Source organism: Burkholderia sp. MR1-5-21 (assembly GCF_053427715.1).
In genome coordinates this window covers 287,959-400,352 of record NZ_JBSAXD010000001.1, presented here as the reverse complement: position 1 = coordinate 400,352, position 112,394 = coordinate 287,959, and the positions used below count along the sequence as shown (strand labels likewise).

Here is a 112,394-nt window from a genome sequence, read left to right as displayed (position 1 = left end):
GAGCGCGCGTTCGATCAGGCGCCGTGAGTTCAGCGCGGCGAACACGACACCGTCGATACCCCCGGCGACAGCGGAGCCGCTCGCGGCCGGCGCCGCCGCGCGCGGCGCGTCGCTGACCGGCAGGAACAGCGTGACGGCGCGCACGGCATCGTCGTCGGCGGGATGCACGCCGAGCGCGGCCTCGCCGGTCTGCACCGCGCGCCGCAACGATGCGGCGTCGGGCGCGCCGAAGCGGGCGACGGGCGAGGACGAGGCGGGCGCGCTGAGCGTTGCGACGGCGAGCGGCCCGTCCGGCGGCGCGGCGGTGCCCGCGAGCGCGTCGCGCACGGAGGCCGACAGCGGCGCGTAACCGAGCTGGCGAACCGGCGAATGGCCATTGTCGAGGTCGAGCGTGTCGACGTACTGCCGCCATTGCGCGGGCGTCGTTTGCGGCACGAGGCCGAGCGCGCCGCGCGCGCCTTCGAGCACGGTGACGCCGGCCTGCAGCTCGTGGCGCAGCATGGCCGTCACGTGCGCGGTGCGGCGTTCGAAGCGCGTATGGACGGCGCCTTGCCACTGCTCGCGCACGAGCAGCGCGACGCCCAGCGACACGATGGCGCCGGCGACGAACGCGACGACGCCGGCCGCGATCGGCTGGCGTAACATGGTTTGAAGACGCGATGGTACAACGGCATCACGCGTCTGGGTTCCGCTGGCGGTCATTTGCTGGCCACTCTGTCTCGAGGCCGCCCACGGCACTGGGGCGGCACGGGAAAATCGGGCGCGGCTGGCGCCCGACGCATGGCGGGATCTGTTTTCAAGACGAAATTGTGCGCGTTTTGCGCCTCCGATGTAAATGGGGTCGGCTGAAAATGCGGTGGCCGACCGCGCGCAACGGGGGCGTCGGCCGCGCTTGATGCGCGTCAACCGGCGCGCGGGTGCGCGGGGCCAGACTGATCGGGGGGCCGGCGAGGCCCGTTCGCATGTCCGTCATCGACGCGAACGGGCGCGGGGGCCGGCTGCGGGATGCAGGTTGCAATGCGAACGACCGTTGGGAGGTGCGAACCATGTACAAGCGGATTTTCGTCGCGCTCGACGACAGCGCCAGTGCGCGTCTGGCGCTGGATGAAGCCATCAGGATCGCGGCCGCGTCGGGCGGCGCGATCACGTGTGCGCATGTCGTCGAGCACAAGCAGCAGCTCGTCGACGTCGATGCGGGCTTCGCCGATACGCGGGACGTCGAACCGTCGTCGGCGGATGCGTTGACACACATGATCGACGATGCGAAGGCCGCGCTCGCCGAACGCAGCATCGCAGGCACGGTACGCGCGATCGATGCGTACGGCGAAGATGTCGCGGCGGTGCTGATGCGCACCGCGGCCGAGGCCGACGCGGACCTGATCGTGATGGGCACGAGCGGGCGGCACGGCTTGCGGCGTCTGCTGGTCGGCAGCGTCGCGGAATCGCTGCTGCGTGCGGCCGACCGGCCGGTATTGATGGTGCGGCACAGCGAAAAGGCGGCGGCGACACCGCCGGCTGCGGCGCCGGACGCATAACGGCAGCGGCAGCGGCAGGGCGCGCGCTGCGCGCGTCGTGCGCCGGTCAGGCGTTGTCGGACCGGTGCGGGCAGGCGCGCGCCGCCGCCCGCGAAACTTGCGCCGCGCCGCGCTCTTCTGGCAGCATCCGCTGGGTAGTCCATTTCCTTCAGCGCCGGACACACGGCCGATCGGACGCGCGTCGGGGCCGGCGTGCATGGAGCGCAGCAGATGACAATATCGACAAAGGGACTGCGGTTGGCCGAGGTCTGGTTTCAGCGCGCGCTGTGGATCATCGCGGTGGTGTTCGCGGGTTTCCTGATCGGGCTCGGCGGGCTGATCGTCGGCGACCTGCCGCGTGTCGAGCAGGCGCCGGACCGCGACACGTTCATCGACCAGCAGGCGGCCGCGCCGTTGCGCCAGACGCTCGCGAAGCTGGCGGCCGAGCAGACCGCGAACCGCGACGCGACCGAGCAGGCGTCGCTGCTGCTGACCGCCGCCGAGCAGGACACCCAGCAGGCGCGCGAAGCGTTCCGCGCGGTGATCGCCAGCCGCCACGCGACCGAGCGCGCCGAACAGGATCCGGCCGTCATCGCGCACGCGCATGCGCTCGAGGCGGCGACCCAGCGCGAACGCGACGCGCAGGCCCGCATCGGCACGCTGAAGCAGGCCGCGCAGGCACTCGACCGCCAGCAGGGGGCGACGCGGCAGGCATTGGCGGCACTCGACGACCAGGCGGACAGCAAGCTCGAAGCGGCGCAGCGCAAGCAGGAGCTGCGCGTGTTCGGCATCAGGCTGCTGTTCACGGTGCCGCTGCTGCTGATCGCCGGGTGGCTGTTCGCGAAGCAGCGCGGCAGCCGCTACTGGCCGTTCGTGTGGGGCTTCATCTTCTTCGCGCTGTTCGCGTTCTTCGTCGAGCTCGTCCCGTATCTGCCGAGCTACGGCGGGTACGTGCGCTACATCGTCGGCATCGTGCTCACGGTCGCGATCGGACAATATGCGATCCGCGCGCTGTCGCGCTATCTGGAGCAGAAACGCCGCGAGGAACAGCAGCCTGACCTGTCGCGGCGCGAGGCGCTCGACTTCGTGACCGCGTACGCGCGGATCGCGAAAAAAGTCTGTCCCGGCTGCGAACGGCCGCTCGATACCGCCGATCCGAACGCGAATTTCTGCCCGCATTGCGGGATCTGCGTGTTCAATGCGTGCGAACGTTGCCATACGCGCAAGAACGCGTTCAGCCGCTTCTGTCCGTCATGCGGGACGTCCGCCGACGGGGTGGCGCCGCCGACGCCCGCCGCGTGACGGAGGACGAGCGCCGACCGGCTCCGCGCGCCGCCCGCCGGCGCGCAGTCGGCATGCCGTGCCGCGCGGCATTCATCAAACCCGTTTAGAATCGCGGTCATCCCGTCCCGCTGCGCAAGTGTCGCGGCGATCGTTGCAGCGCACGCCGGCGGCCGACCCGCCGGCATCGCCTGCCTGTCATCCAGGAGCGCCGCCGTGTGGCACTTTCCCGTCGCGATTCCCTCGTCGCTCGGCCCGTGGGCCGTGTTCGCGAGCGTGCTGATCACGCAGCTCGGCGTGCCGGTGCCGGCCGTGCCGATGCTGATCCTCGGCGGCACGATGGCGGCGATGGGGCAGGCGTCCTATGCGAGCATGTTCGTCGCGGCCGTCGGTGCGACGATGATCGCCGATTCGTTGTGGTTCTTCATGGGCCGCACGCGCGGCCGCCGGCTGATCAACGCGCTCGTGCGCTTCTCGCTGTCGCTCGATACGACGCTGCGCTTCGCGCGTAATGTGTTCGAAAGACACGGCGCGCCGTTGCTCGTGCTCGCGAAATTCCTGCCGGGGCTCGGCCTCGTATCGGCGCCGCTGCTCGGCACGACCGCGATCGGCGTCGGCGTGTTCCTGATGTGGGACCTGGCGGGCGCGTCGCTGTGGGCCGCATTCTGGCTCGTCGGCGGCGCCGCGATCCACGACCAGATCGTCCAGTTCGTGCTGTGGGTGCGCGCGAGCGGCGGGACGATCCTCGACGCGTTCCTCGCGATCTTCATCACGTTCCTGCTGTACCGCTGGGTACGCCGCGTCCAGTTCCGGCGCTGGCTCGCGCAGGTTCGCATCTCGCCGCCGCAGCTCGTCGAGATGATGACGTCCGACGAGCCGCCGCTGATCTTCGACGCGCGGCCGCGCGCGGTGCGCGAGCGCGAGCCGTTCCGGATCGCCGGCGCGGTGCCGCTCGATCTCGATTCGCCCGACCTGCTCGATCCGGAAGTGCTGAAGCGCCCGATCGTCGTCTATTGCGTGTGCCCGAACGAGGCGACCGCGAAACGCATCGTCGCGCAGCTGCAGCGCAAGAAGATGATCCACCACATCAAGGCGCTGAAGGGCGGCCTCGACGCGTGGGAAAAACACGGCTACCCGGTCGAGCCGTTCCCGTCCGACCTCGACACGTCGCGCTATTTCGTGCGGCCCGAGCAGGCCGTCCTCGAAGGCGAATACACGGTGCGCGCGACGCTGTCGAAGTAAATCGCCGCACGGCCATACCCTTTCCTTATTCGCATTCGCGCGCCATACGTAAAAGTAAACAGCCCGTGGCGATATTGGCCGATTTTCTTTTTCGCCACAGCGGGCTGGCGCGAATCGTCTGATCATTCTTATAATCGCGCCTGCATATTGCGTGCGCATGATCGCACACCTTCGAGGCGCGACGTGCCGTGCCGAAGCCGATTGAATTCCCGTCGAATGCTGATTGGCGCACAGCCGCGCCACGTATGCCGTGCGGGCATATTCCGTGCAGGCCCGATCCGTTTTCCGGATTGTTCCGGAAAATCCGGATAATCCGTAGCGATTCCCATCGGACTGACGCAATATCCGTTTTATTTCCAATCCGGAAATGAGCGGCGGGGATTTTTTCGTATTCGGTGGCTGGAATCGGCACAGGCAAGTCGCGCGCTGACATCGACACAATGACGGCGGCCGACCGGGTCGCCAGGAGACGCATGTGAAAAAAGAAGAAGACCAGCTGCACCGCGGGCTGGAAGAACGACACATCAACCTGATGGCGCTGGGCGCTACGATCGGCGTGGGCCTGTTCCTCGGCTCGGCGACCGCGATCCGCACGGCCGGCCCCGCGATCCTCCTGACCTACCTGCTGGGCGGCATCGTGATCTTCCTGATCATGCGCGCGCTCGGCGAGATGGCGATCACCAACCCGGTCGCGGGCGCGTTCAGTCGTTATGCGCGCGACTACCTCGGCCCGTTCGCGGGCTACCTGACCGGCTGGACCTACTGGTTCGTGTGGATCGTCACCTGCATGGCGGAGGTGACGGGTGTCGCGGTGTACATGCACGTGTGGTTCCCCGACGTGCCGAACTGGATCTGGGCGCTGCTCGGGCTGTCGGCGATGGGCGCGGTGAACTTCGTCGCGGTGAAGCTGTACGGCGAATTCGAGTTCTGGTTCGCGCTGATCAAGATCGTCACGATCGTGCTGATGATCGTCGGCGGCGCGCTGATGATCACGCTCGGTCTCGGCAACGGCGGCGTCGCGACCGGCATCTCGAACCTGTGGACCCACGGCGGCTTCATGCCGAACGGCTGGTCCGGCGTGATCGGCGCATTGCCGATCGTGATGTTCGCGTATCTGGGCGTCGAGATGCTCGGGCTGACAGCCGGCGAGGCGCGCAATCCGGAGAAATCGCTGTCGAAGGCGGTGAACTCGGTGTTCTGGCGCGTGCTGATCTTCTACATCGGCGCGCTGTTCGTGATCATGTCGATCTACCCGTGGAACCAGATCGGCACGCAAGGCAGCCCGTTCGTGATGACGTTCTCGCGGATCGGCATCCCGGCCGCCGCCGGCATCATCAACTTCGTCGTTCTGACGGCCGCGCTGTCGTCGTGCAACAGCGGCCTGTTCAGCACCGCGCGGATGCTCTACAACCTCGCGCAGCAGGGCCAGGCGCCGCGCGTGCTCGGACGCGTGAACCGCAACGGCGTGCCGGTGTACGGGGTGGCCGTGTCGGTCGCGCTGCTGCTCGTCGGCGTGCTGCTCAACTATCTCGCGCCGCAGCACGTGTTCGTGTGGCTCACGTCAGTGTCGACGTTCGGTGCGATCTGGACGTGGGGCGTGATCCTGGTCGCGCAGATGCGCTTCCGCCGCACGCTGTCGGCCGACAAGATCGCGCGCCTGCCGATCCGCGTGCCGTTCTATCCGCTCGGCTCGTTCGTCGCGCTCGCGTTCCTCGCGCTCGTCGTCGTGCTGATGGCGTTCACGCCCGATACGCGCGTCGCGCTCGTGATCGGGCCGGTGTGGATCGTGCTGCTCGGGCTCGCGTACCTGCTGTTCTACGCGAACCGGCCGGTGGCGCAGGTTTCGACGAAGTCTTGAGCATGCGTAGCCACGCGCGGCCGTGCATGGCGGCCGCGCGTCGCGGCTGCGCTTGCGGCCGTCCCTGCGGCCGCGCTTGCGACCGCTTTCCGCGGCCGGCGGCGCGCCGCCGAGCCGCTTGATCTCGATCATGCAGGGCCGGGCCCGACGATCTATGCTGTCGGCATCGCTTGTCCGCGCTTCGCGCGGCCGCCGGTGATGCCTGCGACCGTGCGCCGGCGGCCTGATCCGCCGCGCCGCTGCCGTGCGAAGCTCCGGCGTCGTCCCTGTGGGACGACGCGCCACAACGGAGGCCGTCACCATGCCGCCCGCCCACACCTGCCCACCGATCTCCAGGGTCGCGCTTGCCGTCGATTCGGCGCCCGAAGCGCTGCACGCGGCGCACTACGCGCGCACGCTGTTGCGTCCCGGCATGCAGCTGCGAATCATCAGCGTGATCGACAATCCACGCCTGATGCTGCCCGACATTCCGAGGATCGACGCGCTGCTCTCATCGGCGCGCGACGAAATGATGGGCGACGCACAGGCCGTGCTGGACCGCATCGCGCCGTCGTTCGCGGACACGGGCGCCCAGGTCGAGCAGGGCATTCTCGATGCGTCGGTCGCAGGCGGCACGGTGGCCGATACGCTCGCGTGGGATACGGCCGCCTGGCAGGCGGACGTGCTCATCGTCGGCGCGAACCGGCATCACGGGCTGCTGCGGCTTGTCGAGGGCGCGGTATCAGACCAGTTGATGCGGCGCGCGCGTTGCGCGCTGCTGATCGTGCCGGCGAGCTACCAGCGCGAAAGCGACACGGCGCCGCAGCGGATCATGTTCGCGGTCGACGGCAGCGAGCCGTCGATGCACGCGGTTCAGGTCGGCATCGAATTCGCGACGCCGACGACGCTGCTGTACGCCGCGTACGTCGTCGACCGGGCGATCCGGCTCACGGACATCGTGCCCGTGCGCGCGCTCGAGGATGCGTACCGCGCGGAGGGCGAGGACGCGCTGGCCAAGGTCGCGACGCTGTTTCACCGCTGCGCGAACCCGACCAAGCGCGGCATCATCGAAACCCATGCAACGAGCGACGACGTCGCGCACGCGCTGATGCGCGAGGCCGTGCATTGGCGCGCGGAGCTGCTGGTCGTCGGCACGCATGGCCGGCGCGGGCTCGCGGCGCTGCTGATCGGCAGCGTCGCCCGACGGGTCGCGCATCTCGCGGAAGTGCCGGTGCTGCTCGTGCGCGGCGGGGACTAACCGGTAATTGACCGCGATGCGCACGACGAACGGGCTGTCGTTTGACCTGGGTCAAAGAGTGCGCATTGTGTCGCATGAGAGGCTGACGGCTCGCTAGCGCAGCGCGCCGTCGTTCGGGAGCAGGCGATGAAAACCGACAGGCAGGTGAAGCAGGATGTCGAGGACGAACTCGCGTGGGATCCCGCGGTCGATGCGACGCGGATCGGCGTCGAGGTCGAGGACCGGGTCGTCACGCTGTCCGGCCATCCGTCGAGCTTCGCGGAGAAGGTCGCGGCCGAGCACGCCGCGCATCGCGTGTCGGGCGTGAAGGCCGTCGTCGTCGATCTGGACGTGCATCTGCCGCACGACGAGCACCATACCGACGAGGACGTCGCGAAAGCCGTGCGCGTGGTACTGCACTGGACCGACGGCTTGCGCGACGAAACGATCCACTTACAGGTCGAGAAGGGCTGGGTCACGCTGACAGGCCATGTCGACTGGGGCTACCAGCGGCAGCGCGCGTTGCGCGCGGTGTCGCAGATGCGCGGGATCACCGGCGTATCGGACCGGCTCGATGTGGGTGCCGACGTCGTCGCCGACGATATCGGCGCGAAGATCCGCCAGGCGATGCAGCGTCATGCGGAGCGCGAGGCGAACCATCTCGAAGTCGTCGTGCAGGACGGCACGGTGACGCTGAACGGCAAGGTCGACTCGTACGCGGAGCGCGAGGTCGCGCGTGGCGCGGCGTGGTCTGCGCCCGGTGTGCGCATGGTCGTCGACAACCTGGTGGTCGAGTAGTCCGGCCACCGTCAGGAACTCTCTGGCACGAGGGTAGGCAGTCGTCCGGCTGCCTTGGAGGACGGGCGGGGTGTCTGACACCCCGCCCGCTTTCCTGCCTTCGCGATGGCCCCGCGCTGCTGCTTTTCCTCGTATGTATCCGGTTCGAATCGTTTGATGTTTGATGACGGCGCGCGCACACCCGGACCACCGGGCCGTGCATGCCGGTGTGGCTGGCGGCAGGATCGAATGGGCGACGCGCGCGGCGCTTCAGCCGGTCCGCTGGGCGCGACTGTCACGCGACGTCGCAGGCGCAGCGCGAACCACGTGTCGCGCTGGCCACATGCGTCCGCTCAAGCGGTACACGCCCGTCGGGCGAGGCGTCGCTGGCGTACGCCGTGTCGCACGTGGATGAGATGACGCACGGTTTCGAGCGGACAGTTCCGGCATGGCGAAAAGCGGCGCCCCCGGTTTACGCGCGGGCGCCCGCCACGTGCCGTCCGGCGCGGCGCCACAGGCGCGGGGGCGGCGGACAGCGTCTGCTGCCGCAGCGCCGCGGCGAAGCGCTGCAACGCGGCGACGGATCCGGCAATGCTCTGATACTTTTCGCGGCCGATCTGCCCGTCGAGCGTGACGAGCAGCCCGGCCTGGCGGGCGAGTGCGAGCAGCGCGTCCAGATCCTCGCGGGACGCCGCGTCGGCCGCATGCGCGGGTTCGGCTGCCGCGTTCGACTGACGGGGCGCGCTGCGTTTCCCGTCGTCGTTCGGAAATGTGCCATAAGTCATGATTGGTCTCCTGCGCCTGACCCGCGTGCCGGCTCCGTGGCCGGCTGGGCGAGGCCCGGCATGAACGGTGTGTCCATGGCAACAGTATCGCGTGCGAACAGGGCGCTTCCAATCAGTACAAACTGAAGTAGGCGTCAGGAATTCCGGCGTCCTATAGGAATTTCCTGACACGCGCGCGGCCGGAAGGCCGCCGCAGCGCGGTGTGGCGGGGCTCCGCGTCGTTTGCGCGAGCGCGGCTATGTTTACCCGATTCGGGTTTCCGAGCCGCTGCGTGCGGCCTTCCCGTTGCCGCTCTTCGGTCGCGCTTTCGCGATCAAGCGCTCGCACGCGTGCCGATCGCGCGTGGCCAGCCATGTGCCGTTTTCGTGTGCCGGACGCATGCGTCGCAAGGTTCGGCCGGGTGCGTGCCGCTGTCCTTTGCGCGTCATGCAACACGCCGCATGACGCCCGCGCGGGCATTATCGCCGCACGCATTTTTCAGCGAGCGATACATTGCGCAAGCCGCTTGACGACGAGTTTCGTCCAGTCTACTTTGCCTTTTACGCCGACCGCAGATGCACGTCCACGACTTGCTCGCGCGTCGGCGCCGCGCTTTCGGGGAAGCGTGTCCTTTCGTCGAATAACCGGTGCGACGCGAGTGCATCCGCACCGGTCAGGTAGCTGTCGATCCGTCTGAGGATCATGAAGCCCGCTTTCCGTCGGGCGCCGCTCGCCGCGCGAGCGGTTGTTGACGCAGCGCAAGGGCGCTGCGGTGCCACGCACGTCGCTTCGCGCGTTGGTCTTTACGCTAAAGACACATCCACCTTTGTTTCGACACGAGGGAGTCCGTCGATGTCACAGGACAATTTGTTCGAGTCGCTTGCCGAAGCTGCCGCCCAGCGTTCGATCGGCGCCGACCAGTTGCGCAAGATGATCGATGATGAAGTACGCGCGCTTTCCTCCGAGGCACGCGTGCACGATTACATCCATGTGTTCGCGATCCGGCATCTGCGCGACCGGATGCGGCAACTCGACGACGATGCCGCCAAGGAGACGCCAGGCGATCAGCCCGCGGCGCCCGACGTTCATGCGAGCCGCCGTCTATGACGGCCGTTCGCCGCGTCTGACACTGCGCGAACTGCCCGACCCGTCGCCCGGCGCGGGGCAGATCCTGATCGATGTCCATGCGTGCGGCGTCTGCCGCACGGATCTGCATGTCGTCGACGGGGACCTGACGGCGCCGAAGCGTCCGCTGATTCCCGGGCACGAGATCGTCGGCATGGTTGCATCGCTGGGGCCCGGCGCAAGCGGCTTCGAGGTCGGCGAACGGGTCGGCGTGCCGTGGCTCGGCCACACGTGCGGCCATTGCGCGTATTGCGCTGCCGGCCGCGAGAACCTGTGCGACGCACCCGGCTTCACCGGCTATACGATCGACGGCGGCTATGCGGAACGCACGGTCGCCGACGCGCGCTATTGCCTGCGGCTGCCGGCCGGCTATGACGACGTGCATGCCGCGCCGCTGCTGTGCGCGGGGCTGATCGGCCATCGCACGCTCGCGCTGGCCGGCACCGCGCAACGCATCGGCCTGTACGGCTTCGGCGCGGCCGCGCACATCGTCGCGCAGGTCGCGCGGCATCAGGGGCGCCGCGTGTTCGCGTTCACGCGGCCGGGCGATACCGTCGCGCAGCAGTTCGCGTTGCGGCTCGGCGCCTGCTGGGCCGGCGGCAGCGATACGCGCGCGCCCGAGCCGCTCGATGCGGCGCTGATCTTCGCACCGGTGGGCGCGCTCGTGCCCGCCGCGCTTGCCGCGGTGGCGAAGGGCGGCTGCGTCGTCTGCGGCGGCATCCACATGTCGGATATCCCGTCGTTTCCGTATGCGCTGCTGTGGGAGGAGCGCCGGCTGCTGTCGGTCGCGAACCTGACCCGCGCCGACGGCGAAGCCTTCATGACGCTCGCCGCGCAGGTGCCGATCGAGATCGACGCGACACGCTACGCGCTTGCCGACGCGAATCGGGCGCTCGACGACTTGCGTGCGGGGCGCGTGTCGGGCGCTGCGGTGCTGACGATGCATTGACGGCGCGCCGCATGACTTGCCGCATGACCTGCACATGAGCGGCAGTCTTTCACCCATTTGGTGCATCGACCCTCAAGTAAACGCCGACCGTGCCGTTTACCCGGTGAATCCGTCCACCGGGCGTTCGCGCTCCCTTACAGAGTCGTTGCCATGCTTTCGTCCATTCGCGCCCGCATCCTTGCCGCGTCTGTTGCCATCGTCGTCTTTGCGCTCGTTGCCAGCACGCTGATCAACTATTTCATCGCCCGGTCGTACAACAATGACGCGATCGACCGGAACCTCACGTCGGTCGCGAGCGGCCATGTCGTCGGGATCGGCGACTGGGTCGCAACAAAGAGCCGGATGATCGCGTCGCTGCAGGACGCGGCGCTGTCGCCCGATCCGCTTCCGGTGTTCAAGCAGATGGCCACGGCCGGCGGCTTCACCAACGTCTACGCGGGCTACGCGGACAAGACGTTCAAGTTCTCCGACCCGACCGGCATCCCGCCGGACTACGACCCGACCGGCCGCCCTTGGTACCGTCAGGCCGCGCAAGCCGGTAAGCCGGTCGTCACGCCGCCTTACGTCGATGCGGGCACCGGCAACCTCGTCGTCTCGTTCGCGGTACCGATCCTGCGCGACGGTGCGCTCAAGGGCGTCGTCGCCGCGGACGTCGCGATGGACAGCGTGATCGCGAACGTGAAGTCGATCCACCCGACGCCGGCCAGCTTCGGGATGTTGATCGACAGCAACGGCCATGTCGTCGCGCATCCGGACCCGAAGCTCACGTTGAAGCCGGTCGCCGACGTGTCGCCGGATCTCGCCAGCCTCGCGCCTGCGTCGATCGCGAACGCGAGCGCGCCGGTCGAGGTGCACGTCGGCGGCGACGCGAAGCTGGTCCGCGCACAGCCGGTGCCGGGCACCGACTGGTATGCGCTCGTCGCGCTCGACAAGGCCGAGGCGACCGCGGGCACGCGTTCGCTGCTGACCGCATCGCTGGTGACGCTGGTCGTGATCGTCGGCATTGCGTCACTGATCATCGGCGCGATCACCGCGACGGCGTTCCGTCGCCTGTCCCTGGTACGTCAGGCGATGGCGGCGATCGGTTCGGGCTCGGGCGACCTGACGCAGCGGCTGCCCGCGGACGGCAGCGACGAAGTGGCGGACATCGCGCGCTCGTTCAACAGCTTCGTCGACAAGCTGAACCGCGTGATGCTGCAGATCCGCGATGCGAGCGAATCGGTGCGCACCGCGGCCAACGAGATCGCAGCGGGCAACCAGGATCTGTCGTCGCGCACCGAATCGGCGGCGGCGAGCCTCGAAGAGACGGCCGCGTCGATGGAAGAGATCACCGCGACAGTCGGCCAGTCGGCCGCGGCGGCCGGCCAGGCCGACGAGCGCGCGGCGGCCGCGTCGAAGATCGCGTCGCACGGCGGCTCGGTCGTGTCGGACGTGGTGTCGACGATGGCGCGCATCGAGGAAGCGTCGGGCCGGATCGGCGACATCATCGGCGTGATCGACGGCATCGCGTTCCAGACCAACATCCTCGCGCTGAACGCGGCCGTCGAAGCGGCGCGCGCAGGCGAGCAGGGCCGCGGCTTCGCGGTCGTCGCGCAGGAAGTGCGCAGTCTCGCGCAACGCAGCGCGCAGGCCGCGCGCGAAGTGAAGGCGCTCGTCGAATCGACGGTCGCGAGCGTCGAGGCCGGATCGGGGCAGGTGCGTCAGGCGGGCGAGACGATGCGTGAAATCGTCACGAACGTCGCGAACGTGACGACGATCATCTCCGAGATCACGCACGCGGCGAACGAGCAGACCCGCGGCATCCAGGAAGTCAATCGCGCGGTCACGCAGCTCGACGAGATGGTGCAGCAGAACGCGGCGCTCGTCGAACAGTCGACGGCCGCCGCGGCCGCGCTGCAGACGCAGGCGAACGCGCTCGCGACGACGGTCGGGCAGTTCAGGGTCGCTTGACGTGTTCGGGCGATCGGGGCGCTTCGAGCAGCAGCGAGCGGAAGCGGACGCCGCGCGCTAGCGCGGGTTGCCCGGCTTCGACGGTGCGTCCGGCGCATGCCGCCCGTGCTCGCGCGGCGGTTTCGACGGATCGATGCGGGACGCGCCGCCGATCGCCGGCGGATCGCTGGCGGGAAACGTTTCTTCGAGGCCCTCGTCGATGCGTTCTTCGGTCTTGTCGGGAGGCCGCTTGTGTTGTGAGGCGAGCCAGCCGAACGGGTGTGTGGCCCGCGATGCGGCGTGGCGGTTGCCGGTGGCTTGGACGGTCATGATCGAACCTCCTTCGGTCGGTGGGCGAACTTCCGCAGGCATCTTGCCCGGCCTTCCGCGCGCGCACGCGCTTGCCCGCATGCCGAACGGGCGACGGTGCCGGGCCCGGTGCGCACGCGCCGACGGCATCGATCGGCGCGACGCGTGATGAAGGCACCCAGACAAAGTCTACGTTAGGACACGAAGCTCTGCGGGTGCGAATTCGATGCGCACGGCGGTGGCGCGGATGGCGACGCGTGCAAGCACTTTGCGTCCGCACGCGTGTCGCGTAGGATGTCCGTTAATTCAGCGGACACTGCGTTCGCGCAGCGGGCCATCGAATTCGCGGCAGGCGGCGCGCAGCGCGTTCTCCTTTTCCACGCAACGGACGGATACCACCGCTCATGGTCATCGCTCGCCAGTTGCTGTCGTCCGGCGCAAGCCGGCTCTTTTGTCGCGTGTCGGCGTTCGCGCTCGTCGCGGCCGCGAGTCCGCAATCCGCATCGGCACAGACGCCGTCGCCGCTCGGCGAGTGGCAATTCTCGGCCGGCGTCCCGCTCATCAAATTGTTCGAACCGAACGTTCCGACCTGGCAGGTCAGCGTCGGCGCCGGCATGACGTATCAACCGCGCTATCCGGGCTCCGACCGCTATCACGTGCTGGGCGGGCCGAATCTCGATATCCGCTATCGCGACCTGTTCTTCGTCTCGACCGGCGAAGGCGCCGGCGCGAACGTGCTGCGCGGGCCGAACTGGCGCGTCAGCCTGTCCGTCGGCTACGACCTCGGGCGCCGTTCCGCCGACGATATCGGGCACCTGAACGGCTTCGACAACATCAACGCGGCACCCGTGCTCAAGCTGTCGGCCGATTACGTGATCTCGAAGGATTTTCCGCTCGTGCTGCGCGCGGACGTGCGGCGCAGCGTTGGCGGCTCGAACGGCTGGATCGGCGACTTGTCCGCGTACATGCCGATGCCCGGCAGCAACGAGAATTTCTACTGGTTCGCCGGGCCGACGGTGTCGTTCGCCGATGCGCGCTACATGAACAGCTGGTTCGGCGTCAGCGATGCCGCGGCCGCGCGCTCGGGGCTGCCGCGCTATTCGTCCGGCGCGGGGATCAAGTCGGTCGGGGCGGGCGTGACGATGATCTGGTTCGTGAACAAGCACTGGTTCCTGACGGCAGACGGCGCAATCGAGCAGCTCGTCGGGCGCGCGGCCGCGAGCCCGGTCACGCAGCAGACGACCAACGGCGTGCTCGACCTGTCCGTGAATTACCAGTTCTGAACGGTTGCGATCTGCCACGCTCGGGGCGAGACGTCGTCGACCGCGCCGTGGTGGTCGCGGGCGGGGGCGCCGGCCGGTCGACTCCGCCGGCACATTTGTTATGATTCGAACCTGTACAAACGTACAGTGACCGATTCCCGTGACACCCGCTTCGCTGCCGCCCCCGGCGTTCTACTACCTGACCAATTTCGAGCGTGCGCTGAGCTGGCTCGGCGAGCGCTACGACGACGTGCTCGACGACGGCGAGCGCGCGTTCCTGCAGGCCTTCGCGGCGCTGCCGCAGGCGTCGCGGGCGCTGCTCGTGCGGATGCTGATGCGCAACGGGCCGGACTTCCGCGCGAGCAAGCTCCGCTACGACGAGATCGGCTGCGCGCTCGACGCGGCCGGGCCGCTCGTCGCGCTCGGGTGGGTCGATCCGGCGCCGCCGTTGACGCTCGACGAAATCTTCTCGTTGTCCACCAAGGCCGAACTGCTGCAGATGTTCCCGGTGCTGGGCGCGCATGCGGGCGCGCGCAAGGTCGAATGGCTCGACCTGCTGCGGCCTGCGCATGACGTTGCGCAGCCGTTCGACGTGTGGTTTGCGGGGGCCGGCCATCCGGGGGCCGGCCATCCGGGGGCCGACGAAGCGGGGGCCGGCGATCCAGCGGCCGGCGAATCATCGACCGTCGACCGCGTGCTGCGCGTGACGGTCGGCCCGCTATGCGACCGGCTGCGGCTGATGTTCTTCGGCAATCTCCACCAGGACTGGAGCGAATTCGTGCTCGCCGATCTCGGCGTGTTCCAGTACGAAAGCGTGCCGTTCGCGCCGTCGTCGCGCGCATTCCAGCGGCGCAGCGACGTCGATACGTATCTCGTGCTGCACGCGTGCCGCGCCGCGCTCGACGCGTGGCCCGACGATGCGCCGTTCGACCCGCTGCTCGACCTGATCGACACGGTCGATTGCGTGCAGCCGTGGCTCGCGACACGCCGCGCGAAGCTCCTGTTCACGCTCGGCCAGACGTGCGAGCGCCGCCACGCGTGGCCGCTCGCGCTCGATGCGTATGTGCGCAGCGCGTGGCCCGGCAGCCGCCACCGGCGGATTCGCGTGCTCGAACGCTGCGGCCGCGACGACGATGCGCTCGCGCTGGCACTCGATGCGCGCGACGCATTCGAAAGCGACGAGGAGCGGCAGCGCGTCGAACGGATGCTGCCGCGGCTGCAGCGCCGTCTCGGCCGCGCGGTCGAGCGGGCAGCCACCGCGCCTGACGTGCCGCGCGAAACGCTCGTGCTCGTGCGCCCGGACGCGTTCGAGAGTGTCGAATACGCGGTGCGCGACCATCTCGCGCAACCCGGCGCGCCGGTCCATTACGTCGAAAACACGCTGATCAATTCGCTGTTCGGCCTGCTGTGCTGGGAGCCCGTGTTCGCGGCGGTGCCGGGCGCGTTCTTCCATCCGTTCCAGCGCGGGCCGGCCGACCTGCATGCGCCCGATTTCGCCGCGCGCCGTGCCGACGCGTTCGACGCGTGCTTCGCGCAGCTCGATTCCGGCACGTATCGCGACACGATTCGCCGTCATTACGCGACGAAGATGGGCGTGCAATCGCCGTTCGTGTTCTGGGGCGTGCTGAGCCCGGCGCTGCTCGACGAAGCGCTCGCCTGCCTGCCGCCCGAACATCTGCGACTCTGGTTCGCGCGCCTGCTCGCGGACATCCGCAGCAATCGCTCGGGGCTTCCCGACCTCGTGCGGTTCTGGCCCGACGAACGGCGCTACGAGCTGATCGAGGTGAAAGGGCCCGGCGACCGGCTGCAGGACAACCAGACGCGCTGGCTCGGCTACTGCATCGCGCACGGGATTCCGGTCCGCGTCGTCGACGTCGAATGGGCGGGCGGCGCGGTCACGCACGCCGACGCGACGGGGCTGTCCGCATGAGCTATGTCGTCGCGGTGCGGGCGATGTGCGAGTTCACCGCGCGGCGCGGCGACCTCGACCTGCGCTTCACACCCGCGCCGACCGCGCTCGAGGGGATTGCCGGGCACGGCACGGTGACGTCGCGTCGCGGCGCGCGCTACGAGACCGAGGTCCCGCTGACGGGCACATGGGGCACGCTTACCGTGCGGGGCCGCGCGGACGGCTACGATCCCGTGTCGAACCGACTCGAGGAAATCAAGACCTATCGCGGCGACCTCGACGCGATGCCCGCAAACCACCGCGCGCTGCACTGGGCGCAGGCGAAGGTGTATGCGCATCTGCTGTGCGATACGCGCGGGCTCGCGGAAATCACCGTCGCGCTCATCTATTTCGACATCGTGTCCGAGCGCGAGACCGTGCTCACGGAAACGCTGCCGGCAAGCGTGCTCGCCGCGTTCTTCGCCGAGCAATGCACGTGCTTCATCGGCTGGGCCGAACGCGAGACCGCGCATCGCGACGCGCGCGACGCGTCGCTGCGCGCGCTGCAGTTCCCGCACGGGCAATTCCGCAGCGGCCAGCGCGAACTGGCGGTCGCCGTGTATCGGGCCGCGCGCGACGAGCGCTGCCTGCTCGCGCAGGCGCCGACCGGGATCGGCAAGACGCTCGGCACCGTGTTTCCGCTGCTGAAGGCATGCGGCGAAGGCGAGCTCGACCGCATCTTCTTCCTGACCGCGAAGACGCCCGGCCGCGCGCTCGCGCTCGACGCGGCGACGACGCTCGGCGCGGGCACGCCGGCGCTGCCGCTGCGCGTGCTCGAACTCGTCGCGCGCGACAAGGCGTGCGAGCACCCGGACAACGCGTGCCACGGCGAATCGTGCCCGCTTGCGCGCGGCTTCTACGACCGGCTTCCGGCCGCACGCGACACGGCGATCGAAAAAGGGCGGCTCGACCGCGACACGGTGCGCGCAGCGGCGCTCGCGCACGACATCTGTCCGTACTACCTCGCGCAGGAACTCGCGCGCTGGTCCGACATGGTGATCGGCGACTACAACTACTACTACGACGGCAGCGCGATGCTGCACACGCTTGCGCTGCAGAACCAGTGGCGGATCGGCGTGCTCGTCGACGAGGCGCACAACCTGCTCGACCGCGCACGCAAGATGTACAGCGCGTCGCTCGACCCGTTCGATTTCGCGGCTGCGCGCGACGCAGCGCCGGCCGTGCTGCGCAAGGCGTTCGAGCGGCTCGGGCGCGCGTGGGGCGCGCTGAACCGAGCACAGGAGACACGCTACGCCGCGTATCCCGACATCGCCGGTTCGCTTGTGTCGGCCGTGCAGAATCTGGTGTCCGCGATCGGCGAGCATCTGGCCGACGCGCCGCGCGCGAACGGCGACGCGCTGCTGCGGTTCCATTTCGACGCGATCCAGTTCGGCGCGCTCGCGGACGCGTTCGACGACGCATCGATCTTCGACGTGACGCTGCACGGCGAGCCGATGCCGCGGCAGCCGGCGCTCGATGGCGTTGTGCCGGCCGGCCGCCGGCGCCGCGTTCAATCGACGCTGTGCGTGCGCAACGTGATCCCGGCCGGATTCCTCGCGCCGCGTTTTTCCGCCGCGCGGGCGACCGTGCTGTTCTCCGGGACGCTGAGCCCGTTTCATTTCTATCGCGACACGCTCGGGCTGCCCGAAGACACAGGCTGGCTCGACGTCGACGGGCCGTTCCGCGCGGAGCAGCTCAGTGTGCGGGTGGCGAGCCACGTGTCGACGCGCTGGCGCGACCGCGACCGGTCGCTCGCGCCGATCGCCGACCTGATCGCTGCGCAGTATGCGCGGCGGCCCGGCAATTACCTGAGCTTCCTGAGCAGTTTCGATTACCTGCAGCGCGTGGTTGCGCTGATACAGGCGCGCCACCCGGACGTGCCGGTGTGGGCGCAGGCGCCGGGCATGGCCGAGGCGGAGCGCGACGCGTTCCTCGCGCGTTTCGACGCGGGCGGGCGCGGCGTCGGGTTCGCGGTGCTCGGCGGCGCGTTTTCGGAAGGGGTCGATCTTGCGGGCGAACGGCTGATCGGCGCGTTCATCGCGACGCTCGGCCTGCCGCAGGTCAATGACGTGAACGAGCAGATGCGGCGCGCGATGGACGCGCGTTTCGGCAACGGCTACGACTACATGTACCTGTATCCGGGATTGCAGAAGGTCGTGCAGGCGGCCGGGCGCGTGATCCGCACCGAGCGTGACGAGGGCGTCGTGCACCTGATCGACGACCGGTATCGCCGTCGCGAGGTGCGCGCGCTGTTGCCGCGCTGGTGGCGCATCGGCTGAATGCGATGACCGGGCGGGCGCGTGCCGTCCGCCGGCAGGTATGGCACGCGCGGACATGCAGGGCGGGCGACGCCGAAGCCGCGCGACGCGTTCGCGCCACGCTCGAGCGCTCAGAGCACGTTCAGCATCGCGAGCGCCGTTTCCTGCAGATGCGGCAGCACACGCCGCACGGCGGCCTCGGTCGTTTCCGCACCGATCGGCATGTTGGTGCTGAGTGCGGCGACGACTTCGCCGTGGCGGTTCTTCAGCGGCACCGCGATGCCGCGCACGCCGACCTGCAATTGCTGTTCGATCGCCGCGAAACCGTCGTCACGGGCCCGGTCGATCTGTTCGAGCAGGCGGGCCTTGTTGGTGATCGTGTGCGGGGTGAACGGCGGCAGCTCCGCGCCGTCGAGCCACGTGCGGACCGCGTCGCGGTCCGGCAGGTGCGCGAGCAGCACGACGCCCGGCGACGTCAGCGGCGCCGGCACGCGTGCGCCGAGCACGAAGCCCGTCGTCATCACGCGCGACACGCCATTGCGCGCGATGAACACCAGCTCCCATTCGTCGAGCACGCTCACGTATGCGGATTCGTTCAGCGTTGCGCTCAGTTGCTGCAGATACGGTTGCACGGTGCGCGGCAGGCGCGCGGAATCGAAGTACGACCAGCCGACCCGCAGCACGCGCGGCGTGAGGCCGTACAGCTTGCCGTCCGTGTACACGTAGCCGAGCGATTCGAGCGTCAGCAGGTAGCGCCGCGCGGCGGTGCGTGTGAGGCCCGTGCGCGCGGCGGCCTGCGTCGGCGTCATGCGCGCGTGCTGGCTGTCGAACGCCTCGAGGATCATCAGGCCTTTTTCGAGGCCGGCAATCCAGTCGCGCTTGTCGAGTTCGGCCTTTTTCATCGGAGCAAAAAAACCATCGGGGGGCGCGAGGAGTCGCGCGGGTGGGGGCGATTATCGCGCAGAAACGGGCGTGCTGGATCGGGCAGGAGGCGGGAAGGATGCTCGGCTGCGAGGTCGAGTGAGGTGAAGCGGCACGTGGCAGTCGGGATGAAGCGACCGACAACAGTCGCCGGGGCATTCGCGACCGTGCCGACCGGCGGCCGATCAAGGCCGCGGTCGAATGCAAAAAGGAAGAGATGGCCGGACCCTGGCGCGAACGTCAGATGCGCCGCATCCGGCGCGGCATCATTCGCTGCTCGTCCACTCGACGTTCGCGCCGACCGACCGCAGGTTCTCGACGAAATGCGGGTGCGCGCGGCGGATCGGCAGCGCGTTCATGATTTCCGAACGCCCTTCGATGCTCGCGGCAACCATCAGCAGCGCGATCGCGACGCGGATGATGTACGGACTTTCGACGCGCGCCGGCGTGAGCTTCAGCCCGCCGAACGTGATCAGCCGGTGCGGATCGGACAGCAGTACGTGCGCGCCGAACTTCGACAGTTCGCCCGACCAGCCGAGCGCGCCGTCGTACACCTTGTTCCAGAACATCGCGCTGCCTTCCGCGCGCACGCCGAGTGCGATGAAGATCGGCAGCAGGTCGACCGGCAGGTACGGCCACGGCGCGGCTTCGACCTTGGTCAGGATGTTCTGCGTGAACGGCCGGCGCACGCGCAGCGGGCCGTCGCGCTCCGCGCGCGACCAGCCGTCGCGGTGCGTGACATGCACGCCGAACTTCGCGAACGTGCGGTCGATCAGCGGGAAATGCTCGGGCGACGAGTTGCGCACGACGATGTCGCCGCCCGTGATCGCACCGAGTGCGAGGAACGTCGCGATCTCGTGGAAATCCTCGGCGAAGCGGAATTCACCGCCGCCGAGCCTGGCGCCGCCGGTCACGCACAGCCGCGACGTGCCGATGCCTTCGATCTCGACGCCGAGCATCGCGAGGAACTGCGAAAACTCCTGCACGTGCGGTTCGGACGCGGCGTTCATCAGCGTCGACGTGCCGGCCGCGGCGGTCGCGCACAGCGCGAAATTCTCGGTGGTCGTCACGGACGCGTAGTCGAGCCAGTGGTCGTTGGCTTTCAGCGGACCGTCGGAACGCACGATCAGCGAATCGGGCGTGCGCTCGATGTGCGCGCCGAAGCGCTCGAACACCTCGACGTGCGGATCGATCTCGCGCACGCCGAGCGTGCAGCCCTTCACGTCGTTCTCGAGACGGGCAACGCCGAAGCGCGCGAGCAGCGGCGGGATCAGCATGATCGACGAGCGCATCGCCTCCGGCAGCCGGTGAACGGCCGGATCGAAGCGGGTGTCGCGGTGATGGAGCTCGAGGATGCCGGTGTCGAAATCGATCGACACGTCGCTGCCGAGCGTGCGGAAGATGTCGAGGATCTTGCGCACGTCGGTGATGTCCGGCACGCCGACGAGCCGCAGCGGCTGGTCGGTCAGCAGGGTGGCGCACAGGATCGGCAGGACGGCATTCTTGTTGGCGGACGGTGTGATGTCGCCGCGCAGCGGGTTGCCGCCGTGGACGATGAGATTCGACATGATATGGGGGCGTATCGTTGACTGACGTAGGCCCATATGATGCCATCGGTCGGCAATGCCGGTGGAAAGTGCTGGCGGGATGTGGGGAGATAAAGGACAGGGTTTGACAGTCTTTGACGTCACGTACTGCGTTGGCGATGCGTTGGCCGGTGATGCATGCGTGCGTCACCGGCATCCCGGAGAATTGGGCGCGCGTCGTATCGCGGCAATTGGCCGATCGGCCAAAGTGCGCGATTATTGTTCAAGATCGTGCGTCTATCGAACGCTTCTCCGGTTTGCACCAGGCGGGGCGGTCGGCACGGCCTGTTGCCGACAATCACTGTCCGTTCGGCCGAGGTGTGCCGACGTGAACGATTTGGTTAAAATCGGCACCATTGAACAAACGTTGCGCGGTGCGGGCGGATGGTCCGCCCGCCGCGCCGGCCGGGCCCCAACGCGGCACCGGCGCACTATCATCGACCTGCTTGTCCCCGGAGACTGGAATGCTCGGCAATCATCCCCCCCTGTCCAGCGACACGCCGCCCGTCGTCGATCCGGCCGCCAATCCGCTCGGGATGGCCGGCCTGGAATTCGTCGAGTTCGCGGCGCCGGTGCCGGACGCGCTCGCGCAACGCTTCGAGCAACTCGGCTTCAAGGCGATCGCGCGGCACGTCAGCAAGGCCGTCACGCTGTACCGGCAAGGCCAGATGAATTTCCTGATCAATGCGGAGCCGGATTCGTTCGCCGCGCGCTATGCGGAAGAGTACGGAATGGGCGTCTGCGCGATCGGGTTGCGGGTCGCCAATGCGCGGCGCGCGTTCGAGCGCGCGATCGAGCTCGGCGCGTGGGCGTTCGAGGGCGAGCGGGTCGGCGTCGGCGAGCTGAAGATTCCGGCGATCCAGGGCATCGGCGATTCGCATCTGTATTTCATCGACCGCTGGCGCGGGCGGGGCGGCCAGCGCGGCGGCGTCGGCGACATCTCGATCTTCGACATCGACTTCCGGCCGATCGACGTTGCCACCGCGCATACCGATCTCGATTTCGCGGGCACCGGGCTGCAGCAGGTCGACCATTTCACGCAGACGGTCGGCGCCGGACGGATGCAGGAATGGCTGGATTTCTACCACGACCTGCTGTATTTCCGCGAAATCCATCAAATCGACGCGCACTGGCACGTTTCGGAAGAGTCGCGCGTGATGGTGTCGCCGTGCGGCGCGGTGCGGATCCCCGTGTATGAAGAAGGCACGCGGCGCACTGAGCTGATGCACGCGTACCTGCCCGACCATCCGGGCGAGGGCGTCCAGCACGTCGCGCTCGCAACCGACGACATCCTGGCGTGCGTCGATGCGCTGCGCGCGAACGGCGTCGAGTTCATCGAGCCGCCGGCGCGCTACTACGATGACGTCGACGCGCGGCTGCCGGGGCATGGCCTCGATCTCGACGCGCTGCGTCGCCGCGCGGTGCTGGTCGACGGCGAGACGGACGGCGACGGCCCGCCGCGGCTGTTCTTCCAGACCTTCGTCAAGCGGCGGCCGGGCGAGATCTTCTTCGAGATCGTCCAGCGGCACGGGCATCACGGGTTCGGCGAAGGGAACCTCGCCGCGCTCGCGCGGGCGCGCGACGCGGGCTGACGGTATTCGCGTCCGGCGCGATCGGCCGCACGTCGGCGGTCGCGAGGCCGGTGCGAAGCCGCTGGTGTCGCTCGGGCGCTCAGGCGCCTGCGGCGGGCATCCGGTTCGGCGCCGGATCGTTCGGCGGCTGCAGCGCGCACGATGTGCCGCCCGGCGTATACATCGACACGACGCAGCGGTTGCACGACGTGCACCCCGACTGCTCGCTGCGGCCGTCGCGCAGCCGGTTCACGAAATCGGGCTCGAACACGAGCGCGCGCGCCATCGCCACCGCATCGAAGCCGTCTTGCAGCGCGCGGGCGATGTTGTCGCGCGAGCGCACGCCGCCGAGATACGCGAGCGGCATTCGCACCGCCGCGCGGACCTTGCGCGAGTGCTCGAGGAAGTACATCTCGCGGAACGCGCCCATCTTCGGCTCGGTGAGCTTTTGCAGCGCCATCGCGGCGCGCACGATCGCGTTGTCGGCATTCGCACGCGCGTCGCCGGGCAGCGGGCTGCCGAACAGCTGCCACGTCGATTCGACGTTCATCCCGCCGCTCAGCACCAGCAGGTGCGCGCCTTCGGCTTCGAGCCGGCGCGCGGCCTCGCATGCGTCGTCGGCCGTGCCGCCGCCGCGCACGCCTTCGGTCACGCCGATCTTGCAGACCACCGCGAGATCGCGGCCCACCGCGTCGAGCACGCGCCGCAGCACCTCGACCGGGAACGCCGCGCGCCGCGCCGCATCGCCGCCGTAAGCATCGCGGCGGCGGTTGTAGAGCGGCGACAGGAACTGGCTCAACAGGTAGCCGTGACCCATGTGGATCTCGACCGCGTCGAAGCCCGCGTCGCGCGCGCGACGGGCGGCCTGCGCGAACGCGTCGGCGACGGACGTCATCTGGTCGCGCGTCATCGCCTGCTTCAGGAACCGGCCGCTCATCAAGCCGACCTTGTTGAAGCCGCCCGACGCGCTGAGCGGCCGCGGCGTCGACAGCGACGGCAGGAACGTGAAGCAGCCGCCGTGCGTAATCTGCGCGGACGCCGCCGCGCCGTGATGATGGACCGCGTCGGTCAGCGCGCGGAACTGCCGGACGGTCGGCGCATCGAGCTGCGCCTGGTCGACGAATGTCCGGCCGTCCGGGCTGACCGCGCAATACGCGACGGTCGTGAGCGCTGCGCCGCCGGCCGCGATGCGCTCGTGAAACTGCACGAGCGCGCGCGACGGCACGCCGTTCGGCGACATGCCTTCATTCGTCGCGGATTTGATCACACGATTGCGCAGCGTCAGCGGACCGACGCGCAGCGGACTGAAGGCAACGGAAAGATCGGCGGAGGGCATGTCGGGGCGATGGAATGGATCGGACACGGGATGCATTGTGCGGCGCTGGCGGACACGCACATCGTCCGGTTGGACTAGGGCGTGTGCCGCGTGCGGGGATGACGGCTCACCCGCCGCGCCACCGACACGGCGTCGGCCCGCACGAGCGACGGCCGAGCACCGGACTACTGCATTCTGGCCAGCCGGCGGCTCTGCTGCCGCATGCCCTCGAAGATGGCATCGGCGACATCCGCCGGATAGTCCGCCGGGAGCGTCGCCGACACGTCGCCGATCACCGCATCGGTCCGGCCGGCCACGGCCGCCATCGCTGCCCGCACGTCGTCTTCAGGCAAGCCTGCCCGCAGACCTTGCGCAACCCAATGCCGTTGCTGAATCTCGTGAATCGCGTAGTGCCGGTTTTTGCCGCGCACCGCCATCGCGAGCCTGGCTCTCTGCGGTGCAAGCCGATTCCTGCCGGTTCCGATGATCGGATGGGCCGACAGCACGTCGTAGAGCGGGGTCGCCTTGTAGGCGTTGCCGGGCAGGTGCGCGATGCTGAAATTCTTCGCATGGCCGTCGATTGCCGCAAGCACCCAGAACACGATCTGGGTGACGAAAAAATTGATGCGGTCGGTCGCCGGCTGCGTCGATTTCGACAGGATTCCGACGATCGTCTCGATTCCCGGCCCGCCGTCCGACTCGTATTTCATCCCGGGTGGCGTCCCGGTCGCCTGACACATGTCCTCCTGGGGCAGCCGCAGGATCCATGACCGATCCGACGACAAGCGCCGATCGAAGCGTTCGACGACGAGCGCTTTCTGATCGTCGAACCGGCCGATTTCGCAACGGGCGACCGGGAGGCCGTAAGCCGCTACGATCCGGGAACACAGCCATTCGTTTTCGACGGACGTGCGCATGTCCGCCCGCATGTTGCCGACCAACCCCATCGGAAGCTTGAAGATATGCGTCGTCGGCGTGCTTCCGCCGGGCAAGAGCCAGCGGCCGTCGTGCCGCAGCAGCGCGGTTTTCTCCTGGGCGCCGGCGATCGACAGACGCAGGTCGGCGGTCTTTTCCGGCTGACCGGCCAGCGGTGCGGCAGTCGCATCGCGCAGGACGGCCGCGATGTGCGCTTCGTCGAGCGGTTCGCCGGCGATCGTTTCCAGGTCGACCGGCTCCTCGCCCGGAGGAAGCAATTGAATGGCGCCGACGCAATCCCGCCCGATCGAAGTCAGCAGCGTGAACGGATCGGCGGATGCCAGACGATACCGGGTCGCGATGCGGCGGCGGATCGCCAGGCTGTCCGGCAGCAGGTTGTCGAAATAGTCGGTCACGACTGCGCCTTGATGGGGCTGATTGCCGGGCGTGAAAGGCAGGGACAGCGACAACGGCCGGCCCTGCGGATCGTCGATCCAGTCCTGCAGATAGACGAGGCGCTCGATGCCTTGCTTGACTTCCCAGAATCCGACCGGAATGCCGTTCATCCACACGCCGAGACGGCGTGCTCGCATGCGCGCAGGCATCGTCACCAATCCTCCCGTTTCGTGACGCGCCTGGCGGGCTGTTTCGCTGCTTTCGTGCTTGTCGGCACCGCTTCGCGGGCCTCGACCGCGATTTTCGGGCCACCGTGTGCCGTCTTGTACGCACGCAATGCGGCCGCTTGCTTCCGGCTGCTGTCATTCGAGGTCGCGGTGGCGTCGGCCGCCGCATCAACGCCGGTTCGTTCGGCGGAGGGGGAGGCGATCGCATCGGAGGTTGCCTGGCCGAGAGTCAGGTCGACCCCGAGCATCTGCAGGACCTTGAACAGGCGCTCCACGCTGACGGCCGTCGGATCGGCTTCCAGCTTCGCGTAGCTCTGTTGCGTGATCCCGAGGCGGGCAGCCAGACGGGCTTGCGTGAGCCCCGCGGACTTTCGGAACCCGACGAGTATCGGGCGCAACTGGCTCAAGGTCTGAATGGGAAATCGCACGGCGGCTCTCCACGACAAGACAGCCGATCGGCTGTATTCAACAATAACAGCCTATTGCATGTATTTCAAAAAAACAAGCAATAAGCTGTATTTACAGAATACAGCCGAAAGGCTGTTACGGGTGTCTGCCGGGAGCGTTCCGGTCAGCCGGGATCAGCGGGCGTGGATGACTTGAGCGTGTGCGCGAGACAACGGCAGCCCCTGCGCGAGCCGCGCTATCTCCGGATCGTCATCCCCGAGCGGGATGAACGCCATGATCTCCAGGTCGTGCCCCGACAGTGCCGGCAGCCGGAACGGGCTCGACAACACGTTCAGCCGCCGCACGCCCAGATCGCGCAGGATCTGCGAGCCGATGCCGGTCGCGCGGCCGTCGCGGCGCACGCCACCCGCCGGCACGCGTGCATGGTCGCTGCGCATGTCGCAGTCGAGCAGCACCGCGACCCCGCAGCCGGCCGCGTCGATCCGCTGCAACGCCGCGTGCAGCGGCCACGAATGCGCGGACGGCTCCGCGTCGAGCAGGTCGAGCAGCGAGTGGCATTCGTGCACGCGTGTCAGCACGGGCGTCGCGGGGTCGGGCTCGCCGCGCACGAGCGCGAGATGCGGCGTGCCGTGCACGGTGTCGCGATACTCGATCGCGTGAAAACGTCCCCACGGCGTATGCAGCGGCCGCTCGCCGACGCGCTCGACGAGCGATTCGTGTTCGCGCCGGTAGTGGATCAGGTCGGCGATCGTGCCGATCTTCAGCCCGTGGTGCGCGGCGAACGCCTGCAGCTCGGGCAGCCGCGCCATCGTGCCGTCGTCGTTCATCACCTCGCAGATCACCGCGGCCGGCGTCAGGCCCGCCAGTGCGGCGAGGTCGCAGCCGGCCTCGGTATGTCCCGCGCGCACGAGCACGCCGCCGGGCCGCGCGGCGATCGGGAACACGTGGCCGGGCTGTACCAGATCGTCAGGCCGGGCGCCGGCGCGCACGGCGGTACGGATCGTATGCGCGCGGTCGGCGGCCGAGATGCCGGTCGTCACGCCGTCGGCCGCCTCGATGCTCACCGTGAACGCGGTGCCGAACGGCGTGCCGTTGCGATCGGCCATCGGCGGCAGCCTGAGCTGCGCGCATCGTTCGGCGGTCAGCGTCAGGCAGATCAGGCCGCGCCCGAAACGCGCCATGAAATTGATCGCGTCCGGCGTCACGTGATCCGCCGCGATCACGAGATCGCCTTCGTTCTCGCGGTCCTCTTCGTCGACGAGCAGAACCATGCGGCCCGCGCGCAGCTCGTCGACGATCTCTCGGGTGCTGGCGAGCGTCATCGCGCCTCCGTTGCCGCGAACGCACGGCGCAGCGCGTCGGCGGCGAACGTCAGCACGCGGTCGGCGGCGTCGACCGCACCGAGCATGCTTGCAAAGCCGTGCAACTGGCCCGGCCAGCGCACGAGCGTGACCGGCGTGCCCGCCTGCGCGATGCGCGCCGCATACGCTTCGGCTTCGTCGCGCAGCGGGTCGAATTCGGCGCTGACGATCGTCGCGGGCGGCACGCCGGCGAGATCGGGCGCCGCCAGCGGGCTCGCGAGCGGCGACGCGCGGTCCGCATCGTCGCCGAAATAGTGGTGCTTGAACCAGCGCATCATGTCCGCGGTCAGGAAATAGCCATCGCCGAGCAATTCGTACGACGAATGTTCGGTTGCGCAATCGACGACCGGATACAGCAGCACCTGGTGCGCGATCCGGATGCCCGAGCCGCGCAATTGCAGCGCGGCGACGGCGGCGAGATTGCCGCCCGCGCTGTCGCCCGCCACCGCGAGCACGCCGTCGCGCGCGCCGAGGTCGCGGGCGCTCGCTGCGGCCCAGCGCACTGCATCGCACGCATCGTGCGCGGCCGCCGGAAAGCGCGCCTCGGGCGCGAGCCGGTAGTCGACCGACAGCACGAGCGTGCCGGCGCGTTGCGCGAGGCTGCGGCACAGGTTCGCGTGCGAATCGATGCCGCACGACACGAAGCCGCCGCCGTGGAAGAACACGGTGAGCGGCAGCGGCCCGTCGGCATGCGGACGATAGAGCCGCGCGGGCATGACGTGGCCCGAGGCGGGAATGTACCAGTCTTCCTCGGCGGCGATCGTGTCGCCGGGCGCGAATGCGCCGCCCCACGCGAGACTCGCGCGGTAGGCGGGAACGGTCAGTTGATTGAAATCGATTGCGGGCGCTTGCGCGAACGCGGTCAGCAACGCCTGCGCCTGAGGGTCGAGCGGCATCGGAACTCCTGTCTGAATCGGGTGCGGATCGAATCAGGTATACCCGCGTCGCGGTTTACCCGAGAGCGCGCCGGATGCTTGCCGGCGCGGCCTGACGGGCATTGCAGCGTAGCGGCCCGGGCCTTACATCGTCCGATCGGACGATGGTGGCTTTGGCCGGATAGCGAAAGCTCCGTCTTCAGTAGATATCCCGATGACGCCGAAATTAAGACGCGTCTTAATGTCGGCGGCACGGTTGAATCGGACTGAGCCAAGTCGCATGGAGGATGGAGCGTGCTGATGGAGACACGATGGGCTCCGCAAGAGAGCCAATCAACGATGGACGAGGCCGGTCTCGGCGTCGCGGAGTTCAGCGAGCTGATGGCGCGGATTTATCAGGGACCGCTCGAGACGCCGCCGTGGGCGGGCGCGCTCGAGCTCGTGCGCCGCTGGCTCGACGCGAACTACGTGACGCTGATCCTGCGCGCGGCCGCGAGCGATCGCCGCGCGCCGCTGTCGGTGCATGCGTCCGAGTTCGGACCGGTGGTGCCCGGCGACGGCGAGGCTTCGTACAACACCTACTACTATTCGCTCGATCCGTTCATCGGCCTGCCGGCCGATCGCGTCGTGACGGCCGACGAGGTGTTCGGCGAAACGGGCTGGCTGTCGAGCGAGTTCTACAAGCAGTTCCTGAAGCCGTCGGACGTGCGCCATATCCTCGGCGCCGACCTGCGCACGTCGTCGGGCGTCGAGTGCCGGTTCCGCGTGTGCCGCAAGCATGCGTCGGCGCCGTTTTCGGCGCGCGACAAGGCGATCTGCGGACTGCTGCTGCCGCACCTGAAGCGCGCGGTCGAACTGCATTCGCGGCTCGACACGGCAGAAGTCGAACGGTCGATCTACGCGAACGCCGTCAACCGGATGCAGGTCGGGATGATCACGCTCGACGAAAAGGGCGCGATCATCGACATCAACGGCGTCGCCGACGAGATCCTCAAGCAGGGCAACGGCCTGTGCGTCGCGCGCGGCACGATCGAGGCGACCGATGCGCAGGAGAACCGAACGCTGCAGCGGCTGATCCGCCATGCGGTGATGGGCCACCACGGCACCGCGTCCGCGATCGTCGAGGCGATGCCGATCACGCGCAGTTTCGACAAGCCGCGCCTCGGGCTGCTGGTGCGCACGATCCTGCTGTCGGACTGGTCCGAGGACAACAAGCGGCGGCCGGCCGTCGCGCTGCTGCTGCGCGATCCGGACCGCAAGCCGCAGGGTGCGCAGGAGATCATCCGCAAGCTGTTCGACCTGACGCCCGCCGAGACGTCGCTCGCGCTGCTGCTGACGAACGGGATGACGCTCGAGGAAGCGGCCGAGGAATCGGGCATCAGCAAGAACACGGCGCGCACGCATCTGCGCGCGATCTTCTCGAAGACGGGCGTCACGCGCCAGGCAACGCTCGTGCGGATCCTGCTCGGCAGCGTGGTGCCGCTCGGCTGATTCGCCCCCTTGCAGCCTCCCGCGAATGCGACTCTAATCTGGCGGTGCCGGCGGGCGACACAGCCCCGGCGGCCGCCAACCGACGGAGGTCGCATGATTCGCTTATTGATCGACACGGAAGCGCCGGCGTCGCCGGCGGCAGTGACGCGCTTCGGCGGACTGCCGTCGATTCCTGCGCACGCGCAGTTCGACTGGCCGCACTGCGCGAGTTGCGACGGCGCGATGCAGTTCCTCGGACAGATCGCGCTCGACGGCGATGCCGCCGGGCGGCTCGTGCTGCTGTTCATGTGCCAGAACTCGCCGGGCATGTGCGACGACTGGGATGCGGAGGCGGGCGGCAATCGCGCCGTCGTCGTGGCGGCCGACGATGCCGGCAGGGTTGCCTCAGCGCCCGAAGGCGACACGGTCGTGCGCGACAGCGCTTATGGCGTGCAAATCGAAGACGTCGACGCCGCAGGCTACGACGACGCGCGCCAGCAATGGGCGCAGCAGCACGACGGCGCGCTGCGCCGGATCCAGGGTTGCCTGGGCGGCGAACCTTCGTGGCTCCAGGCCGACGAAACACCGTCCTGCGACGCGTGCGGCAACACGATGTCGTTCGTGGCGCAACTCGAGGAAGGGCCCGACCACCGCACCGCAATGAACTTCGGCGGCGGCGGGTGCGGCTACGTGTTCCACTGCGGCTGCAGCGAACCCGGCGCGAAGTTTCTCTGGCAGTGCGGCTGATGGGATAGCCGCCGTGCGACGACGGAACACGGCGGCCCGCGGTGCGGCCCGATGCACGGGCCGCTCGCGCTCATGCCGAATCCCGGGCGCAGCTGGCCTTCACGCCGCCCGTTTCTGCGAAATCACCAGCAGCGCGCCGTTGCGATCCTCGAGCACCGCGCGATACTCGTGCGGCCCCGCCTGCACGGGCACCCGCACCGACGCGCCCGCCTTCACGACGCGCGCCATCGCCGCATACAGATCGTCGTCCTCATCGACCCGCAGCGTCAGCGCCGCGCGCTCGACGATCTGCTCGGGGCCCGCGACCAGCGCGATCGTCAGCGGCCCGCCGTCGAGCGCGCAATAGCGGTCGCCGTCCCGGAACTTCACGTTCAGGCCCAGGCCGTCGACGAACAGCGGCAACGCCGTGTCGATGTCGTCGACCGGATACAGCAGCATCGAAACCTTCATCCGTCGTCTCCCTTGTCGTGACTTGTCGTGACGCAGCGGGCATGCCGCCGCTCGACGATCGTAGCGCGACCCCGTCCGGTCGCACGCAGTCCGATCGGATGACGGTGAAAGCCCTCTGTCCGCGAACCTGCCCCGTTACTCCAAACAGACGATGCCCGCGCCCGCGCGCGCGCCGACACTCCCATCCGTGGACCGTCGCTATCCGTCTGCGTGCCGCAGGCGGCGTGCGCGACCCCGACCCGTCCAACATACATGGAGACGCACGCAATGAAGTTTTCCCTCATCTACGAAGCCCAGACCACCGACGCGTCGCGCGAAGGCGACCACCGCGTGTTCCAGGAGACGGTCGAACAGGCGCTGCTCGCCGAGCAGGTCGGCTTCGACACGATCTGGTGCGTCGAGCACACGTCGCTGACCAACTATGCGCACATGAGCGCGCCGGAGACGTTCCTCGCGTACCTCGCCGGCCGCACGACGCGCATCGGTCTCGGGCACGGGGTCGTCTGCCTGCCGCCGGCGATGAACCATCCGATCAAGGTCGCGGAGCGCGTCGCGCTGCTCGACATCCTGTCGGGTGGCCGCGTGCATTTCGGTGTCGGAAAGGGCGGCAGCCAGCAGGAAGCGGGCGCGTTCGGCTACGAACTCGACAAGCTGCAGCCGATGATCGACGAATCGATGTACCTCGTGCCGAAGATGTTCGTGCAGGACGAGATCGAGCACGACGGCACGTACATCAAGATCCCGAAGCGCCCGATCCATCCGAAGCCGTTCCAGGATCCGCATCCGCCGATGTATCTCGCCTGCACGAACACCGACGCGCTGCTGCGCGCGGGCCAGCGCGGCATGGGCGCGCTCGTGCTCGGCTTCGGCGGCCCGGACGAAGTCGCGAAGAAGAACAAGGTCTACCGCGACGCGTGGGCGACCCGCAAGCCGGAAGACCAGGTCGGTTTCCGCCCGACCCAGCATCTCGCGGCGCTGTGCCCGACGGTCGTGCTCGCGGACGGCCAGAAGGCCCGCAAGATCGGCATCCGCGGCCAGCGCTACTTCATGGAATCGCTCGCGTACTGGTACACGGGCGGCGAGCGCCCGGACCCGTCGAAGTGGGGCGACGACCTCGTGCAGGCGGACAGCGGCGAGATGGTGATCCGTTCGCGCTTCGCGTCGGAGGAAGTGGTCGTCAATTTCGCGGATCCGGCGCTCGCGATGATGAACCCGAACCACGCGTACGGCACGGTGGACGACTGCATCGGCTACGTCGGCCGCCTGCAGGAGGCGGGCGTCGACGAAGTGCTGTTCCTGTGCCAGATGGGCACGGTGCCGCACGACGCGCAGATGGAGACGATCCGCAACATCGGCGAGCACGTGATCCCGTTCTTCAACAGCGACGCGCAGCGCAAGTACGCGTGACGCGCGGGCCGCGCCCGTCGTCCTTTCGGACGATGCGGCGCGCGCGCCCGGCGAAGAACATCGATCGCAAGAACAACCGGACGCGGCGGGGCCGCGCCGAACAGGAGACATTCGTGCATCGCGACAACGATTCGAACGCATTGGCCGCCACGCTGATCGCGCGGGCGGAAGCGCTGGCCCCGGTGCTCGCCGGGCGGGCGGCGCAGGCAGAGGCGCAGGGCCGCATTCCCGCCGAGACGGTCGCCGACATGCAGGCCGCCGGCTTCTTCAAGGTGCTGCAGCCGAAGCGCTACGGCGGCTACGAACTCGACCCGCAGACGTTCTTCGACATCCAGATGGCGCTCGCGCGCGGCTGCATGTCGACGGCGTGGGTGTACGGCGTCGTCGGCGTGCACAACTGGCAGCTCGCGCTGTTCGACGAACGCGCGCAGCAGGACGTGTGGGGCAACGATGCGTCGACGCTGATCGCGTCGACCTACATGCCGGTCGGCCGCGTGACGCCGGTCGACGGCGGCTTCCGGCTGTCCGGCCACTGGAAGTTCTCGAGCGGCAGCGAACTGTGCGACTGGGTGTTCCTCGGCGCGCTGGTGCCGCCGGCGAAGGCGGGCGAGCCGCCCGAATACCGGACCTTCCTGCTGCCGAAGCAGGACTACCGGATCCAGCAGGACTGGGACGTGCTCGGGCTGCGCGCGACGGGCAGCCACGACATCGTTGTCGACGACGTGTTCGTGCCCGGGTACCGCACGCACAAGGCGGTCGACGGGATGATGGGCACGAGCCCGGGCCTCGCCGTCAACGACGCGCCGCTGTTCCGGCTGCCGTTCGCGCAGATCTTCGTGCGCGCGGTGTGCACGTCGTGCATCGGCGCGCTGCAGGGCGCACTCGACGACTTCACGTCGTACGCGACGACGCGCGTGTCCGCGAACAGCGGCACGAAGACCACCGACGATCCGGGCGCACAGGGCGCATGCGCGAACGCCGCGGTCGCGATCGACGAGATGCGCGTGCTGCTCAAGCGCAATTTCGCCGAGCTGATGGCGGCCGCGAACGGCGGCCCGGCCGTGTCGATCGAGCGGCGCGTGCATTTCCGCTACCAGTCGGCCCAGGTGGCCGAGCGCTGCGCGCAGGCGGCCAATGCGCTGCTGCGCTACGCGGGCGGCAACGGCATCTATCACCGCAATCCGCTGGTGCGCCGCTTCCTCGACCTGCATGCGGCGCGCGCGCACTACGCGAACAACGTCGACCGCTTCGGCCAGAACCTCGGCGCCGTGATGCTCGGCCGCGAGAACACGGACTACTTCATCTGACGAGGCGACGATGAACGACGCGCAAGCGCAGCAATACGCATTCGACGTGATCGTCGTCGGCTCGGGCGCGGGCGGGCTGCTCGCGGCCTGCCGCGCGGCGGACCAAGGCCTGTCCGTCGTCGTGATCGAGAAGACCGGGCTGTACGGCGGCACGTCCGCCGTGTCGGGCGGCGGGATCTGGATACCGTGCAATCACCACATCGCGGAGCTCGGTGTGACCGACACGCGCGATGCGGCGCGCCGCTATCTCGACGCCTGCACGGCAGGCGCTACGCCCGCAGACAAGCTCGACGCGTACCTCGACCACGCGCCGGAGATGCTGCGCTACCTGGAGACCAGGACGCCGGTGCGCTACCAGGCGCTGCCGAAATACGCGGACTACTTCCAGAAGCTTCCGGACGCGATGCCCGGCTACCGCGCGCTCGACCCGCTGCCGTTCGACGGCGCGCAGCTCGGCGACGAATTCGCGCGGCTGCGCCCGCCGTCGCCCGGCACGCTGGTGGGCGGACGGGTCGCGGTGACATCGAAGGAAGCGCACGTGCTGTTTTCGCGCGGGCCGGGTTTCATGACGCTCGCGCTATCTCAATTCGGCCGCTACTGGCTCGATTTCCGGATGCGCCGGCGTACGCGCCGCGACCGGCGCCTGACGCTCGGCAACGCGCTCGTCGGCGGGCTGCGCCGCGCGCTGCTCGATCGTCACGTGCCGGTCTGGCTCGACACGCCGATGCGGGACCTGCTCGACGCCGACGGCCGCGTGACCGGCGTGCGCGCGCAGCGCGCGGGCCGGCCGGTGACGATCGTCGCGCGGCGCGGCGTGATCCTCGCGGCGGGCGGCTTCGAGCGCAACCAGCCGATGCGCGAGCGCTACCTGCCGCAGCCGACTCGCGCGCAGTGGAGCGCGACGCCGCCTGCGAATACCGGCGACGCGATTGCAGAAGGCCACCGGCTTGGCGGCGCGCTCGCGCTGATGGAGCACGTGTGGGGCGCGCCGACGATCGGCGTCGCGGGCGAGGAAAAGCAGCGCGCGCTGTTCATCGAGCGCAACCTGCCGGGCTGCGTGATCGTCAACGGCCTCGGCAAGCGCTTCGTCAGCGAAGCCGCACCGTATTCGGAATTCGTGCCGGCGATGTACCGCGACCACGCACGCACCGGCTCGAACGTGCCGGCCTGGATGGTCTTCGACGCGCGGTTTCGCCGCAAGTATCCGTGCGGGCCGATCATGCCCGCATCGATGATGCCCGATGCGCGCATCCCCGACGCATTCCGCGACGTGCTCGTGAAGGCGGACACGATCGACGCGCTCGCCGCGCGGATCGGCGTCGACGCGGCCGGCCTGCACGGCACGCTGCGCGACATGGCGCGTTACGCGGCGACCGGCATCGACGACGAATTCGGCAAGGGCGACAACCTGTTCGACACCTACTACGGCGATCCGCAGGTCAAGCCGAACCCGTGCCTCGGGCCGATCGACGAGGCGCCGTTCTACGCGGTGCGGATTGACGCGGGCGACATCGGCACGAAGGGCGGCCTCGTCACCGACGCGCAGGCCCGCGTGCTGCGCGACGACGGCACCGCGATCGACGGCCTGTACGCGATCGGCAACACGAGCGCGTCGGTGATGGGCACGAGCTATCCGGGCGCGGGCTCGACGCTCGGGCCGGCGATGACGTTCGGCTTCATCGCCGCCGACCACCTGGCCGCGCAGGCGGCCGACCCGGCAGACCCAGCCGGCCGGCCCGTCCGGCCATCCACGACAGAACTTGACGGAGTCAGACCATGACCGATCTCACCAACCATCCGCTGCGCACGGACATGCTGCTCGCGATGCGCCGCCTCGCGCGCTCGGTCACCGTCATCAGCAGCACGCACGCGGGCCGCCGCTACTCGATGTCCGCGACCGCGGTCGATTCGCTGTCGACCGAGCCGCCGTCGCTGCTGATCTGCATCAACCAGAGCGCGTCGCTGTTTCCGCCGCTGGACGCGGGCGCGGCGTTCTGCGTGAACGTGCTGTCCGCGCGCCACGAAGGGATCGCGATCGACTGCAGCGGCCGGCTGAAGGGCGAAGCGCGCTTCACGACTGGCGACTGGCAGTCGTCCGCGCTCGGCGTGCCGTACCTGCGCGACGCGCAGGCGAGCCTCGTCTGCGAGCAGGACGGCCGCTTCGAATACGGCACGCACACGGTGTTCATCGGACGTATCCGGGAGGTGCTGATGAGCGGCGACGTCGATCCGCTCGTCTATCTCGACGGCGCGTACACGACGCCCGGCGCGCCCGCTACCCGCGCGGCTGCATGACACATGAGCCGCGCGTTCCATCGACACGGAAGACACGAAACATGGCAGACAGATTGAACGGCAGGATCGCGATCGTCACGGGCGCGGCGAGCGGCGTCGGCAAGGCGACCGCCGCGCGCTTCGCGGCCGAGGGCGCGCGCGTGGTGCTGACCGACGTGAACGAGACAGCCGGGCGCGAGGTTGCCGCCGGCCTGGGCGACGCCGCGCTGTTCGTGCGGCACGATATTGCGTCGGAAGCGGGCTGGAACGACGTGTTCGGCGCGGCGGTTTCACGCTTCGGCACGCCGGACGTGCTCGTCAACAATGCGGCGGTGCTGATCGCAGGCGACATCGAGCACGGCACGCTGGACGACTGGCAGCGCACGCTGCGGATCAACGCGGACGGCTATTTCCTCGGCTGCCGCGCGGCGGTGCGCGCGATGAAGGCGGCCGGCGGGTCGATCGTGAACCTGTCGTCGGCCGCGGCGCTCGGCGGCATCGGGATGTTCTGCGCGTATTCGGCGAGCAAGGGCGCCGTGACCGCGATGACCCGCGCGATCGCCGCGTACTGCAAGCAGCAGGGCTACCGGATCCGCTGCAACTCGATCCATCCGGACGGGATTTTCACGCCGATGACGGCCGCGTTCTTCGGCGACGCCGACGACACGCGCCGCGCGCTGGAACAGGGCATCGACCCGCAGGGCCGGCTCGCCTTGCCGGAGGACATCGCGAACCTCGCGCTGTTCCTCGCGTCCGACGAGTCGCGCTTCGTCAACGGCAGCGAATACCGGATCGACAACGGCCAACTCATCATGGGCGTCGCCTGAGGAGCCCCGCCATGGACGATTCGCGCTTCCACCGGCTGACCGTCGCCGCCGTGATCGCCGAAAGCGACGACGCGTGCTCGTTCGTCTTCGACGTGCCCGCCGCGCTGCGCGACGCGTTCGCGTACCGGCCCGGGCAGTTCCTGACGCTGAACGTGCCGTGCGGCGACACCGTGGCCGCGCGCTGCTATTCGCTGTCGAGCGCACCGGGCATCGACGCCGCGCCGAAGATCACGGTCAAGCGCGTGCGCGACGGCCGTGCGTCGAACTGGCTGTGCGACCGCGTGCGTGCGGGCGACGCGCTCGACGTGCTGCCGCCCGCCGGCGTGTTCACGCCGCGCACGCTCGACGCCGACCTGCTGCTGTTCGCGGGCGGCAGCGGCATCACGCCGGTGCTGTCGATCCTGAAGTCCGCACTCGTGCACGGGCGCGGGATGCTGACGCTGATCTACGCGAACCGCGACGAGCGTTCGGTGATCTTCCGCGACGAGCTGCAGCAGCTCGCGCACCGCCACCCCGGCCGGCTGCGCGTGATCCACTGGCTCGACAGCGTGCAGGGCGTGCCGCAACAGCGGCACCTGGAAGAGCTCGCACGGCCGTTCAGCCGGCAGGAGACATTCATCTGCGGGCCCGCGCTGTTCATGGAGAACGCGCTCGCCGCGATGCTCGGGCTCGGGCTGCCGCGCTCGCGCGTGCACGTCGAACGTTTCGCGTCGCTGCCGGATGCGGCGAGCGCGAAGCCGGGCGATGCGGCGGCCGAAGCGGGCGACGCGTGCGAGGGGGGCGAGGCGGGCGATAGCGGCATCGGCAACGGTCCGCACGCCGCCGCGATCGAGACCGTGCTCGACGGCGCGTCGTTCGCGTTCGACAGCCAGCCCGGCGAAACCCTGCTCGACGCGATGCTGCGCGCGGGCGTGTCCGCGCCGAACTCGTGCCGGATGGGGCAGTGCGGCGCGTGCATGTGCCGGATCGAACGCGGCGAGGTCGCGCTCGACGGCAATCACGTGCTCGACGACGACGAACTCGCGGCCGGCTGGACGCTCGCGTGCTGCGCGAAACCCGCGAGCGACGCGCTGCGCGTCGTATTTCCCGATTGAGCCATTGCGCCGTCCTGCGCGACACGCGCGGGCGGCGTTCCTTGCGAATCCTAGCGAATTCTTCCGAACGACGATGACGGACAACGAAGCCTTGACCACTCCCGCGCTGATTGCGCGGGCCGCCGCGCGCCACGGCGCGCACCCGGCGATCGAGTCGGAAGCGGGCCGGCTGACCTATGCGGAACTGGACGCGGCCCGCGTCGAAGCGGCGCGCGCGCTGCTCGCGACCGGCATCGCGCCCGGCGACCGGGTGGCGATCTGGGCGCCGAACCTGCCGCTGTGGATCGTCGCGGCGCTGGCGATCCACACGGCCGGCGCGGTGCTCGTGCCGGTCAATACGCGGATGAAGGGGATGGAGGTCGGCGGCATTCTGCACGACAGCGGCGCGCGGCTGCTGTTCTGCTGCGGCACGTTCCTCGGCGAATCGTATCCGGCGATGCTCGAGCCGCATCGGCCGGCGACGCTCGAACGCGTGGTCGTGTTCGACGGCGAGCCGCACAGCCGCCCGCATCCGCATGACGAGACGTGGAATGCGTTCCTTGCGCGCGCCGCGCAGGTCCCGCTCGACGCGGTGCGTGCGCGTGAGGCGGGCGTGACGCCCGACACGGTGATGGACCTGATGTTCACGTCCGGCACCACGGGCCGCCCGAAAGGCGTGATGACCGCGCACGGGCAGAACCTGCGCGCCGCGCAGGACTGGGCGCGCATCGCGGGCGTGCGGCAGGACGACCGCTACCTGATCGTCAACCCGTTTTTCCATACGTTCGGCTACAAGGCCGGCTGGCTCGCCGCGCTGTCGAGCGGCGCGACGGTGCTGCCGCATCTCGTGTTCCAGCCCGACGATGTGCTGCGCCGCATTGCCGACGAACGCGTGTCGGTGCTGCCGGGGCCGCCGACGCTGTATTACGCGCTGCTCGATGCGCCGGAACGCGGCACGCGCGACCTGTCGTCGCTGCGGATCGCGGTGACCGGCGCGGCGGCGATCGCGCCGAGCCTGATCGAACGGATGCGCGCGGAACTCGGCTTCGAGACGGTGCTGACCGGCTACGGACTCACCGAGTCGTGCGGTTTCGCGACGCTGTGCCGGTACGGCGACGATGCGGGGACGATCGCGTCGACGTCGGGCCGGCCGATGCACGACGTCGAGGTCCGCATCGCCGGGCCGGGCGGCGTTGCGCTCGGGCCGGACGAGACGGGGGAGATCTGGGTGCGCGGCTACAACGTGATGCGCGGCTACTTCAATCAGCCTGACGCGACGCGCGACGCGATCGACGCCGACGGCTGGCTGCATACCGGGGATCTTGGCTGTGTCGACGCGAACGGCAACCTGAAGATCACCGACCGGATCAAGGACATGTTCATCGTCGGCGGCTTCAACTGCTACCCGGCCGAGATCGAGCGGCTGCTCACTGCGCATCCGGCGATCGCGCAGGCCGCGCTGATCGGCGTGCCGGACGCGCGGCTCGGCGAGGTCGGGCACGCGTACGTCGTGCTGCGGCCCGGCATGCGGCTCGACGCGGACGAACTGAACGACTGGGCACGGCGCAACATGGCCAATTACAAGGTGCCGCGCCATGTCACGTTCGTCGACCGGCTGCCGACGAGCGCGGCGGGGAAGGTGCTCAAGTATCAGTTGCGGGCGGTATCGGAAGCGGCGGGGTGACGCGGCGCGGACCGGCGCCGCGGGGTTCGTCGCGTCCGCGATGTATGCGGATGCGTGTTGACGGGCATCCAACCGATACCACGTAGCAGCGATCAAGGAGAAACAGATGGGCAATACGCGGTTTCCGGAGGGCGCGGCCCTGGTTTTCGGCGGCAGCGGCGGCATCGGGCAGGGTGTCGCGATCGAATTCGGGCGGGCCGGCGTGCCTGTCGCAGTCGGCTATCGCAGCAAGGCCGGCGTGGCCGAGCGCGTCGCGCACGAGATCCGCGACACGGGCGTGAAGGCCAGCACGCACGCCGTCGACGTCACCGATCCGGCGCAGGTCGAAGCCGCGCTCGCGGCGGCGATCGCCGCGCATGGCCGGGTTCACACGCTCGTCTGGGCGGCTGGCCCGCTCGTGAACCAGCGCCATATCGGCGACATGACGCACGACGACTGGCGCCGCGCGATCGACGTCGAGACGATGGGCTTCTTCCACGCCGCGAAGGCGGCGCTGCCGCATTTCCGTGCGGCGGGCGGCGGCTCGTTCGTGACGCTCGGCTCGGCCGGCCACCTGCGCTGGCCCGATCGCGACGGCCTGTCGGTCGCGCCGAAGGCGGCGAACGAGTCGCTGATCCGCGGCCTCGCGCGCGAGGAGGGCCGCCACAACATCCGCGCGAACTCGATCCTCGTCGGCGTGATCGAAGCCGGCATGTTCCCGGTACTGCTCGAGCAGGGGCAGTTCGACCAGGCGTGGATCGACGAGACGTTGAAGATGCTGGCGCTCAAGCGCTGGGGGAAGGCGCACGACGTCGGCCGGGCCGCCGTGTTTCTGGCGTCCGATCAGGCCGATTACATAACGGGGCAGCAGTTGAATGTCTCCGGCGGATACGGGTTGTAGGCGATCGCCCGCTGAGCGGCAAGCCGCATGTGCCGTGCTCCATCACCACGCGAGCGGCGCCGGCTCCGTTTTCCAGAACAGCTGGCGCCGGCGCTCGACATGCCCGCCGTCCGGCACGAGGCATCGCGTGCGACGTTGGCCGATCGGCCGTCTTTCTCGCATCGAACGACACGGCGTACATTACCTGTCAGCAGTTCGATGTGTCGGGTGGGTACGGGATCTGGCCGCTAAACGCAGCGTCCCGCGACTCACCGGCGCCAACCAAGGCACGCCCCTTCGCGATCACGATGATAGCAATGCTTGCATTTCATGGGTGAGACGCTATCATTGATAGCGTTCTAGGCGGAGGGGCATATGGCAAATCTACTGGTGCGTAACGTGGATGACAGTATCGTTCAGAGCCTGCGCGAGCAGGCTGCGGCAAACGGCCGGAGCGCCGAGGCCGAACATCGGGCCATTCTGGCGAATGCGCTCGGCCGGCCGCAGCGCAGGACGTTCGCGGAAGCGCTGATGAGCATGCCGAACGTTGGCGAAGACACGGATTTCCAACGTGTTCAGGATTCCGGCGAGGTCACGCGTGTTTTTGATTGATGCGAACGTCATCAGCGAAATCAGAAAGGGCAAGCGAACCAACAAAGGGGTGCAGGCGTTCTTTCGGCAAGCCGAAGCCGACGCGAGCCCCCTCTATCTTTCCGTCGTGACGGTGTCCGAGCTGCGGCGCGGCGTCGACCTGATCCGTCATCGCGGCGATCTCCGGCAGGCGACGGCGCTCGAAAGGTGGCTGGGGACGATCCTGTCCGACTACGCGCCGAACATCCTGCCGGTCGACATCGACGTCGGCCAGATGTGGGGGCACCTGCGTGTCCCGCACCCGGAACACGCGCTCGACAAGCTGATCGCCGCAACGGCGCTCATCAACGACCTCACGGTCGTCACCCGCAACGTCGGCGATTTCGCGAGCACCGGCGTCAGGCTGCTGAATCCGTTCGACTGATCTGCGGGCCCATTCACGCACGGCGCAGGCGGTGACGTTCGCGTCACACCGACGAATCATGCCGATGGCCTGAATCACGGGCTCTCCGCCGCATGTCGTTTTCTCGTTCCTGCCGCGCAGACGTCCGCCCGTCGGACATCGCGATGCCGACCATCCGGTTCGCGGCCGTTCGTTTCTGAAACCGGCCGCCCCGTATCGCGCTTCATTTCTGAAACATTTCCCCCCTCCTGTTCTTGCGCGATTCGCTTCGATCCATGGCAGACGTCCGTCCCGCTTGGGATTGCGACCGATGGCACGCCACATGCAGTCCACTCGGTACCGCCGGCACGGGCGTCGATGAAGTGATGTCGACACACGCGCGACGGGAGTCGGGGGAGTCACGCAATCGGGGATCGGATCGAACGGCGTCACGCCGTGCGACCAGCAGAAGTGGCCATGACAGCCGTACCGGCATCGAGGTATTCGACGACGGTCGCGATCCGATAAAGAGAAGAAACACGAAAGAGATGTTGTGCCGGTGAAACGCTTCGTGCGTTGCAATGACCGGTGCGCGTCCGGGGGGACGCCTGTGAAAAAGACAGTGAACAAATGGGCAGCGCTGGGGGTGATGTTCGTCGCGAGTGCGCACGCGCAGGAGATTTTCCTGCAAGGCGGCACGCAGGGCGCCGGCATTGGGGCGGCAGTGAGCTTCAATTCGGTGCTCGGCGCGCATGCCGATTTCAATGCGATCGACTTTTCGCACGACTTCAGCTTTGGCGGCAATCGCTATAAGGACGACGTAAAGCTTCGACAGGGGGGCCTCTACGCCGACGTCTTTCCGTGGCACGGCAGCGGCTTCCGGGTCACTGCGGGCTTGCGGTTCAACGATGACGAGATCACCGGCGTATCGGAGCCGACCAACGGCACCTACTCGTTCGGCGGTCACAAGTTTCCGGCCACGCCCAGTATGTATGCGACCGCGCAAGCGCGCTATCCAACCGTGATGCCGTACTTCGGCATCGGCTACGGGCATCGGCCGGCCTCGAAGGGATTCGGCTTCATCGCCGATCTCGGCGTTGCGTACGGGATCCCGGATTGCTCGTACACGCTGTCGCCTGCACTGGCGGCAAAGGCCGGGCCCGTGAAAAGCCAGATCCTGATCGAAAGCGGCCTTGACCAACTGCGAAACACGATGTCGCGATACCGTTGGTATCCGGTCCTGCAGATCGGGATTTCGTACCGGTTCTGACCGCGGGTCCGACCACGGCGGCAACACCGGCGCGCGTCGCCTGCGCGCAGGACTGCGGCGGGTGCTGGCGCCACGCGTTCCGGATCCTGGACCGGACGCGTGGCAGCGGGTGCGCTTCGCTCCCGCATGACCTTGCTCGCCCCGCGCCGGCACATCCACGCCGGCCGATCCTCCGGCGCGGCATCCTGTCGCGCGTGATGTCGCCAGGCAGACCGGGCCACCGCTCCGGCCGCCATCCGTTTGCCTTCCGCCTCTCGTCCCAACAGACGATGTGACGCCCCCGCCGACCGGCCAGAATCCTTACACGAACAACGGATTCTGAACCAGGAGGAGGCCGACATGATCGATGTCCGTGCGCTCGGCTATGTCGTCGTGGAGGCGACGCGCGTCGATGCGTGGCGCCGCTACGCGGAAGACGTGCTGGGCATGCAGGCGCTCGACGCGCCCGACGGCGCGCTGTACCTGAAGATGGATGAGCGCGATTTCCGCTATCTGATCGTCCCCGGCAGCGCGGACCGCTATCACGCGTCGGGCTGGGAACTGCCCGACGCCGCCGCATTCGACGCGGCATTGGCCACGCTGCAGCGCGCGGGCGTCGAGCCGATCCGCGCGACGCCGGCCGAAGCCGCGCTGCGCCGCGTGCAGGCGATGGCGTGGTGCGCGGACCCTTCCGGCAATCGCCACGAACTGTACTGGGGCGCGCGCTGCGACTTCCGCCGCTTCGTGTCGCCGCTCGGCGTGCCGCGCTTCGTGACCGGCAGCATGGGCCTCGGCCACGCGGTGCTGCCTGCGCCGCAGTTCGACGCGACCGACGCGTTCGTGCGCGGCGTGCTCGGTTTCGAGCTGTCCGACATCTACCGCGTGAAGTTCACGCCCGATCCGGCCGAGCCCGAGAAGCGCATCCACTTCATGCACTGCCGTAACGCGCGCCACCACAGCCTCGCGCTGTTCGAGATGGACGTGCCGTCCGGCTGCGTGCACGTGATGGCCGAAGTCGACTCGATGGACGAGGTCGGCCGTGCGCTCGACCGCGTCGCCGCGCACGACGTGAAGCTGTCCGCGACGCTCGGCCGGCACTGCAACGACCAGATGATCTCGTTCTACATGAAGACCCCCGGCGGCTTCGACCTCGAATACGGCTTCGGCGGCCTGACCGTCGACTGGTCGCAGCACGCGGTGTTCGAGGCCACCAAGGTGAGCCAGTGGGGCCACGACTTCAGCATCGGATACCGGTAAGCCAACACGATGACGATGAAACCTCTCGACAAGACGATGTCCGCGCGCGACGTGGTCGCGCAGCTCGCCGACGGCATGACGATCGGCATCGGCGGATGGGGGCCGCGGCGCAAGCCGATGGCGCTGGTGCGCGAGATCGCGCGCTCGAACCTGAAGGACCTGACGATCGTCGCGTACGGCGGCGCCGACGTCGGCCTGCTGTGCGCGGCGGGCAAGGTGCGCAAGGTCGTGTTCGGCTTCGTGTCGCTCGACGTGATCCCGCTCGAGCCGCATTTCCGCCGCGCCCGCGAGCAGGGCCGCATCGACGTGCTCGAACTCGACGAAGGGATGCTGCAGCTCGGCCTGCGCGCGGCCGCCGCGCGCCTGCCGTTCCTGCCGACCCGCGCCGGGCTCGGCACCGCGCTGCTCGATCACGCGCCGCATCTGCGCACCGTCCAGTCGCCGTACGACGATGGCGAGACGCTGCTCGCGATGCCGGCCATCGCGCTCGACGCCGCGCTGCTGCACGTGAACGCGGCCGACCGGATGGGCAACACGCGCATCGACGGCCCCGATCCGTTCTTCGACGCGTGGATGGCGCGCGCCGCACAGCGCTGCTACGTGTCCGCCGAAACCGTCGAAGCGGCCGGCGCATCGCTCGCGAGCGAAGACCTCGACGCCGCGCGCCGCAATCCGTTCGAGCGCTCGCTCGTCACGGGCGTCGTGCACGCGCCGGGCGGCGCCCACCCGACGTCGTGCGGGCCGGCCTACGGCTGGGACCTGCCGCACCTGCGCGCGTACTGCGCGAGTGCGGAGGACGACGCGCAGGCCGCCGCATATCTGCGCGACGTGGTCGGCCAGGACGAACGCCAGTACCTCGAAGGCGTCGGCGGCCTGTCGCATGTGACGGCGCTGCCGTTGCCGATTCTGTAAAGGAGCGCCTGTGAGCGAATCTCTCGACCATTCCCTCGCGGAACTGATGATCGTCGCCGCCGCGCGGCTCTGGCGCGACGACGGCGAAGTGCTGGCGACCGGCATCGGCACGGGCCCGCGTCTCGCGGCTGGCCTCGCGCGGCTCGCGTACAACAGCGGACTGATGCTGACCGACGGCGAGGCCTACCTCGTCGAGGAGCCGGTCCCGCTCGGCCCGCGTCCGGACGGCTACCGCGTGAAGGCGAGCGGCTGGATGACCTACGAGCGCGTGTTCGACTGCCTGTGGCACGGCCGCCGGCACGCGCTCGTGATGCCGACGCAGATCGACCGCTTCGGCCAGGCGAACATCTCGTGGCTCGGCGACGACTACGCGTGTCCGAAGACGCAGCTGCTCGGCGCACGCGGCTTCCCCGGCAATACGACGAACCACGCGAACTCGTTCTTCGTCAGCGGGCACGGCAAGCGCACGTTCGTCGCTGGCGAAGTCGACATGGTGTGCACGGTCGGCTACAACCCCGCGCGCCGGCTGCCCGGGATGAAGACGTTCGTCGACCTGCGCAGCATCGTCACGGACCTGTGCGTGATGGACTTCGGCGGCCCCGACTACGCGATCCGCGTGCGCTCGCTGCATCCGGGCGTGAGCTTCGACGAGGTGCAGGACGCGACCGGCTTCCCGCTCGTCGCGCATCCGGAACTCGGCACGACGCCCGCGCCGAACGCGGACGAACTGCGCATCGTGCGTGCGCTCGACCCGCACAACCTGCGCGCGGCGATCGTGCGCAACAATCCGGCGCCGCGCCGGGCATGAGGTCCGACATGGAAGCGACCCAGATTTCGTTCGGCGACGGCGTCGTCGGCTACGCGGTCGAGGACGGCATCGCGACGATCACGATGAACCGTCCCGAGTATCACAACGCACAGAACTCGAAGATGACCTACGCGCTCGACGCAGCGTTCCGGCGCGCCGCGCACGACGACGCGGTCAAGGCGATCGTACTCGCGGGCGCGGGCAAGCATTTCTCGGCCGGGCACGACATCGGCACGCCGGGACGCGACATCCACGAATCGTTCGACCGCGCGTCGCTGTGGTACGACCACGTCGGCAAGGACGGCGGCGAATTCCTGTATGCGCGCGAACAGGAGGTCTATCTCGGCATGTGCCGCCGCTGGCGCGACCTGCCCAAACCGACGATCGCGATGGTGCAGGGCGCGTGCATCGCGGGCGGATTGATGCTCGCATGGGTGTGCGACCTGATCGTCGCGTCGGAGGACGCGTTCTTCGCAGATCCGGTCGTGCGGATGGGGATTCCGGGCGTCGAGTATTTCGCGCATGCATACGAGCTGAACCCGCGCATCGCGAAGGAATTCCTGTTCCTCGGCGAGCGGATGCCGGCCGAGCGCGCGTTCCAGATGGGGATGGTCAACCGCGTGGTGCCGCGCGAACGCTTGCGCGACGCGACCTACGCGATCGCCGCGAAGATTGCGACGATGCCGCGCCTCGGCCTCGCGCTGACCAAGCAGGCGCTGAACCACGTCGAGGAGCTGCAGGGCAAGCGCTCGGCGATGGACGCGGCGTTCGCGTGGCATCACTTCGCGCACGCGCACAACGAGCTCGTCAGCGGCGACCGCCTGGGTGGCTACGACGCGCGCAAGATGGCCAGCTCGCAGCGCGCGCCGTCGCCGGCGTCGGAGCCGGGCGCGGGCAATCGCGCCGCCGATTCTGCTGGCGTCGACGGCGCTGCCGCGACGAGCGCGCCGATGTCCGCAGCGCCCGAGCAAGCCGCCGTGAATGGAGCCGCCGCATGAGCACGACGCTTCATAGCTCGCTCCATAGCCCGCTCCATACGCCGCTCTGCGACCTGCTCGGCTGCCGCTATCCGGTCGTGCAGACCGCGATGGGCTGGGTCGCCGACGCGCGGCTCGTCGCGGCCACCAGCAACGCGGGCGGGTTCGGCTTCCTGGCCGGCGCGACGCTCGAACCCGAGCGCGTCGAAGCCGAGATCCTGACGGTGAAGTCGCTGACCGACCAGCCGTTCGGCATCAACTTCCACATGTTCCAGAAGAACGCGCAGCAGGTCGTCGAGCTCGCGATCAAGCACAAACTCCGTGCGGTCAGCTACGGCCGCGGCCCCGATGCGAAGACGATCCGCCGCTTCAAGGACGCCGGCATCGTCTGCATGCCGACCGTCGGCGCGCCGAAGCATGCGGCGAAGGCGGTCGAGCTCGGCGCGGACATCGTCACCGTGCAGGGCGCGGAAGGCGGCGGCCACACGGGCTCGGTGCCGACCACGCTGCTGTTGCCGAAGGTGCTCGACGCGGTGCAGGTGCCGGTCGTCGCGGCGGGCGGCTTCTTCGACGGGCGCGGGCTCGCGGCCGCGCTCGCATACGGCGCGGCCGGCATCGCGATGGGCACGCGCTTCCTGATGAGCGCCGAATCGCCGGTGCCGCGCGCGACGCTCGACCAGTACGTCGCAGTCGGCGATCCGGCGCGCATCCGCGTGTCTGACGCGCTCGACGGGCTGCCGCAGCGGATGATCGACAACCCGTACCTGCTGAAGCTCGAACGCTTCGGCCCGCTGCGCCGCACGCTGTTCGCGCTGAAGACGGCGGAAGCGTGGCGGCGCCAGAACGGGCTGCGCGCCGGTCAGATGCTCGGCCTCGCATTCAAGGCGCTGCGCGAGCACGACTACACGGCGAGCCAGACGCTGATGGCCGCGAACGCGCCGTTCCTGATCCAGCGCGCGATCGTCGAGGGCAAGCCCGACGAAGGCGTGCTGCCGAGCGGGCAGGCGGCCGCGATGATCGGCGCGATCGAATCGTGCGACACGCTGATCGCGCGCATCGTCGCGGACGCCGCCGCGCGCCTCGACGCGCTCGCCGCGATGCGCGGCGCGCCGGCGGTCCACGCCGCCTGAACGACAAGACCGGGAGGAGCACCCCACATGACAGCATTCATTCAACCGGGCGGCGCGCAGCCGTTCCGGATAGACCGGGACAACCTGGCCGACGGCATCGCCGAACTGGTGATCGACCACCCGCCCGTCAACGCGCTCGATTCGCACGGCTGGCACGCGCTCGCGCAGGCGCTCGACGCGCTCGGCCGGGATGACGACGTGCGCGTGATCGTCGTGCGCAGCGACGGGCGCGGCTTCTGCGCGGGCGTCGACATCAAGGAACTCGCCGCGCATCCGGAGCGCATCGTCGGCGTCAATGCCGGCAACTACGAGACGTTTCGCGCGGTGCACCGCAATCCGAAGCCGGTGATCGCGGCCGTGCACGGCTTCGTGCTCGGCGGCGGGATCGGCATCTGCGGCGCGGCGGACATCGTCGTCGCGGCCGACTGCGCGCGCTTCGGCGTGCCGGAGATCGATCGCGGCGCAATGGGCGGCGGTGCGCACCTGCAGCGGCTGTTCGGCGTGCAGAAGGTCCGCGCGATGTATTTCACCGGCGAGATGATCGACGCGGCCGAAGCGTACCGGCTCGGCGCGCTCGAACAGGTCGTGCCGCGCGCGGACCTGCGCGATGCGGCACTCGCGATCGCCCGCAAGATCGCCGAGAAAAGCCCGGCGATGGTGCGGCTCGCGAAGGAGGCGCTGAACGGCGTCGAGGACGGCGACCTCGAGGACAAGTACCGCTGGGAGCAGGGCTTCACGCTGCAGGCGTACATGACGCAGGACTCGACCGAGGCGCGTGCGGCATTCGTCGAAAAACGCGATGCGCGGTTCGACGCGCAGGCCGCGAGCGCAACTGCGGAGGAGACCCGCGCATGAACCTGACCTACACCGCCCAGCAGAACGCGTTCCGCGCGGAGATCCGCGACTGGCTCGCGACGCACGTGCCGCGCGAGCGGCTGCCGAGCTTCGACACCGAGGAAGGCTTCGCCGCGCACCGCGAATGGGAACGCACGCTGCACTCGGGCCGCTGGAGCATGGTCACGTGGCCGCGCGAGCTCGGCGGGCGCGGCTGCGACCTGATCGAGTGGCTGATCTTCGAAGAGGAATACTGGCGCGCCGACGCGCCGATGCGCGTGAACCAGAACGGCATCTTCCTGCTCGGCCCGACGCTGATGGATTTCGGCACGCCGGAGCAGAAGGCGCGCTTCCTGCCCGCGATGGCGGCCGGCGAGCACGTGTGGGCGCAGGGCTGGTCGGAGCCGAACGCGGGCTCGGACATGGCCGCGATCCGCACGAGCGCGATCCGCGTCGGCGACGAATACGTGCTGAACGGCCAGAAGATCTGGTCGACCCGCGCGGTATGGGCCGACTGGCTGTTCGGGCTGTTCCGCAGCGATCCGGAATCGACGCGTCATCACGGCCTCACGTTCCTGATGGTGCCGCTGTCCGCGCCGGGCATCACCGTGCGGCCGATCCGGCAGCTCAACGGGCAGACGGGCTTCGCGGAGATTTTCTTCGACGACGTGCGCGTGCCGGTCGAGAACCGGCTCGCGGCGGAAGGCGCGGGCTGGCAGGTCGCGATGGCGACGGCCGGCTTCGAGCGCGGGCTGATGCTGCGTTCGCCCGCGCGCTTCCAGCGCACCGCGCAGGCGCTGCGCGACCTGTATCTCGCGCACCGCGACACGGCCGACCGCGATCCGACGCTGCGCGAGCGCGTGGTCGCCGCTTGGATGGACGCGCAGGCGTACGCGCTGTCGACCTACGCGACCGCGAGCCGGCTGCAGAAAGGCGGCCATATCGGCGCGGAATCGAGCACCAACAAGGTGTTCTGGTCGGAGCTCGACCTGCGCATGCACCAGACCGCGCTCGACATCCTCGGCGCGCACGGCGAGATCGTCCCGCACACCGCCGCGCAGCACGCGACGCTCGGCCACTGGCTCGACGGTTTCCTGTTCGCGCAGGCGGGCCCGATCTACGCGGGCACCAACGAGATCCAGCGCAACATCGTCGCCGAACGGATGCTCGGCATGCCGCGCGCCTGACCGCATTTACCAGACTGAACGGACATCGTATGGATTTCGTATTCGATGAGGACCAGGAAGCGCTCGCGGACACCGTCAAGCGCCTCTTGATGACCGAGATGACGCCCGAGCTGATCCGCGAGCTGTGGGCGACGCCGACCGGCCGCTCCGACGCGCTGTGGGCGCTGTTCGCGTCGCAGGGGCTGACCGCCGTGTCGGTGCCGGAAGCGCACGGCGGGCTCGGACTGGGCGAGGTCGAATGGGCGCTGCTCGCACAGACCTACGGCTATTTCGGCAGCCCGGAACCGCTGCTCGACACCGCGCTCGTCGCGGCCGGCGTGCTCGAACGGCTGCCCGAAAGCGGCTGGCGCGATGCACTGCTGTGCGACATCGCGGAAGGGCGTGCGCGCGTCGCGCTCGTGCATCCGGTGAACCCGTATGCGGCCGACGTGCACGTCGCGCAGACGCTGCTGTGCGAGCACCGCGGCGAACTGCACCGGGTCGATCCGCAGCAGTGCGCGTGGCGCGCGGTCGACAGCGTCGACCCGTCGCGGCGCCTGTTCACGCTCGACTGGGAGCCGTCGTCGGCCACCCGCATCGCCGACGCCGACACTGCGGCGCCGCTGCTCGCCCGCGCGCTCGACCACGGCGCGTTCGCGGTCGCCGCGCAATTGCTCGGCCTCACGCAGCGCGTGCTCGACGTCGCGATCGACTACAGCGCGCAGCGCAAGCAGTTCGGCAAGGCGATCGGCTCGTACCAGGCACTCAAGCATCTGCTGGCCGACGTCGCGATCCGCTACGAGTTCGCGCGGCCGGTGGTCGCGCGCGCCGCGCGGGCGATCGCGGACGACCATCCGCAGCGCGCAGTGTTCGTGTCGCACGCGAAGCTCGCGGCGACCGCCGCCGCACAGCTCGCCGCGCGGCACACGATGCAGGTGCACGGCGCGATCGGCTACACGTGGGAACTCGATCTGCAGATCTTCATGAAACGCATCTGGGCGCTCGCCACGAGCTGGGGCGACAGCGCCTTCCACAAGGCCCGCGTGGCCGACGCGATCCTCGACGACGCGTTGCCGATCGGCCCCGCGCAGACCTTCGATCTGAAAGAGGAATGCTGATGAAACAAGCCTATATCGTCGACGCACTGCGCACGCCGACCGGCCGCCGCAAGGGCGGGCTCGCGCACGTGCATGCGGCCGACCTCGGCGGGTTCGTGCTGAAGACGCTGGTCGAACGCAACGCGATTCCGGCCGATGACTACGGCGACGTGATCTTCGGCTGCGTCGACACGATCGGGCCGCTGGCCGGCAACATCGCGCGCACCTGCTGGCTCGCGGCCGGCCTGCCGCTGCAGGTGCCGGGCGTGACCGTCGACCGCCAGTGCGGCTCGTCGCAGCAGGCCGTGCATTTCGCCGCGCAGGCGGTGATGAGCGGCGTGCAGGACGTCGTCGTCGCGGGCGGCGTGCAGACGATGACGCAGATCCCGATCTCGTCCGCGATGACCTGCGCGGCGCCGCTCGGCTTCACCGACCCGTTCTCCGGCAGCACGGGCTGGCGCGCGCGCTTCGGCGACGCACCGGTGTCGCAGTTCGTCGCCGCGCAGCGGATCGCCGATCACTGGAACCTGTCGCGCGACACGATGGAGCGCTACGCGCTCGAAAGCCACCGGCGCGCGATCGCAGCGATCGAGGCCGGGCACTTCGCACGGGAAGTCGTGCCGTTCGAAGGTGTCACGCACGACGAGACGCCGCGTCCCGACACGTCGCTCGACAAGATGGCGACGCTCGAGCCGCTCGCGCCGGGGGGCTCGCTGACGGCCGCGGTCGCCAGCCAGACCTGCGATGCGGCCGCGGCACTGCTGATCGTGTCCGAGGACGCGCTGAAGCGCTACGGGCTCACGCCGCGCGCGCGCATCCACCACCTGAGCGTGCTCGGCGACGACCCGCTGTGGATGCTCACCGCGCCGATCCCGGCCGCGAAGGAAGCGATCCGCAAGAGCGGCCTCGACTGGTCGCAGATCGACAGCGTCGAACTGAACGAAGCGTTCGCGTCGGTCGCGCTCGCGTGGCTTGCCGATACGCGCTTCCCGCATGAGAAGACCAACCCGAACGGCGGCGCGATCGCGCTCGGCCATCCGCTCGGCGCGACCGGCGCGAAGCTGATGACGACGCTGCTGCACGAGCTGGAGCGCACGGGCGGCCGCTACGGGATGCAGGCCATGTGCGAAGGCGGCGGCCTCGCGAACGTCACGATCATCGAGCGCCTGTGAGCGCGTCATCTTCAACGAGGCACACCATGGGAATCTGCAAAGGACGCACCGTCATCATCACCGGCGCGGGCGGCGGGCTCGGGCGCGAATACGCGCGCGCGTTCGCGGCCGAGGGCGCGGCGGTCGTCGTCAACGACATCCGGCACGACGCCGCGCAGGCCGTCTGCGACGACATCGCGCGCGACGGCGGCCGCGCGCTCGCGAATTCGGACGACATCACGCGCGTCGACACTGCGCAGCGGATCGTCGATGCCGCGCGCGACGCATTCGGCGACGTGCACGTGCTCGTCAACAACGCGGGCATCTGCCGCGACAAGATGTTCACCAGCATGACCGAGCAGGACTGGGACGACGTGATGCGCGTGCACCTGCGCGGCCACTTCTGCCTGTCGAACCTGCTCGCGCGCGCGTGGCGCGACGCCGCGAAGGCCGGCGGCCCGGTCGATGCGCGGATCATCAACACGAGCTCCGGTGCCGGGCTGCAAGGCTCGATCGGCCAGTCGAACTACGGCGCCGCGAAGGCCGGCATCGCGGCGCTGACGCTGATGCAGGCGGCCGAGCTGCATCGCTACGGCGTGCGCGTGAACGCGCTTGCGCCGGCCGCGCGCACGTCGATGACCGAGGACGTGTTCGCCGACATGATGAAGAAGCCCGTGGACGGCGGCTTCGACTATTTCGACCCGGCGAACGTCGCGCCGCTCGTCGTGTGGCTCGGCAGCGCGCTGTCGGCCGACGTGACGGGCCAGGTGTTCGAGGTCGCGGGCGGCGTGATCGCGGTCGCGGAAGGGTGGCGCACAGGTCCGCGCGTCGATCGCGGCGCACGCTGGGCGGCGGGCGAGGTCGGCCCGGCCGTCGCGCAATTGCTGGCCGACGCGCGTCCCGCGCAGCGCGTGTACGGGAGCTGAAAGATGGATCTCCTGCTCACCGACGAACAGGTGATGATCCGCGACGCGGCGGCCGACGTGCTCGCCGAACGCAGCGCGTCCGCGGACGTGCGCCGCGCGATCGAGCAGTCGGCCGGCCGCGACGACGCGCTGTGGGCGACGCTCGCCGGCGAACTCGGCTGGAACGCGCTCGCGCTGCCGGAGGCGGCGGGCGGCATGGGGCTCGGCGCGCTCGAGCAGGCGCTGCTGATGGAGCAGCTCGGCCGGCGCGTCGCGTGCGTGCCGTATCTGCCGACCGTGTGCATGGCGTCGACCGCGCTTGCGCAATGCGGGACGTCGGTCGCGCACGCGTGGCTCGCGAAGATCGCCGAAGGCGCGTGCAGCGCGACCGTTGCGCTGCCGTTCGATTGGCTGTTCGGCGACCTGTTCGGTGAACCTGGCGGCAAGGCGTCCGGTTGGCCGACAGGCGAGTCATTCGGCAAGCGGCCCGGCGCACCGTCCCGCGCTGTGCCCGGTGAATCGGCCGATGTGCCGGCGTTGCCGTTCATCGCCGAAGAAACCGCGGCCGGCTTCGCGTTGTCCGGCGTTGCCGCGCAGGTGCTCGACGGCGCGCGTGCCGACCTGCTGCTGGTGCCGGCGCGAATCGCCAACGAAGGGCAGTCGGTCGGCCTGTTCGCGATCGACATGACCGCCGGCGCAGCCGGTATTGCGGTGACGCCGCTCGACACGCTCGACGCGACGCGGCCGCTCGCGTGGATCGCGCTCGACGACCTGCGCGTGAGCCGCGACGTGCTGATCGCGGGCCGCGACGCGGCACAGGTGCTCGAACGCACCGCATGGTTTGCCGCGCTCGCGCTGGCCGCCGAACAGCTGGGCGGCGCACAGCAGTGCCTCGACCTGACGCTCGACTACACGGGCCAGCGCGTGCAGTTCGGCCGCGCGATCGCGTCGTTCCAGGCGGTCAAGCACCGCTGCGCGCAGATGATGGTGCTGATCGAGTCGGCGCGCTCCGCCGTGCTCGGCGCGGCCCACGCATGGGACGCGCAAGCCGGTGCGACGCCGGACGCCGCGCTGCGCGCGGACATCGCCGCGGCAAAGGCGGCCGCGAACGACGCGTATGCATTCTGCGCGCAGGAAGCGATCCAGCTGCACGGCGGTGTCGGCTTCACGTGGGAATACGACCCGCATCTCTACTTCAAGCGCGCGCAGGCATCGGGCGCGCAGTTCGGCACGACGCCGCAACTGCTCGAATGGATCGCGCGCCACGCGATCGACGGCGCGCTGCCCGACCATGCCGCGCGTTCGGCCACGGCGTCCGTCCCACATGCCGCGCGTCTGTCCGCCGCCCGCGCAGGAGCTTTGCAATGAACAGCGAAACCCGCGAACAGCAATTGCGGCACGAAGTCGCGGACTGGGTGCAATCGCACCTGACCGGCGAATTCGCGTGCCTGAAACACCGGGGCGGCCCCGGCGACGAGGAAGCGTGGCCCGAGCTGCGCAAGGCGTGGGAGCAGGCACTCGCGAAGGGCGGCTGGACGGGGCTCGGCTGGCCAGTCGACGCCGGCGGACGCGGCTTTTCGGTCGCCGAGCAGGTGATCTTCCATGAGGAATACGCCCGCGCCGGCGGGCCGGGGCGGATGGGCCACATCGGCGAAGGGCTGCTCGGGCCGACGCTCGTCGCGTGCGGCACCGACGACCAGCGCGCGCGCTTCCTGCCGGGCATCCTGGCCGGCACGCAGTTCTGGTGCCAGGGCTATTCCGAACCTGGCGCGGGCTCGGATCTCGCGAACGTGCGCACGCGCGCCGAACAGCAAGCGGACGGCTCGTGGCGTGTTCATGGCCAGAAGGTCTGGACGTCGCTCGCGCACGATTCCGACTGGATCTTCGTGCTCGCGCGCACCGATCCGGCGTCCCGCGGGAACAAGGGGCTGTCGTTCCTGCTGATGCCGCTCGACCAGCCGGGCATCGAGATCCGGCCGATCCGCCAGCTCAACGGCGGCGCCGAATTCAACGAAGTGTTCTTCGACGGCGCGCGCGCGGACGCCTGCGACCTCGTCGGCGCGCCGGGCGACGGCTGGCGGATCGCGATGACGCTGCTCGGCTTCGAGCGCGGCATGTCGACGCTCGGCCAGCAGATGCAGTTCGTCCGCGAGCTCGAATGGGTGATCGACGCCGCGCGGGACACGGGCGCGGACCGCGATCCCGTGCTGCGGCAACGCATCGGCCGCGCATGGGCCGGCCTGCGCGTGATGCGCTACAACGCGCTGCGGATGCTGTCGGGCGCGGACCGTGCGGACACGGCCGACGGCGGGGCCGGCGCGCCGCTGCGGCGCGAAGCGCTGATCTACAAGTACTACTGGTCGAACTGGCACCGCGATCTCGGCCAGCTCGCGATGGACGTGCTCGGCCCGCGCGCGAACGTGCTCGATCCGTCCGACGAGAAGCTCACCCATCTGCAGCGCGTGTTCCTGTTCTCCCGCGCGGACACGATCTACGCCGGCACCAACGAAATCCAGCTCAACATCATGGCCGAGCGCGGGCTCGGCATGCCAAAAGAACCCCGAGGTACTGCATGACCGAACCCCAGATTCGTCCGGCCCCCGCCTACGTGCCGGGCCACCAGCTGCTCGCCGGAAAATCGGTGCTGATCACGGCCGCGGCCGGCGCCGGCATCGGCTTCGCGGCCGCGCGCCGCTGCGCGGAAGAAGGCTGCCGCGCGCTGTTCATCTCCGACATCCACGAGAAGCGCCTCGAGCAGGCGGTCGACACGCTGCGCGCGGAAACGGGGCTGCAGCAGATTTACGGCCGGCTCTGCAATGTCGCGGCCGAGGACGACGTACAGGCGCTCGTCGCCGACGCGCTGACGCGGCTCGATGGCGTCGACGTGCTGATCAACAACGCCGGGCTCGGCGGCGCGAAGCGCATCGTCGAAATGGACGATGCCGAATGGTCGCGGGTGATCGACATTAGCCTCACCGGGACGTTCCGGATGACGCGCGCGATGCTGCCGCACATGCAGGCCCGCGGCCGCGGCGCGATCGTCAACAACGCATCGGTGCTCGGCTGGCGCGCGCAGGCAGAACAGGCGCACTACGCGGCCGCGAAGGCGGGCGTGATGGCGCTCACGCGCTGCGCGGCGCTCGAAGCCGCGCCGTACGGCGTGCGCATCAACGCGGTCGCGCCGAGCATCGCAATGCACGATTTTCTGAAGAAGTCGGCCCCGGCCGACTTGCTGAACCAACTGGCGTCGCGCGAAGCATTCGGGCGCGCCGCCGAAGTCTGGGAGGTCGCCAACGTGATGGTCTTTCTCGCAAGCGATTACGCGTCGTACATGACGGGTGAAGTCCTGTCGGTCAGCAGCCAGCACGCATGATGGCAGCACTCGAACCCGCCCGCGCGACGCCCCGCGTGTTCGCGCATCCCGGCGAGCTGGTCGCCGTCGTCGGCGAGACGCTCGGCGCGAGCGCGTGGCTCGCGATCGACCAGATCCGCATCGACGGCTTCGCGGACGCGACGGGCGACCACCAGTGGGTGCACGTCGACCCCGTGCGCGCGAAGGACGGCCCGTTCGGCGCATGCATCGCGCACGGCTACCTGACGCTGTCGCTCGTCAATTATTTCCTGCCGCAGATCGTCCGCATCGACGGCGCGCGGCTCGGCGTCAACTACGGCTGCGACAGGATCCGCTTCCCGGCGCCGGTGAAGGTCGGCGCGCGCGTGCGCGGCGTCGGCGAGCTGCTGCGCGTCGAGCCGCTGGACGGCGGCGTGCAGGCGTGGGTCCGCGTGACCGTCGAGATCGAAGGCGGCGACAAGCCCGGCTGCGTCGTCGACACGATCAGCCGCTATTACTTCTAGAGAGCCCGTACATGGAAGACGCAGTCATTGTTTCCGCCGCCCGCACGCCGATCGGCAAGGCGTTTCGCGGAATGTTCAACGATACCGAGGCGCCCGCGCTCGGCGGTCACGTGGTGCGCGCGGCGCTCGAGCGCGCGGGCGTCGCGGCGGCCGACGTCGATGACGTGCTGATCGGCTGCGCCGCACAGCAGGGCACGCAGGGCTACAACATCGGCCGGCTGTCGGCCGCCGCCGCGGGCCTGCCGCCGTCAGTGCCGGGGATGGCGATCGACCGGATGTGCTCGTCGGGGCTGATGACGATCGCGAGCGCCGCACGCAGCGTCGGCGCGGGCGATGCGCGGATCGTCGTCGCGGGCGGCGTCGAGTCGATCTCGCTCACGCAGAACAAGCACAAGAACGCGTATCGCGCGCGTTCGCAGGCCGTGCTCGACCACCAGCCGGCCGCGTACATGGCGATGATGGAGACGGCCGAGATCGTGTCGCGCCGCTACGGGATCTCGCGCGCGGCGCAGGACGAATTCGCGCTGCAGAGCCACCAGCGCACGGCGCAAGCGCAGGCGGCCGGCCGCTTCGACGCGGAAATCGCGCCGCTCGACGTGCGGCGCGCGCTGTTCGACAAGGAAGGCAACCCGGCCGGGCACGAGGACGTGCGCGCCGCGCGCGACGAAGGCGTGCGCGCGGATACGACCGCCGAACGGCTCGCGGGGCTGAAGCCGTCGTGGAGCGGCGGCAAGGTCGTCGAGCAGGGCGAGTTCGTGACGGCCGGCAACGCGTCGCAACTGTCGGACGGCGCGGCTGCCGTGGTCGTGATGTCGCGCACCGAGGCGAAGCGCCGCGGCCTGACGCCGCTCGGCGCATTCCGCGGCCTCGCGGTGGCCGGCTGCGAGCCGGACGAAATGGGCATCGGCCCCGTGTTCGCGATCCCGAAGCTGCTCGACCGCTTCGGGCTGACCGTGCGCGATGTCGGCCTGTGGGAGCTGAACGAGGCGTTCGCCTGCCAGGCGCTGTACTGCCGCGACACGCTCGGGATTCCCGACGAGCGGCTGAATGTCGACGGCGGCGCGATCGCGCTCGGCCATCCGTTCGGGATGTCCGGCACGCGAATGACGATGCATGCATTGCTCGAAGGCGCGCGTCGCGGCGTGCGGCATGCGGTCGTGACGATGTGCATCGGCGGCGGGATGGGCGCTGCCGCGCTGTTCGAAGTCGGCGCATGACAGCGGGCGGCCTGGCCGCCCCGATGTAACCGCCATTCATTCAGGACCATTCGAGGCCGCGGCAATGACCGACGGCCCGGAACTTTGCAGAGGACCCGTGCGAGCGCTTCAGCGTTCCCACGGGGCGACTGCAGAGTGTGGGGCCGGAGTAACTGCAGAAGCATTGACTCCGGTCGACCGCGAAGCATGGGGCCGGCGTAAGTGCTGAAGCACTAATGCCGGCCCACAGGAGACAAGCAATGAAACGAACCTTGCCCGGACTCGCGATGTCGGCGCTCGTGCTCGGCGCCGCGCTGTTCGCGTTCTCGCCGCGCCCGCTGCCGGCGTTCCCGGTCACCGCGATCCACGCGGACCGCCTGCAGATCAACGGCCTCGCGAAAGCGGGCCCGCGCATCGTCGCGGTCGGCGAGCGCGGCGTGATCCTGTTGAGCGACAACGGCGGCCAGGACTGGCGCACGGCATCCGTGACGCCGGACCAGCCGTCGACGCTGACGCAGGTGTTCTTCGTCACGCCGACGCTCGGCATCGCGGTCGGCCACGACGGCCGCATCGTGCGCAGCGACGACGCCGGCGCGCACTGGCGCGAGGTGCATGCCGACCCGGCACATTCCGATCCGCTGCTGTCGGTGTGGGGTACCGCGAACGGGCCGCTGTTTGCGGCCGGCAGTTTCGGCCAGCTGCTGCAGTCGAACGACGCTGGCGCGACCTGGCAGACGGTGAAGACGCCGGCAGGCGACCGTCACCTGAACGCGATCGCCGGCGACGGCCACGGCAACCTGCTGATCGCCGGCGAGAGCGGCACGCTGCTGCGCTCGACCGACAACGGCGCGACCTGGGACAAGCGGCCGTCGCCCTACGCGGGCTCGCTGTTCGGCGCACTGATGCTCGCAAACGGCGACTGGGTCGCATACGGGATGCGCGGCAACGTGTTGCGCAGCACCGATCGCGGCGAAACCTGGACGCACGTCGACAGCCACGTGCCCGTGTCGTACTTCGGTGCCGCGCAACTCACGGACGGTGAGCTCGTGCTGGTCGGGCAGGGCGGTGCGATCGTCGCGTCGCGCGACGGCGGGCTGACCTTCGACGTGCGCAAGCTCGGCGGCGTGCAGAGCCTCGCGGCGGTGCTCGACATGGGGCACGGCGCGCTGCTGCTCGGCGGCGAGGCGGGCATCGCGCCGCTCGCCGGGGCAGGCATCACGCACGCGCCGCAGCCGTCGTGACGCGCGGCGGCCGCGTCTGCCAGTGTTTGCCCGTTTCCGTTCCGACCGCCCGTTTCGCTACGAGAAGATTTCCATGAACGACCTGTCACGCCCCATTGATGCCGTTCCCGCGTCGCGCCTCGCGGCGTTCGTCGAGCGCAGCGCCGATTTCATCATCCGCCGGCGCCGTGCGCTGATGTTCCTGTGCGTCGCGGTGACGCTCGCGCTCGGCCTGTCCGCGACGCGCCTGAAGCTCGATCCGGGCTTCAACAAGATGATCCCGATGCAGCACCCGTACATGCAGGTGTTCGACCGCTACGCGGGCGCGTTCCCCGGCGCGAACACGATCCTCGTGAGCCTGCGCTGGAAGGGCGACGGCGACATCTACAACCAGCCGTTCATGGACGCGCTGCGGCACGCGACCGACGACGTGTTCTTCATCCCGGGCGTGAACCGCTCGCGCGTGTTCTCGCTGTTCACGCCGAACGTCCACTACACCGAAGTCACCGAGGCCGGCTTTCGCGGCGACGTGGTCGTGCCGGGCCAGTTCTCGAGCGCGAACCCCGACGATCTCGCGAAGGTGCGCCGCAACGTCGCGCGCTCCGGGCAGATCGGCCGGCTCGTCGGCAACGACCTGAAGTCGGCGCTGATTCGCGCGGAACTGCGCGAGACCGATCCGGCGACCGGCAAGCGGCTCGACTACGGCGCGGTCGCGCGCCAGCTCGAGGAGATCCGCGCGCGCTACGCGAAGCAGGGCATCGACGTGAACATCATCGGTTTCGCGAAACTCGTCGGCGACGTCGAGTCGGGCATCGCCGGCGTGATGGCGTTCTTCGCGCTCGCGTTCCTCGTGACGGCCGCACTGCTGCTCGCCTATACGCGTTCGCTGAGGACCACCGTGCTTGCGCTGCTGGTCGCGCTGCTGCCGGTCGTCTGGCTGCTCGGCGCGCTGCCGCTGCTCGGGCTCGGCATCGACCCGATGTCGATCCTCGTGCCGTTCCTGATCTTCTCGATCGGCGTGTCGCATGCGGTGCAGATGACCAATGCATGGAAGCAGGCGCTCGTGCGCGGCGCGGCGCCGGCCGACGCGGCGCGCGACGCGTTCCGCAAGCTGTTCGTGCCGGGCACCGTCGCGCTGCTGACGAACGCGCTCGGCTTCTTGGTGATCATGCGGATCCAGATCGACATCGTGCGCGAGCTCGGCATCACCGCGTGCCTCGGCGTGCTGCTGATGATCGTGACCAACAAGGTGTTCCTGCCGATCCTGCTGTCGTACACGCGCCTCGAACGCGGCACGCTCGCCCGTGCGCAGCGCACCGCGGCCGCGGGCGGCAGCCGGCTGTGGTCGGGTTTCGCGATGTTCGCGCGGCCGCTGCCGGCGCTCGGCATGTTTGCGGTCGCGCTTGCGCTGCTCGCCTGCGGCGCGCTCGAATCGCGCAAGCTCGAGATCGGCGACATCGGCACCGGCGCGCCCGAACTGCGCGCGAACTCCCGCTACAACATCGACAACGCGGCGATCACGCATCAGTACAACATCGGCGTCGATGTGCTGTCGGTGATCGTCGAGACGACCGGCTTCGACGACGCGTGCCTGCATTACCCGGTGATGAGCGCGATCGAGAAGTTCGAGATGCACATGCGCGGCGTCGCGGGCGTGCAGTCGGTGACGAGCGTTTCGTCGCAGGGCAAGGTGTTCATCGCCGCGTTCAACGAGGGCAACCCGCGCTGGGCCGCGCTGCCGCGTTCGAGCGACGGGCTCACGCAAGGGTCGAATGCGTTCGACCCCGACAACGGCATGAACACCGCGAACTGCAAGGCGATCCAGGTGCTGATCTACACGCAGAACCACGAAGGCACGACCATCGCGCACATCGTCAGCGAGATCAAGCGCTTCGCGGCGGAGAACCCGACGCCGAACGTCGCGTTCCGGCTCGCGGGCGGCAATGTCGGCGTGATGGCGGCCACCAACGAGGCGGTCGGCGACGCCGAGGTCGCGATGCTGCTGTCGATCTTCGGCGCGATCGCGCTGTTGTGCGCGGTGACGTTCCGCTCGTGGCGCGCGGTGCTGTGCATCATCGTGCCGCTGACGCTCGTGTCGATCCTCTGCAACGCGGTGATGGCATGGCTCGGCATCGGCCTGAAGGTCGCGACACTGCCGGTGATCACGCTCGGCGTGGGCGTCGGCGTCGACTACGGGATCTACCTGTACGAGCGCCTGCAGCACGACATCCGGCACGGCGCAACGCTGCCCGACGCGTTCGCCGACGCGATGCGCCAGCGCGGCACCGCGGCGCTGTTCACCGCCGTCACGATGTTCATCGGCGTCGGCACGTGGGCGTTTTCCGCGCTGAAGTTCCAGGTCGACATGGGCGTGCTGCTCGCGTTCATGTTCCTCGTGAACCTGTTCGGCGCGGTGTTCCTGCTGCCGGCGCTCGCCGCGTGGCTCGGCGTCGAGCGCGCGGAACGCCGTGTGGCGCATCCGGCGCCGGCTGTCGCGCCGTCGCTGAAACCGGCGCGCGCGCTCGAGCCCGGCAATACGCTGCACTGAGCGACACGCCCCCCGATCACCCCGAGCGCGCGGCGGGCCGCCGCGTGCCACCGAAAAGAAGGAGACGACCCACATGTCCGCACGCCCTTACAAGATCGAAGCCCAGCCGCTCGCCGAGCGTTATGCGCGCGGCTGGCACTGCCTCGGGCTCGCCCGCGACTACAAGGACGGCAAGCCGCATACGCTGAACATCTTCGGCCGCAAGCTCGCCGCGTTCGCCGATTCGACCGGCAAGGTCAACATCGTCGACGCGTACTGCCCGCACATGGGCGCCGACCTGAGCCTCGGCAAAGTGGACGGCGACACGCTCGTGTGCCCGTTCCACGGCTGGGCCTGGAACGGCGAAGGGCAGTGCGCGTCGATCCCGTACTGCAAGCGCATTCCGCCGAAGGCGCGCATCGGCGCGTGGCCGACCTGCGAGCAAAACCATCTGCTGTTCGTGTGGAACGATCCGGAAGGCAGCGCGCCGCCGGACGACGTCGCGATTCCGCGCTTCGACGTGTGCTTCTCGGACGAATGGTCGGACTGGATCGTCGACAAGATGGTGATCCAGACCAACTGCCGAGAGCTCGTCGACAACATCTCCGACGCCGCGCACTTCGCGACCGTCCACAACGCGCCGGTCGACTATTTCGCGAACCTGTTCGAGGACCACAAGGCGACGCAGTTGATGGTCGGACGCAGCGAGAAGCTCGGCGGCGACAGCCTGACCGCGCTGTCGACGTACTTCGGGCCGGCCGTTCACATCACGCGGATGACCGGGCAAAGCAACGGCCAGCCGATCCATTCGGTGCTGCTCAACTGCCACGTGCCGATCGACATGAACAGCTTCGAGCTGCGCTACGGCGTGATCGTGAAGAAGCTGCCGGGCTTGAGCGACGCGCAGAACATGGAGATCGCGAATGCGTACGTGAAGGAAGCGCAGCGCGCGTTCTACGAGGACGTCGATATCTGGCACAGCAAGACGCGGATCGACAACCCGCTGCTGTGCGAAGGCGACGGGCCGCTCTACCAGATGCGCGACTGGTATTCGCAGTTCTATCTCGATGCGGCCGACGTGCGGCCGTCGAGCGTCGCGCGCAAGGTGTTCGAAATGCGGATCCGGGACGGCGAGGCGCCGCCGGAACTGCATCATGTGTTCGAGCGCTAAGCGGGACGTCCGGACCCCCGTGTGACGCAATGCTTTCCGCCGCCGCTTTCCGTCACCGGTCGTCGCGCCGGTTGCCGGCGGCGGGATCCGCACACGCCGCAGCCGGCACGGTTTCCCGGTCGCGGCGTCGTTGATTCGGCTTAGTTGCGCAGGAAAACCTCGAAGATCGTCGCGAAATCGGCGTAGCCGGGCGCACGCATGTCAAATGCGCCGCCTGGCGCTCAGGATAGTTCCTGCAATAACGGAACGATGCGTTCCGCGTTGCTCATCCGTCGATTGTTCCTGATATCGCGGAACTATCCGCTGTCGCCGCGTCATTCGGCGACCTCCATCGCCACCATCACCGCCCGATCTGCACCGCCTGCGCATCGTCGAACGCGGTCGCTTCGCCGCGCTCGCGCCATGCGTCGATGTCGTCGATGCGCTCGTCGATCGTCTTGTCCCACAGCGCATACGCATCGGCGCCGAGCATCAGCCGCAGCGGCGGCGTGTCGCTGTCGATCGCGTCGAGCATCACCGCGACGGCCTTGACCGGATCGCCCATCTGCTTGCCTGCACTGCTGACGAGATAGTCCTCGAACGGCCCGACGACAGTCCGATAGACATCGAGCCGATGCGCGGCCCGCTGCAGCACGTCGCCCGCGAACTCGGTGCGGAACGCGCCGGGCTCGACCAGCGTCACGCGAATGCCGAGCGATGCGACTTCCTTCGCGAGGGTCTCGGTCCAGCATTCGAGCGCGAACTTCGCCGCGCAATACGCGCCCGCACCGGCCACCGTCACGAGGCCGCCGACGCTCGTCAGCGTCAGCACGCGTCCCGCACCCTGCGCGCGCATTTGCGGCAGGATCGCGCGCGTCATCTCGACCGCCGAGAAGAAGTTGATCTCGAACTGGTCGCGCAGCTCGTCGGGCGAGAACTCCTCGACCGCGCCGATCGAGCCGCGCCCCGCGATGTTCGCGAGCACGTCGATCCGTCCGAACCGCGCGATTGCCTGCTCGACCGCGTGCTGGCGTGCGGCCGCATCGGTGACGTCCATCTGTATCGCCAGCGCCTGGTCTTCATGACCGTGGACGACAGCCTGCAGGCGCTCGAGCCGTCGTGCGGTGACGACCGCACGATCGCCGCGCGCGAGCACGGCTTGCGCAAGCGCGAGGCCGAAGCCGGACGACGCGCCGGTGATGAACCAGACTTTCTTCGCGTGTGACATCGAACATTCTCCCGGGACGAGGTGGACGCATCGACAGACCACGAACATTCAGGCGTGAGCAATGCGCATTGTTCGATCGGACCGCGCCAATCGAACGGAATGGAACGCTGGGACAGCGGTGATGCCGGGTGAGGCTTCGAGACTGCTCCGGCGACGCGAGCAGGTGTGGCGAGCGGTTCATCGTCTGCCACGCGGCGGGTTTCGTCAAGGCTTGGGCAGCGGACGTGCCACGACGATCAACGCATCGCACGAGCCCACGCCCTTTACGCAGACACCCGAGCGGACATACACTCGTCGGCAATCCGCGGCCGGCACGCCTTACAACGCTTTCAAACGCCGGCCATGCAGCCCGGCGAGTCGGCTGTCCATCGAATGACGGAAGGAGGCGCCATGAGTGCAGACGCAGCGGCCGCATCAACGTCAGTCCCGTCGCCCATTCAGCATGTGTTCGTGCTGATGCTCGAAAACCGGTCGTTCGACCATCTGTTCGGGCTGTCGGGCATTCCCGGCATCGTCGCCGCGACACCGTCGAACAGCAACGCATACGGCGGCACCGTCTATCCGTTCGGCGGCGGCGCGCCCGCGCAGATGCCAACGGATCCCGGCCACGAGTTCACCGACGTCGTCGAGCAGCTGTGCGGCGCGGGTGCCGCTTTCCGGAAAGGCGAACCGTATCCGCCGATCGACAATTCCGGCTTCGTGGCGAGCTACGCGACGACCACCACCGAGGGCACGCCACCGCAGCCCGCCGACGTCGGCAAGATCATGCAGGCCGTCGATACGCGCACCCAGTCGCCGTCGCTGTATCAGCTCGCGACCAGCTTCGTGCTGTGCGACGGCTGGCATGCGTCGCTGCCGGGCCCGACCTGGCCGAACCGGTATTTCGTGCACGGCGCTTCGTCGTCCGGCCTCGATCATTCGCCGACCCAGGCGGAAATGGCCGGATGGGAATCGGTCGACGGCTTCTCGTACCCGCATGGCTCGATCTTCGAAGCGCTCGGCGACGACAGCTACCGGCTCTACCAGGACCAGTCGGGCACGCCGCTCGGACACGTGCCGCAGGTCGCGTCGCTGAAGGGCATCAGCTTCTTCGACGTCGACGATCTCGCGCATCTCGAAGCCGATCTCGCGTCCGGCTACACGGCCCGCTACACGTTCATCGAGCCCGCCTATGGCGACATCGTGCACGACACGTACGAGAACGGCACGTCGCAGCATCCGATGGACGGCCTCGCCGGCGGCGACCAGCTCGCGGCGCGCGTCTACAACGCGATCCGCAACTCGCCGCTATGGGAAAACAGCCTGCTCGTGATCCTGTACGACGAGCACGGCGGCTTCTACGATTCGGTCAGGCCCCGCGCCGCGCCGCCGCCGAACGACGGCGCAGCCGCCACGCTGAATACGAACGGGTTCGGCTTCGACGTCTACGGCGTGCGCGTGCCCGCGATCGTCGTGTCGCCTTGGGTCGCGCGCGGCGTGGTCGACCACACGCCGTACGATCACAGCTCGGTGCCCGCGACCCTCGAGCGGCTGTTCGGCCTGCAGCCGCTGACCGACCGGGACCGCCACGCGAACGACCTGCTGTCGCTGCTCACCGCGACCTGCCGTACCGACTGCCCGCCGAGGATCGGATCATGACCCAGCCCGCCACCCCGGACCCGCGCGACGACGAACCGCTGAGCGACGGCACGAGCCTGATGGCCTTCCTGCACATCCTGAAGAAGGCGCATGCGGAGCTCGCCGGGTACGACAACGCGCATCAGCTCTACAGCCAGTTGCGTACGCGCGGCCAGGCGAAACAGTACATCGAGACATTGATGCCGCAGTTGCTGACGGAACGGACGAAACGCCGCGAGAAGCGGCACGGCGGCGCTCGTGCGGGATCGCACGACGGCCAACACAAGCGTTGACCTGTCCGGCGGTGCCCCGCAGGTCGTCAAGGCCGCTCGGGATGTCGTGTCGTGCCGCCGCGTCGAACCGGCTGCCGACGCCGGACGATGGCCGGCCGTTCACGCCGTTTTACTCGATCGGCGCGCGCTTGCGAATCGACACGATGGGGAGGAAGGACGCGCTCGAGATCCCGCCTGTCGAGCCGCAATGACCCGAGCGCGTTCGGGCGGGCGCGGTTGCAGCGCCGCCGCGCAGCATCACTCCAACGGAATCACGCAGTTCTGGATTGCCTGGATCAACTCGGTCTGCCGCGTCACGCCCACCTTCGAAAATACCGCACGCAAGTGCGCGCGGGCCGTGTTGTGACGGATCGCCATCGTGTCCGCGGCCTCCTGCAGCGTGCGCCCCTGAACCAGGTGCAGCGCCAGCGACGCTTCGCTGCGGGTCAGGTTGAACATCGCCTGCAGCGTCTCACCCGACATCTGCGGCAGGCAGTCGGGATCCCGCACCAGCACGACGGCCGCCGCGCGCCGCTTGCGGCCCGATTGCTCGTCGACCGGCAGCGGCCGCACGCGCAGCCCCAGCCGCGCGCGTCCCGCGCTGCGGTTCAACGTCATCCCCTGCGCGGTGTTCGGCGCCGCATCGGCCCGGCGGGTCAGCGCCTGCCGGATCAGCGTTTGCAGCTGGCGGTTTTCCGCGGCGCCGTCGCAGGCCAGCTTGCCGTTCGCCACGAGCAGCCCGTCACGTTCGGCCAGCACGCGCGCCGCATCGTCGTTGGTCTTCATCACCCGCGCCTGCTCGTCGAGCAGGATCGCGCCGATGCGCAACTGACTGACCGTCTCGGCGTACAGACGGCGTTCGTTCGTCGTCACCTCGATGGTCGCGCGCAGGCCCACCGCGCGCTTCAGGTGCGGCAGCAGGAACCGGCACAGCGCCGTCTCGTTCTCGCCGAACGGCGGAGCGCCGTGCGGGCGGCAGATCCGCAGCCGGCATTCGTTGTCGGCGTCCGCGTGAATGTCGGCGCCCATCACGTGGAGCACGTCGTACATCCTGTCGAAATAGCGGTATTTCTCGCTGTCGAGCCAGCGGCGCTCGCCGAGCATTTCGTGAACGGTCGTGACCGTGTCGCGCGGCAGGTTGACGAACGCATCGAGTGCATAGAAGCGCTGCAGATACGCGCCGGTGCCGACCGACGTATCCACGAGGCTCGACGTGACGATCAGCCCCTTCAGCGCGTCGGCGGGCGGCCGCAGCACGAGGGTCGCGTAGTTGGCCGCGAGCCGCGTGCGGAGCACGTCAAGCAGGCCTCGCCACGGCACGTCGGATGTCACGCCCTCGTAGACGAGGCCGATCAGGTCGCTCAGTTCGTCGGGCGTCGACACCGCAAGGTCGGTGCCGGCGCACACGGGCATGGCGGTCGCGGTCAAGGCCATCGTCTCCTGTCTCTTATGGGAAACCCTTTCCGGGTTCCGGCGCCATCGCGCGTCGGTGGGGTAACGGCAAGCATCCGTTCGCGCCGGCTGCGGCGAGCGACCATCATAGCCGGTTTGCCCCTGTTCTCCACCGGTTCACCGCGGCAACAAGGTTTCACCGCATCGATGCCGCGCGCCGCGAAATCTAGTCCAAACCGGGGTTGTTTACGTGCGCGCGGTGCGGAAATCGGCGCGATCGCCACGCGCGGGCGGCGTTCTCATCCATCCGGATTATGTTCGGCCGCGGCGCGGTCCCGACAATGGGCCGCACACGACACGATCACGGAGGAGACACATGGAACCGCAACACGCCGCTCCGGCGGCCGCCGACCGGTATGCGCGCGGCTGGCACTGCCTCGGGCTCGCATCCGCGTATCGGGACGGCAAGCCGCACCGGCTCGACATCTTCGGCACGCAACTCGTCGCGTTCGCCGGCGACGACAATGCGATCCGGATACTCGACGCGTGGTGCCCGCACATGGGCGCCGACCTGTCCAAGGGCGAGATCTGCGGCAACGCGATCGCCTGCCCGTTCCATCATTGGCGCTGGGGCGCGGACGGCGCGTGCGAGCACGTGCCTTACGCCACCCGCATTCCCCAGAAGGCGCGTATCCGGTCGTGGCCTACGTGCGAGCAGAACCAGCTGCTGTTCGTGTGGCATGACCACGAAGGCAGCCCGCCGACGGACGACGTCGCGATCCCGCGCATCGACGCGTGCTTTTCCGGCGAATGGACGCCGTGGGCCGTCCGCAAGATGACGATCCGCACGAACTGCCGCGAACTCGTCGACAACCTCGCCGACGTCGCGCATTTCGGTCCCGTGCATGGGTCCCCGGCGAACTACTTCTGCAACACGTTCGTCGGCCATACCGGCTACCAGATGTTTCGCGGCGGGCAGAGCGAACTGCTCGGCAACGGGCTCGTCGCGGACAGCGCGTATTTCGGCCCCGCGTACCACATCACGCGGATGACGGCCGATGTCGACGGCCAGGCCGTGCACAGCATCCTGCTGAACTGCCATGTGCCGATCGACCAGCACAGCTTCGACCTGCGCTACGGCGTGATGATCCGCAAGGATCCGGCGCTGTCCGACGACGAAAACCGCGCGATCGCGGACGCTTACGTCGAGCAGGCGCACCGGTCGTTCTTCCAGGACGTCGAGATCTGGCACAACAAGACGCGCATCGATCACCCCGTGCTGTGCGAAGGCGACGGGCCGATCTATCAGCTGCGCGACTGGTACCGGCAGTTCTATACGGACGTCGCGAACCTGCCTGCCGACCTCGACCGCAAGAAGGTCTTCGAATGGCAAGACGGCGCGTGGCGTACGCTGGCCGACGTGCCGCCGCTCGCGGCCAGCCGGCTTCACGCGATCTGAAGGAGCACGGCAATGTCATTCACGGACAAGGTGGTGCTCGTCACCGGCGCGGGGTCGGGAATGGGGCGCGCGACCGCGCTGCGGTTCGCGAAGCGAGGCGCGACGATCGTCGTCGCCGATCTCGACGGCGCGCGCGCCGACGAGACGCTGGACCTCGCTCGATCCGTCGGCACGGGACTCGCGTCCGGATGCGACGTGGCGGACAGCGGCGCGGTGGCCGCGCTGTTCGACGCGATCGGCCGGCGCTACGGGCGGCTCGACGTGCTGGTCAACAACGCGGGTGCGGGGCAGGTGGCCGGCGACGGCTTCGAGCACGCGCAACAGCGGATCGCGCTGCGCGCGCAGCAACGCGCGAACGGCGAGACGCCGACGGTGTTCTCCGACGCGATCGTCGATCTCACCGACGCAGGCTGGCGCCGGATCGTCGACATCAATCTGCACGGCACGTTCTATTGCTCGCGCGCCGCCGTGCGCCTGATGATCGACACGGGCGTGCGCGGCGCGATCGTCAATATCGCGAGCGTGTCGGCGCTGTCGGGAGAAGGGCCGCCCGCGTACTGCGCGTCGAAGGCCGCGATCCTCGGCCTGACCCGCTGTCTGGCGCGCGACCTCGGCCCGCGCGGGATTCGCGTGAACGCGATCTGCCCGGGCCCGACGCGCACGCCGATGATGCAGTCGATTCCCGACGAATGGGCGCGCGAACTGGAACGCGCGATTCCGCTCGGCAGCATGGCCGAACCGGACGACATCGCGCGTTCGATCCTTTACCTCGCGTCCGACGACGCCCGGCAGATGACCGGGCAGACGCTGTCGGTCAGCGGCGGCATGTACATGATCTAGGACCAGGAGACATCGATGGCAGGACGTTTGCAGCACAAGACCGCGCTGATCAGCGGCGCGGGCACCGGCATCGGCGCGGCGACCGCGCAGCGTTTCGCGGCGGAAGGCGCGCGCGTGATGCTCTGCGGCCGGCGCCGCGAGCCGCTGGAACAGGTCGCGCGCGAGATCGCCGCGGCAGGCGGCGACGCCGCCTGGATCCAGGCCGATGTGACCGACGAGGCGTCGGTCCACCAAGCGGTCGACGCGACGCTGGAGCGCTTCGGCCGCCTCGACGTGATGGTCAACAACGCTGTGAACTACACGTGGGGGCTTGTCGATCAGGTCAGCGCCGACGACTGGCACCGCTGCCTGCGCGGTACCCTCGACGTCGCGTTCTTCGGCACGCGCGCCGCGATGCGCGCGATGAAGCGGCAGGGCGGCGGCGCGATCGTGAACCTCGGCTCGGTCGCGGGGCTGTTCGGCAGCCCCGGGCTGTCGGCGTACGGCGCGGCGAAGGCGGGCGTGCTGAACTTCAGCCGGGCGGTCGCGCTCGAGGGCGCGGCCGACGGCATCCGCGTGAACGTCGTGATTCCGGGCGTGGTCTGGAGCGAGGGCACGCGCGAAGCGCTGCACGACGACGCGACGCGCGCAGGCACCGCGCGCGCGGTGCCGATGGGGCGCATCGGCGAGCCGCGCGAGGTCGCGGACGCGATCCTGTTCCTCGCGTCCGACGAAGCGTCGTACATCACCGGGCAGAGCCTCGTCGTCGACGGCGGCAAGACCTGCCGCCTCGACGTCGGCACGACCGACTACGTGTCCGACACGTCGGCCGAACGGCGCAGCGCAGCGCGCGCGGACTGAGCGGCACACGCATTCGACAGGAGCGATACCCCCATGAACGACATGAACCTGCTCGCGCGGATCGACCGGCTCGAATCGACCGACGCGATCCGGATGCTGCCCGCGAAATACGCGCTCGCGCTCGACATGCGCGATCTCGACGCATGGACGAGCCTCTTTCCGGAAGACGTCGTGGTCGGCAAGGACCAGGTCGGGCGCGCCCACCTGAAGCGCTGGATCGACGACACGCTGCGCAACCAGTTCACGGTCACGTCGCATCACATCGGCGGACACATCATCGAGTTTTCGGATGCCGACCATGCGAGCGGCGTCGTCTACTCGAAGAACGAGCACGAGACCGGACCCGAATGGGTCGTCATGCAGATGCTGTACTGGGACGACTACGAGCGGATCGACGGGCGCTGGTATTTCCGGCGCCGCTATCCGTGCTACCTGTATGCATCGGACCTGAACCGGCCGCCGATCGGCGAGCGCAAGATGCGCTGGCCGGGCCGCGAGCCGTATGACGGCTCGTGGCATGCGCTGTGGCCGTCGTGGAAGGCGTTCTGGAACGACAAACCGACCGACGGGCTACCCGACGTCGCGCCGCCCGCGCCGCTCGACGCGTTCCTGGCGACGATGCGCCGGGGTTCGGGGTTCCCGACGATCCGCACGCGCTGACGTCCGTACGGAGTCCAGACCATGACCACGCCGCTTTTTGAACCCGCCCGCATCGGCGCACTCGCCATGTCGAACCGGATCGTGATGGCGCCGATGACGCGCAGCCGCGCAGACAAGCACGACGCGCCGGGCGACCTGCACGTCGCGTACTACGCGCAGCGCGCCAGCGCCGGCCTGATCGTCGCCGAAGGCACCTATCCGCACGCCGACGGCAAGGGCTACTGCCGCACGCCCGGCATCGCGACGCCGCGCCAGATCGACGCGTGGCGGCGCGTGACGGACGCCGTGCACCGTGCGCACGGCCGCATCGTGCTGCAACTGATGCATGTCGGACGCGTCGCGTCTCGCTACAACAAGCCGCCGGACGCCGATACCGTCGCGCCGTCCGCGGTCCGCGCGAACGGCACGATCCATGCGGACGGGCACGGACCGGTGCCGATGGAGATGCCGCGCGCGCTTACCCGTGCGGAGATTCCGGGCGTGATCGACGGTTTCCGGCAGGCGGCCGTCAACGGGATCGCCGCCGGCTTCGACGGCGTCGAGCTGCATGCGAGCAGCGGCTATCTGCCGATGCAGTTTCTGCTCGCGTGCTCGAATCACCGCAGCGACGACTACGGCGGTACGCTTGCGCGGCGCATCCGCTTCACGGTCGAAGCGCTCGAGGCCATCGCCGGCGCGATCGGCGCGAACCGCACCGGGCTGCGGATCTGCCCCGGCAATCCGTACAACGACATGCACGACGACGATCCCGCGCTCACCTACGGCGCGCTGCTCGACGCCGTGTCACCGCTCGGGCTCGCGTATCTGCACGTGAGCCGTTCCCCTGACCCGCGGCTCGACGCGTTCGCGCTCACACGCCGCCATTTTCGCGGCACGCTGATCGCGAACGACGGCTTCGACGCGCGCAGCGCAGCCGAAGCGCTCGCGACCGGCCAGGCTGACGCCGTGTCGTTCGCGCGGCACTTCATCGCGAACCCGGACCTCGTCGCGCGCTTGCAGCACGGCACGCCGCTCGCGGCATTCGACCGCGCGACGCTGTATACGCCCGGCGCACGCGGCTATACGGACTATCCGGCGCACGACGCGCGCATCCCTTCCTTGAAACGGAGTCTCGTCCCGTGACCTCATCGCTTCCGACACCGTCGACCATTCCCGCGATGCTGGCCGAATCCGCGCGCCGCTACGCGGACAGCCCCGCCATCGTGGATGACGGTATCACCCTCAGCTACGCGGCGCTTCACCATGAAGCACGGCGCGCCGCGCGGGCGCTGATCGCGCTCGACGTGCAGCCGGGCGAGCGTGTCGCGATCTGGGCGCCGAACCTGCACGAGTGGATCGTCGCGGCGCTCGGCATCCACCTCGCGGGCGCCGCGCTCGTGCCGCTCAACACGCGGCTGAAAGGCGCCGAAGCCGCGGACATTCTGGCCCGCAGCCGCGCACGCGTGCTGTTCTCGATCGGCGAGTTTCTCGGCGTCCGCTATCCGGACCTGCTCGCCGAGCATGCGATCCCGTCGCTGCGCCACACGATCGTGCTGCGCGACGCGCAAGCCGGCGCGGCGGGCTGGGACGCGTTCATCGCGCGCGCCGGCGACACGCCCGAAGCGGCGCTCGACGCGCGAATCGCGGCAATTGCGCCGCACACGCCGTCGGATGTGCTGTTCACGTCCGGCACGACGGGACGCCCGAAGGGCGTCGTCACCGCGCACGGGCAAAATCTCGCCGCGTTCGGCCAGTGGTCGGCGATCGTCGGGCTGCAGGCGGGCGACCGCTACCTGATCGTGAACCCGTTCTTCCACGCGTTCGGCTACAAGGCCGGTTGGCTCGCCGCGCTGATCCGCGGCGCGACGATCCTGCCGCAGGCGACGTTCGATGCGGATACCGTGCTGCGACGCATCGCCGACGCGCGCGTGAGCTTCCTGCCGGGCTCGCCGACGCTGTACCTGAGCCTGCTCGCACACCCGGATCTCGACCGTTTCGACCGCTCGTCGCTGCGGGTGGCCGTGACCGGCGCGGCGAACGTCGCGCCCGACCTGATCGCACGGATGCGCGACCGGCTCGGCTTCGCGTCGGTGCTGACCGCGTACGGGCTGACCGAGTGCTGCGGGCTCGCGACGGTCTGCCGCACCGGCGACGACGAACGCATTGCCGCGACGACCTGCGGCCGTCCGCTGCCGGGCGTCGCGGTGCGCTGCGTCGACGCGCACGGCGCCGACGTGCCGCAGGGCACGCCCGGCGAGATCCTGATCCGCGGCTTCAACGTGATGCAGGGCTACCTCGACGACGACGCGGCGACCCGCGACACGATCGACCCGGACGGCTGGCTGCATACGGGCGACGTCGGCGTGCTGGACGAACGCGGCTACCTGCGCATCACCGACCGCCTGAAGGACATGTACATCGTCGGCGGCTTCAACTGCTATCCGGCGGAGATCGAGAACGTGCTCGCCGCGCATCCCGGCATCGCGCAGGCCGCCGTGGTCGGCATGCCCGACGCGCGGCTCGGCGAAGCGGGCAAGGCGTTCGTCGTGCCGCGCGCGGGCGCGTCACTCGACGAAGCGTCGCTGACCGGCTGGTGCCGCGTGCGGATGGCGAACTACAAGGTGCCGCGCCGCTTCGTGTTCGTCGACGCGCTGCCGCTCAATGCGTCCGGCAAGGTGATGAAACGGCTGCTGCAGGAAGCCGCGACGCAGGACGGCGATTGAACGATCATTACCCGCAACGAACCATCATCAAAAGGAGACAGCACATGACGACTGACACCTCTTCCTCGCCCGGCGACACCGATCGCGGCATATTCCGCGTCGCACTCGACACGCCGTCGACGGGCGTCGTCGTGACCGGCGGCGCATCGGGGATCGGCAAGGCATCCGCCGAGGCGCTCGCGTCGATCGGCCGCCCGGTCGCGATCTGGGACATCCAGGCGGACGCCGCGCGCGCCGCGGCCGCGGAATTGGCCGAACGCTATCGCGTGCCGGCCGTCGGCATCGGCGTCGACCTGCGCGACGGCGGCCGGCTGAACGATGCGCTGGCCGCGACCCGCGCGGCGCTGCCGGCCGTCGGCGGCCTCGTGCATGCGGCGGGCGTCGTCGACCAGAGCGGCATCGACGCGCTGACCGAGGCGCGCTGGGACGCCGTGCTCGACGTCAACCTGCGCGCGCTCGCGCTGCTCGTGCACGCGATGCTGCCGGACCTGCGCGCGCATCCCGGATCGGCGGTCGTCGCGATCGCGTCGATCAACGCGACGCTCGGCAACGGGCTGATTCCGGCGTACACCGCGTCGAAGGGCGGGGTGCTCGCGCTCGTCCGGTCGCTCGCCGACAGCCTCGGCAACGACGGCATCCGCGTCAATGCGATCTCGCCGGGCCAGATCCTGACGCCGATGATCCAGGGCGTCGTCGACGCCTTGCCCGCCGGAACGTTCGAGCGGCGCATCATGCTCGGCCGTCTCGGCGATCCGGCGGAAATCGGCCGCGCGGTCCGGTTCCTGATGTCGAGCGAGGCGAGCTACGTGACCGGCGCGGAGCTCGTCGTCGACGGCGGCAATATCCCGTCGCAGCGCTTCTGAGCACATCGCTTCCGTCAACCAAAGAAAACGCGGGGCGCAATCAACTGAACTGCGCCCCGCGTTTCTTTATCCGGATGCCGGCGTTGCCGGCACCGCCTGCGACGTCAGGCCCGACTTCAGACTGTCACGCCGCGCGCGCGCGCCATCGTCAGTGCCGCATCCTCGATCATGTCCTCCTGCCCGCCGACGAGCCGCTGCCGGCCGAGCTCGACGAGGATGTCACGGGCGGGGATTTTGTACTTCGCCTCCGCGCGCTTCGCGAACAGCAGGAACGACGAATAGACGCCCGCAAAGCCGAGCGTTAGTGCATCGCGGTCGATGCGGATCGGCGCGTCCATGATCGGCACGACGAGATCCTCGGCCACGTCGGAAATCGCGAACACGTCGACGCCGGTCTCGATGCCCATCCGGTCGCATACGGCGACGAACACCTCCATCGGCGTGTTGCCCGCGCCCGCGCCGAGGCCGGCCGCCGCCGCGTCGATCCGGTTCGCGCCGGCCGCGATCGCCGCGATCGAGTTCGCGACGCCCATCGCCAGGTTGTGGTGGCCGTGGAACCCGAGCTCCGTCTCCGGCTTCAGCGCGTCGCGCACCTGGCCGATCCGCGCGGTCACGTCGTCGGGCAGCATGTGGCCGGCCGAATCGGTGATGTAGATGCAGTTCGCGCCATACGACTCCATCAGTTTCGCCTGCGTGACGAGCTGCTCGGGCGCCGACATGTGCGCCATCATCAGGAAGCCGACCGTATCGAGCCCGAGCGTGCGCGCGAGGCCGATATGCTGCTCCGACACGTCGGCCTCGGTGCAGTGGGTCGCGACGCGGATCGTGCTCACGCCGAGCGCGTGCGCCATCCGCAGATGCTCGACGGTGCCGATGCCGGGCAGCAGCAGTGCCGACACCTTCGCCTGCTTCAGCTCGGGAATCACGGCGCTCAGGTACGCCTCGTCGGTATGCGCCGGAAAGCCGTAGTTGACGGACGCGCCGCCGAGCCCGTCGCCGTGCGTGACCTCGATCAGCGGCACGCCGGCCGCGTCGAGCCCGCGCGCGATGCCGCGCATCTGGTCGAGCGAGATCTGGTGGCGCTTCGGGTGCATCCCGTCGCGCAACGACATGTCGTGGACGGTGATTTTCTTGCCTGCAAGTGACATCGCGTGACTCCTCATGCGGTGGCGGCCGTGTCGGCCAGCATCTGTTCGGCGAAGCGCTCGGCGGTCGCGGCTGCGGCGGCGGTCATGATGTCGAGGTTGCCCGCGTATTTCGGCAGGTAGTCGCCGAGCCCCTCGACCTCCATGAACACCGACACGCGGTTGCCGTCGAACACCGGGCCGTTCTTCAGCGTATAGCCGGGCACGTAGCGCTGGACTTCCTTGACCATCGCGTGCACGGACGCGGTGATCGCGTCGACGTCGGGCGGGCCGTCGGTCAGGCAGTGGATCGTGTCGCGCATGATCAGCGGCGGCTCGGCCGGGTTGATCACGATGATCGCCTTGCCCTTGCGGGCGCCGCCGACCTGTTCGATCGCGCCGGACGTCGTGCGCGTGAACTCGTCGATGTTGCGGCGCGTGCCGGGGCCAACCGAACGCGACGACACCGTCGCGACGATCTCGCCGTACGCGACCGGCTGCACGCGCGAGACCGCGTACACCATCGGGATCGTCGCCTGGCCGCCGCACGTCACCATGTTGACGTTCATCTGCGCGGTGCCGAGATGCGTGTCGAGGTTCACGGGCGGCACGCAGTACGGGCCGATCGCGGCGGGCGTCAGGTCGATCATCCGCACGCCGAGCGCGGTGAGCTTGTCCGAGTTGTCGCGGTGCACGTAGGCGGACGTCGCGTCGAACGCGATCCGGATGTCGTCGGCGGCGACGTGCGGCAGCAGCCCGTCGACACCCTGGTCGGTGGTCTTCAGGCCGAACTCGCGCGCGCGCGCGAGGCCTTCGGACGCCGGATCGACGCCGACCATCCACACCGGTTCGAGCACCGGCGAGCGGCGCAGCTTGTACAGCAGGTCGGTGCCGATGTTGCCGGGCCCGATCAATGCACATTTGATTTTCTTCATGCGGAGGTTCCTTTGGATAACGCGGGTCCTTCAGATTCAGGTTCGGATTCGATGCGGATACGGATTCATGTTCAGACGAAGCGGACGTCGCAGCCGCCAATGCCTTCGATATGCATCGTCAGCGCATCGCCGGCCGCGACCGGGATCAGCTTCGCGAGCGAGCCGGACAGCACGATCTCGCCGGCGAGCAGCGGCACGTCGAATTCGGCGAGCGTGTTCGCGAGCCATGCGACCGCGTCGGCCGGGTGGCCGAGCGCCGCGTCGCCGCGGCCGTGCGCGACCGGCTCGCCGTTCTTCTCGATCGTCATCTCGCACGCGGCGAGATCGAGCGTGCGCGGATCGACGCGCGCGTCGCCGAGCACATAGACGCCGCACGACGCGTTGTCGGCGACGGTGTCCTCGATCCGGATCGCCCAGTCGCGGATCCGCGAATCGACGATCTCGAAGCAGGGCGCGACGGCTGCCGTAGCGGCGATCACGTCGGTGCGGTCGATGCCGGGGCCGCGCAGGTCGCGCGCGAGCAGGAACGCGATCTCGCCTTCGGCGCGCGGCGCGATCAGCGAATCGGCAGGAATCGCAACACCCGCCGCGTAGTGCATGCCGGACAGCAGGATGCCGAAGTCGGGCTGGCGCACGTTCAGCATGTCCTGCACGGCCTGGCTCGTCACGCCGATCTTCTTGCCGACGACCGATTCGCCTTGCGCGACGCGCCGTTCGATGAAGCGCTGCTGGATCCGGTACGCGTCGTCGAGCGTGAGCCGGCGCGGGCGGCCCGACAGCGGCGTGACGGGCGCGCGGGTGCGCCACGCGGCGTACAGCTCGTCGCCGAGCGCCGTATGCAAGCGGGAAGACATGAAAGGGCCCTCGAATGGAAAAGGCCGCCGTCGCGGGCGGCGTTGTGCGCCGGAGCGGGGCCCCGGCGCCATGGTGCGGGTCGTGCGCGTCAGTTGCCCGAGCTGCGGATCGCGTCCGGCGAGAAGTACGCCTCGGTGAACTGCGGGCTGTTGTCGAGCTTCGGCATCGACCCTTCGTTGGTCAGGCGGTCCGCCATATAGGCGCCCGACACGAGGTCGTGATAGAACACGGCGGTCGGGTAGAACGTCTTCGCATCGAACGCGTACAGCGTCGTCGCGACATTGGTGCGCCACAGCTGACCGCGCGCGTCGTAGTTGTCCGCGAGCGGCGTCATCCACGTATCCTCGTCGATATACAACACGCGCTTCGCATACTGGTGGCGATAGCCGCTCTTCAGCGTCGCCTGCAGCACCCACACGCGATGCAGCTCGTAGCGCACGTACGCCGGATTCTCGTGGCCCTTGGTCAGCAGGTCGGCGTACTTCACCGAGCCGTCCATCACCTTGTAGTTGTCGTACGGCACGTAGACCTCGCGCTTGCCGACGATCTTCCAGTCGTAGCGGTCGCCGGGGCCGTTGTACAGGCGGTCGTCGTCCACCGTGCGGAAGCCGCCCGGGCCCTGCGGCTGGTCGTAGCCGTATTCCGGCGCCTGCCGCACGCGGCGCGTGCCGGGGTTGTACATCCACGTGCGCGACGAGTTGTCCGCGCCGGCCTTGTCCCAGTTCGTGAAGCCGACGATCAGCGAGCCACGGTCGGACAGCGGCAGCTCGGTCGCATTGCGGTAGAACGTGCGGTTGTTCAGGTCGCTCTTCACGTCGTACTTGCCGACGTTGCGCGGCGAGTAGATGTCGTAGCGTACCTTGCCCCACGCGATGTTGCCGTCGGAATAGACGACCGCCTGGTCATACGTTGCCTGCTCGGTGCCGATCGCCGACGACATCCGCTGGTTCCACAGCAGCTCGGCGGCTGTCTTCGGGATCGGGTACGGCACCTGCGGCGGCGCATTCGTGAGGCCATTCGCATCGGTCGTCATCGTCGAATCGGGTGCGTACGCACGGATGTCCTTGTACACCGAATCTGTGTAGCGGAAATCGCGATGGCTCGGATAGACGACGATCTTGAAGGTCGCCGGATAGCGCTTGAACATCGCCTTCTGGCCGTCGGTCAGATGCTCCGCGTACTGCGCCATGTTCTCCGCGGTGATCGTGAACAGCGGCTTCTCGCTCGCGAACGGATCGGGGTAGCGGCCGCCGTGCTTGTACTGGACGTCCGGCGGCGTACCGAGCCATTTGCCGGTCCACTCGGGCACGCTGTTGTCCTTGCTCGCGGCGCGCACCGCGCCCATCGGCGTCAGCGTGCTGTCGAGCGACTTCAGGTCGTCCGGCGTGATCTTCGAGAACGATGTCGTCGTGACGACCGCGCACGCGGCGAGCACCGACGCGCGCAGGAGGGGGAGAGCAATTCGCTTCATGACAAATCCTCTTGCTGGAAAATGAGCGGCCGGGCCGCTCAGAAGTGGTAGGTCGCCGTTGCCAGCACGTAGTCGCGATCGGCGAGCGGACGCGTGACGGGGTTCGGCGAGCCGAGGAACTTCGCGTAGACGAGCGACAGCGACAGGTTGCTGAGGCGCGTGAACGTGACGCCCGCGGTCACGCGGTGGTCGCCCTGGCCCGTCAGCGAACCGAGCGCGCCGGCGAGCGGCGACGTGCCCGTCAGGTCGTGCGTGTAGGTCAGCGGCACATCGAGATCCCAGCCGTTGAACACGTTCTTGTAGCTGAGCGTCCACGCCACCTCGAGCGCGAGCGCGTTGCGCGTGTTCGTGAGCGTGGTCGAGCCGTCGACGGCCGAGATGCCGCCCGCGTGCACATACGTGATTTCGCCGATCAGCGACTGCGAATTCGCGAGGAAGCTCGGCCCGATCGAGTAGATGCCGGACAGGTTGACCTGCGTGACGTTCGCGCGCGTCGCCTGCGCGCCGGTCGGTGTGTTGACGAGCACGGCGGCGCCTTGCCGGTACGACGCTTCGCCCGCGACGTTGACGGGGCCGACCTGGGTCGAGAAGCTCACGCCGGTCAGCTTGATGTTGTTGAAGTAGGTCTGCTGGTACTGGAGCACCGGATAGAACGACGTGACGACACTCGGGTTCATGTCGTTGTAGTGCAGGTGATACACGCCGAGCTCGGTGTCGCCGAGCACGCGGAAGCGCGCGCCGATGCCCCACTGGTTGCGGGCGCTCGGCTTCTCGTCGGCACCGCGCGGGATCAGCATCCCGCCCGGGCCGATGATGAACTGCGCGCCGGGGCCCACGACGTCCGAGTAGCTCCAGTAGGTGCCCGGCGCGGTCAGGCGGTTCTCCTTGAATGCGAACTGGTAGTACGCGAGCAGGCTGAAGTTCGGCGTGATCTGCCACTGTGTCGAGATCTGCGGCACCGGCAGCAGGATGTCCTTCACCTCGGCGCCGGCCACGTAGGATTTCGTCGCGTCGGCAGGGCCTTGTGCGCCCGCGATGTTCGGGAAGAACAGGCTTTCGCCCCACGCGACCACCTGGTCGCCGACCTTCACGTTCAGGCTCGTCGCGCCGATCTTGAACGTGTTGTACGCATACGCGGCGAGCAGCGTCGTGTGGCCGCCGGACCAGTAGCGCGCATCGCTCGTGAAGTCGTTGAACTGGCCCGTGTGGTTGACCGTGCCGGGCGCGTCGTTGTAGTTCGGGCGGTGGTACGCCTGGTCGTAGAACGTATCCGCGCGCACGAACACGCCCCAGTCGTCATGCTTCAGGTTCACTTCGCCGAGCAGGCTGACCTGGTTCTCGATCAGCTTGTTCTTCGCGAAGTTGCGGTCGCCGTCGTCGCCGTTGATGTTCGCGGGCGTCAGCAGATTGCCGCTCGGCGCACGCGTGCGCATGCCGAGCCCGTAGCTGAGCTGGAACATGTAGTCCAGCGTCGTGTCGGCGCCGAGCTCGATCGTGCTGCCGGCATGTGCCGTGGGGGCGCATGCGAGCAGCGCGGCGGCCAGCGTCGACAGCGTGGCGGTTGCCCGCTTGTCGGTACGGCGCGAAATCCGTTGATGCATGGTGTCTCCTCTGGGGGTATCGACGACGGTCGACTATGTGTGTTGTCGTGAGTGGCAGAGTAGGGAGATCGCGGTAGCAGGGAATCGTCAAAATGAACTAGAGGACTTCCCTAAGGGCTGCTGACGGTGGCAGCAGCGGGCTGCGCGTCGCACGACCGTTCACCGCGATGTGGCCTGTACTGCGGCCTGTGCCGCGGCGAGGAATGCAGGCCGTTCGCCGCCGCCGTCGAGCCGCAGGTTCGCGCCGGACGTGTAGGCCGCGTCCGGCGACGCGAGGAACAGGCACGCGGACGCGACGTCGTCGGGCGTTGCGAGGCGGCCGGCCGGAATCGTCGCGCAGATCGCGGCGAGCGCATCGGCGTCGCCGTAGTGCCCGTCGGTGGCCGCGTCGGTCTGCACGAGGCTCGGGCTGATCGCGCACACGCGCACGCGTGGCGCCCATTCGACCGCGAGCGAGCTCACCGCGTTGACGAGGCCCGCTTTCGCGGCGCCGTAGGCGGCCGTTCCCGGCGACGGCCGCGACGCGCTGACGCTCGCGATGAACAGCATCACGCCGCCGTCCGGCTGCGGCTGCATGATCGCGTTCACGCGCTGCGCGAGCTGCAGCGGCGCGATCAGGTTCAGGCGCACGATCGATTCGGTGAAGCGCGGCGACGCGTCGGCCGCGAGCGCGAACGGCGAGCCGCCCGCGTTGTTGACGAGCACGTCGAGGCCGCCGGCCGTCGCGCGGATCGTGTCGAGCATCGCATCGACCTGCTCGATGTCGCGCAGGTCGGCCGCGATGAATGCGGCTTCGCGCCCGCCGGCCGCGGGCGGCGCGTCGGGCGCGCTGCGTCCGCAGACGAATACCCGCGCGCCCGCCGCGAGGAAGCGTTCGGCGATGCGCCGCCCGATGCCCTTGGTGCCGCCCGTCACGAGCACCGTCTTGCCGCTGTAGTCGAATCCGTTCATCGGTCTGTCTCCATCTCAGGTGGGGCCGATGATAGGAAGATCCGCGCGCGGCTTCGTAGTCTGAAAGGATGATGCCGGCTGCGGCGGCCGGCGCAATCATCCGGATACGCATCCTGCGACCGACGAAGGAGACAACCAGCCATGACCACCCCAACGACCGTGCCGGGCGGCACCTTCACCGACGTGCCCGGCGGTTTGCGGCTCCACCATTTCGAGGCGGGCGCGGGCCGGCCCGTGGTGTTCATCCACGGCAGCGGCCCCGGCGCGAGCGGCTTCAGCAACTTCAAGCACAACTACCCGGCGTTCGCGGCGGCCGGCCACCGCGCGATCGTGGTCGACCTGCCGGGCTACGGCCAGTCGTCGAAGCCGTCCGACGTCGCGTATACGCTCGATTTCTTCGTCGGTGCGTTGCGCGCGCAGCTCGACGCGCTCGGCATCGGCCCGGCCGTGCTGCTCGGCAACTCGCTCGGGGGCGCGATCGCGCTGAAGTACGCGCTCGACTATCCGGACAGCGTTTCCGGGCTGATCATGATGGCGCCCGGCGGCGTCGAGGACCGCGAAACCTACTTCCGGATGGAAGGGATCCAGCGGATGGTGCAGCTGTTCACCAATCGGCAGATGAATCGCGACACGATGCGCGAGCTGCTGACGCTGCTCGTCCACGACCCGGCGATCGTCACCGACGCGCTCGTCGACGAGCGGATGAGGGTTTGCGTCGAGCAGCCGACCGAGGTGCTGTCGACGATGAGCGTGCCGAACCTGACCGGCGCGCTGGCCGACGTGCGCTGCCCGGTGCTCGGTTTCTGGGGCACGGACGATCGGTTCAATCCCGTCGCCGGCGCGCTGAAGTTCCTCGAACGCTGCCGCGACGCACGCTTCACGCTGATGAACCGGTGCGGCCACTGGGTGATGGTCGAACACGCCGAATATTTCAATCGGGAATGCCTCGATTTTCTTGCGCCCCTCGGTGCGCGGTAACGCGGGCTGCTCAACGGATAACGGATACCAACGGAGACGACATGAAACTCATCGAAGAACTGTTCGACCTGCGCGGCAAGGTTGCCGCCATCACCGGCGCGGCACGCGGGCTCGGTGCGGAAACGGCGCGCACGCTGGCCGCCGCGGGCGCGACGGTCGCGATCCTCGACGTGCTGTCGCAGGAAGCCGAGGCGCTGGTCGAGGAGATCCGCGCGCAAGGCGGCCAGGCCGCGTACTGGTGGCTCGACGTGACGCGCGAAGCGGACGTCGCACGCGTGTTCGGCGAGATCGCGACGCGCTTCGGCCGGCTCGACGTGCTCGTCAACAACGCGGGCATCGACGGCCCGAACAAGCCGACGCACGAATTCACGCTCGAGCAGTGGCAGCGCGTGCAGGACGTGAACGTGAACGGCGTATTCCTGTGCACGCGCGCCGCGATTCCGCTTATCGAGGCGGCGGGCGGCGGGTCGATCGTCAACCTGTCGTCGATGTACGGAATCGTCGCCGGCCCGGACGTGCCCGCGTATCACGCGTCGAAGGCTGCGGTGCGGATGATGGCGAAGGTCGACGCGATGCTGTATGCCGCGAAGAACATCCGCGCGAACTCGGTGCACCCCGGCTACATCCGCACGCCGATGCTCGAGGAAGCGTTCCGGCACATGGGGCAGGACCCGGACGCCGCGTTCGACTACATGCAGACGCACGTGCCGCTCGGCAGGATCGGCAGCCCGCGCGACATCGCGGCCGGCATCCTGTATCTCGTGTCGCCGGCAGGCCGCTACGTGACGGGTGCGGAGCTCGTGATCGACGGCGGCTACACGGCGCGCTGATACGGCGCGGCCACGCAACGGAACAGGAGACACGCAGTTGAAAGTGCTGGTGGCGGTGAAGCGCGTCGTCGACGCGAACGTGAAGGTCGGCGTGAAATCCGATCAGTCGGGTGTCGATATCGCGAACGTGAAGATGTCGATGAACCCGTTCGACGAGATCGCGGTGGAGGAGGCCGTGCGGTTGAAGGAGGCGGGCATCGCGACCGAGGTGGTCGCGGTGTCGGTGGGCGTCGCGCAGGTGCAGGAAACGCTGCGTACGGCGCTCGCGATCGGCGCGGACCGCGCGATTCTTGTCGAAGCGAATGTCGGCGTCGAACCGTTGGGTGTCGCGAAGGTGCTGAAGGCGCTGGTCGACAAGGAGCAGCCTTCGCTGGTGATCCTCGGCAAGCAGGCGATCGACGACGATTCGAACCAGACGGGCCAGATGCTGGCTGCGCTGGCGGGTCTGGCGCAGGCGACGTTTGCGTCGAAGGTGGTCGTGGCGGATGGCAAGGCGACAGTTTCGCGTGAAGTCGACGGCGGCGCGGAAACGCTGTCGCTGACGCTGCCGGCGGTGGTGACCACCGACCTGCGCCTGAACGAGCCGCGCTACGTGACGCTGCCGAACATCATGAAGGCGAAGAAGAAGCCGCTCGAGACCGTGAAGCCGGAAGACCTTGGCGTGGACGTGACGCCGCGCCTGAAGACGCTGAAGGTGGCCGAGCCGCCGAAGCGCGCGGCCGGCGTGAAGGTGCCGGACGTGAAGACGCTGGTCGAGAAGCTGAAGACCGAGGCCAAGGTGCTGTAAAGGAGCGGATAGAGATGACGATTCTGGTTATTGCAGAACACGACAACGCGTCGATCAAGGCAGCGACGCTGAACACGGTGGCGGCTGCGCAGAAGATTGGCGGCGACATTCACGTGCTGGTTGCGGGTCACGACGCGCAGGCGGCTGCGGATGCAGCGGCGAAGATTGCAGGCGTGTCGAAGGTCTTGCTGGCAGACGCGCCGCAACTGGCGGAAGGGCTTGCAGAGAACCTCGAAGCGACGGTGCTGAACATCGCCCGGGACTATTCGCACATCCTGGCGCCGGCGACCGCCTACGGCAAGAACATCGCGCCGCGTATCGCCGCGAAGCTGGACGTTGCGCAGATCTCGGACATCACGGCGGTCGATTCGGCCGACACGTTCGAGCGCCCGATCTATGCAGGCAACGCGATCGCGACGGTGCAATCTTCCGATCCGATCAAGGTGATCACGGTGCGTTCGACGGGCTTCGACCCGGTTGCAGCGGAAGGCGGCAGCGCAGCGGTCGAGAAGATCGAAGCGGCGGCGGATGCCGGCAAGTCGCAGTTCGTGAGTCGTGAAGTGACGAAGCTGGACCGTCCGGAACTGACGTCGGCGAACATCATCGTTTCCGGCGGCCGTGGCCTCGGCAGCGGCGAAAACTACACGAAGGTGCTGGAACCGCTGGCAGACAAGCTTCAGGCTGCACTCGGCGCATCGCGCGCGGCAGTCGACGCAGGCTACGTGCCGAACGACTATCAAGTGGGCCAGACCGGCAAGATCGTCGCACCGCAGCTGTACATCGCGGTCGGCATCTCGGGCGCGATCCAGCACCTGGCCGGCATGAAGGATTCGAATGTGATCGTCGCGATCAACAAGGATCCCGAAGCACCGATCTTCAGCGTTGCAGACTTCGGTCTGGTCGGCGATCTGTTCACGCTGGTGCCCGAAGCCGCGGCCGCGCTCTGATCAACGTCGCGCAGACGCTCCACCGACCCCGCACACGGACCGACACGATGACGCTTTTCGAATTCAACGGGGTGCAACCGCGGGTGCACGCGTCCGCCTATGTGCACCCGAGCGCCGTCGTGATCGGCGACGTGACGATCGGCGCGTGCTGCTACATCGGTCCGCATGCGAGCCTGCGCGGCGATTTCGGTGCGATCGTCGTCGAGGACGGCAGCAACGTGCAGGACGGCTGCACGCTGCACGTCGGCATCGGCGAAACCTGCCGGCTCGGCGTGAACAGTCACGTCGGCCACGGGGCGATCGTGCATGGTGCGACGCTGCTGCCCGACACGATGATCGGGATGAACGCCGTCGTGATGGACGGCGCGACGATCGGCGAAAAGACCATCGTCGCCGCGTGCGCGTTCGTGAAGGCCGGTCTCGACGTGCCGCCCGGCGTGCTGCTCGCCGGCGTGCCGGGGCGGGTGGTGCGCCGGCTGAGCGACGCCGAAATCGAAGCGAAGGCGCACGGTACGCGCATTTATCAGCAGCTCGCGGCGGATTGCCTGCGCACGCTCAGGCGTATTGACGGCTGAACCGGCCGTGCCGCTCGGCGGCACCAGATTCATCCGTCACCTATCTGCCCGGACCGTCCTGTCGTTCGCAGCTCAGTACCAGCACGTCGCCGGATTTTGCCCCGGCGCTGAGCGCTGCGGTATGGAATTCGGTGTTGCTGCACCGCCATTCGGCCAGAAAACCGCGACGGCAACTCGCTGCGCCGGCGCCGAAGGTGCGGTTCAGGATGTAGTCACAGGTCAGGCGGCCGTCGCACCGGCGCGCAAGGTCATGCGTTGCGTTGCCGCGCCGTGCGCCACAGTTTTGACCATACGTGCCCGACACGATGTCGATCGTTCGTGCGTCTGCGTCCAATGCCGTCTTCTGAGACGCACCCGCGGGAGGCGCGGTGCTCTGCGCCGACGCAGCGAGACCGATGCAAGCCCATGCTGCGAGCAAAGCCGACCGGATCATCTTCATGATGCGTGTCCTCCGCTACGGTCGCGTGCGTTGGCATTCCGCACCGCAGGCACCGGAATCCATCCCTTTCATAATGCTTGGAGAATGGCTTGCGGTGCGTCGTTCCACGCCGCATGGCCCTACGACATCACGGCAGGCGGCGCATCGATCAGACAAAACGGAACATCGAGGAGAAACGCATCCGGCTCCGCCGGCCGCCGAACCACGCGGCACGCGAGTTGCGCCGACCACGAACGCCATCCCGGGGTCATCCCGCCAACCGCAACCGTCTTGTCCGGAAGCCGCCGGACAGGTCGCATTCACTGGCCGCGATTGCCCTTTGCCCGCCCGTCCCCGGATAATGGTCCGACATCGCGCGCGACGCGCGACGGGAGAACCCCATGCAATTTCCAACGGGATCGGTGGTCGCGCTCAGTTCGGCAGCCGCGACGATGTTTTCGATGGGCATGCTCTTCCTCGGCTACTGGGGGCTGCACGAGCCGATGCCGTGGCGGCTCGGCGAACGCCTCGTCGTCGTCCTGGCGCTGGCCGGCTTCGCGTGCTTGGCCAGCGTGCCATTTCTCGCCACCTCGCCGATGACGAAACCCAACGACGAATCCCGGATGCTCGTTGCCCGCCGCGTTTTCCTGTGCGGCGCAAGCGCAGTGTGGTGCGCGATCGTCGTTTCGTTGATTGCATGACGGGATCGGGGCGAGTGCGTCCAGCATTCGACCCGGCTCATGTGAGCACGCTGCCACGGTTACCGGGAGATCAGACTTGCAACGTCGTCCCACACAAATACGATGTTTCGTGATCGCCAGATCGGCCCCGGATCGATGTACTCACCGGCTTGCCGGCCATTTAGCGACTCGTAAAAGGCGATCGCGGGTTCGTTTCCCTTGACGACGCTTAAAGCGGCCCCCTGATAATGCACTCCCCTCAAGTGCATCGCGAGTTTTTCAAGCAACGCGCGGCCGATGCCCCGGCGCTTGAAGTCGGGGTCGACATAAAGGAATTTGATCTCGCCGCGCTCGTCGAATATCGACTCTGAAGGCCGACCGGCGGATCCGATTCCAACCATTCTTCCGTCGATCTCGGCGATGAGCACGATCTGGCTGCTGTCATTCGACGCCAGCTTCTCCTTCCACTTCTTGCCGCGATATTGCTCGTCAAGGATTGCGTATGCTTCTTTGGGCGCAAGATCGTGGTAGGTGTGCCGCCAGACCTTCACATGAAAATCGGCGATCCTTTGAGCATCGCCGATATTTGCGGACCTGATGAATATTCCAGTCATTTGAGGATCTCGCGGATACAGACCTTTGTTGGTGGGCGCGGGTGCCCGCAAGGAATTCTCGACGATCCGAGCAGCGCCGTCGACTGTCTGTTACCGACCCGAACCCGAGATTCGAAGTGGGTGCCGGCCGGCCACTGTCGACTCGGCGGGCATTTTCGGTAGCCGGCCCGTATCGGTCGTTCGTTCTTGGGCAGCGAACGGCAGACCTCAGGCCGGCATGAGTCTGCCGCCCTTATCGGCGCGCTGGCGGGCCTTTCAGCGGACGCCTGCCGTCGATGATGGCTTTGGCTTCGTCAATCGCAGCATCCAGCGCCCAGCTTTCGCGACGGTAGCCCTCTTCCGCAAGGCATTGAACCGGAATTTGCATGGCGGGCTGGGCATCGGTGTCGTTCGGGACAAGCACGAAGCCGTGGAACCCGAATATCTGCAAATCCGCACCGCCTACGCCTTGTTTCGGGAGCGTTTGAACTGAATATTCAAAGCCGTTGTGCGTGTTCTCAGCGCGGGCCATGTTCGTCTCCAGTGTGGTCGTCTTTGGATCCTAGCACCATCGAATAGGGCGCGATTGTCGCGTTGGACGAACGCAGGTGTGTGGCTGTTCCGGCAACGGCAGGTCGCACCCGACAACCGGCGACTCGAAACGGCCGGTTTCGCGACGACGGCTACGTTGTCCGATCGAACTGGTGTTCGAACCGCTGGGTCGCCCACTCGATGAAGACGCGCAACCGCTGGCTCATGTGCCTGTCTGGCGGGTACACGAGGAAGTACGGGTAGGGATCCGGCTGCCACGCCGACAAGATAGTCACAAGCTCGCCACGCGCGATCGCGTCCCTTGCCGCAAACGAGAATGTCTGAATCACCCCGAGGCCGGCCAGCGCAGCCGCGACATGGGCATTGCTGTCGTTGATCCCCATGCCTTGCACGCCGCCGATTTCGATTCGCTCGCTGCCCTTCTGAAAACGCATCGGCATCACGCGTCCGGTTCGTGGGGAAACATAGCTCACGATGCGGTGGCCGCTTTGCAACTGGCCGGGATGCTTCGGTCTGCCGTGCTGCTTCAGATAATCGGGCGTCGCGCACGTCACCCACGATGCACGGCCAAGGGGACGCGCGATCAGCGAGAGCGCGTCGGCCTTGCCGCCGCGGACGACGCAATCGACGTTCTCCCCGATGAGATCGACCCGCCGGTCGCTCACGCCGAGATCGACACGTATGTCGGGGTATCGCGCAATGAAGTCGGGCAGGGCAGGGATCAACACGGCGCTTGCGCTCGCCGAGCCGATGTCGATGCGCAGCCGTCCACGCGGACGCTGATGGGCGCTGGCGAAACTCGAGTCGATGTCCTCGAGCTCCTTCAGCACGCGCGCGCTGCGCTCGTAGTATGCGGCGCCCTCGGGCGTGATGGTGACGCGTCGCGTCGTGCGCTGCAGCAGCCTGACGCCGAGATGCTGCTCCAGCGAACGCACGAGCTTGCTCACTGTTGCGAGCGGCATGTCGAGCGAATCGGCGGCACGGGTGAATGCGCCCGCTTCGACAACGCTGGCGAACACACGAATGGCAAGCAGTTGGTCCATGTCGGATTATCCACCCAGGTGGATAAAGTTATCGAGTTCGGCCACTTTATTCAACACGCCACGGCTTTGTACAGTAGCGCCGGCATCAGCAGTGACGCGACATGGAAGCGGCGCGGTGCCGTTTCGGCGTCGATTTCGCCGCATCAAACGTACAAGGACTTCTCATGACACCCTCTTCGTCCGACGCTTCGGGAGCATCCGGCATGGACTTGATGCGCCGCAAAGTGCTTCGCGCGAGCGCGTGGCTTGGCGCGCTGGGCCTCGGGGCCGGTCTTGGCGCGGTACGTGAAGCCGCGGCGAAATCGGCCGATATCGTGCTTCCGTCCACCTCTGAAGCGGTAACGCCGTTTCAGGTCGCCATTCCAGCCGCCGCGCTCCAGGACCTCAAGGTACGGCTCGCGGCCACGCGCTTTCCCGAGAAGGAGACGGTCGGCGACTGGTCCGAAGGCGTGCCGCTGGCCAAGATGATGGCGCTCGTGGACTATTGGCGATCCGGCTACGATATGCGCCGCATCGCACGGCGGCTGAACAGCTTTCCTCAATACCGGACCCGCATCGACGGTCTTGGCATCCATTTCCTGCATGTGCGGTCGAAGCATCCGAACGCATTGCCGATCATCCTTACCCACGGGTGGCCGGGCTCCGTTGTGGAGTTCCTCAAAGTCATCGAACCGTTGACGGATCCCACGGCGCACGGCGGCACCCCCGACGACGCTTTCCATGTCGTCGTGCCGTCGCTGCCGGGATATGGCTTTTCCGACAAGCCGACCGGGCGCGGGTGGGGCTTGCCACATATTGCGAAAGCCTGGGCCGTGCTGATGAATCGATTGGGCTATACGAGCTGGGTTGCGCAAGGTGGAGACTGGGGGGCAGGCGTCACGACATGGATGGCCAAGCAGCATGTGGAGGGACTGAAGGCGATCCACCTGAACCTTCCCATTCTGTTTCCGCCGCCGGTCGAAGGGGAACCGACCGCCGAAGAAAAGGTTGCGCTCGCCAGAGGCGCAGCGTTCGCCAACAACGGCATGGGATATTCGAGGCTCCAGTCCACGAGGCCGCAGACGATCGGCTACAGTCTTTCGGATTCGCCGGCCGGTCAAGCTGCGTGGATCTACGAGAAGTTCGCCCAATGGTCGGACACCGACAACGAGCCGGAACGAGAGCTGTCGCGCGACGAGATGCTCGATAACATCACGCTGTATTGGCTGACCAATACAGGAGCGTCCTCCGCGCGCCTGTACTTTGAAAGCTTCGGGACGGACTTTTCGCGGCAGCTACTCGATATCCCCGTCGGCGTGTCCGTCTTTCCCGGCGAGATCTCCCGACCACCGAGAATCTGGGGCGAGCGCACCTACTCGAAGCTCTTCTACTGGAACGAAGTCGCGAAAGGCGGGCATTTTGCCGCCTTCGAGCAGCCGGAACTCTTCGTCGCCGAGTTGCGCGCTTGCTTCAGCCGGATGCGCTGAATCCGGCAATGCCGGTCATGGCGTCGGCCGCTCGAGCCCCTTCGTGTGCAGCACCGCGGTCGCCTCGGCAGACATCAGAAGGCGGATCAGCGCCTTCGCCCCGTCCGGATCCTCTGTATAGGTGGCAATGCCAGCCGTATAGACCGTGTCGTGCTGCAGTTCCGGCGGCAGCAAGCCAGCCAGGCGGACGCCCGGGACGCCGACGATATTGGGCACGGTGATGACGGTCGCATCGGCCGTGCCGCCCGCGACCGCAGCGACCACGTCGCCGCCCTGCACGGGCACGAGATGCGACCTGACCGTGTCCGCGACGCCCAGCCGGCCGAGCAGGTCGATGAGATAAGCGCCGCTCGCGCTCCCGGGCGACCAGGACAGCGAATGGATGCTCATCAACGCCCGCCTGAACGAGTCGACAGTCCCGATGTCGGGCGCAGGCGCGTCCGCGCGCACCGCCATGCCGACCGTGGCTTTCGCAATGTCGGCGCGTGTGCTCGATACGATTCGGCCCGCACGAATCAGATCGTCGATCTGATCGGGCAGCAGGATCGCGACATCGAATGCCTCCCGCGCCTCGATCCGCCGCTTCAGCGTCGCCGCGTTGTCGAACGTGGCTGCAAGATGACGGCCGGTCTGCCGCTCGAACTCGGGCGCGATTTCCGCAAGCGTCGACTTCAGCGTGGGCGTGCTGAAGACCTTGAGGTCGTCCGCGCGCGCCACGCCGAGCCCGATGAGCGCCAGGAACGCAATGAGGCAGATATTCACCAGCACGGGAATGATCATCGCCGTCTCCTCTCGCGTTCGCTTGCCGCTGCGGCTTGCAGGCTCGCAAGGCCGTCCCGAGTACCATCCTAGGTTGCCGTTTGATAAACAGATAATTTCAAATTACGATGGCGTGATCACGAAATCGAATAGGCCCGGACATGGACGGCGACCGACTCCGACGACGGCTGAAACTGCGCGACCTCGACACGCTGATGACGGTCGTCAACGCGGGCGGAATGCGCAAGGCAGCCGAGCAGCTTCACATGTCGCAGCCGGCCGTATCGAAAGCGATAGCGGACCTGGAGAACGCGCTTGGCGTACGTCTGCTGGATCGCAGCCGGCATGGCGTCGAGCCGACCGTATTCGGGCAGGCGCTCCTCAAGCGCGGCACCGTGATCTTCGACGAGTTGCTGCGTGGCGCGGCCGAGATCGAGTTTCTGTCGGATCCCGAAGGCGGTGAGCTCAGCATCGGATGCGTGGAGACGATCACCGCCGGGCTGGCCGCAGCCATCATCGACGAAATGTCGCATCGACATCCACGCCTGATTTTCTCGGTCGCATCGGGCGACGCCCCCGTGCTGCAGACTCACTTCCTGCGCGAACGAATCTGCGAGCTGGTGATTGCGAGGCCATTCGCTGCGGCACCCGATCCGGACATGCAAGGCGAATCGCTGTTTCACGAGCAGATGCGGATCGTCGTGTCGAACCGTAGCGAATGGGCCAGGACACGGCGCCGGGTCACGCTCGTCGATCTTGTCGACGCGCCATGGATCCTGTCGCCGAACGAGGTCGCGCCGCATTCGCCGATCGTTGAAGCGTTCCGCGCGATCGGTGCGGATCCGCCGAGCGCGCGCACGCTGACCGGATCGCTGAATCTGCGTCGCACGTTGCTCCGCACCGGGCGTTTCGTGACGGTCATGCCGCATTCGCTGCTGCGTTTCGGTCCCGATCAGGAATGGATCAAGGTGCTGCCGATCGACCTGCCGACCTGGACTGTCCCGACGATGCTGATCACGCTGAGGAACCGGACGCTGAGCCCGGTTGCCGAGCGCTTCGCCGAGCACGCGCGCATGCTGGCCAGATCGCTGTCGGCAGGTTGATCCCGGATCGGTCGTTGAACAGGGGATCCCTGGCCGCGCGGGGACGACAATGAACCGAGCGAGGCCAGGGCTGGCGCCGAATGCCTAACCCCCGGACTTCAACTGCGTCCACAGCCTGCTTTCCAGCCGCTTGATCGTCGCCGGCAGCGGCTTGAGCAGGAACAGCGTTTTCAGTACCGGCTCAGGCGGATACACGGTCGGATCGTTCAGGATCTCGGGGCGCACGAACTTGCGCGCGGCCTCATCGGCATTGGGATAGAACACCTCGTTGGTGATGGCCGCATGCACTTCGGGGCGCTCGATATAGTTGATCCACGCGAGCGCGGCCTGCGGGTGCGGCGCATCTTTCGGGATCGCCATCATGTCGAACCACACCGGCGCGCCACCGGCCGGAATGAAGTATTTGATCTCGTAGCGCTTGTTGGCTTCGCGTGCGCGATGGCTCGCCATCGACACATCGCCCGACCAGCTCAGCGCAAAGCAGATGTCGTCGCCGGCGAGATCGTTGATGTAGGTGGTCGCGTTGAATTGCGTGATGTAGGGGCGAATCTTCTTCAGCACGTCATAGGCGGCCTGGTAGTCGGCCGGATTCTCGCTGTTCGGGTCCTTGCCGATGTAGTGCAGCGTGACGGCGAACACGTCGGACGGCGCATCGAGCACGGAGACGCCGCACGTCTTCAGCTTGCTCAGATATTCGGGCTTGAAGAGGATGTCCCAGTTATCGAGCGGCGCATCGTTGCCGAGAACCTTCTTCACGCGCGTGACGTTGTAGCCGAGTCCTGTGGTGCCCCATGCCCACGGTACCGCGTATTGATTGCCGGGGTCCGCGTTCGCGACGAGCTTCAGCAGATTGCGGTCCAGGTTCGCGAGGTTCGGCAGCTTCGATTTTTCGAGCTTCTGGTAGATGCCCGCTTCGATCTGCTTCGCGAGAAAGTTCGAGGTCGGCACCACGACGTCGTAGCCGGTCGACCCGGTCAGCAGTTTCGCCTGCAAGGTTTCGTCGCCGTCGTACACGTCATAGCGAACGTGAATTCCGGATTCCTTTTCAAAATTCGGGACGGTGTCTTTCGCAATGTAGTCGGCCCAGTTGTACAGGTTGAGCTGCTTGTCTTCGGCATGCGCGCTTGCGCCGAACGCACAGAGCAGCGCCGCCAGCATCGGCTTCATGATCGGGTGGGACATGATGGTCTTCCGGAAAGGGTTCGATAAAGCGTTTGGCCGTCTTACATGCGCTGATGGCGCTGCAGCTTCTGATTGCGCATCAGGCACAGCATGTCGACGGCGAGATGAGCGGCGGCGAGTGCGGTCACGCCGCTGATGTCGTAAGGCGGCGACACTTCCACCACGTCCGCACCGACCAGGTTGACGGGGCCCAGCGCGCGCACGATTTCGAGCGCCTGCGCCGAACTGAGACCGCCTGCGACCGGTGTGCCCGTGCCAGGCGCGAAGGCCGGATCGAGGCAGTCGATGTCGAAAGTCAGGTAGGCCGGCGCATCGCCCACGATTGCCAGCACTTCGGCGATGGTCGCCTGCGTGCCGTTGCGATGCACCCACGGCGCATCCAGAACGCGCACGCCCATGAAGTCCTCGTTCCATGTCCGAATGCCGATCTGCACCGAACGTGCGGGATCGATGAGTCCGTCGCGGATCGCCTTGTAGAACATCGTGCCGTGATTCAGCGAATCGGGGTTGTCGTCCCGCCAGGTGTCGGAATGCGCGTCGAAGTGGATCAGGCTCAGCGGCTTGCCGTACTTTTCCGCGTGCGCGACGAGCAGCGGGTAGGTGATGTAGTGGTCGCCGCCCATCGTCAGCATGCGTGTGCCGGTTGCCAGAATGCCGCGCGCGTGGGCGACGATCGCGTCGCGAATGCCGAGCGGATTGTGGGCGTCGAACCAGCAGTCGCCGTAGTCGACCACATTCAGGTGATCGAACGGGTCGATGCCCCACGGATACGCACCCAGCTCGGACACCATCACCGACGCGGCCCGCATGCCTGCCGGGCCGAAACGGGTGCCGGGGCGGAAGGTCGTGGCGAGGTCGAGCGGAATGCCGGATACGGCGACGTCGACGCCGTCGAGATCGCGCGTGTACGGCCGGCGCATGAAGGACAGCACGCCGGCGTAGGTCGGCGGCGACGGTTGCCCGTCGATGCCCGCCGCGGCGGTTCGTGTGAGATGGGAGGGCGCAAGATTCACGGTCATACGGATCGTTCCAGGCAGTTTTGGTGGGCGCCGTCACACAAATATTTCTCATGTCTGCTCAAGCGGCAGCGCGTGGATGGGTGACGGCTGGCTGTATCATTGCGGGTAAGAATTCCGGCGAATAGCGAAGTATCTTGCTGGAAGTATCGATATTTCTAATATCTCCCGGTCAGCATTCCATGCGCAGACTTCCCCCGTTGCAGGCCTTGCTCGCGTTCGACGCTGCTGCGCGGCTCGGCAGCTTCACGCGCGCGGCGCAAGAGCTCGCACTCACGCAATCGGCGATCAGCCATCAGATCCTGCAACTCGAGGAATGGACCGGGCAGCCGCTGTTTCGGCGGATCGGCCGCGGTGTCGCGTTGACCGCCGCCGGCACGCTGTATGCGCAGACCGTGACTTCGGCGCTGGCCACGCTCGCCGACGGCCGCGACCGTATCGAGCCGTATGGCAATCCCGATTCGGTCATCGTCGTTTGCGCGCCGGAGTTCGCATCGGGCTGGCTGATGCCGCGCATGCGGGCGTTTTCGGACGCGTTGCCGAACATCGAGTTCTGGCTCGTGACCGGCGAAAAGGTCAACGAGATCGATCGTGTCGATGTCGATCTCGTCGTTGCGCCGACGGAAATCCGCACGCCCGACGTGGTGTGCGAGCCGTTGCTCGACGACGATGCAGTCGCCATCTGCGGGCCGGCGACCGCGCGGCGTTTGGGCTCGGCGCCGTTCCCCGACGTGTTGACGCAAGCGCCGTTGCTGGTTCATGAGGCGCAACCGGACTGGGCGCCCTGGCTGCCGGAATTGAGGCGAGGCGGCTTGCCGATACGGCGTGCGATGACGGTCAGCGATCCGCGCTTCGTGGTCGCTGCGGCCGAGCAGGAAGTCGGGATTGCGATGGTGTCGCGCCTCACGGCCGGCGAAGCATTGACGAGCGGGCGCGTCGAAGTCTTGCCGCAGGTGCCGGGATTCGCGCTCGCGCCGCTGTGGTTGATGCGCTCGGCGCAGCCGGCGCGCTCCGCTGCGGTGGATGCGGTTTATGAGTGGATGATCGCGCTTTGCAGGAACGGGGGATGACGGCAAAGCGGTCCGGCGCAGCCGTGCCGAAAGCCAACGACGAATCGCGGATGCTGGTTGCGCGCCGAGCCGTCGAACTACGCGCCGCCGCGCCGGATCCCGCGTCGCGCCAACGCGGGGCGCGAATAGTCAGATTCGACTGTCGAGATCCGAAGTGCGATCCACTCCACCGCGTCACGCGCCAGCCGTTCCCGACCGCCTGAACCGGCTCGGCGCCATTCCCGTCCACCGCACGAACGCGCGCCGGAATGCTTCCTCGCCGCCAAACCCGAGATGCGCGGCAATCCGCGCGATCGGCCAGTCCGTCTCGCGCAGGCATCGCCGCGCGGCATCGGTCAGGCACTGCTCGCGCAATACCTGATACCCCGTGCCTTCTGCGATCAACCGGCGCCGCAACGTCGCGTCGCTGACGCCGAGCCATCCGGCCAGTTCCGGCAGTGCAGGCAGCGCCTGCTCGCGTGCGAGTGCCGCGTCAAGCGCGCCGCGCACCCGCTGAGCCCACGACATCGCGGCAGGCGCCGCATCGATCAGACGAAACGGAAAGTCGACGAGGAACGCGTCCAGCTCCGCCGGCTGCCGGATCACGCGGCACGCGAGTTGCGCGGCATCGAACCCGAATCCATAAGTCTTCCCGCCAACCGCGACCGGCGCGTTGAACAGCCCGAGCAACGGCACCGCATCGTCGCGGTGCGGATGAGCGAGCCAGACCTCGCTTAGCCGCACCGGCTGCCCGATCAGCCAGCCGAACAGTTGCAGGTAGCAGAACAACCCTGTCAGATCGACGAGACAGGCGGCCGGGCTACGCGTGCGGCGCAGCGAATCCATGTCGAACGACGCGATCCCGCCGCGCATCGTCAGCGTCAGCGCGCCCGCGCGCGGCAGCAGCATCTCGCAGAACTCGCCGGCGCAGCGGATCGCGTTCGCGAGCGTGCGGCAGCTCAACAGGCAGCGGCACATCAGGTCGACCTCGCGCTTGCGCATCGGCGGGTGGCCGTCGCCGCGTGCGACTTGCGCCTCGAGCCGCTCGATCGCGTCGCGGTACAGCGCGACGAAACCGGCGGGCGTCATCCCGCGCGCATCCGGCATCGCGTCAGGCGCATGCGGTGCCGCGCCGCTGCGCGTCAGTTCGTCCAGCAGCCGCGCGCCGAGGCCGGGCAGGAGCCGGCTCCTCGTCGGCAAGGTCAGTTCTCTCATGCGATTCCCGATGCGCACGCCGCCGCAGATCCGGAGCCGCGCCTGTTTTGATCGCCGCGATGGCGGTCGTTGAGCGGACCGGTAGGGGTGGGCCCGCCGGCATCACGCAAGAATCGTATCCACGGCTGACGCCCGTAGCCTCGCACGAACGGCGTAGTCGCGGCCGAATGCCGGCACGGCTTACCGCGATCCCGGCGACGGAAGCGTCAACAAGACCAAACGCAGCGAAAGCAGCGAAAGCAGCGAAAGCAGCGAAAGCAGCGAAAGCAGCGAAACGTAACGAACGCCCCCGGAAAACACACGAATGATCCAGATCCTCGATGAAATCACGCTTGCGCCCGAGCGCATACCGGAAGTGCTTGCGCTGCTGCGCGAGCGCTACCTGCCGAGCCACGCCGCACGCGGGCTGACGCCGCTCGGCCGCTGGGTGTCGCCGCCGGTTTCGATAGCCGGACAGGCCGGCACGCTGTGGCTGTCGTGGCAGGTCGCGGACGCGCCGGCCTACTACCGGCTGCGCGCGTTGACGAACGCCGACGTGGTCGCGTTCTGGGCCGGCGTCGATGCGATCTGCGACGCACGGCGCCGCCACGTGATGACCGACGCCGACGCGCCGCTGCCGTTCGTGCCGGAGGCCGGCCATGCGGCATGACACGGCTCAGGTATTCGTCGCGGCGGACGCCGACGTCCACGCGCTCGAACGCGCGCTGCACGACCGTGCAAACGGGCTGCGCGGCGTGCGTCGCGTGCATCTGTCGCGCAACCTCGATGGCAGCTGGGGCGCGGGCGGCTACACGCTCGACCTGCTCCGCGAAGACGACGCGCAGGACCTTGAACCGGCATTCGCCGATCTCGCCGCGCTGCACGGCATTGCGCGCATCGACGCCGCCGCATGCCGCGCGCTCGGCGGCGGCGTGCGCGAGCCGGGCCTGCGCGACGGCGTCTGGCGCACGTTGATGCTGCGCACGCGCGCACCGGCCACCGGCGCACAGGTCGAGTCGCTCGAGCGCGACCTGTTGCGGATGCCGGCGTGCATGCCGGGCATCCGCAACTGGCGCCTGAGCCGGGTCGCCGCGCCCGGCGGATGGACGCACGCATGGCACCAGGAGTTCGCGCGCGCCGACGACCTGCTCGGCGAATACCTGCTGCATCCGTTCCACTGGGGCTGGGTCGATCGCTGGTTCGACGCCGAGCATCCCGACTGGACGGTCGACGCGATCTCGCATGCGTTCTGCCCGCTGACGTCGAGCCTGCTTGCCGACGCCGATCCGACGAACGCATGGCGCGAATCATCAGACGATTAAACGGACCCCGAAACAGACAACAGAAGGAGACATCACGATGCGAGCCATGCTGATCGACCGTGTCGGTCATTCGGATGCGTTGCGACTGGCCGACGTGCCGACACCGGAACCGGGCCCCGGCGACGTACTGATCCGCGTCGCGTACGCGGGCGTCAACCCGGCCGACTGGAAATGCCGGGAAGGCTACCTCGGCGCGTTCGTGCAGTACACGTTCCCGTTCGTGATCGGCTTCGACGTCGCGGGCGTCGTCGAAGCGGTCGGCGCGGGTGTCGACGGCTTCGCGCCCGGCATGCGCGTATTCGCGCAGACGGACGTCGGCGCGGGGAAGTGGGGCGCGTATGCGGAATACGCTGCCGTGCGCCACGACTCGGTCGTGCGCATGCCCGACACGCTCGGCTTCGCGGAAGCGGCGACGGTGCCGACCCCGGCGCTCGCCGCGTGGGCCGGCCTGTTCGACGACGGCGGGCTGCAGCCCGGCCAGAAGGTGCTGATCCACGGCGGCGCGGGCGCGGTGGGCACGTTCGCGATCCAGCTCGCGGCCCGCGCGGGCGCCGAGGTGGCCGCGACCTGCCGCGCGGCGAACCGTGCGACCGTCGAATCGCTCGGCTGCGCGCACAGCATCGACTACCGCGCGCAGGACGTGCACGACGCCGTACGCACGTGGGCGCCCGGCGGCGTCGATCTCGTGCTCGACGCGGTCGGCAACGGCACGCTGCCGCGCGCGCTCGACCTGCTGGCGGCGGGCGGAACGCTCGCCAACATCATGACGCTCGCCGCCGACGATGCCGCGCGGCTCGCCGCGATCGTTGCGGAAGCGGACCGGCGCGGGCTGCGCACCGCGATGACCTACAGCCGCATGCCGAGCGGCGAGCGGCTCGGCAAGATCGCCACGCACCTCGCGGATGGGCGCCTGCGCGTACCGCGCTTCGAACGCCTGCCGCTCGCCCAGGCGGCGCGGGCGCTGGACCTCGTTCAATCGGGCGACGCGAAAACCAAGCTGGTGCTGCATGTTGCGGATATCGCCGGCTGATCGGATCGAACCGAACGAATCGAACCCGTTCCGTCGATGCACACAAGGAGACAAGGAGAAAAGATGACCGACACCCGAACCCCGTCACTCGCGGGCAAAGCCGCGCTCGTCACCGGCGCGAGCCGCGGCATCGGCCGCGCGATCGCGCAGCGCCTCGCGTCCGACGGCGCGACCGTCGTCGTGACTGCGCGCAGCCTCACGCAATCGGCGAGCGTCGCCGGCACGCTCGCCGAAACCGTCGCGCTGATCGAGCAGGCGGGCGGCCGCGCAATTCCGCTCGCGGCCGACCTGTCGAACGCAGCCGAGCGCGACGCGCTCGTCGCGCGCGCGGCCGGCGCCGCCGGCGGACTCGACATCCTCGTCAACAACGCAGGCGTGGCCGACTACGAACGCGTCGAGACGATGCCGATGGCGATGTTCGACACGACGATCGAGCACTACCTGCGGATCCCGTTCGCGCTCGCGCAGGCGGCGATTCCGCTGATGCGCGCGCGCGGCGCGGGCTGGATCGTGAACGTCGGGTCCGTCACCGCGCTGCCGCCGCTGCGGCCGTTCGACGACTTCTCGCGCGCGGGCGGCGCGACCGTTTATGCGGCGGTCAAGGCCGCGCTGTCGCGCTTCACGCAAGGGCTCGCGGCCGAGCTCGAACCGGACGGCATCGCGGTGAACCTCGTCGCGCCGAGCACCGCGATCCGCACGCCTGGCGCGGCGCGCTACATCCCGGAAGGCTATCCGACCGAAGACGTCGCGTACCTGGCCGAAACGGCGCTCGCGCTGTGCCGGCTGCCCGCATGCGAGCGCACCGGCGTGATCGCGCACAGCCTGCACTTCCCGGTCGCACACGAACTCGCGGTGCGTTCGCTCGACGGCCGCACGCCGCTGCCGCCGCCCGCGATTCCCGCGTACGCGCATCCGCACATCAACCCCGAGGGAATCTGACCATGACGGCATCGCTTCGCTTCGACGGCGGCACCGCCGTGATCACCGGCGCGGCCAGCGGCATCGGCAGCGGGCTCGCGCGCCACGCGGCCGCGCTCGGCATGCGCGTCGTGCTCGCCGACCTCGACCCGGCCAGGCTCGACGCGTTCGCCGCGACGCTCGACACCGACGTGCTGTGCGTGCCGACCGACGTCAGCCGGCCGGACGCCGTCGACGCGCTCGCGGACGCCGCGTGGCGGCGTTTCGGCGGCGTCGACCTGCTGTTCAACAACGCGGGCGTGATGGCCACCGGCTTCAGCTGGGAAATCACGCCGGAACGGTTCGAACAGAGCTTCGCGGTCAACGTGCACGGCGTGCTGAACGGCATCCGCAGCTTCGTGCCGCGCATGCTCGCGCGCAACATGCCGGCACGCATCGTGAACACGGCGTCGGTCGGCGGGTTCCTGCCGAGCCCGCTGATGTCGCCTTATTCGGCGACCAAGTTCGCGGTGGTCGCGCTGACCGAATCGCTGTACGGGGAACTGAAGATGCTCGGGTCGCTGGTGGGCGTGTCGCTGCTCGCGCCGGGGCCCGTGCAGACCGGGATCTTCAACGATCCGTTCGGCGACGCGCACGATCGCCCGGCGGTGCGCGGGTTCGTCGACGCGATGCGCGGGATGCTGAATGCGCACGGGCTCACGCCCGACCAGTTCGCCGAGCGTGCGTTCGAAGGGATCCGCGAAGGGCGCTACTGGCTGATTCCGCAGCCGGAGACGATCGACGGCGCGCTGCAGCGGCGCACCGATGACATTCTGGCCGCGCGCGATCCGTCGCTGCCGTCGTTCTGACCGAGTGGCGTGCGCGCACATGCGCAGCCACACGCCCGCGGGGTGCAATCCTGCGCCCCGCGGGAGCGTCGCTTCATCTGTGCATCGACCCGCGCACCGGCCATCCGGCGAATGCGGCCGGCGAGATCGCCACTTACATCTTCATGCCCGAAGAATGCTGTCTTCCGCTCGGGTCGCCGCCGCGATCGGGCGGCGTATTGTTCTGATCAATCTTCGCGAGAATGAACCCGCCAGCCGACGGCAGCGTGCCGGGCATGCGCAGCGCCGTTTGTGCGCCGGCGGCGTGCGGCGACGCGGGGGCCGTGGAACCTGAGAACGGCGCGCCCGATTGAGCGAACGCCGAAAGGGAAACGGCCGCAAGGACGGCCGCGATCGCGTGCTTGTTCATGGCGACTCCTTTCGCGACAACACTGCGTGAGACAACTCATTCAGTCTAGTTCGCAAAACTTAACGCCACGTGAAGGTATGCCGTTTCGCACATGACGGCATATTTGATCTCGGCCGGGCATGGGTGATGCTGCGCGCATCGAAACCACGGCATCCAGCTAGCCGCGATGCCGCGCCTGACCCGCCGCATCGCGTCAGCCGGTGACAACGTGCGCGATCCGCAGCGAACGTCCGCGATCTGTCGGTCGGTCGAAGGACGCCGGACGGCGCCCCATCCGGCATACATTGCCTTCACGCTCCACCGTCCCGTCGGCACGATGCCGATCGTGTTCTGCCCGTCGAAAGAAGCCGGCGGACGCCGAACTGTGCACGGCCCGGCGCGCGGCGTCAGCCACGCACGGCTTTCACGACGTACTGGCTCGTCGGCACGACGTCGATCTTGTCGAAGTCGATGAAGCGCGCGCAGCTGTCCATCATCTCGGCGACGTTGCGCTGGAACTTTTCTTCGTCGCCGACCGCGTCGAAGAACGCATGCGGATCCGTCATCGCGGCGGCCGGGAAGCATTCCTCGACGATGGCGTCGTAACCGGGCGCCGCATGCGTGAGCGCGCGCACGACGACGTTCTGCACGTACTGGAAGTTGTCCTGCGTGTCGATCGCGACGCGCGTGTGATGGTTGTGCCACACGTCGAGCCACGCTTCGTGCGTGAGGCGCGGCGGCCGCTTCAGGAACGCGAGCTGGGAAAACCCGCTGGTGCGCTCGCCGGGCCGCGCCGGAAAGCGCGTGTTCGGAATCGGCTGCGACTCGGTGACGAGATACGCGGCCATGTGCGGGGCGACCGCGCGCACCGCGTCGTCGAACAGCTGGCGGAACATCGGGTTCGCGCTGTCGATCCACACGGCCGCGATCCCGTCGATGCCCGGATGCGTGTTGACCTGCTTCAGCGCGGCGGCAGGCGCGACGTCCGCGTCGGCGACGTTGACCTGCACGCCGTGTGCACCGAGCGACAGCAGCTTGTCCGCGAGCTGCGCGCGCACCGTGCGGCTCCATTGATCGGGCGTGGCTTGCGCGTCGCGCCACAACACGTAGATGACTTTCTCCATTGCTCGGGCTCCAGGTTGGCCAGGTTGGGAATGATGGGGCAGCGGACGGCCACGGCAGCCGTGCCGCCGCATTCAGTGCGCGATGTCCTGCTGCGCGTCGGGCGCGAAGCGGTTCGCGGTCAGCGTGAACGACGGCGGGATCGGCGAGGTCACGCTCTCGAACAGCCGGTCGTGACGCGTCGCATGGATGCGCCACATGCCGTCCTGCTTCACGTAGTCGTCGTCGTAGAACGCGGTGCCGTGCAGCAGCCAGTCGTCGTCGAGGTTGATCGCGTGATCTTCAAGAAACCACACGCCGTGTGCGCGATCGGGCGCGACGAGCGTCAGCTCCGGGTGATGGCCGTGATGCATCGTCAGGAACGTCGGCTTGCCGATCAGCGCCTGCAGGCTCGATACGAACGCGTCGCGGCCGTCGTATGCGTACTTGCCGCCGTACAGGCGCGCCGTGCAGTCCGCCGTCAGGCATTGCGCGAGCAACGCCCAGTCGTGCGTGTCGACCGCGCGGAAGTACCGGTATTTCAGCTGACGGATCTGCTCGAATTCGTGGAGCGTCCGGGTCGTGTCGTCCATCGCCGCGCCTCGTGGTGGTGTCGACGGATGGTAGGAACGAAGGCCGCCGCATCACATCGTCTGATTGGATGATCGGGGCCGGCGAGGCGCGGCCGGCGAGGTGGGGCCGCCGAGGTGCGGCCGCCGAGGTGGGACCGGAGAGGTTGGGGTGCGCAGGCATGGGCGGCGAGATGGAGCCGGCGAGCGGCAACCGTTTCATCCGAACGGGTGATGGCCGCCCGGCACGGCGCCTGTACCTTGGCATCGACGCACCGCACTGGCCTGCGTCCACACCAAGGAGACGGCATGACGCCCATCGAACAACTGGAGACGCGGCTGCGCAGGCTCGAGGACGCCGACGCGATCCGCCGCCTGAAGGCGCGCTACTTCACGAGTTGCGACCGGAAAGACCCGCAGGGGATGCGTGACTGCTTCGCGCCCGGCACCGTGCACATCGACTACGGCCGGATCGGCGTGTTCGAGCATCGCGACGCGCTCGTCGACGTGTTCGAGCGGCTCGGCTGCCATCCGCACATCGTCGAGATGCACCACGGGGTCAACCCGGACATCACGGTGCTCGACGACACGCATGCGCGCGGCACATGGGGCCTGCATTACCAGATGATCGACACGAACGCGCACACGCTCACGCAGCTCGGCGCGTACTACGACGACGAATACCGGAAGGTCGACGGCGAATGGAAGATCGCCGCGACGCGCTGCGTCGTGACGTCGACGCTGTCCGCGCGCTACGACGGCGATGCGAAGGGCGTGCTGTTCGCAGGCACGCAGCCGCCGGCTGCCTGATGCCGCGCACTTTGCCGCGCATTACGCATTCCTCATCGACGTTCCGTCGCACCGCATCGAACAGGAGACACCGAACATGACACAGAAGAACGACACGCTCATCGCCGTCGTGACCGGCGCATCGCGCGGCGCGGGCAAGGGCATCGCGCGCGCGCTCGGCGCGGCAGGCGCGACCGTCTACGTGACGGGCCGCTCGCAGCGCGAAGGCGACGCGCCGCTGCCCGGCACGATCCATGAAACCGCGCGCGAGATCGATGCGCTCGGCGGTCGCGGGATCGCGGTGCCGTGCGATCACACGGACGACGCACAGGTCAAGGCGCTGTTTGACCGCGTCGAGCGCGAAAGCGGGCGGCTCGACATCCTCGTCAACAACGCGACCTGTCTGCACGACCAGCTGATCCTCCCGGGCCCGTTCTGGGAGAAGTCGCTCGATCTCGTAAACATCCTCGACGTCGGCCTGCGCTCCGCGTACGTCGCGAGCTGGCACGCGGCGCCGCTGATGGCGAAGCGCCGCAGCGGGCTGATCGCGTTCACGTCGTCGTTCGGCGCGAGCTGCTACATGCACGGCGCCGCATATGGCGCACAGAAGGTCGGCGTCGACAAGTTCGCGAAGGACATGGCCGTCGACCTGAAGCCGTTCGACGTCGCGGCCGTGTCGATCTGGATGGGGCCGTTGCGCACCGAGCGCACGACGCGCGTGTGGGAAGAACATCCGGACCTGTACAAGGAATTCTCGCTCGTCGCGGAAAGCCCGGAATTCACGGGCCGCGTGCTTCATGCGATTCATCAGGACCCCGATCGCATGTCGCTGTCGGGCCAGGTGCTGGTCGGCGCGGAAGCGGCGCTCAAGTACGGGATTGCGGATCTCGACGGCAAGCAGCCGCCTTCGTATCGCGACACGCTCGGCGGGCCCGTGCAGGCGCATCCGGCAATCGTCGCGTAATGGCCGGCGAATGGCCAACGAAGGAGCACGCATGGGCATCCTGAAGGACAAGGTCGCGCTCGTCACGGGCGCGGGGCAGGGCGTCGGCCAGGGCGTCGCGTACGCACTCGCGGCCGAAGGCGCGCGGGTCGCGGTGGTCGGCCGCACGCGCGACAAGCTGCTCGCGACATGCGAAGCGATTCGCGCGCGCGGCGGCGTCGCGGAGCCGTTCGTCTGCGACGTGATGGACGCCGGCCAGATCGCGAACTGCGTCGAAGACGTCGTCGCCTGCTACGGCGGCGTGCAGATTCTGATCAACAACGCGCAGGTCGTGCCGCTCGGCCGCCTGCTCGACGTGACCGACGATGCGTTCGTCGCGGGGCTCGAATCGGGCCCGATCGCGACGCTGCGGATGATGCGCGCGTGCCACCCGCACCTGAAGGGCGACGGCGTGGTCGTCAATTTCGCGTCGTCGGCCGCGGTGCGCTGGGATGCGTCCGGCTACGGCGCGTATGCAGCGACCAAGGAGGCGATCCGTGCGCTGACGCGCGCGGCCGCATGCGAATGGGGCGCGGACGGCATTCGCGTGAACGCGGTCGCGCCGCATGCGCTGTCGCCGGGGCTGAAGGGCTGGGTCGACGCGAATCCGCAGGAAGCGGCCGCGTTTTTCCGGACGATACCGCTCGGCCGCGTCGGCGACTGCGAACAGGACATCGGCCGCGCGATCGTGTTTCTTGCGAGCCGCGATGCCGCGTACCTGACCGGCGCGACGCTGCCGCTCGACGGCGGGCAGGCGTATTGGGGGTAAAGGCCCGCGGCATCGGCCGCGTGGCGATCAACGTACGGGTTCGCGCGTCCCTGCGCGCGATGCCGGCGAATCGAAAAGAGGAAAACATGGCTCGACTGCAAGGAAAGGTAGCAATCGTCACCGGCGGCGCACGCGGGATGGGCGCGGCGACGTGCCGGCTGTTCGTTGAGGAGGGGGCACACGTCGTGATCGCCGATGTGCTCGAAGCGGAGGGCGAAGCGCTCGCGCGCGAGCTCGGCGACGCTGCGCGCTTCATGCGGCTCGACGTCGCCGACGAAGCGAACTGGGAACGCGTCGCCGCTGCGACGGCCGAGCAGTTCGGCCGCGTCGACGTGCTCGTCAACAACGCGGCGGTGCTGATGTTCGGCGGCATCACCGAACTGTCGAAGCGCGATTTCGAACGCGCGGTGTCGATCAACCTGGTCGGCACATTCGTCGGCATCCGCACGGTCGCGCCGCGAATGATCGCGCAGAAGCGCGGCTCGATCGTCAACATCTCGTCGGTGGACGGGCTGCGCGGCGTCAATGCGCTCGCCGCGTACGTGTCGAGCAAATGGGGCGTGCGCGGGCTCACGAAGGTTGCGGCACTCGAACTCGGCCACCAGGGCGTGCGCGTGAACTCGATCCATCCTGGCGGCGTGAACACCGTGATGTCGAACCCGAGCGGCGCACCGCTCGACGAAGTCAACAAGCACTACACGCACGTGCCGCTGCAGCGTGTCGGGCTGCCTGAAGAAATCGCGCGCGCGACGCTGTTCCTCGCGAGCGACGAAGCGTCGTACTGCAATGGTGCGGAACTGGCGGTCGACGGCGGGATGGCCGCGGGCGCGTATTACCCCGGATTGCCGGGCGCGCCGTTTTGACGGCCGGCGCAAACACCAACAGTCCGCATCGGATCACTAATCCCAATAATTGACAATGAAAGTCATTCTCAATACCGTGTGCCGTGCTTTGACAGGCTTTGTTCCATGCAATGCAGGATTGGTCGTGCTGACTCACGGCCGCTGACGGATCCGATTCTTCGATAGCCCAACCGAACGAAACCATGCAACAGTTCACGCGACACTCTCTTAACGACTGCATCGGGTTGTTGGGATCTGTTGTACTTTGCTGCAGTGGATTGCTCATGGCGTTCGGTTGGCTGGTCGATCGCGAGTCGTTACTGAGCCGCGTCGGCGGAATTGCGCTCGCCGTGTTGTTTTTCCGGGTTGCTTGGATACATGGCAAGAAGCTGACGAGTCGGCTGTCGAATGCCTCGGACTCTCAACGCTAGTCAAAAAATCTTCGATTACCGTTCCGCGCATGCAAGAACGCGATGTTGTGCGCGCAACCTAATTCAGGGTTTGCCGCAGTAGCGAAAACGCTGATTCGTGTGAAGGCTCGACGCAATCGGCGCGCGCATACGCGCGGTGTCGTCCTTGCCGCATCCGCGAAACCCTTGCGGGGCGGCCATTTGCACGATTGGGGCGCTACGGCGGCCACGATCTGTCAGCAAAAGTGACGCACCGGCAATCCGCATGCCTGCTCGCCGTCACACTTGTTTCTTGTTGCAACGCAACGCCGGCGCAGATTTGGCAATGGTATGCTGGCCATCATGTAGTTGGTACGTCAGGTTGCATGCATGGCGAAACACGCGTTCGCATACTCTAACGAGACACACATTCCTCTCGCCCGCATCACGGCTCCGACACGCGCGCCGCTCGCGCGTCACGTCCTGCGCGCGGTCTCCGCTGCGACCTGTCTCCCGATCAGCTTACCCATCTCGCGGGCCCGGCCCGCTCCCCCCATCCCCGCCCAATAAAACTGGAGACATCCACATGCAGCCAAATACCACGGCCGAAGCAGCACACGGCCAGCAGATCGCTCCGCCGGCTTTCGTCAAGCACCGCGGGCTGATCGACTGGGTGAAGCGCATCGCCGAACTCACCGAACCCGACCGCATCGTGTGGTGCGACGGGTCGCAAGCCGAATACGACGCGCTGTGCCAGGCGATGGTCGAGCAGGGGACGCTGAAGCGCCTCGATCCGGTGAAGCGTCCCAATTCGTATCTCGCGCAGTCCGATCCGTCGGACGTCGCGCGCGTCGAGGACCGCACGTTCATCTGCTCCGCGTCGCGCGACGACGTCGGACCGACCAACAACTGGATCGCGCCGGACGAAATGCGCGCAACGCTCGACGGGCTGTTCCGCGGCTCGATGCGCGGCCGCACGCTGTACGTCGTGCCGTTCTCGATGGGCCCGCTCGGCTCGCCGATCGCGCACGTCGGCGTCGAGCTGTCCGACAGCCCATACGTCGCGGTGAACATGCGGATCATGACGCGCATGGGCCGCGACGTGTACGACGTGCTCGGCGAAGACGGCCCGTTCGTGCCGTGCGTGCACAGCGTCGGCCATCCGCTCGAAGCCGGCCAGCAGGACGTGCCGTGGCCGTGCAACCCGGTCAAGTACATCGTGCATTTCCCGGAAACGCGCGAGATCTGGAGCTTCGGCTCCGGCTACGGCGGCAACGCGCTGCTCGGCAAGAAGTGCTTCGCGCTGCGCATCGCATCGACGATGGGCCGCGACCAGGGCTGGCTCGCCGAGCACATGCTGATCCTCGGCGTGACGTCGCCGGCCGGCAAGAAGTATCACGTCGCGGCGGCGTTCCCGTCCGCATGCGGCAAGACCAACTTCGCGATGCTGATTCCGCCGAAGGGCTTCGACGGCTGGCAGGTCACGACGATCGGCGACGATATCGCCTGGCTGAAGCCGGGCCGCGACGGGCGCCTGTACGCGATCAATCCGGAGGCGGGCTTCTTCGGCGTCGCTCCGGGCACCGGCGAGAAGACCAACCCGAACGCGATCTCGACGCTGAAGGAAAACGTGATCTTCACGAACGTCGCGCTGACCGAGGACGGCGACGTCTGGTGGGAAGGGCTGACCGACACGCCGCCCGCGAAGCTGACCGACTGGCAGGGCAACCCGTGGACGCCGGAGATCGGCAAGGAAACCGGCCGCAAGGCCGCCCATCCGAACTCGCGCTTCACCGCGCCGGCCGCGCAATGCCCGTCGATCGACGGCGACTGGGAAAACCCGGCCGGCGTGCCGATCGATGCGTTCATCTTCGGCGGCCGCCGTTCGACGACCGTGCCGCTCGTGACCGAAGCGCGCGACTGGGTCGAAGGCGTGTACATGGCTGCGACGATGGGCTCGGAAACGACTGCGGCCGCGGTCGGCCAGCAGGGCATCGTGCGACGCGACCCGTTCGCGATGCTGCCGTTCTGCGGCTACAACATGAGCGATTATTTCGGCCACTGGCTGAAAATGGGCGAGCAGCTCGCTGCAAGCGGCGCCGCGCAACCGAAGATCTACTGCGTGAACTGGTTCCGCAAGGACGCGAACGGCAAGTTCGTGTGGCCGGGCTTCGGCGAGAACATGCGCGTGCTGAAGTGGATGCTCGATCGTCTCGAAGGCAACGGCGGCGGCGGCGAGCACGCGTTCGGCGTGTCGCCCGCGTACGACGACCTGCACTGGGACGGGCTCGATTTCACGCGCGCGCAGTTCGATGCCGTCACGTCGATGGATCACGCCGAATGGCGCGACGAGCTGAAGCTGCATGCGGAGCTGTTCGACACGCTGAAGCTGCGCCTGCCGGCCGAGCTGCTCGATACGATGAAGAAGATCGAGCAACGCGTCGGCGAATGACCGGCCTCTGACCTCACAATAGGCCAAGCGCCGGTTTGCCCGGCGCGCCGTCATCGACACCCCGCGCCGGCCGCCATGCCGGCGCGGGATTTTTTTTGATGCGCGCGGTTCACCGCAGTCATTCACGGCAAGCGACGCGCGCGCACCCGCTCACAGCGCGCGGCAATGCGCGACGACTTCGTCGACCGCGCGCTGCACGTCGCCGCGCCGGTAGCGGAGCACCGCGAGATCGGCGGGGTCCGGTTCGTACGACACCACGTTGCCGCGCCCCGTGTAGATCGCGATGTCCGGCAGCAGCGGATGTTCCTGATCGAGCGACGGCACGTCCTGCGGATGGCCGGCCGCGCGGAAGAACGCAGCGAAATAGTCCGCGAAGCTCAGGTTCTCGTCGCCGACCAGGTACGACTTGCCCGCTTCGCCGCGCTGCAGCGCGCCCCAGATCGCTTCCGACAGCGACTGCGTCGAGATGAAATTGCTGCCGCCCGCCGGCCCGTAGACGGGCAATCCCGCGAGCTTGCCTTCCGCATAGCCCGTGTACGCGGCGAACATCTCGTTGCGCAGCCCCGGCACCGATCCGACGACGAACGGCGCGTTGACGCTGCAGACGGAGAACGACGGCGTCGCCAGTGCACGCACGCGTTCGTCGGCAAGATGGCGCGAGCGCACGTACGGCACCGTGTCGACGAGTTCTGGCGCGACCTGCGGATAGAAGCTGCCGACGAGCACCGCCTTCTTCACGCCCGCGTCGCGCGCGAGCGCGAAGAAGCGCGGCACGGCCTCGATGTTCGCGCGTTCCCAGTGCGCGGCTTCGTCGGTGCCGGGCGGCAAGTGGCGGATATCGTTGCCGGCCGCGAACACGACCGCGTCGTAGCGCGCGAGATCGTCTCGCGTGAAATTGCCCGCGACATAGTCGCGTTGCAGCACGTCGAACGAAGCGAGCGCGCTGCCGGCTGCGGGTGGCTTGCGCGCGGCGAGCGTGATGTCGTTGCGCTGCTCGCGCAGGTAGAGCGCGGCGTGGCCGCCGATGAGGCCAGTACCGCCGATGATCAGGATCTTCATGGTGTCTCCGGTGCGGATGCGTGCGCGCACGACGTCCATGCGCGCGCAACAGGGAAGCGGGCGTGTGCCCGCTCAGAAGTTGAAGCCGTTGCCGGTGACGACCGGCATGTTGGTCCAGAAGCCGTTCGGGTCGCGATACCAGCCGGCCGCCGCGAGCGCGCCGCCGTCGACGTGCAGCGTCGTGCCGGTGACCCACGCGGCGAGCGGACTCGCGAGGAACAGCGCGGCGCCTGCGATGTCGCCCGCCTCGCCGAAGCGGCCGAGCGGAATCCAGCGCGGCATGTGCGCATGGTGCTCGGCGGCGACCATCGCGCTCACGGGCACCTGCGGCGTCTCGGTCGTTTCGGGCGCGATCTGGTTCACGCGAATGCCGGCCGGCCCGAGTTCGAGCGCGAGGCTTTTCGTGAAGCCGGTCAGCGCGGCCTTGAACGATGCGTACACCGCGCAGTTCGGAATCGCGCGGAACCCTTCGATCGACGACACGCTGACGATGCTGCCGCCGGCGCCACGGCGCCGCAGCAGCGGCAGCATCGCGCGCGTGACGACGAACACCTGCCGCAGGTTCACATCGAACAGCCGCGCGATGTCGTCGTCCGTGTAGTCGTCGAACGATTTCGCGATCTGCAGGAAATCGCCGACATTGTTGACGAGCACGTCGAGGCCGCCGAAGCGCGCGTCGATCGTTTTCGCGAACGCGTCGACCTGGTCGCCGCGCGTGACGTCGACGACTTCGACGAGCGCGTCGACGCCCGCCGCCTCCAGCGTGTGCCGCACGTCCTGCGCGCGGGCGGCATCGATTTCCGCGATCGCGACGCGCGCGCCCGCCGCGCCGAACGCTTCCGCGCAGGCGCGGCCGATGCCCGCGCCGCCGCCGGTGATCAGCACGGTCTTGCCGGTCATTGCAATCATCTGGATCAACCTCCGGGAAAAATTCGCACGCGCCGCGTCACAGCGACGAGATCAGTTGAGCGTTGTCGATCCGCAGTTCCGCGCCGTTCACGAAACGCGATTCGTCGGACGCAAGGAACAGCACGAGATTCGCGACGTCCTGCGGATCGCACATCCGCGCCATCGGGTCATGGCCGATGCCGAGCGTCGCCGGGTCGAGATCGGGTACGAGCGCCTGCGTCATCGGCGTCCAGATTCCGTCCGGGTGGATCGAGTTGCAGCGGATCCGGTAGCCGCTGCGCTTGCAGTGCGCGGCGACGCTGCGCGTGAGCGCCGTCACGGCGCCTTTCGAGCCCGTGTATGCGCACATCATCGGCAGGCCGCCGAGCGCGGCGACCGACGACATCATCACGATCGAACCCTGCGTCGTGTTGTGCTTCATCGCGTCGATCGCGTACTTGCAGCCGAGGAAATAGCCGTCCGCATTGGTACGCATCACGCGCTGCCACGTATCGAGGCTCGTCTCCTCGATCGTGCCGACCGGACAGATCGCCGCGTTGTTCACCAGCACGTCGAGCCGGCCGAAGCGCGCGAGCGTCGCCGCGATCGCCTGTTGCCAGCCGTCTTCGTCGGCGATGTCGTGGCGCACGAACAGCGCGGCGTCGCCGATCTCGCGTGCGAGCGCGTGGCCCGCGTCCTCGTTGATGTCGGTGAGCACGACGCGCGCACCTTCAGATGCCAGCAGCAGCGCATCCGCGCGGCCGACGCCGCTCGCCGCGCCGGTGATCAGCGCGACCTTGTTTGCGACTCGATTCATGGTCGAAGAGATTCCTGTGTGTGAAAGGGAACGACGGCTCATGCACGGCCGGGCGCGCGGCCGGCCTTCACCGCGTCGAGCGCGGCCGCGCCGAAGATCTGCGCGATCGTGTCGTCGACGCGCGGGTTCGCGCGCAGCTCGTGGCCGCCGTCGACCGCGAAGCTCTGGCCCGTCACCCAGCCCGATTCCGGCCCCGCGAGGTAGCGCACCGCGTGCGCGATCGCGTCGGGCTCGCCGAGCGTGCGCAGCGGGATCTGGTCGAGAAAGCTGTCGACGAGCGCGCGGTTGTCGAACATCGGTGCGGTCGCTTCGGAGCGCGTGAGCCCCGGGCGCACCGCGTTCACGCGGATCTTCGCGCCGGCCAGTTCCTCGGCCGCCGCGCGGACCAGCGCTTCCAGCGCGGCCTTCGCGGTGCAATAGCCGGCCAGCCAGCGGAAATTGATCCGCGCGGCGGTCGACGAAATGCACACGACCGAGCCGCCGCCGCTGTCCGCGAGCATCGGCGCCGCGTGGCGGATCGCGAGGAACGCGCTCATCACGTTGAGTTCGAGGTCCGCGCGGAAGCTGTCGGCGTCGTGCATCAGCAGCGGCCGGAACGCGGCGCCGCCGACCGTCGGTACGACGATGTCGAGCCGCCCGTTCAGCGACCACGCGCGCTGCAGCGCGTCGAGCAGATCGGCTTCGACGCCGGCATCGCCCGCATGGATCGCGACGCGGCCACCCGGCACCGCGTCCGTCAGCTGCTGCTGTGCGCGTTC

The 112,394-nt window shown here is 68.3% G+C and carries 109 protein-coding genes (2 of these 109 only partly in view); 73 read left to right on the top strand and 36 right to left on the bottom strand.

Features of this window, described 5'->3' with window-relative positions:
* Positions 1–702 carry the start of a sensor histidine kinase gene (locus ACV229_RS01695; RefSeq protein WP_448081378.1) on the bottom strand. The gene continues 1,410 nt to the left of window position 1, outside the view, so 702 of the gene's 2,112 nt are visible here — the first part of the coding sequence; it begins with the start codon at positions 700–702; its stop codon lies beyond the left edge, outside the window.
* 344 nt (positions 703–1,046) lie between these two features.
* Between ACV229_RS01695 and ACV229_RS01690 the strand changes: the two genes are divergently transcribed.
* The 3 genes from ACV229_RS01690 to ACV229_RS01680 all read left to right on the top strand — a co-directional run bounded on the left by ACV229_RS01690 (position 1,047) and on the right by ACV229_RS01680 (position 4,037).
* Positions 1,047–1,535: a universal stress protein gene (locus ACV229_RS01690; RefSeq protein WP_448081377.1), complete on the top strand. Its 489-nt coding sequence runs from the start codon at positions 1,047–1,049 to the stop codon at positions 1,533–1,535.
* Positions 1,536–1,745: 210 nt separating this feature from the next.
* Complete coding sequence (locus ACV229_RS01685) at positions 1,746–2,816, top strand: serine endopeptidase (protein WP_448081376.1); 1,071 nt, start codon at positions 1,746–1,748, stop codon at positions 2,814–2,816.
* A gap of 195 nt (positions 2,817–3,011) precedes the next feature.
* Positions 3,012–4,037, top strand: coding sequence for a VTT domain-containing protein (locus tag ACV229_RS01680; RefSeq protein WP_448081375.1), 1,026 nt, complete (start codon positions 3,012–3,014; stop codon positions 4,035–4,037).
* A gap of 25 nt (positions 4,038–4,062) precedes the next feature.
* Here ACV229_RS01680 and ACV229_RS01675 read toward each other — a convergent pair whose 3' ends face one another.
* Entirely contained in the window at positions 4,063–4,539 is a 477-nt protein-coding gene (locus ACV229_RS01675) for a hypothetical protein (protein ID WP_448081374.1), read from the bottom strand.
* On the opposite strand from ACV229_RS01675, the gene ACV229_RS01670 reads away from it, so the two are divergent.
* From ACV229_RS01670 to ACV229_RS01660, 3 genes are all read left to right on the top strand, one after another.
* Positions 4,513–5,895, top strand: a complete 1,383-nt coding sequence (locus tag ACV229_RS01670) for an amino acid permease (protein ID WP_448081373.1) — start codon at positions 4,513–4,515, stop codon at positions 5,893–5,895. The genes ACV229_RS01675 and ACV229_RS01670 overlap by 27 nt on opposite strands.
* A 301-nt stretch (positions 5,896–6,196) precedes the next feature.
* Entirely contained in the window at positions 6,197–7,132 is a 936-nt protein-coding gene (locus ACV229_RS01665) for a universal stress protein (RefSeq protein WP_448081372.1), read from the top strand.
* Between the two features lie 126 nt (positions 7,133–7,258).
* Positions 7,259–7,909, top strand: coding sequence for a BON domain-containing protein (locus ACV229_RS01660; RefSeq protein ID WP_448081371.1), 651 nt, complete (start codon positions 7,259–7,261; stop codon positions 7,907–7,909).
* Between the two features lie 332 nt (positions 7,910–8,241).
* Here the strand turns inward: ACV229_RS01660 and ACV229_RS01655 are convergent, their stop codons facing one another.
* Positions 8,242–8,673 carry a hypothetical protein gene (locus tag ACV229_RS01655; RefSeq protein ID WP_448081370.1) on the bottom strand — a complete coding sequence of 144 codons (432 nt, stop codon included), beginning with the start codon at positions 8,671–8,673 and terminating at the stop codon, positions 8,242–8,244.
* A gap of 539 nt (positions 8,674–9,212) precedes the next feature.
* On the bottom strand, positions 9,213–9,356 hold the full coding sequence (locus ACV229_RS01650) for a hypothetical protein (protein ID WP_448081369.1): 144 nt from the start codon (positions 9,354–9,356) through the stop codon (positions 9,213–9,215).
* 148 nt (positions 9,357–9,504) lie between these two features.
* On the opposite strand from ACV229_RS01650, the gene ACV229_RS01645 reads away from it, so the two are divergent.
* The 3 genes from ACV229_RS01645 to ACV229_RS01635 all read left to right on the top strand — a co-directional run bounded on the left by ACV229_RS01645 (position 9,505) and on the right by ACV229_RS01635 (position 12,676).
* Positions 9,505–9,759 carry a DUF3562 domain-containing protein gene (locus tag ACV229_RS01645; protein WP_448081561.1) on the top strand — a complete coding sequence of 85 codons (255 nt, stop codon included), beginning with the start codon at positions 9,505–9,507 and terminating at the stop codon, positions 9,757–9,759.
* Entirely contained in the window at positions 9,740–10,726 is a 987-nt protein-coding gene (locus tag ACV229_RS01640) for a zinc-dependent alcohol dehydrogenase family protein (protein ID WP_448081368.1), read from the top strand. The genes ACV229_RS01645 and ACV229_RS01640 overlap by 20 nt, the downstream gene beginning before the upstream one ends.
* Before the next feature lie 150 nt (positions 10,727–10,876).
* Complete coding sequence (locus ACV229_RS01635; RefSeq protein ID WP_448081367.1) at positions 10,877–12,676, top strand: methyl-accepting chemotaxis protein; 1,800 nt, start codon at positions 10,877–10,879, stop codon at positions 12,674–12,676.
* Between the two features lie 57 nt (positions 12,677–12,733).
* Here the strand turns inward: ACV229_RS01635 and ACV229_RS01630 are convergent, their stop codons facing one another.
* The gene (locus ACV229_RS01630) at positions 12,734–12,985 is read right to left on the bottom strand and encodes a hypothetical protein (RefSeq protein ID WP_448081366.1); all 252 of its coding nucleotides are present in this window, start codon (positions 12,983–12,985) and stop codon (positions 12,734–12,736) included.
* A gap of 383 nt (positions 12,986–13,368) precedes the next feature.
* Between ACV229_RS01630 and ACV229_RS01625 the strand changes: the two genes are divergently transcribed.
* The 3 genes from ACV229_RS01625 (at position 13,369) to ACV229_RS01615 (ending at position 18,453) form a co-directional block, all read left to right on the top strand.
* Positions 13,369–14,247 (top strand): MipA/OmpV family protein, encoded by an 879-nt coding sequence (locus ACV229_RS01625; RefSeq protein WP_448081365.1) that lies wholly within the window; start codon positions 13,369–13,371, stop codon positions 14,245–14,247.
* Between the two features lie 139 nt (positions 14,248–14,386).
* Positions 14,387–16,156 carry a VRR-NUC domain-containing protein gene (locus ACV229_RS01620; protein WP_448081364.1) on the top strand — a complete coding sequence of 590 codons (1,770 nt, stop codon included), beginning with the start codon at positions 14,387–14,389 and terminating at the stop codon, positions 16,154–16,156.
* On the top strand, positions 16,153–18,453 hold the full coding sequence (locus ACV229_RS01615) for an ATP-dependent DNA helicase (protein ID WP_448081363.1): 2,301 nt from the start codon (positions 16,153–16,155) through the stop codon (positions 18,451–18,453). Before ACV229_RS01620 ends, ACV229_RS01615 begins: the two co-directional genes overlap by 4 nt.
* A 110-nt stretch (positions 18,454–18,563) precedes the next feature.
* Here ACV229_RS01615 and ACV229_RS01610 read toward each other — a convergent pair whose 3' ends face one another.
* On the bottom strand, positions 18,564–19,334 hold the full coding sequence (locus ACV229_RS01610) for an IclR family transcriptional regulator domain-containing protein (protein WP_448081362.1): 771 nt from the start codon (positions 19,332–19,334) through the stop codon (positions 18,564–18,566).
* Positions 19,335–19,619: 285 nt separating this feature from the next.
* Positions 19,620–20,921 carry a UDP-N-acetylglucosamine 1-carboxyvinyltransferase gene (locus tag ACV229_RS01605; RefSeq protein ID WP_448081361.1) on the bottom strand — a complete coding sequence of 434 codons (1,302 nt, stop codon included), beginning with the start codon at positions 20,919–20,921 and terminating at the stop codon, positions 19,620–19,622.
* Positions 20,922–21,403: 482 nt separating this feature from the next.
* On the opposite strand from ACV229_RS01605, the gene ACV229_RS01600 reads away from it, so the two are divergent.
* A complete protein-coding gene (locus ACV229_RS01600; protein WP_448081360.1) occupies positions 21,404–22,531 on the top strand; it encodes a 4-hydroxyphenylpyruvate dioxygenase family protein in 1,128 nt (375 codons plus the stop codon).
* A gap of 79 nt (positions 22,532–22,610) precedes the next feature.
* Here ACV229_RS01600 and ACV229_RS01595 read toward each other — a convergent pair whose 3' ends face one another.
* The 5 genes from ACV229_RS01595 to ACV229_RS01575 form a co-directional block, all read right to left on the bottom strand.
* Complete coding sequence (locus ACV229_RS01595; RefSeq protein WP_448081560.1) at positions 22,611–23,846, bottom strand: NADH:flavin oxidoreductase; 1,236 nt, start codon at positions 23,844–23,846, stop codon at positions 22,611–22,613.
* Positions 23,847–24,010: 164 nt separating this feature from the next.
* On the bottom strand, positions 24,011–25,345 hold the full coding sequence (locus ACV229_RS01590; RefSeq protein ID WP_448081359.1) for a type II toxin-antitoxin system HipA family toxin: 1,335 nt from the start codon (positions 25,343–25,345) through the stop codon (positions 24,011–24,013).
* 2 nt (positions 25,346–25,347) lie between these two features.
* Positions 25,348–25,791, bottom strand: a complete 444-nt coding sequence (locus ACV229_RS01585) for a helix-turn-helix domain-containing protein (RefSeq protein WP_448081358.1) — start codon at positions 25,789–25,791, stop codon at positions 25,348–25,350.
* A gap of 153 nt (positions 25,792–25,944) precedes the next feature.
* Positions 25,945–27,093 (bottom strand): bifunctional 3,4-dihydroxy-2-butanone-4-phosphate synthase/GTP cyclohydrolase II, encoded by a 1,149-nt coding sequence (gene ribBA, locus ACV229_RS01580; RefSeq protein ID WP_448081357.1) that lies wholly within the window; start codon positions 27,091–27,093, stop codon positions 25,945–25,947.
* Positions 27,090–28,028 carry an alpha/beta hydrolase gene (locus ACV229_RS01575; protein WP_448081356.1) on the bottom strand — a complete coding sequence of 313 codons (939 nt, stop codon included), beginning with the start codon at positions 28,026–28,028 and terminating at the stop codon, positions 27,090–27,092. The genes ribBA and ACV229_RS01575 overlap by 4 nt, the downstream gene beginning before the upstream one ends.
* A gap of 279 nt (positions 28,029–28,307) precedes the next feature.
* Between ACV229_RS01575 and ACV229_RS01570 the strand changes: the two genes are divergently transcribed.
* Together ACV229_RS01570 and ACV229_RS01565 are read left to right on the top strand one after the other, a co-directional pair.
* Positions 28,308–29,498, top strand: a complete 1,191-nt coding sequence (locus ACV229_RS01570; protein WP_448081355.1) for a helix-turn-helix transcriptional regulator — start codon at positions 28,308–28,310, stop codon at positions 29,496–29,498.
* Between the two features lie 93 nt (positions 29,499–29,591).
* Positions 29,592–30,224: a hypothetical protein gene (locus ACV229_RS01565; protein ID WP_448081354.1), complete on the top strand. Its 633-nt coding sequence runs from the start codon at positions 29,592–29,594 to the stop codon at positions 30,222–30,224.
* A 99-nt stretch (positions 30,225–30,323) separates the two neighbouring features.
* Here the strand turns inward: ACV229_RS01565 and ACV229_RS01560 are convergent, their stop codons facing one another.
* On the bottom strand, positions 30,324–30,674 hold the full coding sequence (locus tag ACV229_RS01560; RefSeq protein ID WP_448081353.1) for a VOC family protein: 351 nt from the start codon (positions 30,672–30,674) through the stop codon (positions 30,324–30,326).
* A gap of 267 nt (positions 30,675–30,941) precedes the next feature.
* Here ACV229_RS01560 and ACV229_RS01555 point away from each other — a divergent pair, with 267 nt between their 5' ends.
* The 29 genes from ACV229_RS01555 (at position 30,942) to ACV229_RS01415 (ending at position 62,533) form a co-directional block, all read left to right on the top strand.
* The gene (locus ACV229_RS01555) at positions 30,942–32,081 is read left to right on the top strand and encodes an LLM class flavin-dependent oxidoreductase (protein WP_448081352.1); all 1,140 of its coding nucleotides are present in this window, start codon (positions 30,942–30,944) and stop codon (positions 32,079–32,081) included.
* Between the two features lie 113 nt (positions 32,082–32,194).
* Positions 32,195–33,388 carry an acyl-CoA dehydrogenase family protein gene (locus ACV229_RS01550; protein WP_448081351.1) on the top strand — a complete coding sequence of 398 codons (1,194 nt, stop codon included), beginning with the start codon at positions 32,195–32,197 and terminating at the stop codon, positions 33,386–33,388.
* Positions 33,389–33,398: 10 nt separating this feature from the next.
* Positions 33,399–35,168, top strand: a complete 1,770-nt coding sequence (locus tag ACV229_RS01545; protein ID WP_448081350.1) for an FAD-dependent oxidoreductase — start codon at positions 33,399–33,401, stop codon at positions 35,166–35,168.
* Positions 35,165–35,683 (top strand): flavin reductase family protein, encoded by a 519-nt coding sequence (locus ACV229_RS01540; protein WP_448081349.1) that lies wholly within the window; start codon positions 35,165–35,167, stop codon positions 35,681–35,683. Before ACV229_RS01545 ends, ACV229_RS01540 begins: the two co-directional genes overlap by 4 nt.
* A gap of 41 nt (positions 35,684–35,724) precedes the next feature.
* Positions 35,725–36,489, top strand: coding sequence for an SDR family oxidoreductase (locus ACV229_RS01535; protein ID WP_448081348.1), 765 nt, complete (start codon positions 35,725–35,727; stop codon positions 36,487–36,489).
* An 11-nt stretch (positions 36,490–36,500) separates the two neighbouring features.
* Positions 36,501–37,583, top strand: coding sequence for a 2Fe-2S iron-sulfur cluster-binding protein (locus ACV229_RS01530; protein ID WP_448081347.1), 1,083 nt, complete (start codon positions 36,501–36,503; stop codon positions 37,581–37,583).
* Positions 37,584–37,656: 73 nt separating this feature from the next.
* Positions 37,657–39,246 carry a FadD3 family acyl-CoA ligase gene (locus ACV229_RS01525; protein ID WP_448081346.1) on the top strand — a complete coding sequence of 530 codons (1,590 nt, stop codon included), beginning with the start codon at positions 37,657–37,659 and terminating at the stop codon, positions 39,244–39,246.
* Positions 39,247–39,352: 106 nt separating this feature from the next.
* Positions 39,353–40,126, top strand: a complete 774-nt coding sequence (locus ACV229_RS01520; RefSeq protein ID WP_448081345.1) for an SDR family NAD(P)-dependent oxidoreductase — start codon at positions 39,353–39,355, stop codon at positions 40,124–40,126.
* A gap of 354 nt (positions 40,127–40,480) precedes the next feature.
* On the top strand, positions 40,481–40,717 hold the full coding sequence (locus ACV229_RS01515; RefSeq protein ID WP_448081344.1) for a FitA-like ribbon-helix-helix domain-containing protein: 237 nt from the start codon (positions 40,481–40,483) through the stop codon (positions 40,715–40,717).
* Positions 40,704–41,120, top strand: a complete 417-nt coding sequence (locus tag ACV229_RS01510) for a PIN domain-containing protein (protein WP_448081343.1) — start codon at positions 40,704–40,706, stop codon at positions 41,118–41,120. The genes ACV229_RS01515 and ACV229_RS01510 overlap by 14 nt, the downstream gene beginning before the upstream one ends.
* Positions 41,121–41,727: 607 nt before the next feature.
* Entirely contained in the window at positions 41,728–42,348 is a 621-nt protein-coding gene (locus ACV229_RS01505) for a hypothetical protein (RefSeq protein ID WP_448081559.1), read from the top strand.
* Between the two features lie 339 nt (positions 42,349–42,687).
* Positions 42,688–43,584, top strand: a complete 897-nt coding sequence (locus tag ACV229_RS01500) for a VOC family protein (protein WP_448081342.1) — start codon at positions 42,688–42,690, stop codon at positions 43,582–43,584.
* Positions 43,585–43,593: 9 nt separating this feature from the next.
* Complete coding sequence (locus tag ACV229_RS01495; RefSeq protein WP_448081341.1) at positions 43,594–44,496, top strand: CoA transferase subunit A; 903 nt, start codon at positions 43,594–43,596, stop codon at positions 44,494–44,496.
* Between the two features lie 10 nt (positions 44,497–44,506).
* Positions 44,507–45,304 carry a CoA-transferase subunit beta gene (locus ACV229_RS01490; protein ID WP_448081340.1) on the top strand — a complete coding sequence of 266 codons (798 nt, stop codon included), beginning with the start codon at positions 44,507–44,509 and terminating at the stop codon, positions 45,302–45,304.
* A gap of 8 nt (positions 45,305–45,312) precedes the next feature.
* Positions 45,313–46,302 (top strand): enoyl-CoA hydratase, encoded by a 990-nt coding sequence (locus tag ACV229_RS01485; protein WP_448081339.1) that lies wholly within the window; start codon positions 45,313–45,315, stop codon positions 46,300–46,302.
* On the top strand, positions 46,299–47,411 hold the full coding sequence (locus tag ACV229_RS01480) for an NAD(P)H-dependent flavin oxidoreductase (protein WP_448081338.1): 1,113 nt from the start codon (positions 46,299–46,301) through the stop codon (positions 47,409–47,411). The genes ACV229_RS01485 and ACV229_RS01480 overlap by 4 nt, the downstream gene beginning before the upstream one ends.
* Positions 47,412–47,438: 27 nt before the next feature.
* Positions 47,439–48,266, top strand: coding sequence for an enoyl-CoA hydratase family protein (locus ACV229_RS01475; protein ID WP_448081337.1), 828 nt, complete (start codon positions 47,439–47,441; stop codon positions 48,264–48,266).
* The gene (locus tag ACV229_RS01470; protein WP_448081336.1) at positions 48,263–49,432 is read left to right on the top strand and encodes an acyl-CoA dehydrogenase family protein; all 1,170 of its coding nucleotides are present in this window, start codon (positions 48,263–48,265) and stop codon (positions 49,430–49,432) included. Before ACV229_RS01475 ends, ACV229_RS01470 begins: the two co-directional genes overlap by 4 nt.
* 29 nt (positions 49,433–49,461) lie before the next feature.
* On the top strand, positions 49,462–50,529 hold the full coding sequence (locus ACV229_RS01465) for an acyl-CoA dehydrogenase family protein (protein ID WP_448081335.1): 1,068 nt from the start codon (positions 49,462–49,464) through the stop codon (positions 50,527–50,529).
* Positions 50,529–51,680, top strand: a complete 1,152-nt coding sequence (locus ACV229_RS01460) for an acetyl-CoA C-acetyltransferase (RefSeq protein ID WP_448081334.1) — start codon at positions 50,529–50,531, stop codon at positions 51,678–51,680. Before ACV229_RS01465 ends, ACV229_RS01460 begins: the two co-directional genes overlap by 1 nt.
* Positions 51,681–51,706: 26 nt before the next feature.
* Positions 51,707–52,585, top strand: a complete 879-nt coding sequence (locus ACV229_RS01455) for an SDR family oxidoreductase (protein WP_448081333.1) — start codon at positions 51,707–51,709, stop codon at positions 52,583–52,585.
* Positions 52,586–52,588: 3 nt separating this feature from the next.
* Positions 52,589–53,932: an acyl-CoA dehydrogenase family protein gene (locus ACV229_RS01450; RefSeq protein ID WP_448081332.1), complete on the top strand. Its 1,344-nt coding sequence runs from the start codon at positions 52,589–52,591 to the stop codon at positions 53,930–53,932.
* Complete coding sequence (locus ACV229_RS01445) at positions 53,929–55,140, top strand: acyl-CoA dehydrogenase family protein (RefSeq protein WP_448081331.1); 1,212 nt, start codon at positions 53,929–53,931, stop codon at positions 55,138–55,140. The genes ACV229_RS01450 and ACV229_RS01445 overlap by 4 nt, the downstream gene beginning before the upstream one ends.
* Positions 55,137–55,937: an SDR family oxidoreductase gene (locus ACV229_RS01440; RefSeq protein ID WP_448081330.1), complete on the top strand. Its 801-nt coding sequence runs from the start codon at positions 55,137–55,139 to the stop codon at positions 55,935–55,937. The genes ACV229_RS01445 and ACV229_RS01440 overlap by 4 nt, the downstream gene beginning before the upstream one ends.
* The gene (locus ACV229_RS01435; protein ID WP_448081329.1) at positions 55,934–56,419 is read left to right on the top strand and encodes a MaoC family dehydratase; all 486 of its coding nucleotides are present in this window, start codon (positions 55,934–55,936) and stop codon (positions 56,417–56,419) included. Before ACV229_RS01440 ends, ACV229_RS01435 begins: the two co-directional genes overlap by 4 nt.
* 11 nt (positions 56,420–56,430) lie before the next feature.
* Positions 56,431–57,636: an acetyl-CoA C-acyltransferase gene (locus ACV229_RS01430; protein ID WP_448081328.1), complete on the top strand. Its 1,206-nt coding sequence runs from the start codon at positions 56,431–56,433 to the stop codon at positions 57,634–57,636.
* Between the two features lie 239 nt (positions 57,637–57,875).
* A complete protein-coding gene (locus ACV229_RS01425; protein WP_448081327.1) occupies positions 57,876–58,856 on the top strand; it encodes a WD40/YVTN/BNR-like repeat-containing protein in 981 nt (326 codons plus the stop codon).
* 73 nt (positions 58,857–58,929) lie between these two features.
* Complete coding sequence (locus ACV229_RS01420) at positions 58,930–61,383, top strand: efflux RND transporter permease subunit (RefSeq protein ID WP_448081326.1); 2,454 nt, start codon at positions 58,930–58,932, stop codon at positions 61,381–61,383.
* Positions 61,384–61,456: 73 nt separating this feature from the next.
* A complete protein-coding gene (locus tag ACV229_RS01415) occupies positions 61,457–62,533 on the top strand; it encodes a Rieske 2Fe-2S domain-containing protein (protein WP_448081325.1) in 1,077 nt (358 codons plus the stop codon).
* A gap of 340 nt (positions 62,534–62,873) precedes the next feature.
* Here ACV229_RS01415 and ACV229_RS01410 read toward each other — a convergent pair whose 3' ends face one another.
* Positions 62,874–63,740, bottom strand: a complete 867-nt coding sequence (locus ACV229_RS01410; RefSeq protein ID WP_448081324.1) for an oxidoreductase — start codon at positions 63,738–63,740, stop codon at positions 62,874–62,876.
* 390 nt (positions 63,741–64,130) lie between these two features.
* Between ACV229_RS01410 and ACV229_RS01405 the strand changes: the two genes are divergently transcribed.
* The 3 genes from ACV229_RS01405 to ACV229_RS01395 are packed head-to-tail and all read left to right on the top strand — an operon-like array spanning position 64,131 to position 65,841.
* Positions 64,131–65,378: an alkaline phosphatase family protein gene (locus tag ACV229_RS01405; RefSeq protein ID WP_448081323.1), complete on the top strand. Its 1,248-nt coding sequence runs from the start codon at positions 64,131–64,133 to the stop codon at positions 65,376–65,378.
* A complete protein-coding gene (locus ACV229_RS01400; protein ID WP_448081322.1) occupies positions 65,375–65,650 on the top strand; it encodes a hypothetical protein in 276 nt (91 codons plus the stop codon). Before ACV229_RS01405 ends, ACV229_RS01400 begins: the two co-directional genes overlap by 4 nt.
* A gap of 41 nt (positions 65,651–65,691) precedes the next feature.
* Complete coding sequence (locus ACV229_RS01395) at positions 65,692–65,841, top strand: hypothetical protein (RefSeq protein WP_448081321.1); 150 nt, start codon at positions 65,692–65,694, stop codon at positions 65,839–65,841.
* Positions 65,842–65,887: 46 nt separating this feature from the next.
* Here the strand turns inward: ACV229_RS01395 and ACV229_RS01390 are convergent, their stop codons facing one another.
* Entirely contained in the window at positions 65,888–67,057 is a 1,170-nt protein-coding gene (locus ACV229_RS01390) for a helix-turn-helix transcriptional regulator (RefSeq protein WP_448081320.1), read from the bottom strand.
* Between the two features lie 340 nt (positions 67,058–67,397).
* Between ACV229_RS01390 and ACV229_RS01385 the strand changes: the two genes are divergently transcribed.
* The 7 genes from ACV229_RS01385 to ACV229_RS01355 are packed head-to-tail and all read left to right on the top strand — an operon-like array spanning position 67,398 to position 74,385.
* Entirely contained in the window at positions 67,398–68,480 is a 1,083-nt protein-coding gene (locus ACV229_RS01385; RefSeq protein WP_448081319.1) for a Rieske 2Fe-2S domain-containing protein, read from the top strand.
* 12 nt (positions 68,481–68,492) lie between these two features.
* Positions 68,493–69,320 carry an SDR family NAD(P)-dependent oxidoreductase gene (locus ACV229_RS01380; protein WP_448081318.1) on the top strand — a complete coding sequence of 276 codons (828 nt, stop codon included), beginning with the start codon at positions 68,493–68,495 and terminating at the stop codon, positions 69,318–69,320.
* 15 nt (positions 69,321–69,335) lie between these two features.
* Positions 69,336–70,160 (top strand): SDR family NAD(P)-dependent oxidoreductase, encoded by an 825-nt coding sequence (locus ACV229_RS01375; protein ID WP_448081317.1) that lies wholly within the window; start codon positions 69,336–69,338, stop codon positions 70,158–70,160.
* 33 nt (positions 70,161–70,193) lie between these two features.
* Entirely contained in the window at positions 70,194–70,820 is a 627-nt protein-coding gene (locus ACV229_RS01370; RefSeq protein ID WP_448081316.1) for a nuclear transport factor 2 family protein, read from the top strand.
* A gap of 21 nt (positions 70,821–70,841) precedes the next feature.
* A complete protein-coding gene (locus ACV229_RS01365) occupies positions 70,842–71,942 on the top strand; it encodes an alkene reductase (RefSeq protein ID WP_448081315.1) in 1,101 nt (366 codons plus the stop codon).
* A gap of 35 nt (positions 71,943–71,977) precedes the next feature.
* Positions 71,978–73,522, top strand: a complete 1,545-nt coding sequence (locus ACV229_RS01360; RefSeq protein ID WP_448081558.1) for a FadD3 family acyl-CoA ligase — start codon at positions 71,978–71,980, stop codon at positions 73,520–73,522.
* A gap of 44 nt (positions 73,523–73,566) precedes the next feature.
* Positions 73,567–74,385, top strand: a complete 819-nt coding sequence (locus ACV229_RS01355) for an SDR family NAD(P)-dependent oxidoreductase (RefSeq protein ID WP_448081314.1) — start codon at positions 73,567–73,569, stop codon at positions 74,383–74,385.
* Positions 74,386–74,501: 116 nt separating this feature from the next.
* On the opposite strand, the gene dmpG is transcribed toward ACV229_RS01355, so the two are convergent.
* The 6 genes from dmpG to ACV229_RS01325 form a co-directional block, all read right to left on the bottom strand.
* Positions 74,502–75,533, bottom strand: a complete 1,032-nt coding sequence (gene dmpG, locus ACV229_RS01350; protein WP_448081313.1) for a 4-hydroxy-2-oxovalerate aldolase — start codon at positions 75,531–75,533, stop codon at positions 74,502–74,504.
* 11 nt (positions 75,534–75,544) lie between these two features.
* A complete protein-coding gene (locus ACV229_RS01345; RefSeq protein WP_448081312.1) occupies positions 75,545–76,444 on the bottom strand; it encodes an acetaldehyde dehydrogenase (acetylating) in 900 nt (299 codons plus the stop codon).
* A 71-nt stretch (positions 76,445–76,515) separates the two neighbouring features.
* Positions 76,516–77,298, bottom strand: a complete 783-nt coding sequence (gene dmpE / locus ACV229_RS01340; protein WP_448081311.1) for a 2-oxopent-4-enoate hydratase — start codon at positions 77,296–77,298, stop codon at positions 76,516–76,518.
* Positions 77,299–77,387: 89 nt separating this feature from the next.
* Positions 77,388–78,770: a DUF1329 domain-containing protein gene (locus ACV229_RS01335; RefSeq protein ID WP_448081310.1), complete on the bottom strand. Its 1,383-nt coding sequence runs from the start codon at positions 78,768–78,770 to the stop codon at positions 77,388–77,390.
* Positions 78,771–78,808: 38 nt separating this feature from the next.
* A complete protein-coding gene (locus ACV229_RS01330) occupies positions 78,809–80,371 on the bottom strand; it encodes a DUF1302 domain-containing protein (RefSeq protein WP_448081309.1) in 1,563 nt (520 codons plus the stop codon).
* Positions 80,372–80,530: 159 nt separating this feature from the next.
* A complete protein-coding gene (locus ACV229_RS01325) occupies positions 80,531–81,322 on the bottom strand; it encodes an SDR family oxidoreductase (RefSeq protein WP_448081308.1) in 792 nt (263 codons plus the stop codon).
* A 141-nt stretch (positions 81,323–81,463) separates the two neighbouring features.
* On the opposite strand from ACV229_RS01325, the gene ACV229_RS01320 reads away from it, so the two are divergent.
* The 5 genes from ACV229_RS01320 to ACV229_RS01300 are packed head-to-tail and all read left to right on the top strand — an operon-like array spanning position 81,464 to position 85,439.
* On the top strand, positions 81,464–82,300 hold the full coding sequence (locus tag ACV229_RS01320; RefSeq protein ID WP_448081307.1) for an alpha/beta fold hydrolase: 837 nt from the start codon (positions 81,464–81,466) through the stop codon (positions 82,298–82,300).
* Between the two features lie 41 nt (positions 82,301–82,341).
* The gene (locus ACV229_RS01315) at positions 82,342–83,130 is read left to right on the top strand and encodes an SDR family NAD(P)-dependent oxidoreductase (protein ID WP_448081306.1); all 789 of its coding nucleotides are present in this window, start codon (positions 82,342–82,344) and stop codon (positions 83,128–83,130) included.
* A gap of 37 nt (positions 83,131–83,167) precedes the next feature.
* Positions 83,168–83,917, top strand: a complete 750-nt coding sequence (locus ACV229_RS01310; RefSeq protein ID WP_448081305.1) for an electron transfer flavoprotein subunit beta/FixA family protein — start codon at positions 83,168–83,170, stop codon at positions 83,915–83,917.
* 14 nt (positions 83,918–83,931) lie between these two features.
* Entirely contained in the window at positions 83,932–84,864 is a 933-nt protein-coding gene (locus tag ACV229_RS01305; protein ID WP_448081304.1) for an electron transfer flavoprotein subunit alpha/FixB family protein, read from the top strand.
* Positions 84,865–84,911: 47 nt separating this feature from the next.
* Entirely contained in the window at positions 84,912–85,439 is a 528-nt protein-coding gene (locus tag ACV229_RS01300) for an acyltransferase (RefSeq protein WP_448081303.1), read from the top strand.
* A gap of 40 nt (positions 85,440–85,479) precedes the next feature.
* Here the strand turns inward: ACV229_RS01300 and ACV229_RS01295 are convergent, their stop codons facing one another.
* Entirely contained in the window at positions 85,480–85,878 is a 399-nt protein-coding gene (locus ACV229_RS01295; RefSeq protein WP_448081302.1) for a hypothetical protein, read from the bottom strand.
* 380 nt (positions 85,879–86,258) lie between these two features.
* Between ACV229_RS01295 and ACV229_RS01290 the strand changes: the two genes are divergently transcribed.
* Positions 86,259–86,558 (top strand): hypothetical protein, encoded by a 300-nt coding sequence (locus ACV229_RS01290; protein WP_448081301.1) that lies wholly within the window; start codon positions 86,259–86,261, stop codon positions 86,556–86,558.
* Between the two features lie 59 nt (positions 86,559–86,617).
* On the opposite strand, the gene ACV229_RS01285 is transcribed toward ACV229_RS01290, so the two are convergent.
* The 3 genes from ACV229_RS01285 to ACV229_RS01275 all read right to left on the bottom strand — a co-directional run bounded on the left by ACV229_RS01285 (position 86,618) and on the right by ACV229_RS01275 (position 88,725).
* Positions 86,618–87,151 (bottom strand): N-acetyltransferase family protein, encoded by a 534-nt coding sequence (locus tag ACV229_RS01285; RefSeq protein WP_448081300.1) that lies wholly within the window; start codon positions 87,149–87,151, stop codon positions 86,618–86,620.
* Positions 87,152–87,383: 232 nt separating this feature from the next.
* Entirely contained in the window at positions 87,384–87,662 is a 279-nt protein-coding gene (locus ACV229_RS01280) for a hypothetical protein (RefSeq protein WP_448081299.1), read from the bottom strand.
* 151 nt (positions 87,663–87,813) lie between these two features.
* Positions 87,814–88,725, bottom strand: a complete 912-nt coding sequence (locus tag ACV229_RS01275) for a LysR family transcriptional regulator (protein WP_448081298.1) — start codon at positions 88,723–88,725, stop codon at positions 87,814–87,816.
* 212 nt (positions 88,726–88,937) lie between these two features.
* On the opposite strand from ACV229_RS01275, the gene ACV229_RS01270 reads away from it, so the two are divergent.
* Positions 88,938–90,191 (top strand): epoxide hydrolase family protein, encoded by a 1,254-nt coding sequence (locus ACV229_RS01270; protein ID WP_448081557.1) that lies wholly within the window; start codon positions 88,938–88,940, stop codon positions 90,189–90,191.
* Between the two features lie 15 nt (positions 90,192–90,206).
* Here the strand turns inward: ACV229_RS01270 and ACV229_RS01265 are convergent, their stop codons facing one another.
* Complete coding sequence (locus ACV229_RS01265; RefSeq protein ID WP_448081297.1) at positions 90,207–90,971, bottom strand: molybdate ABC transporter substrate-binding protein; 765 nt, start codon at positions 90,969–90,971, stop codon at positions 90,207–90,209.
* Positions 90,972–91,111: 140 nt separating this feature from the next.
* Here ACV229_RS01265 and ACV229_RS01260 point away from each other — a divergent pair, with 140 nt between their 5' ends.
* Positions 91,112–92,053, top strand: coding sequence for a LysR family transcriptional regulator (locus ACV229_RS01260; protein WP_448081296.1), 942 nt, complete (start codon positions 91,112–91,114; stop codon positions 92,051–92,053).
* A gap of 84 nt (positions 92,054–92,137) precedes the next feature.
* On the opposite strand, the gene ACV229_RS01255 is transcribed toward ACV229_RS01260, so the two are convergent.
* Both ACV229_RS01255 and speB read right to left on the bottom strand, forming a co-directional pair.
* Positions 92,138–93,235 carry a polyamine ABC transporter substrate-binding protein gene (locus tag ACV229_RS01255; protein ID WP_448081295.1) on the bottom strand — a complete coding sequence of 366 codons (1,098 nt, stop codon included), beginning with the start codon at positions 93,233–93,235 and terminating at the stop codon, positions 92,138–92,140.
* Between the two features lie 41 nt (positions 93,236–93,276).
* On the bottom strand, positions 93,277–94,254 hold the full coding sequence (speB, locus tag ACV229_RS01250; protein WP_448081294.1) for an agmatinase: 978 nt from the start codon (positions 94,252–94,254) through the stop codon (positions 93,277–93,279).
* A gap of 179 nt (positions 94,255–94,433) precedes the next feature.
* Here speB and ACV229_RS01245 point away from each other — a divergent pair, with 179 nt between their 5' ends.
* Complete coding sequence (locus ACV229_RS01245; RefSeq protein WP_448081293.1) at positions 94,434–95,321, top strand: LysR substrate-binding domain-containing protein; 888 nt, start codon at positions 94,434–94,436, stop codon at positions 95,319–95,321.
* A gap of 174 nt (positions 95,322–95,495) precedes the next feature.
* On the opposite strand, the gene ACV229_RS01240 is transcribed toward ACV229_RS01245, so the two are convergent.
* Positions 95,496–96,515, bottom strand: coding sequence for a helix-turn-helix domain-containing protein (locus tag ACV229_RS01240; RefSeq protein ID WP_448081292.1), 1,020 nt, complete (start codon positions 96,513–96,515; stop codon positions 95,496–95,498).
* A gap of 304 nt (positions 96,516–96,819) precedes the next feature.
* Between ACV229_RS01240 and ACV229_RS01235 the strand changes: the two genes are divergently transcribed.
* From ACV229_RS01235 to ACV229_RS01215, 5 genes are all read left to right on the top strand, one after another.
* Positions 96,820–97,164: a hypothetical protein gene (locus ACV229_RS01235; RefSeq protein ID WP_448081291.1), complete on the top strand. Its 345-nt coding sequence runs from the start codon at positions 96,820–96,822 to the stop codon at positions 97,162–97,164.
* Positions 97,154–97,816, top strand: coding sequence for a Dabb family protein (locus ACV229_RS01230; RefSeq protein WP_448081290.1), 663 nt, complete (start codon positions 97,154–97,156; stop codon positions 97,814–97,816). The genes ACV229_RS01235 and ACV229_RS01230 overlap by 11 nt, the downstream gene beginning before the upstream one ends.
* A gap of 37 nt (positions 97,817–97,853) precedes the next feature.
* Positions 97,854–98,846, top strand: coding sequence for an NADP-dependent oxidoreductase (locus ACV229_RS01225; protein WP_448081289.1), 993 nt, complete (start codon positions 97,854–97,856; stop codon positions 98,844–98,846).
* Between the two features lie 63 nt (positions 98,847–98,909).
* Complete coding sequence (locus ACV229_RS01220) at positions 98,910–99,785, top strand: SDR family NAD(P)-dependent oxidoreductase (protein ID WP_448081288.1); 876 nt, start codon at positions 98,910–98,912, stop codon at positions 99,783–99,785.
* A gap of 2 nt (positions 99,786–99,787) precedes the next feature.
* The gene (locus ACV229_RS01215) at positions 99,788–100,612 is read left to right on the top strand and encodes an SDR family NAD(P)-dependent oxidoreductase (RefSeq protein ID WP_448081287.1); all 825 of its coding nucleotides are present in this window, start codon (positions 99,788–99,790) and stop codon (positions 100,610–100,612) included.
* Positions 100,613–100,745: 133 nt separating this feature from the next.
* Here the strand turns inward: ACV229_RS01215 and ACV229_RS01210 are convergent, their stop codons facing one another.
* The 3 genes from ACV229_RS01210 to ACV229_RS01200 form a co-directional block, all read right to left on the bottom strand.
* A complete protein-coding gene (locus ACV229_RS01210; RefSeq protein ID WP_448081286.1) occupies positions 100,746–101,000 on the bottom strand; it encodes a hypothetical protein in 255 nt (84 codons plus the stop codon).
* Positions 101,001–101,386: 386 nt separating this feature from the next.
* A complete protein-coding gene (locus ACV229_RS01205; RefSeq protein ID WP_448081285.1) occupies positions 101,387–102,103 on the bottom strand; it encodes an EthD domain-containing protein in 717 nt (238 codons plus the stop codon).
* Between the two features lie 72 nt (positions 102,104–102,175).
* Positions 102,176–102,673, bottom strand: a complete 498-nt coding sequence (locus tag ACV229_RS01200) for a nuclear transport factor 2 family protein (RefSeq protein WP_448081284.1) — start codon at positions 102,671–102,673, stop codon at positions 102,176–102,178.
* 285 nt (positions 102,674–102,958) lie between these two features.
* Between ACV229_RS01200 and ACV229_RS01195 the strand changes: the two genes are divergently transcribed.
* The 5 genes from ACV229_RS01195 (at position 102,959) to ACV229_RS01175 (ending at position 108,872) form a co-directional block, all read left to right on the top strand.
* Entirely contained in the window at positions 102,959–103,459 is a 501-nt protein-coding gene (locus ACV229_RS01195) for a nuclear transport factor 2 family protein (protein WP_448081283.1), read from the top strand.
* Between the two features lie 76 nt (positions 103,460–103,535).
* Positions 103,536–104,402, top strand: a complete 867-nt coding sequence (locus tag ACV229_RS01190) for an SDR family NAD(P)-dependent oxidoreductase (RefSeq protein ID WP_448081282.1) — start codon at positions 103,536–103,538, stop codon at positions 104,400–104,402.
* A 31-nt stretch (positions 104,403–104,433) separates the two neighbouring features.
* A complete protein-coding gene (locus ACV229_RS01185; RefSeq protein ID WP_448081281.1) occupies positions 104,434–105,189 on the top strand; it encodes an SDR family NAD(P)-dependent oxidoreductase in 756 nt (251 codons plus the stop codon).
* 86 nt (positions 105,190–105,275) lie between these two features.
* Positions 105,276–106,052: a glucose 1-dehydrogenase gene (locus ACV229_RS01180; protein ID WP_448081280.1), complete on the top strand. Its 777-nt coding sequence runs from the start codon at positions 105,276–105,278 to the stop codon at positions 106,050–106,052.
* A 954-nt stretch (positions 106,053–107,006) separates the two neighbouring features.
* A complete protein-coding gene (locus ACV229_RS01175; RefSeq protein WP_448081279.1) occupies positions 107,007–108,872 on the top strand; it encodes a phosphoenolpyruvate carboxykinase (GTP) in 1,866 nt (621 codons plus the stop codon).
* Positions 108,873–109,022: 150 nt separating this feature from the next.
* Here ACV229_RS01175 and ACV229_RS01170 read toward each other — a convergent pair whose 3' ends face one another.
* The 4 genes from ACV229_RS01170 to ACV229_RS01155 all read right to left on the bottom strand — a co-directional run.
* Positions 109,023–109,931: an NAD-dependent epimerase/dehydratase family protein gene (locus ACV229_RS01170; protein ID WP_448081278.1), complete on the bottom strand. Its 909-nt coding sequence runs from the start codon at positions 109,929–109,931 to the stop codon at positions 109,023–109,025.
* A 72-nt stretch (positions 109,932–110,003) separates the two neighbouring features.
* Positions 110,004–110,840 (bottom strand): SDR family NAD(P)-dependent oxidoreductase, encoded by an 837-nt coding sequence (locus ACV229_RS01165; protein ID WP_448081277.1) that lies wholly within the window; start codon positions 110,838–110,840, stop codon positions 110,004–110,006.
* 37 nt (positions 110,841–110,877) lie between these two features.
* Positions 110,878–111,636 (bottom strand): SDR family oxidoreductase, encoded by a 759-nt coding sequence (locus ACV229_RS01160; RefSeq protein WP_448081276.1) that lies wholly within the window; start codon positions 111,634–111,636, stop codon positions 110,878–110,880.
* 38 nt (positions 111,637–111,674) lie between these two features.
* On the bottom strand, positions 111,675–112,394 hold the 3' portion of the coding sequence (locus ACV229_RS01155) for an SDR family NAD(P)-dependent oxidoreductase (protein WP_448081275.1). 150 nt of this gene lie beyond the right edge of the window; 720 of the gene's 870 nt are visible here — the last part of the coding sequence; the start codon falls outside the window, past its right edge; its stop codon occupies positions 111,675–111,677.

What these genes read in the sequence shown, in the direction of transcription:
- ACV229_RS01690 (WP_448081377.1), top strand. Translation starts at nt 1,047, where the DNA reads ATGTACAAGCGGATTTTCGTCGCGCTCGACGACAGCGCCAGTGCGCGT.
- ACV229_RS01685 (WP_448081376.1), top strand. Translation starts at nt 1,746, where the DNA reads ATGACAATATCGACAAAGGGACTGCGGTTGGCCGAGGTCTGGTTTCAG.
- ACV229_RS01665 (WP_448081372.1), top strand. Translation starts at nt 6,197, where the DNA reads ATGCCGCCCGCCCACACCTGCCCACCGATCTCCAGGGTCGCGCTTGCC.
- ACV229_RS01660 (WP_448081371.1), top strand. Translation starts at nt 7,259, where the DNA reads ATGAAAACCGACAGGCAGGTGAAGCAGGATGTCGAGGACGAACTCGCG.
- ACV229_RS01655 (WP_448081370.1), bottom strand. Translation starts at nt 8,673, where the DNA reads ATGACTTATGGCACATTTCCGAACGACGACGGGAAACGCAGCGCGCCC.
- ACV229_RS01650 (WP_448081369.1), bottom strand. Translation starts at nt 9,356, where the DNA reads ATGATCCTCAGACGGATCGACAGCTACCTGACCGGTGCGGATGCACTC.
- ACV229_RS01645 (WP_448081561.1), top strand. Translation starts at nt 9,505, where the DNA reads ATGTCACAGGACAATTTGTTCGAGTCGCTTGCCGAAGCTGCCGCCCAG.
- ACV229_RS01640 (WP_448081368.1), top strand. Translation starts at nt 9,740, where the DNA reads ATGCGAGCCGCCGTCTATGACGGCCGTTCGCCGCGTCTGACACTGCGC.
- ACV229_RS01635 (WP_448081367.1), top strand. Translation starts at nt 10,877, where the DNA reads ATGCTTTCGTCCATTCGCGCCCGCATCCTTGCCGCGTCTGTTGCCATC.
- ACV229_RS01630 (WP_448081366.1), bottom strand. Translation starts at nt 12,985, where the DNA reads ATGACCGTCCAAGCCACCGGCAACCGCCACGCCGCATCGCGGGCCACA.
- ACV229_RS01625 (WP_448081365.1), top strand. Translation starts at nt 13,369, where the DNA reads ATGGTCATCGCTCGCCAGTTGCTGTCGTCCGGCGCAAGCCGGCTCTTT.
- ACV229_RS01615 (WP_448081363.1), top strand. Translation starts at nt 16,153, where the DNA reads ATGAGCTATGTCGTCGCGGTGCGGGCGATGTGCGAGTTCACCGCGCGG.
- ACV229_RS01610 (WP_448081362.1), bottom strand. Translation starts at nt 19,334, where the DNA reads ATGAAAAAGGCCGAACTCGACAAGCGCGACTGGATTGCCGGCCTCGAA.
- ACV229_RS01605 (WP_448081361.1), bottom strand. Translation starts at nt 20,921, where the DNA reads ATGTCGAATCTCATCGTCCACGGCGGCAACCCGCTGCGCGGCGACATC.
- ACV229_RS01600 (WP_448081360.1), top strand. Translation starts at nt 21,404, where the DNA reads ATGCTCGGCAATCATCCCCCCCTGTCCAGCGACACGCCGCCCGTCGTC.
- ACV229_RS01595 (WP_448081560.1), bottom strand. Translation starts at nt 23,846, where the DNA reads ATGCCCTCCGCCGATCTTTCCGTTGCCTTCAGTCCGCTGCGCGTCGGT.
- ACV229_RS01590 (WP_448081359.1), bottom strand. Translation starts at nt 25,345, where the DNA reads ATGCCTGCGCGCATGCGAGCACGCCGTCTCGGCGTGTGGATGAACGGC.
- ribBA (WP_448081357.1), bottom strand. Translation starts at nt 27,093, where the DNA reads ATGACGCTCGCCAGCACCCGAGAGATCGTCGACGAGCTGCGCGCGGGC.
- ACV229_RS01575 (WP_448081356.1), bottom strand. Translation starts at nt 28,028, where the DNA reads ATGCCGCTCGACCCTCAGGCGCAGGCGTTGCTGACCGCGTTCGCGCAA.
- ACV229_RS01570 (WP_448081355.1), top strand. Translation starts at nt 28,308, where the DNA reads ATGGAGACACGATGGGCTCCGCAAGAGAGCCAATCAACGATGGACGAG.
- ACV229_RS01565 (WP_448081354.1), top strand. Translation starts at nt 29,592, where the DNA reads ATGATTCGCTTATTGATCGACACGGAAGCGCCGGCGTCGCCGGCGGCA.
- ACV229_RS01560 (WP_448081353.1), bottom strand. Translation starts at nt 30,674, where the DNA reads ATGAAGGTTTCGATGCTGCTGTATCCGGTCGACGACATCGACACGGCG.
- ACV229_RS01555 (WP_448081352.1), top strand. Translation starts at nt 30,942, where the DNA reads ATGAAGTTTTCCCTCATCTACGAAGCCCAGACCACCGACGCGTCGCGC.
- ACV229_RS01545 (WP_448081350.1), top strand. Translation starts at nt 33,399, where the DNA reads ATGAACGACGCGCAAGCGCAGCAATACGCATTCGACGTGATCGTCGTC.
- ACV229_RS01540 (WP_448081349.1), top strand. Translation starts at nt 35,165, where the DNA reads ATGACCGATCTCACCAACCATCCGCTGCGCACGGACATGCTGCTCGCG.
- ACV229_RS01535 (WP_448081348.1), top strand. Translation starts at nt 35,725, where the DNA reads ATGGCAGACAGATTGAACGGCAGGATCGCGATCGTCACGGGCGCGGCG.
- ACV229_RS01530 (WP_448081347.1), top strand. Translation starts at nt 36,501, where the DNA reads ATGGACGATTCGCGCTTCCACCGGCTGACCGTCGCCGCCGTGATCGCC.
- ACV229_RS01525 (WP_448081346.1), top strand. Translation starts at nt 37,657, where the DNA reads ATGACGGACAACGAAGCCTTGACCACTCCCGCGCTGATTGCGCGGGCC.
- ACV229_RS01520 (WP_448081345.1), top strand. Translation starts at nt 39,353, where the DNA reads ATGGGCAATACGCGGTTTCCGGAGGGCGCGGCCCTGGTTTTCGGCGGC.
- ACV229_RS01515 (WP_448081344.1), top strand. Translation starts at nt 40,481, where the DNA reads ATGGCAAATCTACTGGTGCGTAACGTGGATGACAGTATCGTTCAGAGC.
- ACV229_RS01505 (WP_448081559.1), top strand. Translation starts at nt 41,728, where the DNA reads ATGTTCGTCGCGAGTGCGCACGCGCAGGAGATTTTCCTGCAAGGCGGC.
- ACV229_RS01500 (WP_448081342.1), top strand. Translation starts at nt 42,688, where the DNA reads ATGATCGATGTCCGTGCGCTCGGCTATGTCGTCGTGGAGGCGACGCGC.
- ACV229_RS01495 (WP_448081341.1), top strand. Translation starts at nt 43,594, where the DNA reads ATGACGATGAAACCTCTCGACAAGACGATGTCCGCGCGCGACGTGGTC.
- ACV229_RS01485 (WP_448081339.1), top strand. Translation starts at nt 45,313, where the DNA reads ATGGAAGCGACCCAGATTTCGTTCGGCGACGGCGTCGTCGGCTACGCG.
- ACV229_RS01480 (WP_448081338.1), top strand. Translation starts at nt 46,299, where the DNA reads ATGAGCACGACGCTTCATAGCTCGCTCCATAGCCCGCTCCATACGCCG.
- ACV229_RS01475 (WP_448081337.1), top strand. Translation starts at nt 47,439, where the DNA reads ATGACAGCATTCATTCAACCGGGCGGCGCGCAGCCGTTCCGGATAGAC.
- ACV229_RS01470 (WP_448081336.1), top strand. Translation starts at nt 48,263, where the DNA reads ATGAACCTGACCTACACCGCCCAGCAGAACGCGTTCCGCGCGGAGATC.
- ACV229_RS01465 (WP_448081335.1), top strand. Translation starts at nt 49,462, where the DNA reads ATGGATTTCGTATTCGATGAGGACCAGGAAGCGCTCGCGGACACCGTC.
- ACV229_RS01460 (WP_448081334.1), top strand. Translation starts at nt 50,529, where the DNA reads ATGAAACAAGCCTATATCGTCGACGCACTGCGCACGCCGACCGGCCGC.
- ACV229_RS01455 (WP_448081333.1), top strand. Translation starts at nt 51,707, where the DNA reads ATGGGAATCTGCAAAGGACGCACCGTCATCATCACCGGCGCGGGCGGC.
- ACV229_RS01450 (WP_448081332.1), top strand. Translation starts at nt 52,589, where the DNA reads ATGGATCTCCTGCTCACCGACGAACAGGTGATGATCCGCGACGCGGCG.
- ACV229_RS01445 (WP_448081331.1), top strand. Translation starts at nt 53,929, where the DNA reads ATGAACAGCGAAACCCGCGAACAGCAATTGCGGCACGAAGTCGCGGAC.
- ACV229_RS01440 (WP_448081330.1), top strand. Translation starts at nt 55,137, where the DNA reads ATGACCGAACCCCAGATTCGTCCGGCCCCCGCCTACGTGCCGGGCCAC.
- ACV229_RS01435 (WP_448081329.1), top strand. Translation starts at nt 55,934, where the DNA reads ATGATGGCAGCACTCGAACCCGCCCGCGCGACGCCCCGCGTGTTCGCG.
- ACV229_RS01430 (WP_448081328.1), top strand. Translation starts at nt 56,431, where the DNA reads ATGGAAGACGCAGTCATTGTTTCCGCCGCCCGCACGCCGATCGGCAAG.
- ACV229_RS01425 (WP_448081327.1), top strand. Translation starts at nt 57,876, where the DNA reads ATGAAACGAACCTTGCCCGGACTCGCGATGTCGGCGCTCGTGCTCGGC.
- ACV229_RS01420 (WP_448081326.1), top strand. Translation starts at nt 58,930, where the DNA reads ATGAACGACCTGTCACGCCCCATTGATGCCGTTCCCGCGTCGCGCCTC.
- ACV229_RS01415 (WP_448081325.1), top strand. Translation starts at nt 61,457, where the DNA reads ATGTCCGCACGCCCTTACAAGATCGAAGCCCAGCCGCTCGCCGAGCGT.
- ACV229_RS01410 (WP_448081324.1), bottom strand. Translation starts at nt 63,740, where the DNA reads ATGTCACACGCGAAGAAAGTCTGGTTCATCACCGGCGCGTCGTCCGGC.
- ACV229_RS01405 (WP_448081323.1), top strand. Translation starts at nt 64,131, where the DNA reads ATGAGTGCAGACGCAGCGGCCGCATCAACGTCAGTCCCGTCGCCCATT.
- ACV229_RS01400 (WP_448081322.1), top strand. Translation starts at nt 65,375, where the DNA reads ATGACCCAGCCCGCCACCCCGGACCCGCGCGACGACGAACCGCTGAGC.
- ACV229_RS01395 (WP_448081321.1), top strand. Translation starts at nt 65,692, where the DNA reads ATGTCGTGTCGTGCCGCCGCGTCGAACCGGCTGCCGACGCCGGACGAT.
- ACV229_RS01385 (WP_448081319.1), top strand. Translation starts at nt 67,398, where the DNA reads ATGGAACCGCAACACGCCGCTCCGGCGGCCGCCGACCGGTATGCGCGC.
- ACV229_RS01380 (WP_448081318.1), top strand. Translation starts at nt 68,493, where the DNA reads ATGTCATTCACGGACAAGGTGGTGCTCGTCACCGGCGCGGGGTCGGGA.
- ACV229_RS01375 (WP_448081317.1), top strand. Translation starts at nt 69,336, where the DNA reads ATGGCAGGACGTTTGCAGCACAAGACCGCGCTGATCAGCGGCGCGGGC.
- ACV229_RS01370 (WP_448081316.1), top strand. Translation starts at nt 70,194, where the DNA reads ATGAACGACATGAACCTGCTCGCGCGGATCGACCGGCTCGAATCGACC.
- ACV229_RS01365 (WP_448081315.1), top strand. Translation starts at nt 70,842, where the DNA reads ATGACCACGCCGCTTTTTGAACCCGCCCGCATCGGCGCACTCGCCATG.
- ACV229_RS01360 (WP_448081558.1), top strand. Translation starts at nt 71,978, where the DNA reads ATGCTGGCCGAATCCGCGCGCCGCTACGCGGACAGCCCCGCCATCGTG.
- ACV229_RS01355 (WP_448081314.1), top strand. Translation starts at nt 73,567, where the DNA reads ATGACGACTGACACCTCTTCCTCGCCCGGCGACACCGATCGCGGCATA.
- dmpG (WP_448081313.1), bottom strand. Translation starts at nt 75,533, where the DNA reads ATGTCACTTGCAGGCAAGAAAATCACCGTCCACGACATGTCGTTGCGC.
- ACV229_RS01345 (WP_448081312.1), bottom strand. Translation starts at nt 76,444, where the DNA reads ATGAAGAAAATCAAATGTGCATTGATCGGGCCCGGCAACATCGGCACC.
- dmpE (WP_448081311.1), bottom strand. Translation starts at nt 77,298, where the DNA reads ATGTCTTCCCGCTTGCATACGGCGCTCGGCGACGAGCTGTACGCCGCG.
- ACV229_RS01335 (WP_448081310.1), bottom strand. Translation starts at nt 78,770, where the DNA reads ATGAAGCGAATTGCTCTCCCCCTCCTGCGCGCGTCGGTGCTCGCCGCG.
- ACV229_RS01330 (WP_448081309.1), bottom strand. Translation starts at nt 80,371, where the DNA reads ATGCATCAACGGATTTCGCGCCGTACCGACAAGCGGGCAACCGCCACG.
- ACV229_RS01325 (WP_448081308.1), bottom strand. Translation starts at nt 81,322, where the DNA reads ATGAACGGATTCGACTACAGCGGCAAGACGGTGCTCGTGACGGGCGGC.
- ACV229_RS01320 (WP_448081307.1), top strand. Translation starts at nt 81,464, where the DNA reads ATGACCACCCCAACGACCGTGCCGGGCGGCACCTTCACCGACGTGCCC.
- ACV229_RS01315 (WP_448081306.1), top strand. Translation starts at nt 82,342, where the DNA reads ATGAAACTCATCGAAGAACTGTTCGACCTGCGCGGCAAGGTTGCCGCC.
- ACV229_RS01305 (WP_448081304.1), top strand. Translation starts at nt 83,932, where the DNA reads ATGACGATTCTGGTTATTGCAGAACACGACAACGCGTCGATCAAGGCA.
- ACV229_RS01300 (WP_448081303.1), top strand. Translation starts at nt 84,912, where the DNA reads ATGACGCTTTTCGAATTCAACGGGGTGCAACCGCGGGTGCACGCGTCC.
- ACV229_RS01295 (WP_448081302.1), bottom strand. Translation starts at nt 85,878, where the DNA reads ATGAAGATGATCCGGTCGGCTTTGCTCGCAGCATGGGCTTGCATCGGT.
- ACV229_RS01290 (WP_448081301.1), top strand. Translation starts at nt 86,259, where the DNA reads ATGCAATTTCCAACGGGATCGGTGGTCGCGCTCAGTTCGGCAGCCGCG.
- ACV229_RS01285 (WP_448081300.1), bottom strand. Translation starts at nt 87,151, where the DNA reads ATGACTGGAATATTCATCAGGTCCGCAAATATCGGCGATGCTCAAAGG.
- ACV229_RS01280 (WP_448081299.1), bottom strand. Translation starts at nt 87,662, where the DNA reads ATGGCCCGCGCTGAGAACACGCACAACGGCTTTGAATATTCAGTTCAA.
- ACV229_RS01275 (WP_448081298.1), bottom strand. Translation starts at nt 88,725, where the DNA reads ATGGACCAACTGCTTGCCATTCGTGTGTTCGCCAGCGTTGTCGAAGCG.
- ACV229_RS01270 (WP_448081557.1), top strand. Translation starts at nt 88,938, where the DNA reads ATGCGCCGCAAAGTGCTTCGCGCGAGCGCGTGGCTTGGCGCGCTGGGC.
- ACV229_RS01265 (WP_448081297.1), bottom strand. Translation starts at nt 90,971, where the DNA reads ATGATCATTCCCGTGCTGGTGAATATCTGCCTCATTGCGTTCCTGGCG.
- ACV229_RS01260 (WP_448081296.1), top strand. Translation starts at nt 91,112, where the DNA reads ATGGACGGCGACCGACTCCGACGACGGCTGAAACTGCGCGACCTCGAC.
- ACV229_RS01255 (WP_448081295.1), bottom strand. Translation starts at nt 93,235, where the DNA reads ATGTCCCACCCGATCATGAAGCCGATGCTGGCGGCGCTGCTCTGTGCG.
- speB (WP_448081294.1), bottom strand. Translation starts at nt 94,254, where the DNA reads ATGACCGTGAATCTTGCGCCCTCCCATCTCACACGAACCGCCGCGGCG.
- ACV229_RS01245 (WP_448081293.1), top strand. Translation starts at nt 94,434, where the DNA reads ATGCGCAGACTTCCCCCGTTGCAGGCCTTGCTCGCGTTCGACGCTGCT.
- ACV229_RS01240 (WP_448081292.1), bottom strand. Translation starts at nt 96,515, where the DNA reads ATGAGAGAACTGACCTTGCCGACGAGGAGCCGGCTCCTGCCCGGCCTC.
- ACV229_RS01235 (WP_448081291.1), top strand. Translation starts at nt 96,820, where the DNA reads ATGATCCAGATCCTCGATGAAATCACGCTTGCGCCCGAGCGCATACCG.
- ACV229_RS01230 (WP_448081290.1), top strand. Translation starts at nt 97,154, where the DNA reads ATGCGGCATGACACGGCTCAGGTATTCGTCGCGGCGGACGCCGACGTC.
- ACV229_RS01225 (WP_448081289.1), top strand. Translation starts at nt 97,854, where the DNA reads ATGCGAGCCATGCTGATCGACCGTGTCGGTCATTCGGATGCGTTGCGA.
- ACV229_RS01220 (WP_448081288.1), top strand. Translation starts at nt 98,910, where the DNA reads ATGACCGACACCCGAACCCCGTCACTCGCGGGCAAAGCCGCGCTCGTC.
- ACV229_RS01215 (WP_448081287.1), top strand. Translation starts at nt 99,788, where the DNA reads ATGACGGCATCGCTTCGCTTCGACGGCGGCACCGCCGTGATCACCGGC.
- ACV229_RS01210 (WP_448081286.1), bottom strand. Translation starts at nt 101,000, where the DNA reads ATGAACAAGCACGCGATCGCGGCCGTCCTTGCGGCCGTTTCCCTTTCG.
- ACV229_RS01205 (WP_448081285.1), bottom strand. Translation starts at nt 102,103, where the DNA reads ATGGAGAAAGTCATCTACGTGTTGTGGCGCGACGCGCAAGCCACGCCC.
- ACV229_RS01200 (WP_448081284.1), bottom strand. Translation starts at nt 102,673, where the DNA reads ATGGACGACACGACCCGGACGCTCCACGAATTCGAGCAGATCCGTCAG.
- ACV229_RS01195 (WP_448081283.1), top strand. Translation starts at nt 102,959, where the DNA reads ATGACGCCCATCGAACAACTGGAGACGCGGCTGCGCAGGCTCGAGGAC.
- ACV229_RS01190 (WP_448081282.1), top strand. Translation starts at nt 103,536, where the DNA reads ATGACACAGAAGAACGACACGCTCATCGCCGTCGTGACCGGCGCATCG.
- ACV229_RS01185 (WP_448081281.1), top strand. Translation starts at nt 104,434, where the DNA reads ATGGGCATCCTGAAGGACAAGGTCGCGCTCGTCACGGGCGCGGGGCAG.
- ACV229_RS01180 (WP_448081280.1), top strand. Translation starts at nt 105,276, where the DNA reads ATGGCTCGACTGCAAGGAAAGGTAGCAATCGTCACCGGCGGCGCACGC.
- ACV229_RS01175 (WP_448081279.1), top strand. Translation starts at nt 107,007, where the DNA reads ATGCAGCCAAATACCACGGCCGAAGCAGCACACGGCCAGCAGATCGCT.
- ACV229_RS01170 (WP_448081278.1), bottom strand. Translation starts at nt 109,931, where the DNA reads ATGAAGATCCTGATCATCGGCGGTACTGGCCTCATCGGCGGCCACGCC.
- ACV229_RS01165 (WP_448081277.1), bottom strand. Translation starts at nt 110,840, where the DNA reads ATGATTGCAATGACCGGCAAGACCGTGCTGATCACCGGCGGCGGCGCG.
- ACV229_RS01160 (WP_448081276.1), bottom strand. Translation starts at nt 111,636, where the DNA reads ATGAATCGAGTCGCAAACAAGGTCGCGCTGATCACCGGCGCGGCGAGC.